116 protein-coding genes, 1 tRNA gene, 1 pseudogene and 1 riboswitch (2 of these 119 running past the window's edge) are annotated in these 112,393 nt (G+C 64.5%); of the genes and pseudogenes, 56 read left to right on the top strand and 62 right to left on the bottom strand.

Features of this window, described 5'->3' with window-relative positions; genetic code table 11:
- Window positions 1-354: the 5' portion of a TIGR00730 family Rossman fold protein gene (locus ASE00_RS12590; RefSeq protein WP_056381641.1), read on the bottom strand. Its footprint begins 231 nt before the window's first position; the window shows 354 of its 585 coding nt (coding positions 1-354); it begins with the start codon at window positions 352-354; its stop codon lies beyond the left edge, outside the window.
- Window positions 355-467: 113 nt separating this feature from the next.
- Window positions 468-1,610: a lycopene beta-cyclase CrtY gene (crtY, locus tag ASE00_RS12595; protein WP_056380710.1), complete on the bottom strand. Its 1,143-nt coding sequence runs from the start codon at window positions 1,608-1,610 to the stop codon at window positions 468-470.
- A gap of 84 nt (window positions 1,611-1,694) precedes the next feature.
- Window positions 1,695-1,800, top strand: a riboswitch (TPP riboswitch).
- A 45-nt stretch (window positions 1,801-1,845) separates the two neighbouring features.
- Here crtY and thiC point away from each other — a divergent pair.
- On the top strand, window positions 1,846-3,705 hold the full coding sequence (gene thiC, locus ASE00_RS12600) for a phosphomethylpyrimidine synthase ThiC (protein WP_056380712.1): 1,860 nt from the start codon (window positions 1,846-1,848) through the stop codon (window positions 3,703-3,705).
- 17 nt (window positions 3,706-3,722) lie between these two features.
- Here the strand turns inward: thiC and ASE00_RS23485 are convergent, their stop codons facing one another.
- The 3 genes from ASE00_RS23485 to ASE00_RS12610 are packed head-to-tail and all read right to left on the bottom strand — an operon-like array spanning window position 3,723 to window position 5,117.
- Window positions 3,723-4,541 (bottom strand): hypothetical protein, encoded by an 819-nt coding sequence (locus tag ASE00_RS23485; RefSeq protein WP_156405406.1) that lies wholly within the window; start codon window positions 4,539-4,541, stop codon window positions 3,723-3,725.
- Between the two features lie 55 nt (window positions 4,542-4,596).
- Entirely contained in the window at window positions 4,597-4,863 is a 267-nt protein-coding gene (locus ASE00_RS12605; protein ID WP_056380715.1) for a Txe/YoeB family addiction module toxin, read from the bottom strand.
- Entirely contained in the window at window positions 4,860-5,117 is a 258-nt protein-coding gene (locus ASE00_RS12610) for a type II toxin-antitoxin system Phd/YefM family antitoxin (protein ID WP_056380717.1), read from the bottom strand. Before ASE00_RS12610 ends, ASE00_RS12605 begins: the two co-directional genes overlap by 4 nt.
- Window positions 5,118-5,469: 352 nt before the next feature.
- Here ASE00_RS12610 and ASE00_RS22970 point away from each other — a divergent pair, with 352 nt between their 5' ends.
- From ASE00_RS22970 to ASE00_RS12630, 5 genes are all read left to right on the top strand, one after another.
- Entirely contained in the window at window positions 5,470-5,697 is a 228-nt protein-coding gene (locus tag ASE00_RS22970; RefSeq protein WP_082594653.1) for an antitoxin MazE family protein, read from the top strand.
- A complete protein-coding gene (locus ASE00_RS12615; RefSeq protein ID WP_056380718.1) occupies window positions 5,694-6,020 on the top strand; it encodes a type II toxin-antitoxin system PemK/MazF family toxin in 327 nt (108 codons plus the stop codon). The genes ASE00_RS22970 and ASE00_RS12615 overlap by 4 nt, the downstream gene beginning before the upstream one ends.
- Before the next feature lie 128 nt (window positions 6,021-6,148).
- Entirely contained in the window at window positions 6,149-7,120 is a 972-nt protein-coding gene (locus ASE00_RS12620) for a DUF4272 domain-containing protein (RefSeq protein WP_056380720.1), read from the top strand.
- A gap of 309 nt (window positions 7,121-7,429) precedes the next feature.
- Entirely contained in the window at window positions 7,430-8,104 is a 675-nt protein-coding gene (locus ASE00_RS23490; RefSeq protein ID WP_156405407.1) for a hypothetical protein, read from the top strand.
- A 67-nt stretch (window positions 8,105-8,171) separates the two neighbouring features.
- Window positions 8,172-8,723: a 2'-5' RNA ligase family protein gene (locus tag ASE00_RS12630; RefSeq protein WP_056380725.1), complete on the top strand. Its 552-nt coding sequence runs from the start codon at window positions 8,172-8,174 to the stop codon at window positions 8,721-8,723.
- Between the two features lie 5 nt (window positions 8,724-8,728).
- Here ASE00_RS12630 and fahA read toward each other — a convergent pair whose 3' ends face one another.
- From fahA to hppD, 3 genes are read right to left on the bottom strand one after another with little or no spacing between them, the layout of a single operon-like run.
- Entirely contained in the window at window positions 8,729-10,006 is a 1,278-nt protein-coding gene (fahA, locus tag ASE00_RS12635) for a fumarylacetoacetase (RefSeq protein WP_056380727.1), read from the bottom strand.
- The gene (locus ASE00_RS12640; protein WP_056380729.1) at window positions 9,993-10,553 is read right to left on the bottom strand and encodes a VOC family protein; all 561 of its coding nucleotides are present in this window, start codon (window positions 10,551-10,553) and stop codon (window positions 9,993-9,995) included. Before ASE00_RS12640 ends, fahA begins: the two co-directional genes overlap by 14 nt.
- Window positions 10,550-11,650, bottom strand: a complete 1,101-nt coding sequence (gene hppD / locus ASE00_RS12645; RefSeq protein WP_056380730.1) for a 4-hydroxyphenylpyruvate dioxygenase — start codon at window positions 11,648-11,650, stop codon at window positions 10,550-10,552. The genes ASE00_RS12640 and hppD overlap by 4 nt, the downstream gene beginning before the upstream one ends.
- 74 nt (window positions 11,651-11,724) lie before the next feature.
- On the opposite strand from hppD, the gene ASE00_RS12650 reads away from it, so the two are divergent.
- On the top strand, window positions 11,725-12,177 hold the full coding sequence (locus ASE00_RS12650) for a MarR family winged helix-turn-helix transcriptional regulator (protein WP_056380732.1): 453 nt from the start codon (window positions 11,725-11,727) through the stop codon (window positions 12,175-12,177).
- 35 nt (window positions 12,178-12,212) lie between these two features.
- Here ASE00_RS12650 and ASE00_RS12655 read toward each other — a convergent pair whose 3' ends face one another.
- From ASE00_RS12655 to ASE00_RS12680, 6 genes are all read right to left on the bottom strand, one after another.
- Complete coding sequence (locus ASE00_RS12655) at window positions 12,213-12,833, bottom strand: TetR/AcrR family transcriptional regulator (protein WP_235538653.1); 621 nt, start codon at window positions 12,831-12,833, stop codon at window positions 12,213-12,215.
- A gap of 86 nt (window positions 12,834-12,919) precedes the next feature.
- Window positions 12,920-14,251 (bottom strand): anthranilate synthase component I family protein, encoded by a 1,332-nt coding sequence (locus ASE00_RS12660; protein WP_056381646.1) that lies wholly within the window; start codon window positions 14,249-14,251, stop codon window positions 12,920-12,922.
- Window positions 14,248-15,261: a nucleotidyltransferase family protein gene (locus ASE00_RS12665; RefSeq protein WP_056380733.1), complete on the bottom strand. Its 1,014-nt coding sequence runs from the start codon at window positions 15,259-15,261 to the stop codon at window positions 14,248-14,250. The genes ASE00_RS12660 and ASE00_RS12665 overlap by 4 nt, the downstream gene beginning before the upstream one ends.
- Window positions 15,258-16,124, bottom strand: coding sequence for an HprK-related kinase A (locus ASE00_RS12670; protein ID WP_156405408.1), 867 nt, complete (start codon window positions 16,122-16,124; stop codon window positions 15,258-15,260). Before ASE00_RS12670 ends, ASE00_RS12665 begins: the two co-directional genes overlap by 4 nt.
- Window positions 16,124-16,354, bottom strand: coding sequence for an HPr-rel-A system PqqD family peptide chaperone (locus ASE00_RS12675; RefSeq protein ID WP_235538654.1), 231 nt, complete (start codon window positions 16,352-16,354; stop codon window positions 16,124-16,126). The genes ASE00_RS12670 and ASE00_RS12675 overlap by 1 nt, the downstream gene beginning before the upstream one ends.
- Window positions 16,355-16,437: 83 nt before the next feature.
- Window positions 16,438-16,872 carry a hypothetical protein gene (locus ASE00_RS12680; RefSeq protein WP_235538655.1) on the bottom strand — a complete coding sequence of 145 codons (435 nt, stop codon included), beginning with the start codon at window positions 16,870-16,872 and terminating at the stop codon, window positions 16,438-16,440.
- Window positions 16,873-17,016: 144 nt separating this feature from the next.
- Between ASE00_RS12680 and ASE00_RS12685 the strand changes: the two genes are divergently transcribed.
- From ASE00_RS12685 to ASE00_RS12700, 4 genes are all read left to right on the top strand, one after another.
- Window positions 17,017-18,258 carry an ATP-binding protein gene (locus ASE00_RS12685; RefSeq protein WP_056380741.1) on the top strand — a complete coding sequence of 414 codons (1,242 nt, stop codon included), beginning with the start codon at window positions 17,017-17,019 and terminating at the stop codon, window positions 18,256-18,258.
- A gap of 69 nt (window positions 18,259-18,327) precedes the next feature.
- Window positions 18,328-19,029: a phosphate signaling complex protein PhoU gene (gene phoU, locus ASE00_RS12690; protein WP_056380743.1), complete on the top strand. Its 702-nt coding sequence runs from the start codon at window positions 18,328-18,330 to the stop codon at window positions 19,027-19,029.
- Window positions 19,029-19,727 (top strand): phosphate regulon transcriptional regulator PhoB, encoded by a 699-nt coding sequence (gene phoB, locus ASE00_RS12695; protein WP_056380746.1) that lies wholly within the window; start codon window positions 19,029-19,031, stop codon window positions 19,725-19,727. The genes phoU and phoB overlap by 1 nt, the downstream gene beginning before the upstream one ends.
- A 72-nt stretch (window positions 19,728-19,799) precedes the next feature.
- Window positions 19,800-20,873 (top strand): hypothetical protein, encoded by a 1,074-nt coding sequence (locus ASE00_RS12700; RefSeq protein WP_056380747.1) that lies wholly within the window; start codon window positions 19,800-19,802, stop codon window positions 20,871-20,873.
- Window positions 20,874-20,893: 20 nt separating this feature from the next.
- Here the strand turns inward: ASE00_RS12700 and ASE00_RS12705 are convergent, their stop codons facing one another.
- Window positions 20,894-21,229, bottom strand: a complete 336-nt coding sequence (locus tag ASE00_RS12705) for a DUF2794 domain-containing protein (protein WP_056380750.1) — start codon at window positions 21,227-21,229, stop codon at window positions 20,894-20,896.
- The gene (epsC, locus tag ASE00_RS12710) at window positions 21,229-21,957 is read right to left on the bottom strand and encodes a serine O-acetyltransferase EpsC (protein ID WP_056380752.1); all 729 of its coding nucleotides are present in this window, start codon (window positions 21,955-21,957) and stop codon (window positions 21,229-21,231) included. Before epsC ends, ASE00_RS12705 begins: the two co-directional genes overlap by 1 nt.
- A gap of 252 nt (window positions 21,958-22,209) precedes the next feature.
- On the opposite strand from epsC, the gene pgsA reads away from it, so the two are divergent.
- The 6 genes from pgsA to ASE00_RS12740 are packed head-to-tail and all read left to right on the top strand — an operon-like array spanning window position 22,210 to window position 25,447.
- Complete coding sequence (gene pgsA / locus ASE00_RS12715) at window positions 22,210-22,767, top strand: CDP-diacylglycerol--glycerol-3-phosphate 3-phosphatidyltransferase (RefSeq protein WP_056380754.1); 558 nt, start codon at window positions 22,210-22,212, stop codon at window positions 22,765-22,767.
- Window positions 22,768-22,777: 10 nt separating this feature from the next.
- Window positions 22,778-23,035 carry a molybdopterin converting factor subunit 1 gene (moaD, locus tag ASE00_RS12720; protein WP_056380756.1) on the top strand — a complete coding sequence of 86 codons (258 nt, stop codon included), beginning with the start codon at window positions 22,778-22,780 and terminating at the stop codon, window positions 23,033-23,035.
- Entirely contained in the window at window positions 23,032-23,490 is a 459-nt protein-coding gene (locus ASE00_RS12725; RefSeq protein ID WP_056380758.1) for a molybdenum cofactor biosynthesis protein MoaE, read from the top strand. Before moaD ends, ASE00_RS12725 begins: the two co-directional genes overlap by 4 nt.
- Entirely contained in the window at window positions 23,487-24,020 is a 534-nt protein-coding gene (locus ASE00_RS12730; protein ID WP_056381649.1) for a sigma-70 family RNA polymerase sigma factor, read from the top strand. The genes ASE00_RS12725 and ASE00_RS12730 overlap by 4 nt, the downstream gene beginning before the upstream one ends.
- The gene (locus tag ASE00_RS12735) at window positions 24,013-24,699 is read left to right on the top strand and encodes an anti-sigma factor domain-containing protein (RefSeq protein ID WP_056380760.1); all 687 of its coding nucleotides are present in this window, start codon (window positions 24,013-24,015) and stop codon (window positions 24,697-24,699) included. Before ASE00_RS12730 ends, ASE00_RS12735 begins: the two co-directional genes overlap by 8 nt.
- Window positions 24,700-24,706: 7 nt before the next feature.
- Window positions 24,707-25,447, top strand: coding sequence for a metallophosphoesterase family protein (locus ASE00_RS12740; RefSeq protein WP_056380763.1), 741 nt, complete (start codon window positions 24,707-24,709; stop codon window positions 25,445-25,447).
- A 13-nt stretch (window positions 25,448-25,460) separates the two neighbouring features.
- On the opposite strand, the gene ASE00_RS12745 is transcribed toward ASE00_RS12740, so the two are convergent.
- Window positions 25,461-26,360, bottom strand: a complete 900-nt coding sequence (locus ASE00_RS12745; protein WP_056380765.1) for a LysR substrate-binding domain-containing protein — start codon at window positions 26,358-26,360, stop codon at window positions 25,461-25,463.
- A 107-nt stretch (window positions 26,361-26,467) separates the two neighbouring features.
- Between ASE00_RS12745 and ASE00_RS12750 the strand changes: the two genes are divergently transcribed.
- Window positions 26,468-27,013: a peroxiredoxin gene (locus tag ASE00_RS12750; protein WP_056380767.1), complete on the top strand. Its 546-nt coding sequence runs from the start codon at window positions 26,468-26,470 to the stop codon at window positions 27,011-27,013.
- Window positions 27,014-27,128: 115 nt separating this feature from the next.
- Window positions 27,129-27,650: a carboxymuconolactone decarboxylase family protein gene (locus ASE00_RS12755; RefSeq protein WP_056381651.1), complete on the top strand. Its 522-nt coding sequence runs from the start codon at window positions 27,129-27,131 to the stop codon at window positions 27,648-27,650.
- A 41-nt stretch (window positions 27,651-27,691) separates the two neighbouring features.
- On the opposite strand, the gene ASE00_RS12760 is transcribed toward ASE00_RS12755, so the two are convergent.
- Window positions 27,692-30,307, bottom strand: coding sequence for a TonB-dependent receptor plug domain-containing protein (locus ASE00_RS12760; RefSeq protein ID WP_056381653.1), 2,616 nt, complete (start codon window positions 30,305-30,307; stop codon window positions 27,692-27,694).
- Window positions 30,308-30,605: 298 nt separating this feature from the next.
- Here ASE00_RS12760 and ASE00_RS12765 point away from each other — a divergent pair, with 298 nt between their 5' ends.
- The 6 genes from ASE00_RS12765 to aat all read left to right on the top strand — a co-directional run bounded on the left by ASE00_RS12765 (window position 30,606) and on the right by aat (window position 34,875).
- Window positions 30,606-32,162: a response regulator gene (locus tag ASE00_RS12765; protein ID WP_056380769.1), complete on the top strand. Its 1,557-nt coding sequence runs from the start codon at window positions 30,606-30,608 to the stop codon at window positions 32,160-32,162.
- A gap of 26 nt (window positions 32,163-32,188) precedes the next feature.
- On the top strand, window positions 32,189-32,659 hold the full coding sequence (locus ASE00_RS12770; protein ID WP_056380771.1) for a disulfide bond formation protein B: 471 nt from the start codon (window positions 32,189-32,191) through the stop codon (window positions 32,657-32,659).
- Window positions 32,656-33,177, top strand: a complete 522-nt coding sequence (locus ASE00_RS12775; RefSeq protein WP_056380773.1) for a demethoxyubiquinone hydroxylase family protein — start codon at window positions 32,656-32,658, stop codon at window positions 33,175-33,177. Before ASE00_RS12770 ends, ASE00_RS12775 begins: the two co-directional genes overlap by 4 nt.
- Before the next feature lie 31 nt (window positions 33,178-33,208).
- Complete coding sequence (locus ASE00_RS12780; protein WP_056380775.1) at window positions 33,209-33,610, top strand: hypothetical protein; 402 nt, start codon at window positions 33,209-33,211, stop codon at window positions 33,608-33,610.
- Window positions 33,611-33,663: 53 nt separating this feature from the next.
- Window positions 33,664-34,062, top strand: coding sequence for a hypothetical protein (locus ASE00_RS12785; protein ID WP_056380777.1), 399 nt, complete (start codon window positions 33,664-33,666; stop codon window positions 34,060-34,062).
- A gap of 87 nt (window positions 34,063-34,149) precedes the next feature.
- Window positions 34,150-34,875 carry a leucyl/phenylalanyl-tRNA--protein transferase gene (aat, locus tag ASE00_RS12790; RefSeq protein WP_056380779.1) on the top strand — a complete coding sequence of 242 codons (726 nt, stop codon included), beginning with the start codon at window positions 34,150-34,152 and terminating at the stop codon, window positions 34,873-34,875.
- 35 nt (window positions 34,876-34,910) lie between these two features.
- On the opposite strand, the pseudogene ASE00_RS24330 reads toward aat, so the two are convergent.
- The 5 genes and pseudogenes from ASE00_RS24330 to ASE00_RS23495 form a co-directional block, all read right to left on the bottom strand.
- A pseudogene (locus ASE00_RS24330) lies at window positions 34,911-35,384 on the bottom strand (DUF2155 domain-containing protein); the annotation flags it as partial.
- On the bottom strand, window positions 35,381-35,887 hold the full coding sequence (gene mlaD, locus ASE00_RS12795) for an outer membrane lipid asymmetry maintenance protein MlaD (protein WP_056380781.1): 507 nt from the start codon (window positions 35,885-35,887) through the stop codon (window positions 35,381-35,383). The gene mlaD and the pseudogene ASE00_RS24330, both read right to left, overlap by 4 nt.
- A gap of 3 nt (window positions 35,888-35,890) precedes the next feature.
- On the bottom strand, window positions 35,891-36,274 hold the full coding sequence (locus ASE00_RS12800) for an NADH:ubiquinone oxidoreductase subunit NDUFA12 (protein ID WP_056380782.1): 384 nt from the start codon (window positions 36,272-36,274) through the stop codon (window positions 35,891-35,893).
- Between the two features lie 64 nt (window positions 36,275-36,338).
- Window positions 36,339-36,539 (bottom strand): PspC domain-containing protein, encoded by a 201-nt coding sequence (locus ASE00_RS12805; RefSeq protein WP_056380784.1) that lies wholly within the window; start codon window positions 36,537-36,539, stop codon window positions 36,339-36,341.
- 31 nt (window positions 36,540-36,570) lie between these two features.
- A complete protein-coding gene (locus ASE00_RS23495) occupies window positions 36,571-36,738 on the bottom strand; it encodes a hypothetical protein (RefSeq protein WP_156405410.1) in 168 nt (55 codons plus the stop codon).
- Window positions 36,739-37,026: 288 nt separating this feature from the next.
- Between ASE00_RS23495 and ASE00_RS12810 the strand changes: the two genes are divergently transcribed.
- The 6 genes from ASE00_RS12810 to ribH are packed head-to-tail and all read left to right on the top strand — an operon-like array spanning window position 37,027 to window position 41,383.
- Entirely contained in the window at window positions 37,027-37,653 is a 627-nt protein-coding gene (locus ASE00_RS12810; protein ID WP_056380786.1) for an energy transducer TonB, read from the top strand.
- A 60-nt stretch (window positions 37,654-37,713) separates the two neighbouring features.
- Entirely contained in the window at window positions 37,714-38,034 is a 321-nt protein-coding gene (locus ASE00_RS12815; RefSeq protein ID WP_056380787.1) for a hypothetical protein, read from the top strand.
- Complete coding sequence (gene ribD / locus ASE00_RS12820) at window positions 38,027-39,001, top strand: bifunctional diaminohydroxyphosphoribosylaminopyrimidine deaminase/5-amino-6-(5-phosphoribosylamino)uracil reductase RibD (protein ID WP_268801355.1); 975 nt, start codon at window positions 38,027-38,029, stop codon at window positions 38,999-39,001. Before ASE00_RS12815 ends, ribD begins: the two co-directional genes overlap by 8 nt.
- Window positions 39,001-39,618, top strand: coding sequence for a riboflavin synthase (locus tag ASE00_RS12825; RefSeq protein WP_056380794.1), 618 nt, complete (start codon window positions 39,001-39,003; stop codon window positions 39,616-39,618). The genes ribD and ASE00_RS12825 overlap by 1 nt, the downstream gene beginning before the upstream one ends.
- Window positions 39,619-39,677: 59 nt before the next feature.
- Window positions 39,678-40,961, top strand: a complete 1,284-nt coding sequence (ribB, locus tag ASE00_RS12830) for a 3,4-dihydroxy-2-butanone-4-phosphate synthase (protein WP_056380796.1) — start codon at window positions 39,678-39,680, stop codon at window positions 40,959-40,961.
- Between the two features lie 2 nt (window positions 40,962-40,963).
- Entirely contained in the window at window positions 40,964-41,383 is a 420-nt protein-coding gene (gene ribH / locus ASE00_RS12835) for a 6,7-dimethyl-8-ribityllumazine synthase (RefSeq protein WP_056380798.1), read from the top strand.
- A gap of 43 nt (window positions 41,384-41,426) precedes the next feature.
- Here the strand turns inward: ribH and ASE00_RS12840 are convergent, their stop codons facing one another.
- Window positions 41,427-42,500, bottom strand: a complete 1,074-nt coding sequence (locus ASE00_RS12840; protein WP_056380800.1) for an alkene reductase — start codon at window positions 42,498-42,500, stop codon at window positions 41,427-41,429.
- Between the two features lie 55 nt (window positions 42,501-42,555).
- On the opposite strand from ASE00_RS12840, the gene ASE00_RS12845 reads away from it, so the two are divergent.
- The 7 genes from ASE00_RS12845 (at window position 42,556) to ASE00_RS12875 (ending at window position 49,892) form a co-directional block, all read left to right on the top strand.
- The gene (locus tag ASE00_RS12845; protein WP_056380803.1) at window positions 42,556-43,485 is read left to right on the top strand and encodes a DMT family transporter; all 930 of its coding nucleotides are present in this window, start codon (window positions 42,556-42,558) and stop codon (window positions 43,483-43,485) included.
- Window positions 43,482-44,159, top strand: a complete 678-nt coding sequence (locus ASE00_RS12850) for a COQ9 family protein (protein WP_056380805.1) — start codon at window positions 43,482-43,484, stop codon at window positions 44,157-44,159. Before ASE00_RS12845 ends, ASE00_RS12850 begins: the two co-directional genes overlap by 4 nt.
- Before the next feature lie 68 nt (window positions 44,160-44,227).
- Window positions 44,228-44,494 (top strand): FeoA family protein, encoded by a 267-nt coding sequence (locus tag ASE00_RS12855; protein ID WP_056381655.1) that lies wholly within the window; start codon window positions 44,228-44,230, stop codon window positions 44,492-44,494.
- Between the two features lie 13 nt (window positions 44,495-44,507).
- Entirely contained in the window at window positions 44,508-46,373 is a 1,866-nt protein-coding gene (gene feoB, locus ASE00_RS12860; protein WP_056380809.1) for a ferrous iron transporter B, read from the top strand.
- Between the two features lie 24 nt (window positions 46,374-46,397).
- A complete protein-coding gene (gene ssb / locus ASE00_RS12865; protein ID WP_056380811.1) occupies window positions 46,398-46,955 on the top strand; it encodes a single-stranded DNA-binding protein in 558 nt (185 codons plus the stop codon).
- 139 nt (window positions 46,956-47,094) lie between these two features.
- Window positions 47,095-48,633: a capsule biosynthesis protein gene (locus tag ASE00_RS12870; protein ID WP_056380812.1), complete on the top strand. Its 1,539-nt coding sequence runs from the start codon at window positions 47,095-47,097 to the stop codon at window positions 48,631-48,633.
- The gene (locus tag ASE00_RS12875) at window positions 48,630-49,892 is read left to right on the top strand and encodes a capsule biosynthesis protein (RefSeq protein WP_056380815.1); all 1,263 of its coding nucleotides are present in this window, start codon (window positions 48,630-48,632) and stop codon (window positions 49,890-49,892) included. Before ASE00_RS12870 ends, ASE00_RS12875 begins: the two co-directional genes overlap by 4 nt.
- A gap of 14 nt (window positions 49,893-49,906) precedes the next feature.
- Here ASE00_RS12875 and ASE00_RS12880 read toward each other — a convergent pair whose 3' ends face one another.
- From ASE00_RS12880 to aroA, 4 genes are all read right to left on the bottom strand, one after another.
- Entirely contained in the window at window positions 49,907-50,434 is a 528-nt protein-coding gene (locus ASE00_RS12880) for a GNAT family N-acetyltransferase (RefSeq protein WP_056380817.1), read from the bottom strand.
- 157 nt (window positions 50,435-50,591) lie between these two features.
- On the bottom strand, window positions 50,592-52,298 hold the full coding sequence (rpsA, locus tag ASE00_RS12885; protein WP_056380820.1) for a 30S ribosomal protein S1: 1,707 nt from the start codon (window positions 52,296-52,298) through the stop codon (window positions 50,592-50,594).
- A 202-nt stretch (window positions 52,299-52,500) separates the two neighbouring features.
- Window positions 52,501-53,127 carry a (d)CMP kinase gene (locus ASE00_RS12890; protein WP_056380822.1) on the bottom strand — a complete coding sequence of 209 codons (627 nt, stop codon included), beginning with the start codon at window positions 53,125-53,127 and terminating at the stop codon, window positions 52,501-52,503.
- Window positions 53,124-54,461 carry a 3-phosphoshikimate 1-carboxyvinyltransferase gene (aroA, locus tag ASE00_RS12895; RefSeq protein ID WP_056380827.1) on the bottom strand — a complete coding sequence of 446 codons (1,338 nt, stop codon included), beginning with the start codon at window positions 54,459-54,461 and terminating at the stop codon, window positions 53,124-53,126. The genes ASE00_RS12890 and aroA overlap by 4 nt, the downstream gene beginning before the upstream one ends.
- Before the next feature lie 116 nt (window positions 54,462-54,577).
- Here aroA and ASE00_RS12900 point away from each other — a divergent pair, with 116 nt between their 5' ends.
- Together ASE00_RS12900 and ASE00_RS12905 are read left to right on the top strand one after the other, a co-directional pair.
- Complete coding sequence (locus tag ASE00_RS12900; protein WP_056380829.1) at window positions 54,578-54,895, top strand: TIGR02300 family protein; 318 nt, start codon at window positions 54,578-54,580, stop codon at window positions 54,893-54,895.
- Between the two features lie 152 nt (window positions 54,896-55,047).
- A tRNA-Ala gene (locus ASE00_RS12905) sits at window positions 55,048-55,123 on the top strand.
- A gap of 172 nt (window positions 55,124-55,295) precedes the next feature.
- On the opposite strand, the gene ASE00_RS12910 is transcribed toward ASE00_RS12905, so the two are convergent.
- The 23 genes from ASE00_RS12910 to ASE00_RS13020 form a co-directional block, all read right to left on the bottom strand.
- On the bottom strand, window positions 55,296-56,012 hold the full coding sequence (locus ASE00_RS12910; protein WP_056380831.1) for a hypothetical protein: 717 nt from the start codon (window positions 56,010-56,012) through the stop codon (window positions 55,296-55,298).
- Entirely contained in the window at window positions 56,009-56,935 is a 927-nt protein-coding gene (locus ASE00_RS12915; RefSeq protein ID WP_056380833.1) for an ArdC family protein, read from the bottom strand. Before ASE00_RS12915 ends, ASE00_RS12910 begins: the two co-directional genes overlap by 4 nt.
- Window positions 56,936-57,019: 84 nt before the next feature.
- Window positions 57,020-57,847, bottom strand: a complete 828-nt coding sequence (locus ASE00_RS12920; RefSeq protein WP_056380836.1) for an SHOCT domain-containing protein — start codon at window positions 57,845-57,847, stop codon at window positions 57,020-57,022.
- A 17-nt stretch (window positions 57,848-57,864) separates the two neighbouring features.
- Complete coding sequence (locus ASE00_RS12925; protein ID WP_056380837.1) at window positions 57,865-58,521, bottom strand: SHOCT domain-containing protein; 657 nt, start codon at window positions 58,519-58,521, stop codon at window positions 57,865-57,867.
- A gap of 647 nt (window positions 58,522-59,168) precedes the next feature.
- Window positions 59,169-60,038 (bottom strand): helix-turn-helix domain-containing protein, encoded by an 870-nt coding sequence (locus ASE00_RS12930; RefSeq protein WP_056380840.1) that lies wholly within the window; start codon window positions 60,036-60,038, stop codon window positions 59,169-59,171.
- Between the two features lie 265 nt (window positions 60,039-60,303).
- Window positions 60,304-60,747, bottom strand: a complete 444-nt coding sequence (locus tag ASE00_RS12935; protein WP_156405412.1) for a cupin domain-containing protein — start codon at window positions 60,745-60,747, stop codon at window positions 60,304-60,306.
- Window positions 60,748-60,824: 77 nt separating this feature from the next.
- Window positions 60,825-61,523 (bottom strand): 2-oxo acid dehydrogenase subunit E2, encoded by a 699-nt coding sequence (locus tag ASE00_RS12940; RefSeq protein WP_082594658.1) that lies wholly within the window; start codon window positions 61,521-61,523, stop codon window positions 60,825-60,827.
- On the bottom strand, window positions 61,520-61,762 hold the full coding sequence (locus ASE00_RS12945; protein WP_056380846.1) for a biotin/lipoyl-containing protein: 243 nt from the start codon (window positions 61,760-61,762) through the stop codon (window positions 61,520-61,522). The genes ASE00_RS12940 and ASE00_RS12945 overlap by 4 nt, the downstream gene beginning before the upstream one ends.
- Complete coding sequence (locus ASE00_RS12950; RefSeq protein ID WP_056380848.1) at window positions 61,749-62,807, bottom strand: alpha-ketoacid dehydrogenase subunit beta; 1,059 nt, start codon at window positions 62,805-62,807, stop codon at window positions 61,749-61,751. The genes ASE00_RS12945 and ASE00_RS12950 overlap by 14 nt, the downstream gene beginning before the upstream one ends.
- Window positions 62,804-63,805 (bottom strand): thiamine pyrophosphate-dependent dehydrogenase E1 component subunit alpha, encoded by a 1,002-nt coding sequence (locus ASE00_RS12955; RefSeq protein WP_056380849.1) that lies wholly within the window; start codon window positions 63,803-63,805, stop codon window positions 62,804-62,806. Before ASE00_RS12955 ends, ASE00_RS12950 begins: the two co-directional genes overlap by 4 nt.
- Window positions 63,806-63,814: 9 nt before the next feature.
- Entirely contained in the window at window positions 63,815-65,947 is a 2,133-nt protein-coding gene (locus tag ASE00_RS12960; RefSeq protein WP_162256452.1) for a TonB-dependent receptor, read from the bottom strand.
- 192 nt (window positions 65,948-66,139) lie between these two features.
- Window positions 66,140-68,101, bottom strand: a complete 1,962-nt coding sequence (locus ASE00_RS12965; protein WP_200957923.1) for a TonB-dependent receptor — start codon at window positions 68,099-68,101, stop codon at window positions 66,140-66,142.
- A 619-nt stretch (window positions 68,102-68,720) separates the two neighbouring features.
- Window positions 68,721-69,668 carry a sugar phosphate isomerase/epimerase family protein gene (locus ASE00_RS12970; RefSeq protein WP_056380855.1) on the bottom strand — a complete coding sequence of 316 codons (948 nt, stop codon included), beginning with the start codon at window positions 69,666-69,668 and terminating at the stop codon, window positions 68,721-68,723.
- Window positions 69,669-69,684: 16 nt separating this feature from the next.
- Complete coding sequence (locus ASE00_RS12975) at window positions 69,685-71,430, bottom strand: CocE/NonD family hydrolase (protein ID WP_056380857.1); 1,746 nt, start codon at window positions 71,428-71,430, stop codon at window positions 69,685-69,687.
- A 119-nt stretch (window positions 71,431-71,549) separates the two neighbouring features.
- Window positions 71,550-72,401 carry an SDR family NAD(P)-dependent oxidoreductase gene (locus tag ASE00_RS12980; RefSeq protein WP_162256453.1) on the bottom strand — a complete coding sequence of 284 codons (852 nt, stop codon included), beginning with the start codon at window positions 72,399-72,401 and terminating at the stop codon, window positions 71,550-71,552.
- Window positions 72,402-72,446: 45 nt separating this feature from the next.
- The gene (locus tag ASE00_RS12985; protein WP_056380861.1) at window positions 72,447-73,265 is read right to left on the bottom strand and encodes an SDR family NAD(P)-dependent oxidoreductase; all 819 of its coding nucleotides are present in this window, start codon (window positions 73,263-73,265) and stop codon (window positions 72,447-72,449) included.
- A 75-nt stretch (window positions 73,266-73,340) separates the two neighbouring features.
- Window positions 73,341-75,617, bottom strand: a complete 2,277-nt coding sequence (locus ASE00_RS12990; protein ID WP_235538656.1) for a TonB-dependent receptor — start codon at window positions 75,615-75,617, stop codon at window positions 73,341-73,343.
- A 311-nt stretch (window positions 75,618-75,928) separates the two neighbouring features.
- Window positions 75,929-76,498 (bottom strand): PadR family transcriptional regulator, encoded by a 570-nt coding sequence (locus ASE00_RS12995; RefSeq protein WP_056380865.1) that lies wholly within the window; start codon window positions 76,496-76,498, stop codon window positions 75,929-75,931.
- Between the two features lie 170 nt (window positions 76,499-76,668).
- Window positions 76,669-77,466, bottom strand: coding sequence for a cyclase family protein (locus ASE00_RS13000; protein ID WP_056380867.1), 798 nt, complete (start codon window positions 77,464-77,466; stop codon window positions 76,669-76,671).
- Window positions 77,467-77,692: 226 nt separating this feature from the next.
- Window positions 77,693-78,649 (bottom strand): fumarylacetoacetate hydrolase family protein, encoded by a 957-nt coding sequence (locus ASE00_RS13005; protein ID WP_056380868.1) that lies wholly within the window; start codon window positions 78,647-78,649, stop codon window positions 77,693-77,695.
- A gap of 97 nt (window positions 78,650-78,746) precedes the next feature.
- The gene (locus tag ASE00_RS13010) at window positions 78,747-79,649 is read right to left on the bottom strand and encodes an SDR family oxidoreductase (protein ID WP_056380871.1); all 903 of its coding nucleotides are present in this window, start codon (window positions 79,647-79,649) and stop codon (window positions 78,747-78,749) included.
- A gap of 73 nt (window positions 79,650-79,722) precedes the next feature.
- Window positions 79,723-80,478 (bottom strand): EthD domain-containing protein, encoded by a 756-nt coding sequence (locus ASE00_RS13015; RefSeq protein ID WP_056380872.1) that lies wholly within the window; start codon window positions 80,476-80,478, stop codon window positions 79,723-79,725.
- A gap of 40 nt (window positions 80,479-80,518) precedes the next feature.
- Window positions 80,519-81,349 carry an EthD domain-containing protein gene (locus ASE00_RS13020; RefSeq protein ID WP_156405413.1) on the bottom strand — a complete coding sequence of 277 codons (831 nt, stop codon included), beginning with the start codon at window positions 81,347-81,349 and terminating at the stop codon, window positions 80,519-80,521.
- A 562-nt stretch (window positions 81,350-81,911) separates the two neighbouring features.
- On the opposite strand from ASE00_RS13020, the gene ASE00_RS13025 reads away from it, so the two are divergent.
- The 3 genes from ASE00_RS13025 to ASE00_RS24250 all read left to right on the top strand — a co-directional run bounded on the left by ASE00_RS13025 (window position 81,912) and on the right by ASE00_RS24250 (window position 83,477).
- Complete coding sequence (locus ASE00_RS13025) at window positions 81,912-82,583, top strand: hypothetical protein (RefSeq protein WP_056380877.1); 672 nt, start codon at window positions 81,912-81,914, stop codon at window positions 82,581-82,583.
- Window positions 82,584-82,623: 40 nt separating this feature from the next.
- A complete protein-coding gene (locus tag ASE00_RS13030) occupies window positions 82,624-83,121 on the top strand; it encodes a hypothetical protein (RefSeq protein WP_156405414.1) in 498 nt (165 codons plus the stop codon).
- 233 nt (window positions 83,122-83,354) lie between these two features.
- A complete protein-coding gene (locus ASE00_RS24250; protein WP_268801357.1) occupies window positions 83,355-83,477 on the top strand; it encodes a hypothetical protein in 123 nt (40 codons plus the stop codon).
- A 7-nt stretch (window positions 83,478-83,484) separates the two neighbouring features.
- Here the strand turns inward: ASE00_RS24250 and ASE00_RS22980 are convergent, their stop codons facing one another.
- Genes ASE00_RS22980 through ASE00_RS13040 form a run of 3 tightly spaced genes read right to left on the bottom strand, consistent with a single transcriptional unit; the run spans window position 83,485 to window position 86,213 of the window.
- The gene (locus ASE00_RS22980) at window positions 83,485-83,679 is read right to left on the bottom strand and encodes a YbdD/YjiX family protein (RefSeq protein WP_082594664.1); all 195 of its coding nucleotides are present in this window, start codon (window positions 83,677-83,679) and stop codon (window positions 83,485-83,487) included.
- Window positions 83,676-85,730: a carbon starvation CstA family protein gene (locus ASE00_RS13035; RefSeq protein WP_056380883.1), complete on the bottom strand. Its 2,055-nt coding sequence runs from the start codon at window positions 85,728-85,730 to the stop codon at window positions 83,676-83,678. The genes ASE00_RS22980 and ASE00_RS13035 overlap by 4 nt, the downstream gene beginning before the upstream one ends.
- A gap of 36 nt (window positions 85,731-85,766) precedes the next feature.
- Window positions 85,767-86,213 (bottom strand): RidA family protein, encoded by a 447-nt coding sequence (locus ASE00_RS13040; protein WP_082594665.1) that lies wholly within the window; start codon window positions 86,211-86,213, stop codon window positions 85,767-85,769.
- Between the two features lie 254 nt (window positions 86,214-86,467).
- Here ASE00_RS13040 and ASE00_RS13045 point away from each other — a divergent pair, with 254 nt between their 5' ends.
- Window positions 86,468-87,715, top strand: coding sequence for an NAD(P)/FAD-dependent oxidoreductase (locus tag ASE00_RS13045; protein ID WP_056380886.1), 1,248 nt, complete (start codon window positions 86,468-86,470; stop codon window positions 87,713-87,715).
- A 73-nt stretch (window positions 87,716-87,788) separates the two neighbouring features.
- On the opposite strand, the gene ASE00_RS13050 is transcribed toward ASE00_RS13045, so the two are convergent.
- Together ASE00_RS13050 and ASE00_RS13055 are read right to left on the bottom strand one after the other, a co-directional pair.
- The gene (locus tag ASE00_RS13050) at window positions 87,789-89,390 is read right to left on the bottom strand and encodes a carboxylesterase/lipase family protein (protein ID WP_056380888.1); all 1,602 of its coding nucleotides are present in this window, start codon (window positions 89,388-89,390) and stop codon (window positions 87,789-87,791) included.
- 181 nt (window positions 89,391-89,571) lie between these two features.
- Entirely contained in the window at window positions 89,572-92,391 is a 2,820-nt protein-coding gene (locus ASE00_RS13055; RefSeq protein WP_082594667.1) for a TonB-dependent receptor domain-containing protein, read from the bottom strand.
- A gap of 226 nt (window positions 92,392-92,617) precedes the next feature.
- On the opposite strand from ASE00_RS13055, the gene ASE00_RS13060 reads away from it, so the two are divergent.
- Window positions 92,618-93,481, top strand: coding sequence for a UTRA domain-containing protein (locus tag ASE00_RS13060; RefSeq protein ID WP_235538657.1), 864 nt, complete (start codon window positions 92,618-92,620; stop codon window positions 93,479-93,481).
- A 15-nt stretch (window positions 93,482-93,496) separates the two neighbouring features.
- Here ASE00_RS13060 and ASE00_RS13065 read toward each other — a convergent pair whose 3' ends face one another.
- The 3 genes from ASE00_RS13065 to ASE00_RS13075 form a co-directional block, all read right to left on the bottom strand.
- On the bottom strand, window positions 93,497-94,534 hold the full coding sequence (locus tag ASE00_RS13065) for an aminotransferase class V-fold PLP-dependent enzyme (RefSeq protein ID WP_056380893.1): 1,038 nt from the start codon (window positions 94,532-94,534) through the stop codon (window positions 93,497-93,499).
- A gap of 48 nt (window positions 94,535-94,582) precedes the next feature.
- Complete coding sequence (locus ASE00_RS13070; protein ID WP_082594669.1) at window positions 94,583-95,668, bottom strand: ornithine cyclodeaminase family protein; 1,086 nt, start codon at window positions 95,666-95,668, stop codon at window positions 94,583-94,585.
- Between the two features lie 298 nt (window positions 95,669-95,966).
- A complete protein-coding gene (locus ASE00_RS13075) occupies window positions 95,967-96,863 on the bottom strand; it encodes an AraC family transcriptional regulator (protein ID WP_056380898.1) in 897 nt (298 codons plus the stop codon).
- 145 nt (window positions 96,864-97,008) lie between these two features.
- Between ASE00_RS13075 and ASE00_RS13080 the strand changes: the two genes are divergently transcribed.
- The 8 genes from ASE00_RS13080 to ASE00_RS13115 all read left to right on the top strand — a co-directional run bounded on the left by ASE00_RS13080 (window position 97,009) and on the right by ASE00_RS13115 (window position 105,186).
- Complete coding sequence (locus ASE00_RS13080; RefSeq protein ID WP_056380900.1) at window positions 97,009-97,734, top strand: SDR family oxidoreductase; 726 nt, start codon at window positions 97,009-97,011, stop codon at window positions 97,732-97,734.
- Between the two features lie 64 nt (window positions 97,735-97,798).
- Complete coding sequence (locus ASE00_RS13085) at window positions 97,799-98,884, top strand: helix-turn-helix transcriptional regulator (protein ID WP_235538658.1); 1,086 nt, start codon at window positions 97,799-97,801, stop codon at window positions 98,882-98,884.
- Window positions 98,885-98,990: 106 nt separating this feature from the next.
- Window positions 98,991-99,902, top strand: a complete 912-nt coding sequence (locus ASE00_RS13090) for an alpha/beta fold hydrolase (RefSeq protein ID WP_056380902.1) — start codon at window positions 98,991-98,993, stop codon at window positions 99,900-99,902.
- A 14-nt stretch (window positions 99,903-99,916) separates the two neighbouring features.
- Entirely contained in the window at window positions 99,917-102,154 is a 2,238-nt protein-coding gene (locus tag ASE00_RS13095; RefSeq protein ID WP_056381661.1) for a TonB-dependent receptor, read from the top strand.
- A gap of 56 nt (window positions 102,155-102,210) precedes the next feature.
- Entirely contained in the window at window positions 102,211-103,425 is a 1,215-nt protein-coding gene (locus ASE00_RS13100; protein WP_056380903.1) for a spinster family MFS transporter, read from the top strand.
- 90 nt (window positions 103,426-103,515) lie between these two features.
- A complete protein-coding gene (locus ASE00_RS13105; protein ID WP_056380904.1) occupies window positions 103,516-103,932 on the top strand; it encodes a BLUF domain-containing protein in 417 nt (138 codons plus the stop codon).
- Window positions 103,933-103,976: 44 nt separating this feature from the next.
- Window positions 103,977-104,462: an acyloxyacyl hydrolase gene (locus ASE00_RS13110; RefSeq protein WP_056380906.1), complete on the top strand. Its 486-nt coding sequence runs from the start codon at window positions 103,977-103,979 to the stop codon at window positions 104,460-104,462.
- 58 nt (window positions 104,463-104,520) lie between these two features.
- Window positions 104,521-105,186: an exopolysaccharide biosynthesis protein gene (locus tag ASE00_RS13115; RefSeq protein WP_056380908.1), complete on the top strand. Its 666-nt coding sequence runs from the start codon at window positions 104,521-104,523 to the stop codon at window positions 105,184-105,186.
- On the opposite strand, the gene ASE00_RS13120 is transcribed toward ASE00_RS13115, so the two are convergent.
- Both ASE00_RS13120 and ASE00_RS13125 read right to left on the bottom strand, forming a co-directional pair.
- Window positions 105,175-106,059, bottom strand: coding sequence for a bile acid:sodium symporter family protein (locus tag ASE00_RS13120; protein WP_235538693.1), 885 nt, complete (start codon window positions 106,057-106,059; stop codon window positions 105,175-105,177). The two genes, ASE00_RS13115 and ASE00_RS13120, sit on opposite strands and share 12 nt — an antisense overlap.
- 95 nt (window positions 106,060-106,154) lie before the next feature.
- Complete coding sequence (locus tag ASE00_RS13125; protein ID WP_235538694.1) at window positions 106,155-107,867, bottom strand: DUF885 domain-containing protein; 1,713 nt, start codon at window positions 107,865-107,867, stop codon at window positions 106,155-106,157.
- A 243-nt stretch (window positions 107,868-108,110) separates the two neighbouring features.
- Between ASE00_RS13125 and ASE00_RS13130 the strand changes: the two genes are divergently transcribed.
- The 3 genes from ASE00_RS13130 to ASE00_RS13140 all read left to right on the top strand — a co-directional run bounded on the left by ASE00_RS13130 (window position 108,111) and on the right by ASE00_RS13140 (window position 111,708).
- A complete protein-coding gene (locus tag ASE00_RS13130; protein WP_056380914.1) occupies window positions 108,111-109,649 on the top strand; it encodes a peptide ABC transporter substrate-binding protein in 1,539 nt (512 codons plus the stop codon).
- Window positions 109,646-111,133, top strand: a complete 1,488-nt coding sequence (locus tag ASE00_RS13135; protein ID WP_056380917.1) for an ABC transporter substrate-binding protein — start codon at window positions 109,646-109,648, stop codon at window positions 111,131-111,133. Before ASE00_RS13130 ends, ASE00_RS13135 begins: the two co-directional genes overlap by 4 nt.
- A gap of 131 nt (window positions 111,134-111,264) precedes the next feature.
- Complete coding sequence (locus ASE00_RS13140) at window positions 111,265-111,708, top strand: DUF4112 domain-containing protein (RefSeq protein WP_056380918.1); 444 nt, start codon at window positions 111,265-111,267, stop codon at window positions 111,706-111,708.
- 35 nt (window positions 111,709-111,743) lie between these two features.
- On the opposite strand, the gene ASE00_RS13145 is transcribed toward ASE00_RS13140, so the two are convergent.
- Window positions 111,744-112,393: the 3' portion of a DsbA family protein gene (locus ASE00_RS13145; protein WP_056381663.1), read on the bottom strand. The gene runs 112 nt beyond the window's last position; the window shows 650 of its 762 coding nt (coding positions 113-762); its start codon lies off the right edge, out of view; its stop codon occupies window positions 111,744-111,746.

A 112,393-nucleotide genomic window follows, 5' to 3' on the forward strand; every position in this document is an offset into this window, starting at 1 on the left:
GATCTCGAACAGCTCCTCAAAGGTGCCGATCCCGCCCGACAGCGCGATGAAGCCGTCGGACATGTCCGCCATCATCGCCTTGCGCTGGTGCATCGAATCGACAAGGTGAAGCTCGGTCAGCCCCTTATGCTCGACCTCCAGGCGCGCCAGCGCATGCGGGATCACCCCATAGGCCTTCGCCCCCGCCGCCATCGCCGAGTCGGCGACGATCCCCATCAGCCCGACCCGCCCGCCGCCATAGACCAGATCGATCCCCGCCGCCGCGAGCGCCGTACCGAGCGCGCGGGCGGCCTCGGCATGGGCGGGATCGAAGCCGGGACTGGAGCCGCAGAAGACGCAGAGACGCTTGATCATCGATTCCCTTTTCCCGTCATCCCGGACTTGATCCGGGATCCCGCTTATCTTCTTCCCGGCCATAAAAAAGAAGCTGGATCCCGGATCAAGTCCGGGATGACGAGAAGGAAAGCCTATGTCTTCATCGCCGCGCTCAACGGCATCGGGCCATCGCCCAGGCTCAGCGCCAGCCGGTCGGTGAAGCCCAGCGTCATGCCGTGGAAGCGCGCGATCAGGTCGGTGTCCATCGTGTAGAGCGCCTCGAGGAATTTGTAGCTCTCCGGCACCGGCGTCTCGCGCAGCATCCGCTTGGCGAAGCGCCTGTAATAATCACGCTTCGCCCAGGCCTTCGCGGCATGGGCGTGGAGCATCTTGTGCAGCGCCGTGCCCGACCAGTCCTTCGCCTGGGCGATCATCAGCGCGGTGCGCGCCGCGTCGCCCAGCGTGTTGCCGCTGACCGGGTGGAACAGCCCGGCGCGCAGGCCGACCTTGGCCACCCCCTCGCCGCCCGACCGCCAATAATCCTCGAAGTCGCCGCCGACCGCGACCGGCACGATTCCCGCCTGCCCGCGCGCCGAACTGCGGATGCGCCAGCCGAAGCGCGCCGCATGGTTGACGATGCGGTTGCCATGGTCGGTCATGTCGAGCTCGGGATGCGCCTCGTACCGGACGTCCTCGATGAACAGCCGGTCGCTCTCGATCGGCAGCATCGTCATGTACTGGAAGCCCTCGGCCGGATCGGCAGCGGCGTCGATCAGCGTGGCGCGGCGAACGCTGTGCGGCCCGTCCAGCGTCAGCTCATAGCCGACGAATTTGCGCCAGTGCAGGTCGAGCAGCGACAGGTCGCCCGGCCCCCGCGCGTCGACCACGCCATGCGCCGCGATCATCGTGCCGTCCTCCAGCACGACGCCGTCGGCGCTCACCCCGGCGGCGCGACGCCCGGTCAATATGCTCTCGGCGGGCATCGCCTCGCGCAGCGCCGCGTCGAACCGGTCGGAGCGGATCGAATAGAAAGGCTGGGGCAGCGCGCGCTTGTAGCGCGGGAAGACCACCGAGAATTCGCGCCAGCCATAATTGACCAGCGGCCGCAGCAGGTCCTTCTCCGCCGCGCCCACATCGCTGTCGATGAACGACCAGAGGTGATTGCCGCCCAGCGCCGGCGCCGCCTCGATCAGCAATATCCGCTTGTCGGGCTGGGCACGGCGCGCGGCCATGGCGATGAGACCGCCGGACAGGCCGCCGCCTATAATCGCGAGATCGCACGCCACGCCGGTCATTACGCGGACATATAGGCGACGGCATGCGCTCTGCCCAGCCGTGCAGAACGGGCTTTCGCACAAGCCGGTCTTCCGTTACGATTGTTGACATCCCCGGGGAGCCTCAGGCTGAGAGGTGGTGCTGAAATGCCCACGACCCGCTGAACCTGATCCGGCTCGCACCGGCGTAGGAAGGGAATCGCCGCATGCGGCCTCTCCTCTTTCGACGATGCGAGTCCCAATGGAGCGACTTGTCATGGCCGATATTCCTGCACGCACCGAAATGAAGGTGACCACCGGCCCGATCCGGGGATCGCGCAAGATCCATGTCGAGGGCCCCCAGGGCGTCCGCGTGGCAATGCGCGAGATCGCGCTGGAGCCGTCGGCGAACGAACCGCCCGTGCGCGTCTATGACTGCTCCGGCCCTTATACGGACGACAATGCGCAGATCGATATCATGGCGGGCCTGCCCGCGCTGCGCCGCGACTGGATCGTCAGCCGCGGCGATGTCGAGGAATATGAGGGCCGCGCGATCAAGCCCGAGGATAACGGCCTGAAGGGCCCGGACCGCAGCGGCGGCGTTACCCCCTTCCCCAATGTCGTCAAGCGCCCGCTCCGCGCCAAGGCGGGCCAGAACGTCTCCCAGATGCACTATGCCCGGCGCGGCATCATCACGCCCGAAATGGAATATGTCGCGATCCGCGAGAATGTCGGCCGCGCCGCGCTCAAGGAGAAGCTGCTGCGCGACGGCGAGGATTTCGGCGCGTCGATTCCCGACTATGTGACGCCCGAATTCGTGCGCGACGAGGTCGCCCGCGGCCGCGCGATCATCCCCAGCAACATCAACCACCCCGAATCCGAACCGATGGCGATCGGCCGCAACTTCCTGGTCAAGATCAACGCCAATATCGGCAATTCGGCGGTCGCCTCCGACGTCGCCGCCGAGGTCGACAAGATGGTCTGGTCGATCCGCTGGGGCGCCGACACTGTCATGGACCTGTCGACCGGCCGCAACATCCACGACACCCGCGAATGGATCCTGCGCAACAGCCCTGTCCCGATCGGCACCGTGCCGATCTATCAGGCGCTGGAAAAGGTGAACGGCATCGCCGAGGACCTGACATGGGAAATCTTCCGCGACACGCTGATCGAGCAGGCCGAGCAGGGCGTCGACTATTTCACCATCCACGCCGGCGTCCGCCTGCCCTTCATCCCGATGACCGCGAAGCGCGTCACCGGCATCGTCAGCCGCGGCGGTTCGATCATGGCGAAATGGTGCCTCGCGCACCACAAGGAGAGCTTCCTCTACGAGCGCTTCGAGGAAATCTGCGAGATCATGAAGGCCTATGACGTCGCCTTCTCGCTGGGCGACGGCCTGCGCCCCGGATCGATCGCCGACGCCAATGACGAAGCGCAGTTCAGCGAACTCAAAACGCTGGGTGAGCTGACCCAGATCGCCTGGAAGCATGACGTGCAGGTGATGATCGAAGGTCCCGGCCATGTGCCGATGCACAAGATCAAGGCGAACATGGACAAGCAGCTCGAGGCGTGCGGCGAAGCCCCCTTCTACACGCTCGGGCCGCTGACCACCGACATCGCGCCGGGCTACGACCATATCACCAGCGCGATCGGCGCGGCGATGATCGGCTGGTTCGGCACCGCGATGCTCTGCTACGTCACGCCCAAGGAGCATCTCGGCCTGCCCGACCGCGACGACGTGAAAGTCGGCGTCGTCACCTACAAGCTCGCCGCCCACGCCGCCGACCTCGCCAAGGGCCACCCCGCCGCCAAGCTGCGCGACGACGCGCTGAGCCGCGCCCGCTTCGAATTCCGCTGGCGCGACCAGTTCAACCTGTCGCTCGACCCCGACACGGCCGAGCAGTACCACGACCAGACGCTCCCGGCCGAGGGCGCCAAAACGGCTCATTTCTGCTCTATGTGTGGCCCGAAATTCTGCTCGATGAAGATCACCCAAGAAGTTCGCGACTTCGCCGCGACCCAGAACGCCCCGGTCGAAACCTTCATCGCGGCGGGTGAGGCCGAGGCCGGGATGCGCGCGATGAGCGATGTGTTCAAGGAGAAGGGCGGGGAGATTTATCTGCCGGCGGCGGAGTGAGGGCGATCTATCTCCGCTTAGTCAGGCTTGACTAGGCCCATTCGAGAAGCTGCTCGATGTACTTTGAGATGAGCCAATCTGGCTCTTGGCTCATCCAATCCTGTTATTAGATTAGCAAGGCCAAAATGCAGACGGTTTTTTGGGAAATCATAATAAAAAGGCGACATCCAGCCTAGTAGGGCGATGGCGGCCGACAAAATAATTGTGAAAATATTTGCTGATAGAGGTGTCGCGGAAGAACCCCATACATCTCGGGCCATGGTGAGCCACAGAATCCAACAACCTGCCACTGCCAAAATTAGAAAAATTACGAAAAATATTAAATAGGCTATCTGTCCATAGGATCGTTTAGGGGTCCAGGTAATAAATCTAGAATTCCCGATGATTCCTGGCAAAAAGTGAAAATTCCAAAATGCATCCGGAAATTTAAGAAGTACCTCTATTTTCTCAGATGGGTCGGCTTGCTTAAATTTTGCTAGAAACCAGTTCTGGATAAATGTCTGCTTGCAATAGGATACACAAAAAGCCGCCGTCGTTACACTCAATGCGACCAAAGCGGTGTGGCTAAATATTGCTGAAGATACGTCTATTCCACCCGCATTGAAGCTTTTAAGCATGTCAAAATGTGACAGAATGCTTAAGGATATTGCTCCTATAAGCCATACTCCCGCAGTCCTGGAAGAACTCTGAACTGATTGAAAAGATTGGTATATTCTTTCGTCCAATTCTTCTGAGAGATAGAGGCGTTGACCTACTAAAAGACGAAACACTTGACCGTCTGTCATCTTCTGTGTTTTTACGATGTACTGGCCTGAACGCCTGCGCCATTTCGACATTCGCCTCTCCCACGCCGGTAGGCAGTCAGTGATAAATCAACTACCCCTTTTGGACTCAATAATGATACCGGCACTGCGCGATCTCCAGCGCCTGCGCCTCGCCCTTCCCGCTTACCCGATAAACCAGCCGATGCTCGCTGTTGATCCGGCGGGACCACCAGCCGCTTAGGTTTCCGCCTAACGGCTCGGGCTTGCCGGTGCCGCGAAAGGGATCGCGGCGGCATTCCTTGATCAGGTCGTTAAGCCGGGCGAGGAGCTTGGGGTCTTCGGCCTGCCAGTGGAGATAATCGGCCCAGGCCGTAGGCCAGAAGACGAGCTTCACGGCTCGATCAGATCATGCTCTTCGCCCTCGCCGGCTTCCAATCCCCTGATCGCGTCCAGCAGACGTGCGGCATTGGCGGGCGAGCGCAGCAGGTAGAGCGTCTCTTCGATCGATGCCCATTCGCTGGCGGAGACGATCACCACCCCCTCCTGCCCGCGCGCCCGGGTGATCGCGACCGGCGCGCGGTCGGCGACGACCTTGTCCATCACCGCCTTGAGGTTGGCGCGGGTGTCCGAGAAGCTGAGTGAGTCCATGGGAGTAATGTACGTTTTTTTGTACATAAATCAATGAGGCTCACTGACGGCTCATGTCCAGACTTGCAATGTAGGGATGCATTTGCTGCCGTTTTTACCGGTGCCTGCGCATCCCGCTCTTTCTCATGACCGGACCGAAACATTTGCCCGCCCGCAAGCCGAGAAAAATCGGGAGCAGGGCTTCCGAAAAAAAAAAAGCGAAAAACGAGCAAACGACCCCATGCACCCGGACTTGCTAAGAACCATTCGCAAAACATGCCGGACGCGAGGGGCATGACGGGCGGTGCCAAGTCGGCCGTCCGCCCTTGCATTTTTCCGGCCCATCGCTACGTTACATGTAACGGAGTCGCCCATGAACCGCCCACACCCCGCCGATAGCAAGACCCGTGTAGCACGCCATCGCGCGGCGATGCGGGAGAAGGGGTATCGACTGAAGCAGTTCTGGCTCCCGGATGTGCGGACGGCTGCATTCAAGGAACAGGCGCGCCGCGACTCCGCCGCGATGTCGGCCCAGATTGAGCGGGACGACGATATGGCCTTCGTCGAAGCGGCCCAATATTGGCCCGAGCAGGACGATTGAAACGCGGTGATATCGTCACGGTCGCGGCGGGCGGTGGCTTCGGCGGCAAGCCCCGTCCTGCGCTGGTCCTGCAAAGCGACGATTATCCCACGGGCGCCGTCCTTCTCGCCCTGCTCACCAGCAGCATCACGGACGACGAGACGATAAGGCCCCGCATCGAACCGAGCGGAACCAATGGGCTGGCGCGCGTTTCGGATGTAATGGTCGATGTCATCGTCACGGTTCGTCGTGAAAAGACGGACAGCGTGGTCGGCCGATTGTCCGACGACGATATGGGCCGGGTGGAACGCGCCTTGCTGGTCTTCCTGGGGATGGCCGGCTGAGCCGGTCAGGCAGCTACATCGGCGTTTCGCCATTCACAGCGCCTGCAACCGCCACCGTTATTTTTTAGTGGATCTTTGTTTCGTCGGTAATATGTTCTCTATATGTTCGAATAAGGGAGCGAGTCGCCGTGACGACCATCAGCGCGGATAAGGCGGGGATCGATTACCCGGGAATCGGCTTTCTGGAAGATGGCGGCATCATCAGCTTCGACAGCGTCGGAAGCCTGACCGGGATAATTGCGGAGTTGGAGAGCCGGGCAGCGCACGTCCGATCTGAGATCGTGGACGGTGCCGGGCGACGCTGGCGCGTTGCAGGCGTACGCCGCAGCCACACGGAGCCTGAGCGGAGCTGGTGGCAATTCTGGCGTCCGGCCGTCTCGCCTGTCCGGCTGGATATCGACCTGGAAGAAATGGCGCCGCTGAGCTTCGAGGCCTGCCGCGACCGCGGGGCGGCGCACGTCGCAACCTTGTTCGATGGGGACGACCGGGTTCTGGCGCGCATCGGCGCGGCTGCAACCATGGAAGAGCTGAGCGATGCCTGCATGTCCGTCATGCTGCGGACAGCGAACCGTCGCATCCTTCAGGGCGCTGTGGATGTGAAGACCGCCACGTCGATCGACGTTGCGCGCAGAGCGATGGTCCTGTTTGCCGCAGTGCGGGTGTCCCACAAGGTGGGCAGCCTGAATGTCCTCGGCTGGCTTGACCAGCACGACCTGATCAGCGCCATGTCCCCGGACGAAGTCGATCTGTTCGGAACGCTCCGGCCATCGGACGAGCAGCGGGCAAGAGCAGGCTGGAACATTGAAGCATTGGCAGCCCTCGTCTGGGCTCTCGGTAAAAGGGACATGCCGGAGTTCGGCCAGTTCGTCGACGACATTGCGCCGGTGATGGAGATCGTCCCGCCGACTGCGGCGATCAGCGTGCGCGACTTCATGACGGCGGCGGAGTTGAGACCTATGCAGGAAATCGCGGCGATGGCGGAGAGCTATTGGCAGCGTCTCCCAGAAGCCCAGGCCGCTGGCGAGGATGCCCATGAGGCAGCCTTTCGACGCTGTGTCGCCCTGCAATGGATCGTGACTCCACAAATGGGCTGGGAATAGCGGCCACGTTGCTTTCCTTCATCAGAGGCTGTCGAAATAGTGCTTGTCTAACCGACCTGTTTTTCCGGGGTTGGGCCGTATGAGAGTCCGATAATCGTAAGGTCTCGCAGACAATGTTCTCATTTTGTTCTTGACATGTGACTGCTTTTATGCCAGCGTGACCGTGCTGTAGATATCGCGCGAGTCATCCGTTTTAGCGGACAAGTCGGGGCGCGGTCCGGCGCGAGTTGTTTCGAAAAGCTGAGCCGTCTTCTGGCAGCATCATGCGTGCGCCGAACGGTCGCGCCCATTCCAAATTGGAGATTAAAAATGACCACGCCTCCCCGGCGGCCGTGGCCTGTCGCGGATCTCGACGGGCCGAACCCCTATGCCTCAGTTACCAGTGATTATGGTCGCGAAGTCGACAGGTACGCCGGAAAGTTTCGGGATTTTACTCGAAACCTATCCAATTACTTACCCATTGCCGGATCGACGCTCGATGCCGTGGATGATTTCCATGAAGGCAATTACGCCAGAGGAGCCTTCAACAGCGCTGTCGCGGCAGTCGAGGCTGCGACTGTTTTACCCTACGCGAAGGCGCTTAGCATGGTCAAAAGAGTGAATGACATGCGGCGCAAGACAACGCCTCTACTCGCCAGGGCCAAAACCCAAACCAATCGCATACGAAAAACGGAAGCCGTTCTACCGGGCTATGAGGTCCATCATACGATACCGATGAAAGGATGGGGGCCGATCCCGCAAGCGAGCCGCGATGCCGAGGGGCTGCTTAGGAACCATCCCTTGAACATGAAGATCTTACCCGAGCATCTGCACGATGGCGTGCATCACGGTTTCGGCAATCGTTACACCGATCCAGCGCTCCAACTATGGCACGGCACCAACGCTTTCCATAAGGCAACTATCGCATCAGCCGGTGCCGCCGCAGCCGATATCCACGAGAATAATACGCGTGCCGTTCAGGCGCCCCAACCAAAACAGCGCTAAGAAATAAAAAGTTCCTCTTTTGTTCTGATCGCGAATCGTGTAGGGATCGGAACAAAGGAGAAACGCCATGACGTTGCGCCGGCCCTTTGACGATAGTGACGAGCTTGTCCTCCACCGCCTGTTCTTCGCGCTGATGCCGAGCGCGGAGGCGGTGGAGGAGATCGCGCGAGTGCGCGGTGGGCTGGGGGTGGCGAAGAGCCATGTACTCGATCACCGGCTGCACATGACGCTGTGGGCGCTCGACCTGCCGATGACGCCGACGCCGGGGATCATCGACGATCTCTGCGCGGCGGCGGCCAAGGTCAGCGCGCCCGCGCTGCGGCTGGTGCTGCGCGAGGCGGTCGGCAATGGGCAGGTCGCCTGCCTGAAGCCCGGCGAGCCGATGCCGGTGCTGAAGGCCTTCCAGCAGAAGCTCCAGCTCGCCATCGCCGACGCCCGCATCTGGCCCAATCGCGGCTTCCGCTTCGAACCGCATGTCACGCTCGCCTATGGCATGGACGAGGGTTTCCGCCGCGAGGTCCTGCCGATCAGCTGGCGCGCCGAGGAGTTCGTGCTGGTCCATAGCCTCGTCGGCCTGACCGAGCATGTTCCGCTCGGGCGCTGGGCGCTCGGCGCATAACACCGCTAAGGCGCGGGCAGCACCATGGCGCGACATTCGCCGAAACCGATCGGGACATAGCCGTCCGCATGCGCGTGCGCAGTCAGGATCACCTCGTCGCCGTCCTCGAGGAAGCTGCGCTGCTCGCCGGTCGGCAGCGTCAGCGGCTGCTGGCCGCCGCGCGACAGTTCGAGCAGGCTGCCGAAGCCGTCTTCGCTGGGGGCGGAGATGGTGCCGGTGCCGAGCAGGTCGCCCGGTTGCAGATTGCAGCCGTTCGACGCGTGATGGGTGACGAGCTGGGCGACGGTCCAGTACATGTTCGACGCCGGACCATGGCTGAGCCGGTACGGCGCGGCGCCCGCGTCGCGCATCTTCGCGGTGAGCAGGCCAGCCTCGAGGTTCAGCGCCAGCGCGCCCGCCTGCTGATCGGCTTCGTCCCACAGATAGGGCAGCGGCTGCGGATCGCCCTCGCTGCGTTGCGGCTGGGCGATGCGGAACGGGGCCATCGCCTCGGTGGTGATCACCCAGGGCGAGATAGTCGAATGGAAATTCTTGGCGAGGAAGGGCCCCAGCGGCTGATATTCCCAGGCTTGCAGCTCGCGCGCCGACCAGTCGTTGAGCAGGCAGAAGCCGGCGATGTGATCGGCCGCCTCGGCGATCGGTATCGCTTCGCCCAACTCATTGCCCCTGCCGATCCAGATGCCCAGCTCCAGCTCATAGTCGAGCCGCTGCGTCGGGCCGAAGACCGGAACCTCCGCATTGGGCGGCTTGCGCTGCCCCTTGGGCCGGACCAGCGGCACGCCCGATGGGCGGATCGACGACGCCCGGCCATGATAGCCGATCGGCACATATTTATAGTTGGGCAGCAACGGATTGTCCGGGCGGAACTGCCTGCCGACATTGTTCGCGTGGTGGATGCCTGCATAGAAATCGGTGTAGTCGCCGATCGCGGCTGGCAGGTGCATCATCACATCGGCGATGTCATGGAGATATGGCGCGAGCGCGGGCCGGTGGTTCTCCGCCGACAGCAACTCGGACAGCTTGCGGCGCAGCGCGAGCCGCCGCTCGGGCGCGAGCGCGAACAGCGCGTTGAGCGTCGATCCCGTCACCTCGACCGGCAACAGCCCGCTGATCGCCGACAGGTCGAGCAGCTTGTCGCCGATCGCCACCGCCGGGCGCGGCGTATCGCCCCTGATGGAGAAGATGCCATAGGGCAGGTTCTGGATCGGGAAATCGCGATGGCCGTTCGCGCCGGGCACCCAGCTGGTCAACGCCGGCTCATGGGTCTCGTCAATCACCGGCATTGCCCGCCTCCTGCTGATGCAGCCAGTCGGCATGCCGGGGCGCCTTCTTCGTCCGGCTCCACTCGTCGAGCATCAGCGGCGCAACGCGGGCCAGTTCATCATATTGCTCGGCGGTGCCGATATCGCAGGCCAGCTCGACGCGATGGCCGTTGGGGTCGAAGAAATAGATCGACCTGAAGATGCCGTGATAGGTGGGGCCGAGAACGTCGACGCCCTCCGCTTCGAGATGCGCCTTGGCGGCGAGCAACTCGTCGAGGCTGCCGACCTTGAAGGCGAGATGCTGGACCCACTCGGGGGTGTTGGCGTCGCGACCCATCTCCGGCTGGTTGGGCAGCTCGAAGAAGGCGAGGATGTTGCCGTTCCCGGCGTCGAGGAAGACGTGCATATAGGGGTCGTAGGCCCCTGTGGAGGGCACATGATCCTCGGCGAAGGCGGTGACATAGCGCATGCCGAGCATGCGTTCGTACCAGTCCACCGTCTCCCTGGCGTCGCGGCAGCGATAGGCGGCGTGGTGGATGCCGCCGAGCTTTATGGGATGCGCGCTCACCCGACCGTTTCCGGTTGCGCGGCCAGCACGCCGCGGCGGACCTGGTCGGCCTCGATCGACTTGAACAGCGCGGTGAAATTGCCCTCGCCGAAGCCTTCATCCTTCTTGCGCTGGATGAACTCGAAGAACACCGGGCCGATGACGGTCTGGCCGAAGATCTGCAGCAGCAGCCGGGGGTCGCCCTTGTCGGTCGACCCGTCGAGCAGCAGGCCCCGCGACTGCAGCTCCGCAACCGGTTCGCCATGGCCGGGCAGGCGATCGTCGATCATCTCATAATAGGTCGACGGCGGTGCGGGCGCGAAAGGCTGGCCCAGTGCCTTGAGCTTGTCCCAGGTCGCGTAGAGATCGTCGCAGGCAAAGGCGATGTGCTGGATGCCCTCGCCATTATAGGCGCGCAAATATTCCTCGATCTGGCCGCCGCCCCCGGCGCCCTCCTCGTTGAGGGGGATGCGGATCTTGCCGTCGGGCGCGGTCATCGCCTTGGAGGTGAGCCCGGTATATTCGCCCTTGATGTCGAAATAGCGAATCTCGCGGAAGCCGGCGATGCGCTCGTAAAATGCCGCCCAGTGCGCCATGCGGCCGCCATAGACATTGTGGGTCAGGTGATCGATCAGCTTGAGGCCCGCGCCCTCCGGATGGCGGTCCGCGCCGGGTTCGTAGACAAAGTCGATGTCGTAGATGGAGAGCTCGTCACCATAACGGTCGATCAGGTAGATGATCGATCCGCCGATGCCGCGGATCGCGGGCAGGCGAAGCTCCATCGGCCCGGTCTTGACCTCGACGGGCTCGGCGCCGCGCGCGATGGCCTCGGCATAGGCCTTGGCGGCGTCACGGACCCGCCAGCCCATGCCGCAGGCCGAGGGGCCATGTTCGGCGGCGAAATAGGCGGCCGGCGAGCGCGGCTCGTAATTGGCGATCAGGTTGATGTCCCCCTGCCGCCAGAGCTGCACGTCCTTGGAGCGGTGCCGCGCGATCGGCGCGAAGCCCATCGCCTCGAACACCGGCTCGAGCATGCCCTTTTCGGGCGCGGAGAACTCGACGAACTCGAAGCCGTCGAGGCCCAGGGGGTTGTCATGCGGTTCGAACTGATCGGACATTGCGGCCTCGCAGATAGTATCAATTGTCACCAATAGGGATTTGCCCCGAGTCGTGTCAAATGTTACCAACGCGCATGACGTCCAAGAGCCTCATCCTCGACGATTTCATTCCCTATCGCCTGTCGGTGACGTCGAACGTCGTGAGCGATGTGATCGCGCGCGCCTATGAAGCGCTGTTCGGCCTGTCGATTCCCGAATGGCGGGTGATTGCGGTGGTCGCGGAGAATGACGGGGTGACCCAGCAGGCGATCTGCGCGGTGACGCGGATGGACAAGGTGACGATCAGCCGCGCGGCGATCGCGCTGGTCGACCGGGGGCTGATCGCGCGTGCGCCCAACCGCGCGGACCGCCGCTCACGCCGGCTCGCGCTGACAAAGGCGGGGCAAAGGCTCTATGCCGACGTCGCGCCCAAGGCGCTGGAGTTCGAAAGCCGGATCTTCGACCATTTCCCGCCCGACGAGCTCGACCGGTTCATGACGATGCTGCGCGCGATCGAGGCCCGGGCGCTGGATGTGGGCGCGCCCTGAAGCCGAGCCGGGCTCTGGCAAAACGTCAGATTGGGTTAGACCGCTGCCTTGTCGGCCAGATGCGCATCCATCAGCGCATCGCACGTCGCCATCATCGCGGTGCAGGGCCCCTGGCTGCCGAAGATATGATGCGCGGCCATGCCGCCTTCGATGACCAACATCAGCCCGTCGGCCAGTTCCTCGGGGCGGCCAACGTCGAGTTGCCGGGTGATCGTCACGATCCGCGCACGCAGGTCGGCCTTGCAGCTTTCCAGCACGGTGCGGCCTGGATGGCCCGGCTCGGGAATTTCAACCGCGGTGTTGCTCAATGCGCAGCCACGGAAATCGGGGGATGCCACCTTGATGGCGAAATGCCGGATGATCGCCCGAATCTGATCGCGCGGCTCGCCGCCAGCCTTTTCGACGACCTGGTCGAGCGCCGCGCCGCTCTCGCGCGCCGTCTGCTCGAGGCAGGCTGCGATCAGTTCGTCCTTCGAAGCGAAGGCGCGATACAGGCTGGGCTTGGTCACACCGGCCTTGCAGACGATCTCATCGACGCCGACCGCCCGGATGCCCCGATGATAGAAAAGGTCGCGCGCAGCTTCGAACACGCGCGTCGCGGCAGTCTTCTTCTGGCCTTCGCCATCACAGCAGAGAGCAGCCTTGATAGCAGTCACAGACAGTCCAATCCTTGACGACTCGTCTTATGTAACAGATCGGTACGCTCGTTACAACAGGTGGATTCAGTCTGTACGCGCCGCCGCTATCGGGCTTTCGTCTTGCCCAACACCGGGTCGATCTTTGCGCGCAGCTCGGCATATTCCGCCGCCGGGTCGCTGTCGGCGACGATCCCCCCGCCCGCGCGGGCGATCAGCCGGCTGGGGGTGACAGCGATCGAGCGGATCACGATCATGCTGTCCATCGTCCCGTCGCTGCCCAACGCGAACACGATGCCGAAAAACGGGCCCCGCCCCGACTCCTCGATCTCGTCGATGATCTCGACCGCGCGGCGCTTAGGCGCGCCGGTGATCGATCCGCCGGGGAAGGTCGCGGCCAACAAGTCTATCGCGTCGCGCCCCGGGCGCAGCCGCGCGTGCACCGCCGAGACGAGATGCCAGACCGACGCGAAGCCCTCCAGTCCCGCGACCTGCGACACCGTGACGCTGCCCTCCTCGGCGACGATCGACAGATCGTTGCGGAGCAGATCGCAGATCATCAGATTTTCGGCGCGATCCTTGGCCGAAGCCGCGAGCCGCTCGCCATTGCGGCGGTCCTCGCCGGGATCCGCGGCGCGGGGCGCGGTTCCCTTGATCGGCCGGGTTTCGACCACTCCGTCGGCATCGCATTGCACGAAGCGTTCGGGCGAGGCGCTCAGCAACGCGCTGCCCTGTCCCAGGTCGAGATAGGCGGCGAAGGGGGCCGGCGTCCGGTCGCGCAGCGCCAGATAAGCCGCTGGGGGCGAAAAGTCGGGGGGCCGCGGCGCGACGAAACGGGTGCTGATGTTCGCCTGATAAATGTCCCCCGCGCGCAGATAGCCGAGCACCGCGGCGATCATCCGGTCGTGCCGGTCGGGGCTGGTCTCTTCGGTCCAGTGCAGCGCGGGTTGGCCACGCAGCGGCGGCGTGGCCCGCGACAGCAACCGGTCCAGCCGCGCCTCGGCGCTTAGCCCGTCGCGGGGGCGGGCGAAACCCCAGGCGCGGCGGGCGGCATGATCGAAGCCCAGGACGAGGTCATAGCGGCGGACGATCAGCGCGGGCAGTTCGGGGTCGGCAGGATGCCGGCTCTCCACGCCCAGCGCGCTGGGGCCGAGATCATAGGACAGCAGCCCGATCAGCCCCCCGGTGAAGGGCAGCGGCCCCGATGCCGTGCCGGGACGGTGCAGCTCGCGCATTATGGCGAGCGCGTCGTCCATCGTTCCGGCCGCGAGCCGCACCTCGGCAGCCGGATCGACCGCGATATAGGATGCGGTCGAGCGAGGATCGCCCGGCGCGGCGCTGTCGAGGAAGGCAATGCCGGGCTCGTCGGACAGCCGCGCGAACAGTTCGGCGGTGTCGACCCAGGGCAGATCCCGAATCAGCAGCGCGTCGCCGCTCATTTCGCGTGCGCCTTGGTCCACAGGTGACGCGCGAGCATCAGCGGCGGCATCCGCATCGCATGCGAGCGGACATAGAAGCCGAGGCGGTTGATCGGCCGGATCGGCCGTCCCCAGCCGTCGCGTGCGAGCAGCCGGCGGATGAACAGCGCGTCGCGCATATGGTCATAGCCCGCCAGCCGCGGCTCGACCGGGGTCGCGAAGATCCGGTCGGCGAGCCGCAGCGCGAGCCCGACCGGCGCGCGCATGTCGTGAAGGTCGGCGCGGTCGCGAAGCTTCGTCCAGAAGTCGGGCGAGGCAGAGAACAGCCGCAGCAGCCGGTCGATATCCCACAGGTTGCGCAGGCCCCCCGCCATGTCGCCGTCGGCGAGCAGATGGGTCACCGCATGGACGATCATATCGGCAGGGCTCAATATGCGCAGGCCCGGCGCGATTTCGACGCTGTCGGCGATCAACGCCGCGGCGTCGGGCCTGCGCCGCGCGGTCAGCGGCAGGATCGTGTGGTGGACATCGATCATGCTGCCACGATCCTTGTGCACCAGCGGCGGCAGTTCGTGCATCCAGCGGCGGTAATAGGCCTGGTCATAGTCGCCCGTCTTGACCCATTCGAAGCCGCTGTCCAGCAGCGCGCCCTCGACGTCGTCCAACCGGTCGCGCGGCACCAATATGTCGAGATCGCCGATCAGCCGCCCGACCCCCGCGGGCAAGCCGGCGAAGGCGAAGGCGCTGCCCTTCAGCAGGATCGGCTCGATGCCGGCCGGCGCGAGCGCGCGACGCGCCATCTCGACTTCCCACAGCGCCTGCGTGCGATCGAAGGCCGCCTGCGCGCGGGCGTCCTCCAACGCGCGCGCCACCGGGTCGGGCAGCGGCAAGTCGGCGAGACGATAGGCCAGGCTGCCATCAAGCCGCTCGGCGCGGGCGATAGACAGCAGGCTGGCCCAGTCGCCTGGTCCAAAGGTCAGCACCGACACGGGATCGGCAAGCGCGACCGCCAGGGCGCCTGCATCCTTCATATCCCGACTTCCGCGCAGAACTGCTCGACGATCGCCATCCCGCTCCGGCTGTCAGGATAGGCGAAACGCGCGGCGGGGATATGTTCGACAAGGCGCAGCATCGCCCCGAACCCGGTCTGTCCCAGCATCGCATAGTTGGTCGAGCCTTCGGTCAAGCGCGCGAATAGCTCGGATTTGTTGACCCCTTCGGTGACAGGCTCGAAGCCGAAGGAGGGAAACAGGATCAGCGCAGGCCGCGCGGGCTCGTCCATCCGGGCGATCGCGCATTCGTTCGGGCGGAGATGGCACAGCGCGCCCTTGGGGGTGTCGTTCAGCCGGGGGCCGAAGCGGGCGGAATCGGGAATCCACCGCTCCATCTCCGCAATCGCGCTGTTCTTCAGGCTGATCGCGCGGGGGAAGGGCAGGATCATGCCGCTCGCCATGTCGATCATCACCAGCTCGTCGGCCAGCAGCCGCCAGCCATTCTCACCGAGCAGCGCCGCAAGCGTCGATTTTCCCGACCCGCTGTCGCCCGGCATGATCACTGCCCGGCCGCCACGCTCGACCGCCGAAGCATGGATCAGCAGATGACGACGCTCGCCCAGCGCGACCTGCATGTTCATCGCCATTTCGAGCGCGAGCAGGCCATGGCGCAGCGCCATCGGCACGGTGTCGGGCAATGTGTGATCGCCGCCAAGCTCAACCTGCGGCCTTATCCAGCGCCGCCATGGCCGCGCCGGGCCGATCCGCGCCGTCACCGTGGCGATGCTCTCCTCGGGCCCCGGATAGCCGCTATAGAGACGGCGCAGTGCCGCGATCGGGCCCCGCCATGCCGATCCGACCCGATAGGAGATCGCGCCGATCCTGACCGAGAAGCCGTGCATCACCCTGCCTGCGCGAGCCCGCTGGCGATCAGTTCACCCAGTCGCGCCTCGACCACGACAAGCGCCTCGTCGTCATGCGGCAGATCGAACCGCTCGCACAATGTCCGGCACAGCAGCGGCGCGCTCATCGGGGTTTCCGCCAGCAGTTCGAGCATTTCGGGCATCGGGCTGGCAAGAAAATGCGTGGTGCTGGAGGGGCGGTGAAATACGAGCGTCAGCCCGTCGAGCATGTGCGTCCGACAATGATTGGGAAAGTCGGTTCGATAGGTTGGCCTGGTCACCGTTCGATCATCGTCTGACGCTGGAGCGGGTCCTAGAAACGGTTGGGACTCTGCAATGAAGCATAACAGGTGAAGCCAGGTTTTCCGGATACGATCTTCTTGTTGATATAGTTCAGATAGGCCGTCGTCTGGTCAGAGGACGAGGTGCCCGGGATTCTGGTGCCATATTTGATCGCGTTCTTTACGTCTTCGCCGGCGAGCGGCTGACTGGGGGGGGCCCAGCTGTTGGCGGTATTGGCCTTGACGACAGAGCCGTCCTTCTTGATCCATTTGCCGGCATCGGCGGCCAACGGAATGCTGATGTTGCACGTCATAACCGAAGCGACGGCTGCCTGCGCGATGCCCGGGCGAATCGTGACGACGGCCGCAGCACCCAATGCGCTGATACGCAACATGCCGCGCCGGTCATGAGACGTACCTGACTGCACTGCAGAGCCGCCCTCGGGTTTTTCGTCCTCATTACGCATAACCATCCCCCAACACGCCCATGGGCCATCGTTATCCTATCGCCATTCGGCGGTCGAGGCGAGGGCCAGAATAGGTAACTGACCGAAACGAGCGCCGGGCTTTTATGTCCGAAAGATTTCACAATATGATTATAAGGGAGACGGATGAAGCATGATCCTCTGCCACTTCCAGGCCAGGATGCCGCGATGACCGGCCGCTCGATAGCGCGTACGCTGCTCGGTTTCGTGCTCGTAGCCGGCGCGTCGTGGGCCGTGGGGTCGCCGATGTCTGCGGCGGTGGCCGCCGGGGTCGTCGCCGCCGTTATGATCGGGCTGATCGCCGGTTCTGACGAGCCTGCGGCGGTTGCGGTCCCCGCCCCGGCCGACGACGCGCCCGATCGCACGGCGGAGGTGATCGACGCGGTCGACGACGCGGTGCTGATCATCGATCGCCAACGCATCACCCATGCCAATGCAGCGGCACGCAAGCTGTTCGGCGCAGAGAAGATCGAAGGGGATTTCAGGCTGGCGCTGCGCCATCCGGTCGCCGCCGACCTGATCGCTTCGGACGAGGAGACGGCCACGCCGGTGGAGATAGCGGGTCTTGGCGAGCCCGACCGCCGCTGGGCGATGAGCGTGCGGCGAATCGAGGGCGGAGCCCGTCTGGTCACGCTGCGCGACCGCACCGACAGCTGGGTCGCCGAACGGATGCGGGTCGATTTCGTCGCCAATGCCAGCCATGAGCTGCGCACCCCCCTCGCCACCATCCTGGGCTTTATCGAGACGCTGAGCGATGGCGGCGCGGGCGACGATCCCGCCATCCGCGCCCGCTTCCTCGGCATCATGATGGGTGAGGCCAAGCGGATGCAGCAGCTGGTCGACGACCTCATCTCGCTGTCGCGGATCGAGGCGGATCGCTTCGCCGTGCCCCAGGCGCAGCTGGCGCTGGGCCCGGTTGTCGAGGAAGTCGTCGGCGTGATCCGCTCGGGCATGGACAAGGATGGCGGTCGCATCCAGGTGGAAGCAGCCCCGGTGCCGCAAATCCGCGCCGATCGCGTCCAGATCGGCCAGTTGCTCCACAACCTGATCGGAAACGCGGTCAAATATGGACGGCCCGACACGCCGATCCGCGTCGTGCTGAAGCCGATCGATGGCAAGGTTGTGCTGCGCGTCGTCGATCAGGGCGAGGGCGTTGCGCCCGAACATCTTCCACGCCTGACCGAGCGCTTCTACCGCGTCGATCCGGGCCGCAGCCGTTCGGTCGGGGGCACCGGCCTCGGCCTTGCGATCGTCAAACATATCGCCGAAAGGCACCGCGCGCTGCTGGATATCGCCTCGCGGGTCGGCGAAGGGACTGCGGTGACTGTCACATTTCCCGCAGCGGAAGCGGATCTATTGTCATCATAGTGCAACATCCGGCTCACATAGGCGGCGTCAGCATCGGCGCCGGCATCTGGCCCGAAGGAAAGCGAGACCATGGCAACGGGACATACGGTTAAGGCGTTCGACGAGGATCTGGGCCAGCTTCGCGCACTGATCTCCGAAATGGGCGGCAGGGCCGAAGCGGCGATTACCGGCGCGATCGAGGCGCTGGTCAATCGCGATATCGAATCGGCGGCGACGATCGTCGAAGGCGACCGCAAGATCGACGAGCTCGAGGCCGAGATCGAGCGCCAGGTCGTCCGCCTGATCGCGCTGCGCGCGCCGATGGCCGACGATCTCCGCGAGGTCCTCGCCGCGCTGAAAATCGCGGGCGTGGTCGAGCGGATGGGCGACTATGCCAAGAATATCGCCAAGCGCACCGCGCTGGTCCAGGACGTGCGCGGCATGGAAGCCATGTCGGTGCTCCCCGCGATGGGCAAGGTCGCGACCGAGATGGTCCGCAACGTGCTCGACGCCTTCGTGCTGCGCGACGCCGAGGCGGCGGTCGCGGTCTCGGCCCGCGACAAGGCGGTCGACGATTTCTACAACAGCCTGTTTCGCACGCTGCTGACCCACATGATGGAAAACCCGCAGAACATCACCGCGTCGACGCACCTGCTGTTCATCGCGAAGAATATCGAACGGATCGGCGACCACGCGACCAACGTCGCCGAGATGGTCTATTTTGCCGCCACCGGCCGCCAGATGGCCGAGCGCGCCAAGGGGGAGGATCCCCTGACGAGCGGTGACGCCTGATGGCGCGTGCCAGGGTCCTCCTGGTCGAGGATGACGCCGCGCTGGCCGAACTGGTCAGCTGGCATCTCGAGCGCGAGGATTTCGAAGTCGAGCGCACCGGCGACGGCGAAGAGGCGATCCTCCTTGCCCGCGAGACGCCGCCCGACCTCGTCCTGCTCGACTGGATGATCGAAGGCGTTTCGGGGATCGAAGTGTGCCGTCGCCTGCGCCGCCTGCCCGACACCGCCAACGTGCCGATCATCATGCTCACCGCACGCGGCGAGGAAGAGGATCGCGTGCGCGGCCTGGAAACCGGCGCCGACGATTATGTCACCAAGCCGTTCAGCCCGCGCGAGTTGCTCGCACGCGTCGGCGCGGTACTCCGCCGGGTTCGCCCCGGGCTCGCCGGCGAACGGCTCGCCTATGCCGATATCGAGATGGACACCGCCAGCCATCGCGTGCGGCGCGGGGGCAGTCCCGTGATGCTCGGGCCGACCGAGTTCCGCTTGCTCAAGCATTTCCTCGAGCATCCCGGCCGCGTCTTCTCGCGCGAACGGCTGCTCGATTCGGTCTGGGGCCGCGACAGCGATATCGAGCCGCGCACCGTGGACGTCCATATCCGCAGGCTGCGCAAGGCGATCAACATCGCCGATGCCCCCGACGTGATCCGCACCGTCCGCTCGGCGGGCTATGCTCTCGACAGCGAAGGCGCGCTTTAGCAAATATCGCTGAGCAGGTGTATTGCAAATATAATACAGCTATGGTACTTCCGCATATGAACGGAGAGGCCCATGTATAGTGAAAGCGACATCGACGGCGCGGTCGAGGCCGGAGCGCTGAGCCCCGAAGCGGCGGCGTCCTTCCGGGCGCATGTCGCCGCAGTGCGGACCGCGCCCGCCGTCGACGAGGAAAGTTTCCGGCTGCTGACCGGCTTCAACGACATATTCGTCTCGATCGCCGCGGTGCTGATGCTCGTAGCTATGGGCTGGCTGGGCAACAGCGTCCGGCTGTTCGCGCCAGAACATGGGCCGTCGCCGCTGATCGGTTTCGCGATTGCGGGCACAGCCTGGGGCCTCGCCGAATATTTCACCCGCACGCGGCGCATGGCACTGCCGAGCATCCTGCTGTTGCTGGCCTTTGCCGGCGGCCTGTTCGGCGGCTTCGGCGCGCTGTTCGCCTGGATGCTCGATGCGACCGACACAGAATTCGGCGACGGCCGGGTCGTTGCCGTCACGCTGGCGATCGCCGCGGCGCTGACCGCGGGCGGGGTGTGGCTGCACTGGCGGCGTTTCCGGGTGCCGATCACCGTGGCGGCGGGCGCCGCAACCGTGGCGGGGCTGTCGCTATCGCTGCTCGTCGCGGCGGCGCCGTCGCTCAGCAAGCATCTCCTGCCGTTACTGCTAGTGGCGGGGATCGGGGTCTTCGCGCTGGCGATGTGGTGGGATATGGGCGATCGGACGCGCACCACGCGCCGGTCGGACGTTGCCTTCTGGCTGCATCTGCTCGCCGCGCCGATGCTCGTCCACCCGATCTTCGCGATGATGGGCATGCTTCAGGGAACTGCGGCGCCCGCCCAGGCGACGATCGTCATCCTGCTCTATGTGGCGCTGGGCATCGTCGCGCTGGCGATCGACCGCCGCGCGCTGATGGTTTCGGCGCTCGTCTATGTGCTCTACGCGTTGTCGAGCCTGATCGAATCGAGTGGTGCGGTGGACCTGTCCTTCGGCCTGACCGCGCTGATCATCGGATCGGCCCTGCTGCTGCTCTCGGCTTTCTGGACCGCGGCACGGCGTTTCGTGGTCGGCTATCTGCCCGGCGATGTGGCCGCGCGCTTGCCGGTCGTCGATCGGGTAGCGCTGGCCTGACCGCCAGCGGTATCGAGAAGTTACTCCCCCACCAGCTTCATCAGCCGGCGTTCGACGGGGGCCAGCACCGGCCCCAGTTCCGCGCCGCGCTTGAGCACCGAGCCGCCTTCACCGATCAGCGCCCACATGCCCTGCCGGTTGCGTAGCGCGGGACGTTTCTCGATGCGATATTCGGGGCGCTCGGCGGCGCGACGAAAGGCTGCGAAACAAGCCGCATCACGATCGAAATCGATCGCATAGTCGCGCCACAGCCCCGCCGCGACCATCCGGCCGTACAGGTCGAGAATGCGGGTGAGTTCAAGACGTTCGAAGCCGATCTGCAACGGCTTGCCGGGAAATTGCGCGATCGTGCCCATCAGGCGGATTCGCGGTCCTCTGCGATCTTCTTCGCCTCGGCGATGGCGGGGATCTTGCGCAGCGCCGCGTCGCGCTCGTCGATCAGCATGCCGATCCGGCCGCGCAGCGTCTCCAGCTCGCAGCGCAATATTTCAAGCTGCTGGGTCTGGGGGTCGAAGCGCTCGCTGCACGGCGTGCCATACGGCACGAATCCCTTCTGATATTCCTTGGCGTCGACCAGCATCGGCTTGGCGGGGATGCCGACCACGACCTGGCCTTCGACGACGTCGCGGGTCACGACCGCATTCGCGCCGACCCGGGCGCGCGGGCCGATGGTGATCGGGCCGAGGATCGCCGCGCCCAGGCTGATGATCGCGCCGTCGCCGATCGTCGGATGGCGTTTACCCGCCTGGCCGTTGGTCGGATTGGTGCCGCCCAGGGTCGCGCCCTGATAGATGGTCACGTCGTCGCCGATCACCGCGGTCTCGCCGATCACGACGAAGCCATGGTCGATGAAGAAGTTGCGGCCGATCTGCGCACCGGGGTGGATGTCGATCGCGGTGATCATCCGCGAGAAGTGATTGACGAAGCGCGCGAGGAAATAGAGTTCGGCCTGGAAGAGCCAATGCGCAATGCGGTGAAGCCCCAGCGCGAGCACACCCGGATAGAGCAATATTTCCCAGCGCGACCGCGGCGCGGGATCGCGCGCCTTGATCGAGTCGAGATAGGAGATCAGTCCGTCGAACATCGGTCTTCCTTCTGGGCCCACTCCAGCGGGAAAGCCCAATATAGTCGCGGGAGCCGTTCCTGCAAAGATGTTCCTGAGCGGTACGTCATAAGCTGTGCTTGTTACATAAGGAAAATCTCTTCGTTCTCCGCGTGCCGACGGCGCGGTCGAACCGGCAGGCGCGGATGTTTCAGCGGCCAAAGGCCTCTAGGCCGGGCGCCGACGGACACGGGGGCTTATCGACGTGCGATTCCCGCGCTAGAGCTTGCCCAGATGCTGACGCTGCCGAACATCCTCACCCTCTCGCGCATCCTCGCGGTGCCGATCCTGGTCTTCCTGCTCTGGCCGGCGCCCGAGCCAAGCCGATTTGATTATGCGATGGCGTGGGGGCTCTACGCCCTCATGGCGATTACCGATTATTTCGACGGCTATCTGGCTCGCGCACAGGGAACGGTGTCGAAGCTCGGCGTCTTCCTCGATCCGATCGCCGACAAGATCATGATCGCTGCGGTGATCCTGATGCTGGTCTTCACCGGCGATGTCGCGGGCTATGCGACGATCGCCGCGCTGATCATCCTGCTGCGCGAGATCGCGGTGTCGGGCCTGCGCGAATTCCTGGCAGGGATTCAGGTGTCGCTGCCGGTCAGCCAGCTCGCCAAGTGGAAGACGACCTTCCAGATCATATCGTTGGGCGCGATCATCCTTGGCAACGCCCTGCCCGACTGGGGATGGATCGAGCAGGTCGGCCTGTTCAGCCTGTGGGCGGCGGCTGTACTGACGCTGATCACCGGATGGGACTATCTCCGCGTCGGCATCCGGCACATGGACTGAGCAGCGGGCGATGCCGATCGAGATCCTCTATTTCGCCGGGATACGCGAGGCAATCGGGCTGAGCGCCGAGACTGTCTCCCCGCCCGCTGATGTCGTCACCATCGCCGACCTGGTCGGTTGGCTCGCGGCGCGCGGCGGCGGCCATGCCGAGGCTTTTGCGGACCGGGCCCGCATCCGCGCCGCGATCGGCAGCGACTTTGCCGATCCCGGCACGCCGATCGCCGGCGCGCGTGAGATTGCCCTGTTTCCGCCGGTGACCGGCGGATGATCGCCGATATCCGCGTCACCGTGGACGCCGCCGATATCGACATCGGCGCCGAACTCGCCCGGCTTGAGGCGCTGGGCGGCGGCGGGGTCGCCAGCTTCACCGGGGTTGTGCGTGGCGGCGGCGGGCTGACTGCGCTCGAACTCGAACATCATCCCGGCATCACCCTGGCGATGATGACCCGCATCGCCGAGGAGGCAGCCGCACGCTGGCCGCTGCTCGGGATGACAGCGATCCATCGCTATGGCCGGCTCGCCCCCGGCGACCGGATCGTGCTGGTCGCCGCCGCGTCGCCGCACCGCGCCGCCGCGCTGGAGGCGACCGCCTTTCTAATCGACTGGCTCAAGACCCGTGCGCCCTTCTGGAAGAAGGAGCATTTCGCCGACGGTTCGAGCCGATGGGTGGAGGCGCGCGCCGCCGACGACGAAGCCGCCGCGCGCTGGAGCACGAAGGCGTGAGCGCCGAGGAGCTTCCCGAACTGCTGCTGGCAGTGGCCCACGGCGACCGCGCCGCCTTCGCGCGCTTCTACCAGCGGACCTCCGCAAAACTTTTCGGTGTCGTCCTGCGTATCTTGCCCGAAAGGTCGTTGGCGGAAGACGCGATGCAGGATGCTTATGCGAAGATCTGGCGGAACGCGGCGGGCTATGACCCCCGGCGCGGGAGCCCGATCACCTGGGCCGCGACGATCGCCCGCAACGTCGCGATCGACCTGCGCCGCCGCGAACATCCGGGCGGCCGCCAGCGCGACGACGACTTCGATTTCGATGCGATGAGCGATCCCGCCGCGGGCGCATCGGCCGAAGAGATGGCGGCGCTGCGCGCCTGCCTCGACCGGCTCGACCCCGATCAGCGCGCGCTGATCCTCGCCGCCTATCTCAACGGAGAGAGCCGCGAGGAACTCGCCGAGCGGCTCGGCCATCCGACCGGCACGATCAAGAGCTGGCTGCACCGCGGCCTCGCCCGGTTGAAGGGCTGTCTCGATGGCTGACGACATCGACATGCTCGCCGGCGAATATGTGCTCGGCACGCTCGACGATGCCGAGCGCCGCGCCTTTCAGCGGCGGCTGCTCACCGATCCGGTGGCGGTCGCCGCGGTGGCGATGTGGCAGGAGCGGCTGTCGCCGTTGCTGCTGGCCGTCCCCGAAGTCACCCCACCCACCGGGCTCTGGCCGAAGATCGAGGCACGCAGCGCCCCCGCCAACGACAATCGTATCCGCCGCTGGCAGATCGCGACCGCCGCCGCGGCGCTGGTCGCACTGGTCACGTCGGGACTCGCGCTGCGGCCGTTGCCGAAACCGGCACCGCAGCCGATCGTGACGCAACAGCCGCTGTTCCAGTCGGTTGCTGCCTTGAGCGAAAGCGGCGGCGCGCCGGCGCTGCTCGTCACTTATGACCAGGCGACCAAGACGATGAAGGTGACCCCGGTGAACGTCGCGCCACGCCCCGGCCACAGCATGGAATTGTGGGTGATCGCCGGCAAAGCCGCTCCGAAATCGATCGGACTGATGCGCGAGGACGGCGCGACCGCGCTCGACCGGATGGCGCTCGACATCAAGCAACAAATGACGATCGCGGTATCGGTCGAACCCAAAGGCGGATCGCCGACCGGGCTGCCGACCGGGCCGGTGGTCTATTCGGGGCAGATGATCACCCTGCCGACGAGTTAGACCCGCAATGCGGATCGCGGCGATCTCGGACATCCACGGCAACCTCGCCGCGCTCGACGCGGTGCTGGCGGATATTGCCCGGCGCGGAATAGACTTCACCGTCAATCTCGGCGACATTATCTCCGGACCGCTCCAACCCACCGAGACCGCCGATCGGCTGATGGCGCTCGACCTGCCGACGATCCGCGGCAACCATGAGCGGCAGCTGCTGACCACGGCGCCAGCGATGATGGGCGCGTCCGACGCCTATGCCGACCAACACCTGTCCGATCGGCATCGCGCGTGGCTTAAGACCATGCCGATCAGCTTGCGGATCGGGGACGACGTGCTGCTATGCCACGGCACGCCGAAGAGCGACCTGAACTATTATCTCGACCATGTCGACGAAAGCGGCAGCCGCGCTGCAACGGCGGAAGAGATCGAGGCCCGGACCGGCGGCGAGACGGCGGCGCTGATCCTGTGCGGGCACACCCATCTTCCACGCGTCCACCGCCGGCCGGGCGGCGGGCTGATCGTCAATCCTGGATCCGTGGGCCTGCCCGCTTATGCGGACAACCATCCCTGGCCGCACGTGATGGAGGCCGGAAGCCCGCACGCCCGCTATGCGATCGCCGAACGCGGCGCGGATGGGCGATGGTCGTCGGAGATGATCAGCGTGGATTATGGTTGGGAGACGGCGGCGCGGCTGGCCGATGAACGGGGCAGACCCGACTGGGCGGTGGCGCTCAGGACGGGGCGGATGTCCTGAGCGTTCAGCATAGTCATTCGGCCTCCCGCAGCGCATCCGCGAGCAGCTTGAATTCCTTCTCGCGGGGGCTGCCCCGCCGCCAGGCCAGCGCGATCCGGCGCGAGGGGTGGTCGGCGTCGAGCGGCTTGGCGACGACATGGGTGTTGTCGAGGATGCCCGCGTCGAGCGCCATCGCCGGAAGCAGCGTCACCCCCAGGCCGTTGTCGACCATCTGCACCAGCGTGTGGAGCGAGGTGCCGAGCATCGCCGCCTCGGCGCGCAGTTCGGGGCGGTTGCACGCGGCAAGGACGTGATCCTTCAGGCAATGGCCGTCTTCGAGCAGCAGCAGCCGGGATTCATCGATCTCATTGGCGCTGATGCCCCGCGCCGGGCCATCCATCTCGCCCTCCGGAAAGGCGATGAACAATTTGTCGAGGAACAGGTCGACCGATTCGATATCGCCGCAATGATAGGGTAGCGCGAGCAGCACGCAGTCGAGATGGCCGCGATGGAGCGAGTCGCAGGCGGCGCTGGTCGTCTCCTCGCGCAGATAGAGCTTCAGGTCGGGCCACGCCGCACGGAGCTTCGGCAATATGCGCGGGAGCAGGAAGGGCGCGATCGTCGGGATGACCCCCATGCGCAAGTCGCCCGACAGCGGCTTGCCCGCCGCGCGGGCGAGATCGCCGAGTTCCTCCGCCTCGCGCAGCACCCGCTGCGCCTTCTCCGCGATGCGCAGCCCGAGCGGGGTGAAGCGGACGACACGGCGGGTGCGCTCGACCAGGGTGATGCCGATCAGCGACTCGAGCTCGCGCAGGCCTGCCGAGAGGGTCGACTGAGTGACGAAACAGGCCTCGGCGGCGCGCCCGAAATGACCATGGTCCTTCAGCGCGACGAGATATTGGAGCTGCTTCAGGGTCGGAAGATAGGTGGCCATTCATCGCCTCACTCGATCATTGGTCGAGGAATAATCAATTGGAACGCTCATAGCCAGCCTGCCAATAACCTCTCTCCGAATTTCGACTCTCATATGGAGACCCCATCATGGCCCTTACCGTTGGCGACAAGTTCCCCGAGTTCGTCCTCCCCGTTCAGCAAGGCGTGTCCGCGCTGCCGGCTGGCGAAACGATCGACACCGGCGACACCCAGGGCAAGTGGAAGGTCGTATTCTTCTGGCCGAAGGACTTCACCTTCATCTGCCCGACCGAGATCATCGGCTATGGCGAGCTGCAGAAGGATTTCGCCGATCGCGACGCGGTGCTGATCGGCGCGTCGACCGACACCGATTTCGTCCACTTCGCATGGCGCAAGTCGGACGAGCGCCTGGCAAACTGCGACTTCCCCTGGATCGCCGATAACCAGAAGAAGCTCGCCGACGCTTTGGGCATCGTCGATAAGGATGCCGGTGTCGCCTATCGCGCCACCTACATCGTCGATCCGCACAATGTGATCCAGCACGTCACCGTCAACGGCCTGAACCAGGGCCGCAACCCCGCCGAGGCGATCCGCGTGCTTGACGCGCTGCAGACCGACGAGCTGTGCCCGTGCAACTGGAAGGCCGGTGACGAGGTCCTCAAGCCCGCTGCCTGATCCCCTTTTCAGGTAGCCAGTCGGGCCGCCCCCCGCGCGCCCGGCGAATGGGCGCGGAGATCACCCGACCTCCGCGCCCTTTTTCTTTCGCCCGATCATGAATGGAGCCCATCCGATGTCGCTCAAGGAATTTTCCGACGCGCTGCCCGATTACGCCAAGGACATCCGCCTGAACCTCGGATCGCTGCTCGGCGACCAGACTCTCGGCGACCAGCGCAAATATGGCCTGCTGCTCGCTTGCGCCCATGGCAGCGGCTACAAGCCGATCGTCGATGCCGCCGAAGCCGAATGCACGCCGCATCTGAGCGCGGAGGCCGCCAACGCGGCCCGCGCCGCCGCCGCGGTGATGGCGATGAACAATGTCTATTACCGCTTCGTCCACCTCGCCTCGAACAAGGAATATGGCCAGATGCCCGCCAAGCTGCGGATGAACGTCATCGGCTCGCCGGGAATCGAGAAGGTCGACTTCGAACTGTTCAGCCTCGCGGTCTCCGCGATGAATGGCTGCGGCCTGTGCATCGACAGCCATGAGAAGGTGCTGCGCCAGCACAATATCGGCGCGGACATCATCCAGGCGGCGGCGCGCGTCGGGGCGGTGATCAAGGCCGCCGCCACCGTCCACGCAACGGCGGTCTGAACCGCTCGGTTCCTCCCCATGTGTGCATGGGGAGGAACCGTCTAGAAGAAGAGCTTCCGAAACTCGATCCGGATGACCCGTCCCGCGGGGTCGAGATAGCCCGGCTGATAGCGCAGCGGGGTCGCGCCGGTGGCGTCGCGGACCCTCTGGTGACTGTCGAACAGATTGTCGACGCGCAGCGAGACGCGCGCGCCCTGCGCCCAACTCGAATCGATCAGGGCCGGGATCTGGGCGAGCTGGACGAAGATGCGCGCATTGACCTTGGCATAGGGCGAGAAACGCAGATTGCCCGCCGCGCTCCCCGCGCTGCCGTTGACCGTGGTGCCGCTGCGCCAGTTGCCGGTGAGGCGGCCGCCGATGCCGTTATTGGCATAGGTGAATTGCGCCTCCAGCTCATGCTCCGCCGTGCCGCCGCTCGATCCCAGCGTATCCCCCTTGAGCAGGTCGAGAACCGGCAGGCCCTGGCGGATCAGCACCTCGTCCCTGAAATGCCAGGTGTGGAACAGCGAGAATTGCAGGCGGCCACCCTGCCCGGCCCCGCCACGGCCGCCGAAACCACCGAAGCCGCCGCCCGGTCTTCCACCCCCGCCTCCACCGCCGCGGGCACCCGCCTGCGTGCCCTGCCCGGCGGCTTCGCGGGCGGCCTGCGCGGCGGCGCGGCGCTCCATGGCCTCTTTCGCGCGGCGGCTGTTGCGCATCGCCTCGATCAGCTTTTCGGAGGTCTTGAGCTTGTGGCTGAAGGTGATGCCCCATCGCAGTTCGCTACTCGATTGCCGCTCGAAATTGATCGGGCGCGCATCGATCTGGAGGAGGTTGCCGTCATCGTCGCGGGTGAAACGATCGGGGAAGGCGGCCTCGATCGCCGCCGTCGCCTCGGGAAAACCGGCGACCGCATTGCGCAATCGGCTGTGAATGTAGTTTGCGGTCAGCGTGACGTCTGCCTTGAACGGCTTGGCGGTGAGGCCGAGCTTCACCACCCGGCGGCGATCGGCATCGAGCAGCGGGTTGCCACCGCTGATCTGGCTGATGTCGACCGTCGTCCCCCGAACATAATCATAGATGCGGACGAACGGCGTCGAAACGGTCGGGTTGCCGAGCTGCTGGACGGTCGGCGGGGTGCGATCCTCATTCACCGAGGCGATCAGGCTCAGCCCCGCCAGCGGCTTCCAGTTCGCGCCATAGCCCCAGCCGCCCAGGGTGCCGAAATCCGAATAGCGGTCGACCGCCGCATTGAGGTTGAGCGACAGGTCGCCGATCGCCGCCAGGACATTGTTGCGCTTGCTGGTGAGAGGGATGTCGAAGCTCAGCTTGCCGTTGAGATCGGTACGCGACGGATCGCTCGCGGTGGTGACGCCCGCACGGGTCGAGCGGGTATCGAGCGCGAAGGCGTCGAACCCGCCCTTGAAGGTCGCGCTGAGCGGCCCGGCGGGAAGCTGGGCCAGCGGTCCCGTCGCGACGAGATCGACACCGCCGCTGTTAGAGGTCGATTTCGCGCGATCGACCTGTGTCACGCCCGGCAACGGCGCGAGTAGCGGCGCGAACAGGTCGACCGCAGGATCCCCCGCATCCAGCCCCGCTTGCAGGTCGGACACATAGGCGCCTCGGACAGCGTCTGTGCGGGTGCGGGTAACGCTGCGGTCGAAGCTGCCGGTGAGTGAGGTACGCCATGTGCCGACGTCCTTGTCGAGCGTGACGCCGAGATGGCCGGTCACCCCCTCGACATCCTGCGCGAGCGGGCTTGTTCCGAGATAGCGTGTGAGCCGCGTATCGTCCGGAAAGGGCGAAGTGGGGTTGGAGGCGGGCAGGGTCAGCCGCGCGCCGGGTAAGCCGCGAAGCGAATCGCTGTCGGTGACGTCGAGGGTGGCGTTCACCGTCGCGCCGACGGTGCCGAAGATGGTGCGCGCATAAACGCTGTTGATCCCCAGCGTCTTCGTCGCGGGCCGGATCGTCCGGTAGCGGCCGAGCGCGGTGCTGTCGTCGATCGGATTGCCCGCGCTGTCGACGGCCACCCCGCCGGTGCGCGAACGCAGCTTGCGGTCGGCTTCGCTCAGCGACGCAAGCCGTTCATATTCGATGTTCAGGTTGAGCCGCCGGTCGCGCTGGATACGGAGCAGGTTTGCCTCGACCTCCCCCTGTTTTCCGCCGCCCTGGGTGGTCGCCCCGCCTTCCACCTCGCCCACGATCGAGTGGAAGCGGCGGCGCAGAACGATGTTAACGACACGCTGATTGGCGCTGTAGCCATATTTGAGCGCGGCTTCTTCGGGCAGGATGTCGACCCGCTCGATCGCTTCGGACGGAATGTCGCGGATTTCGGCGAATCCCGAGATGCGGCGGCCATTGAGCAAGGTCACCGGCTGTTCGCCGCGTCCCCGATCACTGCGTGTTTGGGGTGCCAGTTCCTCCAGCAGTTCGGCAACCGAGCTGACACCCAGCGCGCGAATATCGCCGCTGTTATACTGTAGCTCGGGCGCGATGTCGCCAATCACTGCGCCGCGCTGGCGCTGCCCGGTGACGGTGATGATGCCGGCTTCGTCGAGCTCGGCATCGTCCTGCGTGGTCTGGGCCATATCGGCGGACTGAGCGAACGCAGGCGAACCACCCGACAGCCCGACGAGCAATACCGCAACGCTTCCGCCCGACAAACCACTCAACCGCACCAAACTACTCCCGTCCGAATCGACATCCGAGCGCTCTTAGCCGATTATTTTGACGGGATATGTCAGGGGTGAAATGAGCCCCCGGACCAGTCAGATGACGTGAAATAGCAGCAAAGCGATGACGACGATGCCCGGTACGCCGAGCAGCCACAGGATCAGGCCCTTGCCCATATCTTCATCCTCCTAACAAACGCGCCGCCCGCATCCGAAAAACGAAGTCATTGCAGCGCTGTTCCATCTTTCAGCCGTCATCGGCTTCGTTTACGCTGCTGTCAGCAAACGACTGTGGGGGCAGCCGATGTTCGAAGGCTTACGCGATCTCATCGGCGGCCATTATGCGCCGCACGGTTATTGCCTGCTCTGGGACCCGTGGCTGGTCTGGACGATGGCGGCTTCCGACGCGTTGATCGCGCTCGCTTATTTCTCGATTCCGATCGCCCTGGTCACGTTCGTCCGCAAGCGCCGGGACGTCGCCTTCGGGGGCATCTTCTGGCTATTCGCGCTGTTCATCACGGCTTGCGGGCTGACCCACGTCGTCGCGCTGTGGAACCTGTGGAACGGCGCCTATGAGTTGGAAGCGATCATCAAGCTGATCACGGCGCTTGCCTCGGTGGGAACCGCGATCCTGCTCTGGCCACTATTGCCCAAGGCGATCGCCCTGCCCTCGCCGGCCCATCTCCGCGAAGCGAACCGGGCGCTGCGCGCCGAAATCGCGGAGCGCGAGAAGACCGAGGCCGCGCTGGTCCAGGCCCGCAAGATGGAGGCGATGGGCCAGCTGACCGGGGGGATCGCGCATGATTTCAACAATCTGCTCCAGGTCGTCAGCGGCAGTCTCGACCTGATCGCCGCGCGAACGAGCGAGGACGAGCGCATCCAGCATCTGACCAGCGCGGCGCTGTCGGCGGTCGATCGCGGCCGGCGGCTAACAAGCCAGCTGCTGTCCTTTTCTCGAATCCAGCGAATCGAACTCCGTCCGGTCCGCGTCGCCGACGTTCTGTCGGGGCTGCGCGATTTGCTCAGCCGCACCATAACCCCATCGGTGGCCCAGCATTTTGCGACCGACAGCATGTCGGGCGTGATGGCCGACCCTGTCCAGCTCGAATTGGCACTGCTCAACCTCGCCTTCAACGCGCGCGATGCGATGCCCGATGGCGGCAAATTGACCGTCGCGGTGAATGATCAGCACCTTGAAGGCCGCGACGATGTCGCGGATGGCGACTATGTCGGCATCACCGTGTCCGACACGGGCACCGGTATGACCAGGGATGTGCTGGCGCGTGTGTTCGAACCCTTCTTCACCACCAAGCCGGTCGGGCATGGATCAGGCCTTGGCCTGAGCATGGTCTTTGGGATGGCACGGCAGAGCGGCGGCACCGTGACGATCGACTCAACCCCCGGCAAGGGCACTTCGGTAACGATCTTCCTGCGTCGCGCCGAGGAGGCCAGGCCACTCGAAGCCGTGAAACGCCGGGCCGAGACGGACGATATCCGCCAGTTGGAGGGCGCCAAGATATTGGTGGTCGACGACGAACCTATCGTGCGCGAAGTGGTCACCGATATGCTCGATGGTTTGGGGTGTAAGGTGATCACTGCCGAGAATGGCGAGCAGGCGCTCGAGCTGGTGGACAGCGAAAGGCCCGACGCGCTGCTCCTCGACTTCGCCATGCCGGGCATGAACGGCGCCGACGTCGCACGCGCGGCGCTGCAGCGGCAGCCGCGAACGCGTATCGTCTTCGCCACCGGCTTCGCCGCGTCCGAGGCGATCGAGGCGGTGGTCGGCGAGGACGCGGTCCTGTTGCGCAAACCCTTCTCTCCAGGCCAGCTGGCCGACGCGCTGCGCAGGGCATTGGCGTAGACCCCGCGAAGACATATATCGGCGATATGACCCGCTTCGCCCAGGCCCGGCTCGCCGCCCTGCTGCTCCCCGCCGCGCTGATGATCGGCGCACTCGGCTCGCAATATATCGGCGGGCTGTTTCCATGCGAGATGTGCCACTGGCAGCGTTGGCCGCATGAGGCGGCGATCGCGCTGGCGCTGTTCGCCTTCCCGCTGCCCGAACGCCCCTGGGGCCGCATCCTGGTCGCGCTGGCGATCGTCGCCATTCTGATCAGCGGCGCGATCGGCGTCTTCCATGCGGGTGTCGAATATCGTTGGTGGCAGGGCATCACCCGCTGCGCGGCCCCCGTTTCCGGCACGTCCAGCGCCGACCTGCTCGCCCAGATCATGGCGACCCCGATGATCCAGTGCAACGTGCCGCAATGGACGCTGTTCGGCATCTCGCTGGCCGGCTTCAATGCGATCTTCTCGATCCTCGGCGGGCTTGGCATCATCGCTCTATGGAGCCGCAAATGACCGCCGATGCGAAGCGGCGCGCGAGCATGCTGCGCGTCGATCAGGCGGGCGAATATGGCGCGACGCGCATCTATGCGGGACAGCTCGCGGTGATGGGACAGCGATCGGATGAGGCCCGCGCGATAGCGCGCATGGCCGAGCAGGAAGCACGCCACCGCAAGGTCTTCGACAAGATGGTCGCCGCGCGCGGCGTGCGCCCGACCGCGCTTCAGCCGCTGTGGAACGTCGCCGGCTTCGCGCTGGGCGCGGCTACCGCACTGATCGGTCCCAAGGCGGCGATGGCGTGCACCGCCGCGATCGAGACCGAGATCGACCGCCATTATGGCGAACAGCTCGAGCAGATCGGCGACGGCGACCCCGAACTGGCGGAGACGATCGCGGAGTTCCGCGCGGAAGAGGTGGAGCATCGTGACGCCGCGATCGCCGCCGGGGCGGAGCAGGCCCCCGCCTATCCGCTCTTGTCCGGTGCGATCAGGCTCGGCTGCCGCATTGCCATCGGCCTGTCGCGCCACTTATAATCCGAAGCCACCACAGAACAGGACCGCGCCGATGAAGACGACCCGCTTTCTCTCCCCGGCGCTGGCGATGATCGCCGCCGTCGCGTCGATCGGCCCGGTCTCCGCGCCCGCCCAGGCGCAGCGCACCGAACGGGTATTGACCATCTTCGGCACCGACCCCTGCCCGACGAGCAACGGCGAGGAAATCGTCGTCTGCCGCCGCATGCCCGAAGCCGAGCGCTATCGCATTCCCGAGGAACTGCGCCGCACCACCGGCCGCGAAAGCGAGACCTGGGGCGATCGGGCAGCGAGCATCGAATATGTCGGCCGCAGCGGCGTCAACAGCTGCTCGCCGAGCGGATCGGGCGGGGCATCGGGCTGCTTCCGCGAAATGGCGCGCAAGGCCTGCGACGAGGACAAGGCCGACGGCAAGAAATGCGGGATCAAGTTCTGACCGGATGTGATCCGTTCAGGACCGGGAAAGCCGCTCGCGCGTTAGTTCGCACCATGAAAGCCCTGTTCCTCATCCCGCTGCTGATAGCCGCGCCGCTGGCTGCCAGGACCGAAAAGCCCGCGCTGCCCGGCGAGGCGCCGCCGCCGCGGATCAGCACCCTGGTCGTCTATGGCGAGGACCCTTGCCCGCGCAGCAAGGATGAGGAGATCATCGTCTGCGCGCGCCAGCCGGAGAGCGACCGCTATCGTATTCCCAAGCAGCTGCGGAAGAAGAAGGCCGACGACGGGTCCGACCAGACCTGGACCGAACGAACCCGCACGCTCGACATGGTCAGCAAGAAGGGCCTGCCCAACAGCTGCTCGCCCCATGGTTCGGGCGGGCAGACCGGCTGCATGCGCCAGTTTCTCGAACAGGCCCGCGCCGAACGCGAGGCAGAAAAGGCCGGCGAGTAGATTTCGCGCCGTTTTCTCACGAAAGTCTGGTTCCACACTCTTCCGGTTTCGCACATTTCGCGTTAATCTGGATCAAGAGGTGATGCGGTGAAGGCGATCGATCCGGATCTGTTGCTCAGGGCCTATTCCATCGGTGTCTTTCCGATGGCGGACAGCCGTGCGGCCGACGACGTCTACTGGGTCGAACCCAAGAAACGCGGCATACTTCCACTCAACCGCTTCCGCCTGTCACGGTCATTGGCAAAGACGATCCGGTCGGATCGCTTCACCGTCACCGCTGACAAGGCGTTTTCGGAAGTCGTCACGCAGTGCGCTGCCAGCACGAGCGACCGGCCCGACACATGGATCAACCCCGCGATCGAGATCGCTTATGCCGATCTGCATCGCCGCGGCCACGCCCATTCGATCGAGACCTGGCACGATGACAAGCTGGTCGGCGGCCTCTACGGCGTCCGCCTCGGCGGTGCCTTTTTCGGCGAAAGCATGTTCAGCCGCGAAAGCAATGCGTCGAAGGTGGCACTCGCCTGGCTAGTCGCGCGGCTGAAGGCGGGCGGCTTCCGCCTGCTCGATTGCCAGTTCATCACCGATCACCTCCAGTCGCTCGGCGCGATCGAGGTGAGCCGCGACGACTATGTCGCGCTATTGGACGGTGCGCTGGGGGTGGCGGGCGGCGCGATGGGTGCGGCAGCGGGCTGGTCCTCGCCCGATTTCTTCGCGCTCGACGCCTTGGCCGCGACCGATCCCGAGAGGCGCACCGTGTCGGGGCCGATATCGGGATGCGCCATCGTGCAGCTCTTGGGCCAGACGTCGTAGACCGGGTCCTCGACTGCGTTGAGCGACGGCGATTCTTTGAACAGCCAGCCTGAGAAGACGCGCCGCCAGCTGCCATCGCGGTTGCGCACATCGGTCTGGACGAAGGCGCCTGTGAGCTTCTGATCCTCCCACGGCGCGGTGGTCTCGCAGGTCCGCAACCGCACGACGACGTCGCCGACGCGGATCGCCTGGCCGGGGCGCAAGGTCAGGTCGCGCGACTCGCCATTGCGCTTGTTGAGCAGGCCGAGCACCGCGACCCGCTGGCCGAGCGGCGTGCCTTCGGTGACGAGCGGCTTGTCCGGAATCTTCTCGGCGACCGGGACCGGCTTAGCAGGGGCGCTGCTATTGCCTTCGGCGCTCTCGTCACCTGCGGGCGTAAGCGCCGTGGCCACCGCCTGCTCGTCGGAGGGTATCGCCTCCACGGCCGGCTGCTGCTGGCTGGAGGCCTGCCATGCGACCACGCCGGCAAGGCCGCCGAGCGCGACCGCGCCCAGCAGGATGCGTCTCACGGCTTGGGCGCTTCCGCAGCACCGCCTTCGGCCGGGGCCGCAGAGCTGCCGCCCGACTTATTGATGAACTGGCCGACCATGCTCATCAGGTCCATCGCACCCTGCGTGTCGGCAATCGTATCGCCATCCTTGAGCGCAACCGTATCGCCGCCCGGAATCAGCGAGACGAAGGTAGCGCCGAGAAAGCCTTCGGAGGTGATCGCCGCGCTGCTGTCCGCTGGCAGCTTGACCGCCGGATCGAGCGCCAGCGTCGCCTTGACCTGGAAGCTTTGCGGATCGAGCGCCTGATCGGTGACCGTGCCGACCTTCATCCCCGCGACGCGAACCTCGCTGCCGACGTTGATGCCGGTCGAGTTGGGGAACAGTGCAGTGACGTGGATCGCTCCGGCCTTGGTGCCGCCGCCGGTCTTGTCCCAGGCGAACAAAACGAACCAGGCCGCGAACACGACCACGAACAGGCCGACCAGCGCCTCACCGATATTCTCGCGAAACAGCGATTTCATGACTTAGTTCGGGCTCCATGCCTCATAGTCGCCGGTGGCAGCGGCGCGGACGCCGCCTTTCTCCAACGCGCCAGACGGCCGATAGGCGGCTTCGGTTCCCGTCAGATTGGGCAGCGGCGTCTTCTGCCAGCTGCGCGGCTGGGGCAGCTGATCGGGGGTAAGGTCGGTGCTGTGGTGCAGCCAGCCATGCCATTCGGCGGGCACCCGGCTGGCATCGTTCGCGCCCGAATAGATCACCCAGCGGCGCTTGCGCCCGTCGGCGGCCTTGCCGCCTTCATAATAGACGTTGCCGAGAGCATCCTCGCCCATCCGCGCGCCGTTGAGCTTGCTGAACAGAAGCGTGCCGATCGTGGCGCCGTCCCACCAGGTGAAGATCTTCTTGAGCATGGCACCCGCTTAGCCGCTGGCTGCCCCTGCGCGCAACCCTTTCGCGCGATAGTGCGCCGGGCCCTCAATAGCGGTTCGACGGCGCGATCAGCCCGACCAGCAGATAAAGGACGATCGTCGATCCGACGCCGCACAACGTCAGCAGCACGGTCAGAATGCGGATCAGCATCAGGTCTATGCCGGTATAATCGGCGAGACCGGCACAGACGCCCATGATCTTGCCCTCGCTCTTGTTGAGGCGGAAGCTGTTGCTGCGGACGGACATGGCAATTTCCCTTCGCGGAAAATGGGGTGGATCAGAGAAGCGTGGGCCTGTCGAGCGACGCCGTCGCGGCCTTGCAGAAGCAATTGGCGTTGGCGGGGCCGAGCGCGGCGGTCAGGCAGGCCAGACTGAACAACAGTCCGCCGCCGACCGCGAGCAGGAAGCGCCTGGCATCGCTCATGCTGGAGTTGGTATCGAACATCGTCTTGCTCCCTCTGTGCCGGCTCGCGGCCGATATCGGGTGAAGTGCAGGAGACGTGCCAATTTCCGTGGAGCGCCGAAATTCTGCCAATTTTCGCTATCAACGTTTTTAGACGAAGAAATTCGCACTATTATTTGGCGCCCTACGCCAACAGGTGTTGGCAAATCCGGCCACTGGCAATCGCGCCAAAATGGCGAAATCCGCTGCGACGCCTATCAAGCAATGGTGTATCATCGTCCGACGCGAGCCGCCGGTTAGCGTGGCCGCGCTTCGGAGTAGGAGCTTGCCATGCATGAAGGAGGTTTTCTCACCGCTCGCAAACCCAATAGAATCGGACTGGGCCTGGTTGTCGCGGGGCACGCCGCGGTCTTGACCGCGCTCGCGCTGGCCCCGCCCGAGGCGGTCCAGCGAATCGTGTTCGTCGACACCATCGTCAAAAGCATCGAGGATCAGCCACCGCCGCCGGTCGACAAGCAGCCGCCTGCACCAAAGGCGGAACCGCAGGCCCAGCCGACGACGGTCGAACCACTGATCAAGGCTACCAATCTCGATCCCGTGATCATCGCCCCATCCAGACCGATAGACCCTCCGCCGATCCCCACGATCGAGCCGGTGCGCAGCGAACCGGTCACCACCTTGCCGGTCATCGATCCGGCCGCGATGGCGCGCTTCCAGCCCGATTATCCGCCCGAGCTGATCCGCGCCGACATCGAAGGCAGCGCAACCGTGCGGGTCCTGATCGGCAGCGATGGCCGGGTGAAGGCGGTCGAGATGGTGAGCGCCACCCATCCGGGCTTTTTCGAGGCGACCCGGAAACAGGCATTGCGCTTCTGGAGGTTCAAACCCGGCACGCGCGATGGCGTCCCTGCCGAAAGCTGGCGGACGATGACGGTGCGCTTCAAGATCCAGAGCTGACCGCCCGCTCCCGCCGCGCCGGACTGGCGCGGCGGGCCTTCGCACCCTATTTAGGCGCGCATGGCGATTTTTCCCCGACCTTCGGGCCCGCGCGCGGCCTGGACCGATCTCAAGGCGTTCTGGCGACAGCAGGAGCGGCACAAGATCCTGTTCGCCTTGCTGTCGATCCTGATGCCGATGCTGATCGTCACCGGCTTCTATGTCGATTCGAAGCCCGACAAACCGCGCGAGACGATAACCTATATCAACAGCTGGCCCGCCAGCCGCCCCGACGCCGAGATCGAGAAGCAGAACATCGCCGACCAGAAGATTCTCGACGCGAAGCGTGAGGCGAAGCGCCGCGAATATCAGAAGCTCGCGGACCAGCTCGGCATTGAATAGGCCCGCATCCGACGACCGCCGCTGGATGGCAGCCGCCATCGCGCTCGCGGCCCGCGTATGCGGGCGCACCGCCCCCAACCCGGCGGTCGGCTGCATCATCGTCCGCGATGGCCATGTGATCGGCCGGGGCTGGACCCAGTCCGGCGGCCGCCCCCATGCCGAGGCGCGCGCAATCGAAGCGGCTGGCGATGTCGCCGGCGCGACCCTTTATGTGACGCTCGAACCCTGTGCGCATGTCTCGGCGCGCGGCCCCGCCTGCGCCGGCCTGATCGCCGCCGCGAAGCCCGCCCGCGTCGTGATTGCGCTGCACGATCCCGATCCGCGCACCGACGGCAAGGGGATCGCACGGCTCGAAGCTGCCGGCATCGCCGTGACCCAGGGCGTCGGGACCGATGCCGCGCGCGCTTCGATGGCGGGCTTCCTGACCCGCCAGGCAAAGGGACGCCCGCACGTTACCCTCAAGCTCGCGATCTCGCTCGATGGCCGGATCGCCTTGCCCGACGGATCGAGCCGCTGGATCACCGGCGATGCCGCCCGTGCCCACGCCCATCTCGAACGCGCCCGGCACGAAATGATCCTGGTCGGGCGGGGCACGCTCGACGCCGATGCTCCCCGCCTCGACGTCCGGCTGCCCGGTCTCGAGGACCGCAGCCCGCGCCGGGCGGTGCTGGGCCACCGCGCCGCGCCCGACGGCTGGACCGCGCTGCGCTCTCCGGCGGATATAGGAGCGCTCGACGCGGTCGACCATCTCTTCGTCGAGGGCGGCGCGGGCGCAGCCGCCGCCTTCCTTGCCGCCGATCTGGTCGACAGGCTGCTGATCTACACCGCGCCCATCGTCATCGGCGCGGGCAGGCCGGCGATCGGCGATATCGGCCTGACCGATCTCGCACACTCGCACGGCCGCTGGCGGCGGACCGACACGCGGACGCTTGGCATCGACACCCTCTCCATTTACGAGCGGATTTAATGTTCACCGGAATCATCACCGACATTGGCACGATCACCACGGTCGAGACGCGCGGCGACCTCCATGTGCGTATCGCCTGCGGCTATGATACCGGGACGATCGACATCGGCGCGTCGATCGCCTGTTCAGGCGCGTGCATGACCGTGGTCGAGCTGGGCCCCGACTGGTTTGCGGTCGACATCAGCCATGAGAGCGTCTCGCGCACCGCGTCCGATCGCTGGAAGGTCGGGGCGAAGCTCAACCTCGAACGCTCGCTGAAGGTCGGCGACGAACTGGGCGGGCACATCGTCACCGGCCATGTCGATGGCGTCGGCACGATCGCGTCGATCGCCGAGGAAGGCGATTCGCACCGGTTCGAAATCCACGCCCCCGCCACGATCGCCCCCTATCTCGCTGCTAAGGGCTCGATCGCCGTCGACGGCATTTCGCTGACGGTCAACAGCGTCACCGATCAGCCCGACGGCAGCACCGTCTTCGGCCTGAACATCATCCCCCATACCAGCGCGGTGACGACGCTGGGTGATCGCGGCGTCGGCGACAGCGTAAATCTGGAGATCGACGTGCTGGCGCGCTATCTGGGCCGAATGGAGCAGTTACGCGCTCTCAAAATGGAATAAATCACATTCCAATGTGAATTTCCTTGGAGACTCATGTTCCGCTGTGATAGCCGTTCCACATGAGCATCGATCTTGTCACCCGCATTCGTGATGCCGTCGCCGAGCGCGGCATCTCCCGTTCCGGTCTCGCCCGCGCGGCCGGTCTCCACCCGAACTCGCTGCGGTCGCTCGACGAGGACGACTGGAACCCGACCGCCGACACGCTGAAGAAACTCGAGCGCTACCTGTCCTATTCGGGCCTTTCGCCGATCGAGGAGATCATCGACGAGGCGCGCAACGGCCGCATGTTCATCCTGGTCGACGACGAGGATCGCGAGAATGAGGGCGACCTCATCATCCCCGCGCAGATGGCGACCCCCGATGCGATCAACTTCATGGCCAAATATGGCCGCGGCCTGATCTGCCTGTCGCTCACCAAGGAGCGGGTCGACCAGCTCGGGCTGCCGCTGATGAGCCGCAACAACGGCACGCGGCACGAAACCGCCTTCACCGTCTCGATCGAGGCGCGCGACGGCGTCACCACCGGCATTTCCGCGGCCGACCGCGCCCGCACCGTCGCGGTGGCGATCGACACGTCGAAGGGGCCCGAGCATATCGTGACCCCGGGCCATGTCTTCCCGCTGGTCGCCAAGCCGGGCGGCGTGCTGATCCGCGCCGGGCACACCGAGGCGGCGGTCGACGTATCGCGCCTCGCGGGCCTCAACCCGTCGGGGGTGATCTGCGAGATCATGAACGACGACGGCACGATGGCGCGGATGGACACGCTGGTCGAGTTCGCCCGCACCCACAAGCTCAAGATCGGCACGATCCGCGACCTGATCGCCTATCGCCGCAAGAACGACCATCTCGTCGAGAGGCGGGCCGAGGCGCGCTTCACCAGCCGCTGGGGCGGCGAGTGGAAGTTGATGACCTTCTACAACAAGGCCACCGGCACCGAGCAGACCGCGCTGGTCAAAGGCCATATCGATCCCGACAAGCCGACGCTGGTCCGCATGCACCTGCTGTCGCCCTTCACCGACGTCTATGGCGAGCGCGGCCCGCGCGGCGACATGATCCAGCGTTCGATGGAGATCATCGCCGAGGAGGGGTCGGGCGTCCTGGTCATCCTCAACCGGCCGGTCGAAGGCTGGATGAGCCGCGCTGTCGCGGCACACGAAAAGGAAGACGATTCGGCGATGGACGAGTTGCGCGACTATGGTGTCGGCGCGCAGATCCTGACCGAACTCGGCGTGCACGACATGGTGCTGCTCACCAACTCACACCACACGCTGATCGCGCTGGACGGCTATGGCCTGTCGATCGTAGGGGAGCGCCCCATCCCCATCGAAGAAGAGAAAGCCTGATCATGGCCAAGCTGCTCATCGTAGAGGCGCGCTTCTACGATCATCTCAACGACATGCTGCTCGATGGCGCGCGCACCGCGATCGAGGAAGCGGGCCACAAGCATGAGACGGTCACCGTCCCCGGCGCGCTCGAAGTCCCCGGCGCGATTGCGATGGCTGCGGAAAGCGGCCGCTATGACGGCTTCGTCGCGCTCGGCGTGATCATCCGTGGTGAGACCTATCATTTCGAAGTGGTCTCGAACGAGAGCGCGCGCGGGCTGATGGCGCTATCGATGGACAGTCTCGCGATCGGCAACGGCATCCTCACCGTCGAAAACGAGGCGCAGGCGCTGGCCCGCGCCAAGCGCAGCGAAAAGGACAAGGGCGGCGAGGCTGCCAAGGCGGCGATCCGGATGATGGAACTGCGCGAACAGTTCGGCTGACGGGCCTGTGCCCTCTTCCGCATCGGGAAGAGGGCTTTGCCGTTCACGCTACCGCCGGATAATCCACATAGCCCTCGGGCCCCTGGCTGTAATAGGTCGCCGGGTTGCCCTTCGCCAGCGCGAGGTCCTGCTCGAAGCGCCTGGGCAGGTCTGGATTGGCGATGAACGGCCGGCCAAAGCTGATCGCGTCGGCTAGCCCCGCATCCAGCACCGCCTGTCCGCCCGCGCGGTCGAAATTCGAATTGAGGATGAAGGCCCCCTTGAACGCCGCGCGCATCGCCGGCGCGATCGGCGGCTGCGCGTTGGGGATGGAGGGATTCTCGCCCTGCGGCTCGCGCACCTCCAGAAAGGCGATGCCGATATCCGACAGCAGCGCCGCAGCGGCGGTGAACAACGGCGCGGGGTTGCTGTCGTCGGTCCCCTGGACGAGGCCGCTGGGCGACAGCCGGACGCCGGTGCGATCCGCACCGACCGCCTCTACCACGGTCCGCGTGACTTCGCCGAGCAGGCGGAGGCGGTTTTCGATCGATCCGCCATAGGCGTCCGTGCGCTTGTTGACGCCGTCGCGCAGAAACTGGTCGATCAGATAGCCGTTGGCGGCGTGGATCTGCACTCCGTCGAACCCAGCCGCGATCGCGTTGCGCGCAGCCTGCGCGAAATCGGCCAGCAAAGCAGGGATCTCATCGATCTCCAGCGGCCGCGGTTCGACATAGGGCTGATTACCCTCATAGGTGTGCGCATGGTCGGGCGCGGTGATCGCCGAAGAGGACACCGGCTGGCCGCCGCCGACCGACGGATGGACCAGACGGCCCATATGCCACAGCTGCGCCACGATCCTGCCGCCCGCCGCATGGACGGCGTCGGTCACCGGACCCCAGGCCGTGACCTGTTCGTCATTCCACAGGCCAGGCGCAAAGGGCCAGCCGAGGCCGAGGCGGCTGATCCCGGTCGCCTCGCTGATGATCAGCCCTGCCGAGGCGCGCTGGGCATAATATTCGGCCATCACCGGGGTAGGCACCGCCTCGCGGGTCGCGCGGGCGCGCGTGAGCGGCGCCATGATGATCCGGTTGCGCGCCTCAATCGCGCCAAGGGAAATGGGATCGAAAAGAGAGGGCATGTTTCGCCTTTCGCACTTGCTTCAGTGGCCAAGAGGTAGGACGGACATCGGCAACATGCATCCTGACGACGAAACAAGATTTGCTGCCCCCCGTGAAAGCGCTTCTGTGCGCGGCTATGCGGCGATGGTCGGCGGCAATATCGCGCTCGCCTTCGGCCCCTGGATGGTGCGCCTGACCGACGTGTCGCCGCTCGCTTCGGGGTTTTGGCGGCTGGCACTCGCGGTGCCCTTCCTCCTGCTGCTGGCGCGGTTGGCGCGCCAGCCCATTCCCCGGCTGTCTCCGTCGATGCTGGGCGTGGTCGCGATCGGCGGGCTGTGCTTCGCGGCCGATCTGGGCGCCTGGCATATGGGCATCCTGCACACCAAGCTCGCCAATGCGACGCTGTTCGGCAATTTCGCCAGTTTCCTGCTGCCCGTCATCGCGCTCATCAGCGCACGGCGGCGGCCCGAACTCGCACAGGCGACTGCGTTGCTGCTCGCGATGGCCGGCACGATGCTGTTGCTCGGCCGCTCCTATGACGTCGACCGCCGCTATCTTACCGGCGACTTGCTCTGCATCCTCGCGGGCGTCCTCTACACCGGTTATCTGCTGGCGATGGGCCGCGCCCGCGGCCTGCTTCAGCCCATCCCGCTGCTGCTCATTTCCACGATCGCAGGCCTCGCTCCGCTGCTGTTCTTCGCATGGATCGCCGGCGGGAAGATTCTGCCGGATGCGTGGGGGCCACTGATCCTGCTGGCGTTGGGCAGCCAGGTCATCGGCCAGGGCCTGATGGTCTATGCGATCGGCCACCTGCCGCCGCTGGTGATCGGCCTCGGTCTGCTGATCCAGCCCTTCATCAGCGCCCTGATCGGCTCGTTGCGCTATGGCGAGCGGCTGGGATTGCTCGACATCCTCGGCGGACTTGCGATCTGCGCCGCGCTCGTCCTGGTCCGCAGCGGCAAGTCTGGCGCGCCCGAACGGGTGGCGGTAGAAGCAACGCCATGACCGCGCCCGACACCATCCCCGCCACCGAGATGACCCTCGACGAACTTCGCGTCGCTCTCGCGGAACGCATCGCGGGACATGCGGTGTTCGACGGCTGGACCGAAACCGCATTGGCGGGCGCCGCCGCTGAACTTGGCATCCCCGCCGATCGCGCCGCGCTCTGCTTTCCCGGTGGAGCCATCGAGATGATCGACGCATGGTTCGCCGTCATCGACGCGCACATGGCCGCGAAGCTCGATGCGGCGGGCGCATCCGGCTGGAAGATCCGCGACCGCATCCGCGGTGCGGTGCTCGCCCGGCTCGACGAGGCCTCGGCGCATCCCGACGCGCTGCGCCGCGCGCTCGCGATCCTCGCCCGGCCAGCCAATATGGCGCGCGCCGCCCGGCTGTGCTGGCGCGCCGCCGACGCGATGTGGCGTGCGGCCGGCGACAGCAGCGTCGATGCCGCCTGGTACACCAAACGCGCAACCCTCGCCGCCGTCTATTCGGCGACGCTGATGGCCTGGATGGACGATGACAGCGAAGGCTTCGCGGACACCCGGGCCTTCCTCGACCGACGTATCGACGATGTGATGAAGGTCGAGAAACTCAAGGCCCGGCTCAAGCCCGATCCCGATCGCCATTTCAGCCCCGCCCGCGTTCTCGGGCGGCTGCGCTACCGGCTAGAGGGATAGGGCGCGATCCACTGCGGACGCGAGTTTTGACTCGCCTTTCGCCATCGTTATTGATAATCAATCGCATCATGACGACCGATGCCAACACGATCACGCTCGACAAGCTGCCGATGAAAAGCGGTGGCGACATCGTCCGCGTCGATTGGGCGATCCTCAGCGAAAAGGATGCGCGCCGCTTGCGCGAGCTTGGCGTCGACGAGGGCGTGCCGGTCGAAAAGCTGCACAAGGGCCCCTTCGGAATCGACCCGATCGCCTGCCGCATCGGACGCATGACCGTTGCGCTGCGCACCGCCCAGGCCGCCGCGATTGCCGTGGGACTTCACCGCGCCAAATGATCCATCCCCGCCGATGAATTCCACACCCCTGGTCGCGCTGGTCGGCAATCCCAATGCCGGCAAGAGCGCGCTGTTCAACGCGCTGACCGGCGCGCGGCAGAAGGTGGGCAACTATCCGGGCGTCACCGTCGAGCGGAAGTCTGGACGGATGTCACTGGCCGATGGCCGCCCGGTCGAGATGCTCGATCTTCCCGGCACCTATAGCCTAGAGCCTTCGAGCCCCGACGAGGCGGTGACGCACGACGTGCTGCTTGGCAGGCAGGCAGGCGAAAGGCTGCCATCGGCGCTGCTGATCGTCGTCGACGCGACCAATCTCGACAATCACCTCCGCTTCGCGCTGCAACTGGTCGCGCTGGGCTTGCCCGCGGTGGTTGCGCTCAACATGGTCGACATGGCCGAACGCGACGGCCTGAAGATCGACGCGGCCAAGCTGTCCGCCGAATTGGGGGTGCCGGTCATCCCCACCGTCGCGGTGCGCAGGAAAGGCATCGACGAACTCAAGGCGGCGATCGGATTGCTTGCGCCCGGCGGTGCGGTCCGCGTCTTGGCAGGAGACGACCCGGCCCCGCATCAGGACATCGTCGAACTGCAGCGCCGCGCCCGGGCGATCGCCGTCGCGGCGACCACCGAGGAGAATTTCAAGCGCCGCTGGAGCCACCGCGCCGATGCGATCGCGCTCCACCCGCTGATCGGGCCCGTGCTGCTCGCGACGATCCTGTTCGTGATGTTCCAGGCGGTGTTCGCCTGGTCGACCGTGCCGTCCGACATGATCGACGCCGGTGTCGCCAGCCTGCAGGACATGGTGCGGGCGGCAATGCCCGCAGGTTTCCTGCGCTCGCTGATCACCGAAGGGCTGCTCGCGGGTGTCGGCGCGGTGGTGGTCTTCCTGCCCCAGATCCTGATCCTTTTCCTGTTCATCCTGCTGCTCGAGGCGTCGGGCTATATGGTCCGCGCCGCCTTCATCATGGATCATCTGATGGCGCGGGTCGGCCTGTCGGGCCGCGCCTTTATCCCGCTGCTGTCCTCTTTCGCCTGCGCCATTCCCGGCATCATGGCGACGCGCACGATCGACGATCCCAAGGACCGGCTGACCACCATCCTGATCGCACCGCTGATGACCTGCTCCGCGCGCCTGCCCGTCTATGCGGTGGTGATCGGCGCCTTCATTCCGGCCCGCGACGTCGGGCCAGGGATCGGCCTGCAGGGGCTGGTCCTCTTCTGCCTCTACATCGCGGGTGTCACGGGGGCGATGATCGTCGCCTTCGTCCTGCGTCGGACCGTCACCAAGGGATCGCCGCCCGGCTTCATGATGGAGATGCCGCGCTACCAGATGCCGATCCTGCGCGATATCGCGCTGGGCCTGTGGCAGCGCGCGATGATCTTCCTCAAGCGCGCCGGCACGATCATCGCCGCCACCACCGTCGTCCTGTGGCTGCTCGTCTCCTACCCCAAGCCGCCTGCCGGCTATGATCAGCCAGCGATCGACTATTCGATCGCCGGGCGCACCGCCAACGCGATCGAGCCGGTCTTCCGCCCGATCGGCTTCAACCGCGACATGGCGCTGGCGCTGATCCCCGCGATGGCGGCGCGCGAGGTGGCGGTCTCGGCGCTCGCCACCGTCTATGCGATCGACGCCGAGGACGAGACGGTGCAGGAAAGGTCGCTGATCGGCCGGCTCCAGGGCCGCTGGTCGCTGCCGACCGCGTTGGCCTTCCTCGCCTGGTTCGTCTTCGCTCCGCAATGCATCTCGACGATCGCCGTGGTCCGGCGCGAGACCAATGGCTGGAAATGGACGGGCTTCATGCTCGCCTATCTCTTCGCGCTGGCATATCTCGCCGCAGGCGTTACCTATTGGGCCGCAATCGCTCTGGGACTCTAGAGCATCCCCAATAAGGAGACGGCCGTGGCTGGCAGCGTGAACAAGGTGATCCTCGTCGGCAATCTGGGACGCGATCCCGAATCGCGCAGTTTCCAGAATGGCGGCAAAGTGGTGAACCTGCGCGTCGCCACATCGGAACAATGGAAGGATCGCAACACCGGCGAGCGCCGCGACAAGACCGAATGGCATTCGGTCGCGATCTTCAACGAAGGTCTTGCCAACGTCGCCGAACGCTATCTGCGCAAGGGCAGCAAGGTCTATCTCGAAGGCCAGCTGCAGACCCGGAAATGGACCGATAATGCCGGGGTTGAGAAATATTCTACCGAAGTCGTGCTGCAGGGCTTCAACGCCGTGCTGGTGATGCTCGACGGGCCTGGTGGCGGTGATCGCAGTGGTGGCGGCGGCGGGGGCGGCATGAGCTCGGGCGGCGGCGGTGGCGGCGGCTGGGGCGACGACGACGGCGGTTATGGCAGCGGTGCGGGCTTCGGCGGCGGTAGCGGCCGCGGCGGCTCCAGCGCACCGGCAGGCCGCAAGTCCGATCCTTTCGACGCCGGCGACCTCGACGACGACGTGCCTTTTTGAGCTTTCCGTCAAAGCCGATCAAAAATCGGACAAACCGTGGGCGAAATGGTTTAGGCCGGGCGTAATCGCTTGATCGAAACCGGCGGGGGCGTATTTTCCCGCGATGTGTAAGTCAGCGCGTGCCCGGGCGATACGATAGATGACCTTCACACCGGTCCTGCGATCCCCGCCCTTTCCCGGTATTCCCGCCGCCACCGCCGCGGTGAGCCGGCCGGTGACGACGCCGTCCCCGCGTATTGCGCTGAGCCCGGCCGAGGTTGAACGGGCGCGGTTGATCGTCGAACAGATTGTGGACGCGCGGATCGGCGGCGATTTCTGGAAAGGCGGCAAGGCCGATCCCTGGCAGGTGGCCGGGCGCGATGACGCGTTCGCGGCATCCGGCGACGACGAACGCGGGCTGATCGCCTGGATGGCGGGTGCCGACGTCGACTGGCGGAGCGGCGGCCGTTTCGCCGACATCGCCCGCGATGGCCGCCCCGATCCGCTCGAGCGGGCGGTCACGACCTGGCTGGTCGACGCGGCCAGCTATCGCGATCCTTATTCGGGACGCCCGGTTCCGGTCGAGGCGGCGATCGAGCAGCTGGGCTTCTGGCGGCAGGCAATCGACCGCAATCGCGGGCTGGCGGTTGCGGCGGGCATCGCCCGATGGAAACGGCGCGAGGTCGAGGTGATGCTGTGGCCGGGCGAGCCACTCTATTTCGCACGCACCGCCGAAGAGGCGGTTCGCAACGCCCGCGCCAGCCAGGGGGTGATCGCGGTGTGGCCATCCAAGGCGCCGCGCGGTCTCGATGCCGAAGCCGCCGCACATGGCGTCACCGTCCATCCGGTCGAGGACGGCTTCCTCCGTTCGACCGGCCTGGGTAGCGATTGTCATCCGCCCCATTCGATCATCCTCGACCGCAGCGGCCTCCACCTCGACCCTTCCCGCCCGTCGGACCTCGAAACGCTGATCGCCACACCGATCGACAATCCGGTGCTGATCGCACGCGCCGAGCGGCTGATGCGCGATGTCGTCGATGCCGGGATCAGCAAATATGCCAGCGGCGGGCGGCCATTCGACCGCCCGGTGCAGGGCCGCCGCCTCGTGCTGGTAACCGGGCAGGTGGAGGACGACCTGTCGGTGCAACTCGGCGGGGCCGGGGTGAAAGGCAATCTCGACCTCATCCGTCGCGCCCGGGCAGCCGAACCCGACGCCTATCTGATCTTCAAGCCCCACCCGGATGTCGATGCCGGGCACCGGCGCGGGCGCGTCGCCGATGCCGATGCTCTGCGATATGCCGATCAGGTCGTCCGCGACGTGCCGATGGCGTCGCTGCTCGACAGCGTCGACGCGGTCCATGTCCTGACCTCGCTCGCGGGGTTCGAGGCGCTGATCCGGGGCTGCGAAGTGGTGACCCACGGCCAGCCCTTCTATGCAGGTTGGGGATTGACGCGAGACCTGGCACCGCCCATTGAACGGCGCAGGGGCCGCAACGTAACAAAGGCGCAGATCGTGGCGGCAACCTTGATCCTGTATCCCCATTATCTGGACCCGGTCACGAAATTGCCCTGTCCTCCAGAGATACTGGTCGAAAGACTGGCGGCCCAGCCCGTTCCTCAGGAAACTCTGCTCACTCGCTTCCGGCGGCTGCAGGGACGTCTGCGGCGTGGCCTGGCGGGCGCGGGAGGCAAGGCTTGAAATTGCACGATATTGCCAAGCAGCGCTTCCTGTTCCTTCAGGGGCCGCCTGGACCGTTCTTCGACCGGCTCGGCTCCGCGTTGCGGGTGCTCGGGCATGCCGTCCACCGCATCAACCTGAACGCCGGCGACGTCGCCTCATGGTCTGGCCCGGCGATCGATTATCGCGGCACGGCCGAACGCTGGCCCAGCTTCGTCGATGATTATCTGGTTCAGCATGCGATCACCGACGTCATCCTGTTCGGCGACTGCCGCCCCCTCCATAACGCCGCGCGCGGCATGGCGCGGCTCCGGGGCGTGCGCGTCCATGTCTTCGAAGAGGGCTATATCCGGCCGAACTGGGCGACGCTCGAACTCGACGGGGTCAACGGGCATTCGACACTGCCGCGCGATCCGAAATGGTATCTGAACGCCGCTCGGACGCTGCCGCCGCTGGCGAACTTGGCCGAGGTGCCGTCGCGCTTCCGCCGCCGTGCGCAGGAGGCAACCAGCTATTACGCCCGCACCACGCTCGGCAAATGGCGCTTCCCGCATTATAAGTCCCACCGCGACCGGTCCGCATCGGCCGAAGCGCTCGGCTGGCTCAAGCAGTTCGCGCTGCGCAAGCATCATGAGGACCAGGCCGAGACCGAACTCGCGAAGCTCGAGGGCAAGCGCTATTTCACTCTGCCGCTCCAGCTATCGTCGGACCACCAGATCCGCGTCCATTCGCTGTTCGGCACGATGCAGGCCGGCGCCTCCTATGTCATCGAGAGCTTCGCGCGCTCGGCGCCGTCGGACACGCTGCTGCTCGTCAAGGAGCATCCGCTCGACAGCAGCCTGTTCAGCTGGCAGCGCTTCATCCGCCGAGAAGCCCGTCGCCTCGGTGTCGAGAACCGGGTGGTCTTTGCCAAGGGCGGCCATATCGGCGACATCGTCGGCGGTTCGCTCGGCGTCGTCACGGTCAACAGCACCACCGGCACACTGGCGCTCGCTTCCGGCGTGCCCGTGATCGCGCTCGGCCAGGCGGTCTACAACATACCCGGCATCACCTTCGACGGTCCGCTCGATGCCTTCTGGGGCAATCCGACCCCGCCCGATCCCAAGATCTGGGACGCCTTCTCGCGCGTCCTTCAGGCACGCTGCCTGGTCTATGGCGGCTTTGCCAGCGACGAGGGGATCGAGATGCTGGTCGAAGGATCGATCGCGCGCCTCGTCCAAGCCTCGATGATCATCGACCTGAACAAGCATATCGCCGGGACCGCGCAGGCCGCGGAATAGACCGCCCGAGGCGGTCAGCCTTTTCGGAAGATATATTCCTCGTCGTACCAGCTGCCGACCTTGAAGCGGTAGTCGCCGACTTTCCGGAATCCGCTCGCGAGATAGACTGCCTGCGCCTTTTCATTGCCCGACCAGACGCCGAGCCAGATCGGGCCGGGCCGCGTCTTGGCGAGATGCGCCATCGCGACATCGAGCAGTTGCTTGCCGAGCTTCTGTCCCTGCGCCTCGCGCAGCACATAGAGCTGGTAGAGTTCGCCCTGAGCCGGCCCCGCTTCGGGATGGGGGAGTTTGCATGGGCCGACCTGCGCATAGCCGAGCAGCCGCCCGTCCCAGTCCTCGGCGACCCAGTTCTGCCGTTCGGGATCGGCGATTTCGGCCGCGACGACGTCGGCCGAATAGGAATCGGCCTCGAAGATCGCGAGATCGGCGGGCGGATAGGGAATGGCAAAACCCTCGTCGAGGAAGGTCTGGCGGAACGTGGCGAGCTTGAGCGCCGCAAGGGTGGGCGCTTCTTCGATATGGGCGTGGCGGATCTGGACCATGAACGTCAGACTAGCCAATCACCGCCAGCCCGTCATGCAAAGAAAAGGGCGCGGAGAGTATACAGGTGCGGAGTGCCCCGCACTCCGCAGACCATGCTGGGAGCATGATCGACCTGCTAACTCCCCGGCGCCCTGATCTTTAGACCTAAGCCTGGGCTTAGCTGGCGTCGCGCTTCTTGAGCGCTTCGCCGAGGATGTCGCCGAGCGACGCGCCCGAGTCGGACGAGCCGTACTGCGCGACGGCCTGCTTCTCTTCGGCGATCTGCATCGCCTTGACCGAGAAGGTCGGCTTCTTGGAACGGTCGAAGCCGGTCACCATCGCGTCGAACTTCTGGCCGACCTGGAAACGCTCCGGACGCTGCTCGTCGCGGTCGCGGCCAAGGTCGCCACGCTTGATGAAGCCAACTGCGCCATCGTCGCCGGCCTGTACTTCGAGGCCGCCGTCGGTGATCGCCATGACGGTGACGGTGACGACGGCGTTCTTGTTGAGCTTCGAGCCGTCGGACGGAGCCGACGAAACGCCGCCACGCTCGAGCTGCTTGATGCCGAGGGAGATGCGCTCCTTCTCGGAGTCGATGTCGAGCACGACAGCCTTGACGGTCTCACCCTTGTGGTGGAGCGCCAGAGCTTCCTCACCCGAAACGCCCCAGGCGATGTCGGACATGTGGACCATGCCGTCGACATCGTTGTCGAGGCCGATGAACAGGCCGAACTCGGTCGCGTTCTTGACTTCGCCCTCAACGGTCGAGCCCACGGGATGCGCTTCGGCGAAGCTCTCCCACGGGTTGTTGATCGCCTGCTTGAGGCCGAGCGAGATACGGCGCTTGTCGGCGTCGACCTCGAGGATGACGACTTCGACTTCCTGGCTGGTCGAGACGATCTTGCCCGGGTGGACGTTCTTCTTGGTCCAGCTCATCTCCGACACGTGGACGAGACCCTCGATGCCCGGCTCGAGCTCGACGAAAGCGCCATATTCGGTGATGTTGGTGACACGGCCCGAGAACTTGCCGCCGATCGGGTACTTGGCGCCGGCGCCTTCCCACGGATCGCTCTCAAGCTGCTTCATGCCGAGCGAGATGCGCTGCGTGTCCTTGTTGATGCGGATGATCTGCACCTTCACGACGTCGCCGATGTTGATCATCTCGTTCGGATGGCCAACGCGCTTGTAGCTGAGGTCGGTGACGTGGAGCAGGCCGTCGATGCCGCCCAGGTCGACGAATGCGCCGTAATCGGTGATGTTCTTGACGACACCCTCGATCACCTGGCCTTCGGCGAGCGACTGGATCAGGCCCGAACGCTGCTCGGCGCGGGTCTCTTCGAGGACGGCGCGGCGCGACACGACGATGTTGCCGCGGCGGCGATCCATCTTGAGGATCTGGAAGGGCTGCGGGATGTCCATCAGCGGGGTGACGTCGCGCACGGGGCGGATGTCGACCTGCGAACCGGGCAGGAAGGCCACGGCGCCGTTCAGGTCGACGGTGAAGCCGCCCTTGACGCGGCCGAAGATCACGCCTTCGACGCGGCTCGACTGGCCGAACTCGGCTTCCAGCTTGTCCCAGGCGGCTTCGCGGCGGGCGCGGTCGCGGCTGAGCATCGCTTCGCCATGGACGTTCTCGACGCGGTCGACATAGACTTCGACCTCGTCACCGACCTTCAGGTCGGCCTTCTGGCCGGGGGCCGCGAACTCGCGGAGCGCCACGCGGCCTTCGGACTTCAGGCCGACGTCGATGACGGCCATGTCGTTTTCGATCGCGGTGACGGTGCCCTTGACGACGCGGCCTTCGAAGCCTTCGTTCTCGCCGCCGAGAGTCTGATTGAGGAGGGCCGCGAAATCGTCGCGGCTCGGATTTGCCGAAGTGGCCATAAGTTAGAGTTCCTGTTCGTTATATTCCGGCCATCCGGTTGTCTCCGGAGGTCTTGGGGCCAGAACGCCCTGCGAGCCCCATGCCCGCAAGGCATCCGTTGCGCGGTTCATTCGCGGCAGGCCTGCGGACAATGCAGAAAGGCGCGCCAAGGGATCGACACTGCTGCCGGACCCTCGTCACGCCTGCTGGGCGACCTCTTTTTTAGCGGTCTGCCGTACGGCCTTCCACGAGCGAAATCGCCCGCTGGACGGCGGCGTCTATACTCAGATCGCTCGTATCGAGCAAGTCGGCATCCTCAGCCTGCCGCAGCGGCGCGGCGGACCGCCCCATGTCGCGCTCATCACGGGCGAGGATATCGGCCAGGACGTCGTCGAAGCCGACCCCGGCCCCCATCGATTCGAGCTCCCGGAAGCGGCGTTCGGCCCGCACCTTGGGGCTGGCGGTCACGAACAGCTTGGCATCAGCCTCGGGCGCGATGACGGTGCCGATGTCGCGGCCGTCGAGCACCGCGCCGCCGGGCTGGGCCGCGAAGCCGCGCTGACGCTCGAGCAGCGCCTCGCGCACCTGGGGGTGGACCGACACCAGCGACGCCGCCTTGCCCGCCGCCTCGGTCTTCAGCTCGGGCTGGGCCAGCAGCGCTGAATCGAAACCACAGGCGCGGAGCGCATCCAGCGCATCGGACGGATCGCCCCCGGCGCGGAGCACCTCTATCCCGACCGCCCGATAGAGCAGCCCGGTGTCGAGGTGCGGCAGGCCATAATGCCGCGCCAGCGCCCGGGCGATCGTGCCCTTGCCCGACGCCGCGGGTCCGTCGACCGCGATGATCATGCAATCTCGGCCCCCAGGCCGGTCATCAGCGCGGCGAAGACCGGGAAGCTGGTCGCGACCGGGCTCATGTCGTCGATGACAACGGGCGCCTTGGACACCAGCCCCGCGACCGCGAAGCTCATCGCGATACGGTGATCGAGCCGCGCCGCGATCGTGGCGCCGCCGGGCAGCCTATCGCCGCCGGTGCCGTCGATGATCAGCCCGTCCTCAAGCTCCTCGACCCGCGCGCCGATCGCGCGCAGCCCTTCGGCCATCACCGCGATCCGGTCCGATTCCTTGACCCGCAGTTCCTCCAGCCCGCGCGCCACGGTGCGTCCCTCGGCCAGCGCCGCCGCGACGAACAGGATCGGATATTCGTCGACCATCGCCGCGACCGTCTCGACCGGGGTCTCGATGCCCTTGAGCGACGAGTAGCGCACGACGATGTCGGCAACCGGCTCCCCGCCCACCTCGCGCGCGTTGATGAACGCGATGTCGCCGCCCATCATCCGCAGCACGTCGAACAGGGCCGCGCGGGTGGGGTTGAGGCCGACATTGGTGACGGTCACCTCCGACCCCGGCACGAGCAGCGCCGCGACCACCGGGAAGGCCGCCGAGGACGGATCGCCGGGCACGACGATATGCTGCGGGCGAAGCTCGGCCTCGCCGCGGATCGAGATGATCCGCGCGCCGTCGGCATCCTGCTCGACCGACAGCTCCGCGCCGAAGCCTTTCAGCATCCGCTCGCTATGGTCGCGGGTCGCCACCGGCTCGATCACCCGGGTGATGCCGGGGGTGTTGAGGCCCGCGAGCAGCACCGCCGACTTCACCTGCGCCGACGCGACCGGCAGGCGATATCCGATCGGCACGGCGGGACTGATCCCTCGCAGCATCAACGGCAGACGGCCTCCGGGGCTCGCGGTCACGTCCGCCCCCATCAGCGACAGCGGCTCGATCACCCGGTTCATCGGCCGCTTCGACAGCGAGGCGTCGCCGGTAAAGGTGGCGGTGATCGGGTGCGAGGCGACCAGGCCCATCAGCAGCCGGGTCGAGGTGCCCGAATTGCCCATGTCGAGCGCGGTTTCGGGCTGGAGCAGCCCGCCGACGCCGACGCCGTAGATGCGCCAGACATCGTCTTCGCCACGCTCGATGGTGGCACCCATCGCCCGCATCGCGGCGGCGGTGGCCAGCACATCCTCGCCGGTCAGCAGACCTTCGACCCGGCTTTCGCCGACCGCCAGCGCCGACAGCATCAGCGCGCGGTGGGAGATCGACTTGTCGCCCGGAACGGCGGCCTGCCCGTTGAGCGGGCCGGACGCCGAGAAGCTTGCGGACTGGGGAAGCGATGCGTGCATAGGGCGCGGCTTTTGACAGCGGCGTTCCGCTATGGCAAGGCGCGCGGCGTTTCGCGTGTTCTGCTGACTCGGCCGGGCATGCGGTTTCCTCATTTTTCGACTGGAGTTGCTGAACCGTGGTGAAACCTGAATGGGGCACCAAGCGGACCTGCCCGAAATGCGGCACCCGCTTCTACGACCTGGAAAAGGATAATCCCGTCACCTGCATCGAATGCGGCGCAGCGTGGGAGCCCGATCCCATCCTCAAGTCGAAGCAGCCGCTGCCCTTCGACGCGCCGAAGAAGGAGACCGAGGTCGAGGCCGTCGACACCGATCTGGCCGATGACGATCTGGACATCGACGAAGAGGCCGAAGCCAATCCCGACGACGACGTCGATCTGGGCGGCGACGACGATATCGGCCTGAACACGGCCGACGACGAAGACGAGAATTGATTCGGCGGCGCCGGGCCCGCGCCACACGGGTTCCGGCGCGCCGATCGCCAAAAAGCGCGCACGATGCTAAAAGGGCTCTTGCAGCCCTCGTCTAGCTGACATAAAGGGCGCGCTCCGCCGCCGGGCCCAACCGGCGCGCATCGAAATGGCACGGGGCCGTAGCTCAGCTGGGAGAGCGCTGCAATGGCATTGCAGAGGTCAGGGGTTCGATCCCCCTCGGCTCCACCACCACCTCTCCATAAAGCACTGAAATACTGAAGTTATTTCGGCTCGATTGGTTTTCGTTCCCACACCTGACCCCACACCAAAAGATCGGCTGCAAGCGTCCGCTGGCGAACGCAGGTGAACAGACTGCGGTGACGGAACACGATTTGTGATCGAACAAGAGCTAGGCCGGAGATCAATTTCTCAACTTCGCCAAAAGCGGCTGATCACGAAGGTCTCGGCAGTAAGACCGAAATTCGCACGTTAGGGGGCGCTCGCACTGTGCTCCCATCTCCTGATCAACCTCCGATCCCCGCGCAGTCTCACGCGCTGCTTCAATCACAGCATCCCGTTTAGAAGCCAGGCGCTTAACCGGACGCGTAACGTCTGCATCCTGAAACCGCAGACGGGCAACGTTCGGTCGTCGCCAGGAAAAAGGCTGGGCGATTAGCCTCAGATACGCCCTCGACACCTTGATGCCACATCCGTGCATTACCCACATTTGGGTTGCCAGGTCGGCAAGCTGATAGGCTTTTAGCTTCGTGGAAGCTTTCACTTCGATAGCCCACCACTCGTCTGAGCCGGCGGGCACCAGGATATCGACTCGGACGAGCACATCTTCGTGCTGAAATGTCGCCTCGAAGATCGGTCGACGCGGTTTGGCCAGCATGAGTTCGTTGGTGCGAGCAAGAGCCGCAGCCATGTCTTGCCCGGTGTCGACCATTATGCCGGCGGGAAAGCTCGAAAGGGCGCGCGCGCCCACCGCGTGCCCGAAATTGAACAGCGACTGAGTTCCCGGATCGATTCGGGCCACTTCCGGGCGGTGAAATTGCAGCCACAGCCGCTTGGCGCAATGTTCGAACGCTGTGATCTTCGATTTCGACAGCCGGTATGACGGGAGCACGTCACTCATGCAGCGTTCTCCATATTGTTGTCCGTAATCGGAAGCGAACCTCCACGCTCTGGTAGCCCTGCTCCGGCTCTAGCGATCAGATAATCTGCGGCGGCCTGAGCCCGCGCTGCAGCAGTGAAGATGGCCCGGTCATAATGCTGGAACACCTGGAGCCAGTTGGCGATATAGGCGGCATGATCGCGCCGCGGCTCATTGGCGAGGCCGAGCTCCGCCATGATGAAGGCGGCGCCAAGCTCTGCGACGAGCTCCTCCATGGCGCGGCCCTCCATCGAGAAGCGCTTCCCCATGTCCCGATCGAGACGATGCTTCGCCCCGGTCCAGTGGGCCAGCTCATGGGCGAGGACGGCATAATAGCCATGCGCCGACCGGAACTGGCCGAAGGCCGGCATCTGCACATGGTCGGTGCCTTTGTCGAAATAGGCCTGGTCACCGCCATTCCGGATCTCGGCGCCGATCGCATCGAAGAAGGCCTCAGCCTTCTCAAGCCGGCCCTCTTCCGACAGCGGCGCGGTGACGGGCGCCACATATCCCTCGACCTGGTCGGCGTTGAAGACCATGTAGGAGCGCGCGATGAAGCACCGCCGGTTGGCGCCGTCACCCTCCTCGTCGCCGCCCTCGTCCCGACCGCCAGCCTGCCGGTTTTCCCAGAAGTAAACCATCGTACCCTTCTCGCCCTTGCGGACTTGGGCGTTGGCCTCAAGCCATTGCCGGTAGGTCGCCCAGCCGCCCGAAACGTATCCCTTAGCCTCGGCGGTCGCCCACAGAGTCACAACATTGAGGCCGCGATAGGCGCGCTTGCTGAAGGCGTTGCGCGGTGCCCCGATATCATTGCCCGACCTGTGCCAGGGCATGCGACAGTCGCCGACACCCGCCGAGATCGCCTCGATGATCTGCTGCGTCACCCGCGCGTAGAGCTGGGCCATGATCGAACCTCCTCGCTGATCTGCGAGGAGGTTCACGAAGGCGCGGGTTCAATTTACGCCAGCCGCTGGCGAATGGAGGGTCAATTAGGGTCGTTCGCGCACTGGCTGCGGATCGTATGCCTCGCGCGCCGAGCCATCCGGATTGCTCGCGCCGCCGGCCTCGCGGCCATAGGTGCTTCCGCCGTTCATCGTGGCGGGCGGCGGCGCCTCACTCTCGTCCGTGGGTGGAGGAGGTGCGTTCGGATGATCCGCCGGGGGTGCTGCATCCTTGTCGTAGATGGCCGTGAGGACCTCAACCCACGTAGGCTCTTCGGTGTTGGACGGTAGCTCGAAGCCATCGACGGCGATCCGGCTGATCTGGACGAGACCCGGCTCGCCTGCGCAATCACGTCCCGACGTGAGAAACGCCAGCGAAGTACGCTCTGCCGGATCAAGGGCAATGCTCAGCGTGCGATCGAACTTCCTCACCGGATCATGCCATGCGACATCGAGAACCCAGCCCGCGCGGTTCTGCGTCCAGCTCGTCCGCCGGCCCATCTGGCCGAGTGTGTCGACGAGTCGGACAACGGTTGCCTGCGCGCCGATGACGCAGCGTCGCATGAATTCGGCTGGCGGTGAGGCGGATGGCCCCGCAGCTGGCGGATCATCACCTAACATAGCGGTAACCGAATTGCCCCCTGGCACGTGGGCCAGAGCGTCCTGAAAACCATCTGCGCGTGCGAGCAGGAAGGCACCGGCACCGAGCACTAAGATCACGATGGGGCCAAGGATCCACGGCAGCGCTCGCCTTTTCGGCGGATTATCAGCTGTCACAGTCCGAGGCGCCAGCAGCGCCGTCTTCCGCATCGCGAACTCGGCCTCGGACAGATGGCCGCCGGCGCGAAGCGCCGCGAGCCGCTCGAGCTCCGTCATAGGGTCAGAGGGGCCACTCATCGGGCCGCCGCCGGGCAGTCGTTGACGTTGAAGGCGAGGAGCGGCTGGTCGGTCCGCTGATCCGTGATCATGAAGCTTCCCAGCTCCGCCGGGGTGTCCAGGATACCCTTCGGCTCCGCTTTACCGATCGGCTGAAGGATCTCGTTGCCGTCGAGCGCCAACTGGAGCGTCTGGTCCGTGTCGTTGATGATCCTGACCGTGCTGCCCGAGCATAATGTCGGGGTGTTCGGATCGGCGTTGAGCATTTCCCAGCTTGGCGGATTGGCGAGGAGTGCTGTCGAAATCTTGAAGATTTTCGCTGCAGGGATCGCCACGGTCTTGACAGGTGCCGGATCGGCCTCAGGGACAGGCGCTGGCGCCGTGACATTCGCGACCGACTGGCGCTGCTCCTCGATGGTGTAGCCGCGCGTCAGGAAATAGATGCCCACCAAGACGATCGCGACGAGCAGGAGGCCGAAGAACCAGCGGATGAATAACCGGATACCACGGGTTTGCCGTTTCGCTTCCGAGTAGCTCTGGGAGTGCAAATGTGCGTAGCTCCCATCGGCATCGCGCATAAGCGCTGACTTTTGCTGCTCGAACTCTATCTCCGTAAGGGCACCGGCGGCCCTCAATCGTGCGAGGCGCTCAAGCGCGTCGATATTATTGGTCATCGGCTGATCTCCCTTCCGAGGGATTCAGCTAAAACGGCGAGATATTGTGGCTGACACTCATATATAGAGCGTTGCGGTGTTCGACCGGTCATCAACGTCACCCCCCATGTCCTTCGGGGCGACGGCCGTCGGCCGGATGTTCGAAACCCGCTGAAGCAACGAGCGCATGCGCCTTTACCGGCAAGCCGGTTGGACATGCGCGCATGCCACCCGGCCTCCAGAAACTGGGGACCGAGTTGCTTCAAGAGGGGTTTCGACGCCCCACTCCCGAGTAATGCGGGAGCAAGGGCGTTCTATAGGATCGCGTTGCAAGATGGCAAGTTGGCAAGTACCAGCATCGAGACCTGGAGATTTTGTCCCGAACCCAAGAAATTTACGAAAAAGCCGGAGATTATCCGGGGGTCGCACCCTAAACACGTAGCCGCTTTTGATACTCGATGCCCCTATGGTTTGGGCCTGATACGGAATGATTATCGGCTGTGATCAGCAGGAAGCTGAGCTTCGTGAGGGACAGGGCTATCGGCACCGCCGTGCGTTGACGGAAGCCGTCGGAGCGAAAGCCGCCCCGCGGCACCGTCCAAACCGCCTGCTCGCTCAGACTGATGTTACGGAGATCATATTCACCCGATGGTGGCGCGGCCTAAGCCTTACTGACGCGATCGGTACCTATATTCGCGAGGGCCAAGGCTGAACTCACGCCGGAAGGCCTTGCTGAAATGGCTCATGTCGTTGAAGCCCCAGCGTAGGGCGATCTCGGTGACGCTGCGGCGGGCCAGCGCGGGCGCATCCAGATCGCGGCGGCACATTTCCAGACGCCGCTTGCGGATCCAGTTGGATACGCTCACCCCGGTGCCCGCGAAAATCTTGTGCAGATAACGAATGTTGATGCCGTTCTCGGCCGCGATCGTAGCGATATCGAGATCGGAATCCTGTAGCTTCGCCTCGATATAGGATTTCAGCCGGGTAAGCTGGCGCTCGCGCGGGGTGATCATCCGGTCGGCGTCGAGCGAGCTCAGCGTCATGGCGAGCAGATCGAGGGTGACGTTGAGAATGGTGTTTGCCGCCGCGTCATCGAACGTATCGAGATGCAGTTCGACCGAGGACAGGTGATCGATGAAGAAGGACAGCAGACCATGGCTGCGGTCGAAAGGCACCCCGACGAATTCCTCGGCGAAGGGAAAGACCGAGAGGACCCGGTCACGCGGAAATATGAAATAGAGCTGCCGGAAATGCGATGGCAGGTCGAGCACCATCGGCTGGGCGCTGTCGGTGATCGTGAACATGCCGGGGCTCAGTTCGACACTGCGGTCCCCGATCTCCAGTTCGCCGCTGCCGATCGCGGTATAGATGATCGACAGGTCGCGCCGTGCGGTGCGCCGCGCCGCGGACCGGTCATGCAGACAGCGGACGCCGCCCTCGCCGCTGAACGCCACCACCCGGGCGTCGAATACCGACCGGAACCGGCTGATTCCCGCGCTTCCCGGAAGCATAGGCCGGTCGACGCGCCATTCGTGCATCGTATGGGCGGAGATGGTCTCATCCCAATTGCCACGGGACGAGTCTGGGCCAAACCGCTGTGACGTCCACATGCGACTGCCGATCGGACCATTTTCTTCCAGGGTGCAGGACCCCTGTAGCGCACTTGCCACGAACCCTCTCCCGTCTTTGACGGATCTAGTCCGATCCTATGCTTCCATGGGCCGTTTCACAATTGCCCGAGCTGCCCGCGATGCGGCGGGGCCCCATGCGGGCAGCACCTTCATCTCGGACGCGCGGATGGGGCTAGGCGGCCTGCTGTTGCCCGGTGCGTCCTGCTGCGATCTGTTCCTCGATCCAGCGCGAATCCATTACCTGGGTCGGTCGCTTCTGTTCATCAATGAACATGATCGGCCCATGGGTGATGAACAGCATCTCGGTGTCGACCGGAAAGACGGTCTGTTCGTGCAGCGAGCCATAGGGTTCGTAACCCGAATCTCCCGCCGGTGCCATCTGGTCGCGATAATTGAGCGCGCCGCTCAGGATCAGATAGTCGGCGCCGGCCAGATGAAGGTGCGGCGCGAAGGTCGCTCCCGCCTTGCCGCGGAAGATCACCGAAAATCCGCCGGTCGACGGGTCGGTGCTGATCACCTCCATTTCCACGCCCTCGGACGCAAATGGGATGATATCCCTGAATATCGGCTTTTCGGCCTTAGTAACGTGCATTTCGTTGCCGGCACGGGACTTCATGATCACCCTCCTTGGTTATATGCTGACGATAATATCGTTGCTGCGCTCATTCTTGGGCGCGTGACCGCAAAAGCTGGTCACAGAGCGCCCTCTACTTGTGGCAGCGCGCCCTCGATCCGCTCCGCCAGGCTGGTAAGAAAAGCGCCGCTGGGCGCCCCATCGATGACGCGATGATCGGTCGTCAGCGACAAGGCGAGTTCGGGGCGGCTGGCGACACCGCCATCCTCACCCAGATGAAGCGCGGGCGTGATCCGCCCGATCCCCAATATCGCCACCTGGCCGCCGTTCAGGATCGGCGTGAAATGATCGACTCTCGTCGTCCCGATATTGCTGATCGTGAATGTGCCGAAGCTCATCTCGGAGAGCGTCAGTTTGTTCGCCCTTGCCCTGGCGACCAGAGCGCGCCGCAGCTCGACGATCTCGGGCAGCTTCATCCCGCGCAGATCGGGCATGGCGGGCGCGACGAGGCTGTCGTCCAATGCGACCGCGACCGAGACGCAGATCTCGTCATAGATATGCACGGCGTCGGCGGTGGAGACCGCGTTGAAGCGCGGATATTCCAGCAAGGTATCGCGCACGGCGGTCAGCAGGAGGTCCTCATAACCTGCCGGCACCCCCGCTTGTTTCCAGGCGGCGCGTGTCGCGACCAGCGCGGTCGCGTCGACCCGGGTGGTGAAGGAAAGCTGGGCGGTGGACGCCAGACTGTCCATCATCTTTCGGGCGATCATCCGCCGTATGCCGCCGATGGGCATGACGAGAGAAGGCTGTGCCGTCATTCGGCCACGATGACGCCAAGCAGATCGCCGACCGCGACGATATCTTCGACCGATGCGCGTTGTTGCAGCACACCCGATGCCGGAGCGGGAACCTCGAAGGTCACCTTGGTGACCATCAATTCGCAGACGACATCGTCGGCGTCGACATGATCGCCCTCGTCGACCAGCCAGTTGGCGACGACGATCTCGGTCTCTTCATCGGCGATGCCGTCCGGAACCCGTATTTCAGTGCTGCTCATCGGACATGATCTCCATGACGGTTTCGACGATCTTCCCCGCTGAGGGCAGTGCGGCCTGCTCCAGCACGCGCGCGAAAGGGGGCGGCATATCGGGATAAGCGATGCGGGCCGGGGGGCTGCGCAGGTCGCGGAAGGCGCGTTCGCTGACCCGTGCGACGATCTCGCCGGCGACACCGCAATTCGCATAATCCTCGTCGATCACGACCAGCCGGCCCGTCCGCCTTACCGATTTGAGGATCGTGTCGATATCGAGCGGCACGATCGAGCGGATATCGATCACCTCGGCGCTGACGCCCTGCTGCGCGAGCGCATCGGCGGCATCGATGGCGAGATGGACCGTCGAGGCCCAGCCCACCAGGGTGACGTCCGTGCCGTGGCGCACGACCGCTGCCTCGCCGATCGGGATCGTGTAGAGATCCTCGGGCACATGGACGATGGTGCGCTTGACGGTACCGAGCCAGCCTATGCCCTGAAGACCCTTGTGGCACATGAAGATCACCGGGTTGGGATCCCGGATCGCCGAGACCATCAGCCCCTTGGCGTCATAGGCGTTGGACGGCGAGACGACTTTCATGCCCGGCATGTGCGCGAAGGTGGCGTACAGGCATTGCGAATGCTGTCCGGCGTCCGAATAGCCGCCGCCCACCGATGTGGTGAGCACCATCGGGCAGGTGACGGCGCCGCCGGAAAAATAGGATTGCTTGGCGGCGAGGTTGTAGATCGCATCGAAGCAGACGCCGAGGAAGTCGACGAACATCAGCTCGACGATCGGCTTCTGCCCGACCGCGGCCGCACCGACGGCGGCGCCGATGAAGGCAGTTTCGGAAATCGGCGTGTCGCGAATGCGTTCGGCACCGAACTCGTCGAGCAGGCCGGTCGTCATCCCGAACACGCCGTTAAAGGCGCCGATGTCTTCGCCCATCACGAAGACCGATGGATCGCGCCGCATTTCTTGCGCCGTCGCCTCGGTGATCGCTTTCGCGATGCTGATTTTGCGTTGCTTGGCCACCTTCGGCGGCGCCAGCAGCACGGATGTCGCGGTCATAGATCCTCACTTTCGGCGAATACGGTGGCAAGCGCGCCGGCCAGGACCGGGTCCGGGCTGTTGCGCGAATGGGTGATGGCGTCGTCGACGCGCTGGCGTCCGGCTCCCTCGATCGATGCGACCAGCGCCTCATCTGCGACACCTGTGTCGATCAGCATCGCGCGGAAGCGCGGAAGCTCGTCCTTGGCGAACAGGGCTTCCTTCTCGCCCTCCGGACGATAGGCCTCCACGTCGCCCATGAAGTGGCCTTCGAGCCGGTAGGTTTCGATCTCGATCAGTGTGGGGCCTTCGCCCCGCCGAGCCCGGGCGATCGCCTCACCGGCCGCAGCGTGCACCGCAAGCGTGTCGTTGTTCGGAATGAAAACGCCTGGAATGCCGTAGCCCGCGGCGCGAACATCGTTGCGCGGCACGGCGGTGGAAGCGCTCTTCGGGACGGAGACGCCCCAGGCATTGTCCTCGATGATGCAGACGAACGGCAGTTTCCACACCGCGGCAAGATTCATCGCCTCATGCCAGGCGCCCTGATTGACCGCGGCCTCGCCGACATAGGCGACCGCGACATGCGGCTCTCCGCGCATCTTGAACGCCAGCGCCGCGCCGACCGCCGGCCCCATGCCCTGGGCGATGATGCCCGAACAGGTGAAGTTTACCGCCGGATCGAACAGGTGCATATGCCCGGCCTGTCCGGCGGAAAGGCCGGTCGACTTGCCGAGAATTTCCGCTGTCATCGCAGGCAGATCCACGCCCTTGGCGATGGCGACATGATGCGGACGGTGTCCTGCCGACACGAAATCCTCGGGGCCGAGATGAGCGCAGACCCCTACCGCGCACGGCTCCTGCCCGTTGGACAGGTGCATCTCTCCCGGCAAGGGGCCGTTCGCCATGTTGAACAGCGGGGTCTTGCCTTCGAGATAGATGTCCCGGATGCGCTCCTCATAATAGCGGGACATCGCCATCCGGTCATACATCCAGAGGAGGGTGTCGTTGCGTGCGGTCATCGAAGATCCTCAGAAGCGGGCGGTCAGGGTGACGCCATAGGTTCGCGGTGCCGCCTGGCGCTGGGCATCGCCGAGCCCGGCCTGCTCGGACCGTCCGACATAATAGGTGGCGTCGGTAAGGTTCTTGGCCCAGAGCTGGGCATCGAAACGCCCGCCCGGAAGCGTCCAGGTGATGGATCCGTTGACGAGCCAATAGCTCGGCTGGGTCAGGCGATTGTCGGCGTAGAAGAAATAGCCGTCATTATAGGCGGCGTTCATCGCGACCCGGAACTCGCCGACCGAGGTGTCGATCCCATAGTCACCGCCGATGTTCGCGGTGAGCTTGGGGGTGGCGATCGTGCGATTGCCCCTGGCGTCTATGGTGAGCGGGTTGCCCGAAGCATCGGTGGACTCGCCGTTCGGCCCGATGAACAGGGCGTTGGGATAGCTGCGATATTTGCCGTCGAGCAGCGCGATGCTGGCGTCGAGGTTGAGCTTGCTGACCGGACGCGTCTGGATGGTCGCCTCCAGCCCCTTGATCCGCGCGCGGGCCGCGTTGAGGGTGACGATGCCGCCGAGCTGCGGGATCGTCACCTGGATGTCCTTATAGTCGTATCGGAACAGCGCGAGGTTGAAGCGCAGCCGGCGATCGAACCATTCGGTCTTGAAGCCGGCCTCATAGGCATCGAGCACTTCGGGCCTGAACGGCGCTGTGTTCGGCGCGAGCAGGTTGAAGCCACCGCTCTTGAAGCCCCGATTATAGGAAATATAGGCCAGTGCGTCGGCGTTGAAATGATGGTCCAGCGCGGCCCGCCAGGTCAGCTTGCGGAAGCTCTGACGGTCGTTCGGCAGCGGGATGACCGCGCCGCCGACCGCGAAGCTGTCGACGATCAGCTTCTGGCGTTCATAGGTGTAGCGCAGGCCGCCGGTCAGGTTGGTGTCAGGAAATATTTCCGTGCTGGCCTGGCCGAAACCCGCGAAGGACCGGGTCTTCTGCCGGTCGGCGATCAGCACGACGCCATAGTTGACGTCGGCGGGCGTGTAGGCGGCGACTGCGTCGAAGAAGAAGCCACCCAGCACCCATTTGAATGGCGCGGACGAAGCGCCATGCAGCTGAACCTCCTGGCTCCAGTTATGCGCCTTTGAGGGCAGGCTCAGATCGGCGATCACGGCGGGCGTGTCGTCCTGATCGAGCAGGTAGCGCACGTTCGACCAGCGATAGCTGGTGATGCTGACCAGTTTGAGATCGCCGATCGCCTGCTCGACCTGCAGCGAGCCGCCGCCGGTGTTGAGACGCTCCAGATCGCGCAATCCGGTCAGCGCATTATATTCGCCCGCATAGGTTGAGGCACCATCGGCCCCGGTCACGCCCTTGGCCAGCTGATAGGAATAGCGCGAGAGCGCGTGCGAATAGTCCAACGCGAGATGGATTGTGGTCGCGTCGCTGGGTATGAATTTCAGCTTGCTGCGCACCGCGTAATTGCCGTCGGCCATGATGCCGTTGTCGCGGCCGGTAAACAGGTTGCGGCCCCAGCCTTTGCCCTGGTCGGCATAGTTGGCGGCGAGATCGGCGCTGACCGTTTCGCTGAGCGGGCCGCCCAGATAGGCCGATGCGCTCAGCGCCTGATAATTGGCGTAGCCGAGGCTGGCTTCGGCGCGGAGCTGATCCGAAGGTTCGCGCGTGATAATGTGCACCACGCCGCCCGTGGTGTTCCGGCCGAACAGCGTGCCTTGCGGCCCCTTCAGCACCTCGATCCGCTCGATATTATTGAAGGTGAAGAGATTGGCCTCGGGCGAGGCATAATAGACATTGTCGACATATACCGCGACAGTCTGCTCGCTTGCCGGCCCGAACAGGTTGGTGCCGACGCCGCGCACGAAGATATTCCCCTCATTGGCGGTGCGGTTGATGACAAGGCCCGGAATCGCGGCCTGGATCGACGCGGTGTCGTTGATGCCCTTCGCACCCGCCTGCGCGGCGCTGATCGCGCCGATCGAGATCGGGACGTCCTGCATCCGTTCGACCCGCTTCTGGGCGGTGACGACGATTTCCTCGATCCCGCCCTCTTGTGCGGCCTGGCTGTCCTGAGCGAAGCTCGGCGTTGCGCCGGCCATGCCCAGGATCAGGGCGATGCGCGATGCGCCGATGATGATCCTGTTCATATCCATCCCCTTCATTTTTTTCTGATCCTCCCTTTCTAGCGTGGCTGGGGGGAAGGTCTTGGTCAGGAGCGCCCTGTCGCTGGTCCAAATCATCCGGCTCGCGGGAGCGCCGGTTGGCGATGGAAATGAAGCGGGCGGACCGATCGGATCGGCCCGCCCGTCACCGCCTTCACGCGGGGAACATGGTCTTTGTCAGAAGTGAACCGACAGGCTTCCACCATAGGTGCGTGGCGGTGCGGCGCGCTGCACATCGGTCAGGCCCGCCTGCTCGGACCGATTGAGATAATAGGTCTCGTTGAGCAGATTGCGCGCATAGAGCTTGAAGCTGTAGCGTGCGTCCGCCGAGGTCCAGCTGATCGACGGGTTGAGCAGGGTATAGGACGGCTGCTTGAGCCGGTTGTCCGAGTAGAAATAATAGCCGTCATTATAGGACAGCGCGATGGCGGGGACGATCTCGCCGAAGCGCGTCTCGAGGTGATATTCGGCGCCGAGCGAGGCGGTGATCGGCGCCGCGCCCAGCAAGCGGTTGCCCTTGGCATCGCCACTCGTCAGCACGCCACCGGCGGAAATGAACGGAGCGTTCGGGTAGCGGAGATATTTGGTGCTCAGATAGGTCGCGCCACCGCTGAGGATGAATGCGGGCGTGACATGCGCCTCGAAATCGAACTCGGCACCGATCACCCGCGCCTTCGGACCGTTGGTGACAACTGTGCCGCCCGCGCGCGGGATTGCCGCCTGGATGTCGCGATAATTATAATAGAAGGCGGCGCTGTTCAGCCGCAGGCGGCGATCGAACAATTGGGTCTTCAATCCGCCTTCAAAGGCGTCGAGCGTTTCGGGGCGGAAGCCCGCGCCCGCCGGATCGGCAAGATTATAACCGCCGCTCTTGAAGCCACGGTTGAACGAGACATAGCCGAGAACATTGCTGCTGAACTTGTGGTCGATCGAAATCCGGAATGTCATCTTCTTGAAGCTCTGGTCCTGCGACGGCAATGGGATCGAGGTTCCAAAAACGCTGAAATCATTGGTGACCAGCGTCTGTTTCTCATAGGTGTAGCGCAGGCCGCCGGTGATCTTGGTATCGGGGAAAAGCTCATAGGAAGCCTGCGCGAAGCCGGCGAACGACCGGGTCCGCTGGAAGGCGTCGATCGCGATACGGCCAATAGGCGTGGAAACCGCGATCGGCTCGAAGCCCGCATGCGAGAAATAATAGAAGCCGCCGAGCTGCCAGGTCAGCGGACCCGGCGTCTTGCTCTGCAATTGCACTTCCTGGCTGAAGGTGCGGGTGAGGCTGATCACCAGATCGTCGCTGGCGACAAGCGGCGTCGCATCCTGATCGATCACATAGAAGCTGCGGTTCTTGCGATATGCCGAGATGCTGACAAGATCGACGTCACCCAACGCCTGGGTGATCGTCGCCGATGCGCCCCGCGCCTTTTGGCGGATATAGTCGGTGAACAGCATGTTCGCGCCATAACGGCCGGGATAGGTGCTCACCCCATCGACGCCGATGATGCCTTTCGGGATCTGATGCGAGTCGGTGTTGGTCGAGCGGGAAAGGTCGCCCTGGAGGACGATCTTCGTGCCATCCGCCGGGCGCCACAATGCCTTTGAACGTATTGCATAATCGTGGCGCGCCTGGAGGCCGGTCTTTTCGCCATTGGCGATGTTGCGTCCATAGCCGCCGCCTTGGTTCGCATAGGTCGCGGCGACGTCCACCGCCAGCGTGTCGGTCAATCCGCCCGTGGCGTAGAGCGACGCATTGACCATCGCGTAATTGCCATAGCCGATCGACATGTCGAGCGCGGGTTGTGCGGACGGATCCTTGGTGATGATCTGGACGACCCCACCGGTCGTGTTGCGGCCGAAGAGCGTACCCTGCGGCCCTTTCAGGACCTCGACCCGCTCGATATTGTTGAACGAGAAATTCGCGCCCTCGGGTGAGGCATGATAGACGCCATCCACATAGAGCGCGACGGTCTGCTCGGCGTTAGGGCCATAGAGATTGGTGCCGATCCCGCGCACATAGATATTAGCGTCGTTGGCGATGCGGTTGAATACGAGACCAGGTACGGAGACCGTCAGTCCTGAAGGTCCGGAAACACCTTGCGCGGCCAACCGATCCGATGTCACCGCCGCAACCGCGATTGGCACATCCTGCAAACGCTCGCCACGCCTTTGTGCCGTTACGATAACGTCTGTGACGGCGGCGTTGTCCGAAACATTCTCCGGAGTGCTCAGTGGATTCGAAACCGGCACTCTGATTTGATCAGTGGATAAGGGTTGCGCAAACGCCGGCGTTGTTGACGCGAGCATTGTACTGCCAATCAGGGCTGTCGCGCGAAATCTGGAAGCATTCATAACTATTCCTCCCCATTTTGATATTTTGCTTTTTTTTAAGCGAATAGGGGGAGGCTGCTTGGTTGAGAGCGCCCACTTAATGGTCTAGGAGGATTTCCTTGTCCGGTTTGCGCCTCAATACCAGACGTTCCGCTACGTCGCGCTAGTCCCTGAAAGCTGCCGCTCGTTCATTTTCGCGATAGCCGGACGAGGAATGACCGACATCGGAACGAAGCTGTCTTCACACACGGTCTTCCAACTTCGGCCCCTATCAGCGCAGGCATTCGCTAGATATGCCCAGAGTCAGCGAAGAAGTGCTTTTGCAACGTGAACCGCTCGGTCTGGACGTTGATATTGCATCGCCAGGAGTTAGCTCAACCTTGGGAGGGCACTCCCCCTATGCTCTTGCGTGCCTTTGTAGTGAATTGCTTTGTCAACCACGCCCCTGCCCGTGACGGATCTCCCATGCCCTGAGTAGACCCGAGTGCGCCCGTCCGATCAGTTCGTCATAAGGTAGCCTCCACAGCGAATCCGGAAGATCAGTCCCCCAACGACCATCATCGGAAAAGATCTCGAGATCATACCAGCCATCGAATCCGCCGCGATTCAGGGCCCCCAGCAACGCAGGTATGTCCATGATCCCGTCACCGGGAAGCAGGCGATCGGCCGCACATCGGGGCGGTTCACGCCAGTCGTTATACTGGACGCCGAAGATGCGGGACGCGAACCGCTCCGTGTCGACGACAATGTCGGTCTCGTCCCAAAGGTGATAAAAGTCGTAGAGAAGGCCGATGCCCGGTTCGCCCACCTCGTCTAAGAAGTCCACCGCGTCGGGTAGCGAACGGAGGAACGAGAAATCGATGCCCTCGTTGCGATTTGTCTCGAGCGCCAGGCGGGTTCCCAGGCTGACAGCCAGCCGGGTCGCCTCGCGCATGGCTTCCACGGCGATCCTGCGCGCGTCGGCCGCAGCGTAGCCGGCGCTCGATCCGGTTATCACCGCGATGCAATCCGGCTCGAATGGCGCAAGCCGCCTTATGCTCGCCAGCATGGCTTCAAGGCGGAGGTCGGTATCAGCCGGCCCCGGGTAGATGTAATCGGGCAGCAGCGGAAGCGGAGCGATGGCGGCGGGGATGCAGATGGTAGCCGCAAGCCCGCTGGCTTTGAGCGATGCGAGTTGTGCGGCTTCATCGCCGTCGCGCAGCTTGAATTCGGATATGGCGACGCCCGTCGCCCCCGAAGCCTTGATGAGGTCGAGATCTTGCTCGAAGCTCGTGTCCGGGAGTGACAGCTCGCAGACGGACAGGCGCGGACTTACCGACATGATATAACCTTTCAAAACCGGGCGCCGAAGCAGCTTAAAGCGTCCCCGGCCGCTGCCCATATGTTCCCCGCGCTAATCAATTTGTCTCCTTGGGAGGAATGATCGGCATCGTGATCGCCGCGGCGGAGTCGCCGCCGGTGAACAACGTTGTGGTGCCCCCGAAGATGTCCACCGGACGGTCGACGGGATCGTCGTGAGTCATCACGGATACGCCGCGCAGCGGGACCCCATAAACCTCTGGCCAGGGCTCCGGCAGATCATGATGGTAATCCACCCCCGATACCGTCAGCGCCACGCTGAACCCCTTGGGAACCACGATGCTCGTGGGCCAGATCTCGATAGCGAGTTCATATTCCTTGCCGGGCTCCAAAGGCTCGGCGCAGTCGTGGGGGTGGAATGGGCGATAAGGCAGGCTCCGCTCCGCGTCGAGCTTGCGGTGCGACGCGCGCAACCAGCCGAGCGACAGCGGGCAGTTCGGATCGGTGGCCCCGACGAACAGCACCTCTTTCCGGTCCCCATCGTAGAGTCGCAAGGCGAGGAAGATGTCGGCATCTGTGGTGGTCGACGATACGAACAGCTTGGTCGCTAGCGGCCCGGTGATCTCCGTGTCCTGTTCGAACGGCTCGGACCAGAATGTGACACTTTCGGACAAGGCATGGAAACTGGCCGATGCCTTGGTTTCCGGAACGGTTCTGGAGAGCCTGCCCGTCGCGGCGTCGAGATAGAAGTCGGTCCACCGGGTGCGCGCAATCGGCCACTCCGCCTCCGCCCGTTCGACGAAGCCGTCAACGTGCCTGACTTGCAGCAGCACGGGCGGTCGCTTGTCCCAGCCATTGTCCTCGTCCTTCAGGAAATGATCGAAAAATTGTCGCTGAAGGGCGACCCCATAGTCGGTGTAGAACTCGGTCCAGTGCTCCCGTCCGTGCAGTTCGAGCCATTTTTGGCCGGAGCCTGCGCCGAGAAACCCTTCCACGTTGCCGCGCAGGTGCATGCCCTGGCCGCCCCAGTTGCCGCACGACAGGAGGGGCACTGTGATCTTGGAGAGGTCTGCCGATCTTGCCTTTGTATATTCGTTCACGAACACGGCATCCCGCACCATCGCGCCAATATCCACGCGCCGGGCCGCGAGCTCCTCGTCAGACAGATCAATGTCGCCGGCGATGCCGTCCCCGGTCATCCGGCCGATCGGTGCACGCGATCCAAGCCCATTTTGCACATGAACAACCTGGACCGGATACCAACGTTGCAGGAAGGTGGACAGGATGCCGCCGTGGCGGATCCCATCGCGGTAAAAGTCCGCTGCCCCTTCGAACGGGCAGATCGCGGCGAGATGCGGCGGCTGCATCGCCGCAACCGTCCACTGGTTCATCGCGTAGTACGACACCCCCGACAGCCCGACCCGCCCGGTGCACCAGGACTGTTCAGCGGCCCATTCCACACAATCGTAGAAATCTCGACTCTCGTCGGTAGACCAGGGATCGATTGTCCCCGGCGATTGGCCCGCCCCGCGCGAGTCGACACGGACGAGCGCATAGCCGAGCGGCACCCAGCGCTCCGGATCAGGGGTTTCCCAAACGGCGAACTCGGTCGTCGTTCCGCGTGCAACCTCCGGATATTGCCCGATCAGGCTTTGCCATTGCGCCGGATAACCATCTTGGAAAGCAAGACCCTTGCCATAAGGACCATAGCTCAGCAGCACCGGATAGCGGCCCCCATCCACCGGGCGGAAGACGTCCGCGCGCAGCACCGTGCCGTCCCGGACGACGATCGGGACGTTCCACGACACGGAAAGTCCGTTTCTGATCTCACTGCTCTCGTTCACGCTGGCTTCCCCAGTAGGTTTACATCGAGGCGATGGGGCTGGTCCCCCCGCGACGGTTGATTGTCATTGGCCGCCCGGTTGCGATGGACCGTTGTCGCTGGTGGCAGCCCCGACGCCGCTTACTGCTCGGGACGAAGCCAGCGCTTGTCCCACTCACGCGGAGGAACCATGGCATCGTAGATCTGCTGGGCTTCCTCTTTCGCCAGACCCATTCCGCCCGACGCCGTCATGCCGCCATCAACGTGGAGATTCTGACCGGTAATGTTCGACGCTTCATCCGAAGCGAGGAACAGCGCCGCGCTAGCCACGTCCTCGGGATAGGAAATGCGCCCGAGTAGCATATGGGCATCGACCAGAAGGCTTCTTTCGGGGCTCCCCTCTTCGCCAAAGAAGGCAACGGCATTGGGCGTGGCCACCGGCCCGGGCGAGACGATGTTGACCCTTATGCCGTGCTTGCCGAGCACGTTGGCCAGCACGACACCCAAGCGGATTACGGCGCCCTTGCCGACCGCATAGGAGAATAGGTGGCCGGTATTGCCCAGGAAGCCGGTACCGAGACTTCCCGACTGGGAGCCGGCCAGCACCATGGAACCGCCACCACGCGCCACCATGAACGGCACCGCATGCTTGCTGACGAGGAACGCCATCGTCGCCGTGCGGGTCAGTGTATAGTCGAAATCCTCGACGCTCACCGACGCCAGTTCGCCGACGCGCAGGTCCATCGCGAAATGGGCAAGCACGTCGATACCGCCGTAGGTCGTCTCCGCGAACTTCATCAGCCGGTTGACGGCCGCTTCATCCATCAGGTCGGTCGCTACGTGGACCATCTCGCCGCCTGCGGCGGTGACGAGACGCGCGGTTTCTCGCACCTTGTCTTCAGCGAGGTCGGTGCCGACTATCCTGGCTCCCTCTTCGGCGAAGCGCAGCGCTGTCGCTCGCGCGATCCCGTCGCCGCCGGTGATGATCGCCACTTTTCCTTCGAGGCGTCCTGCCATGGCTCGTCTCCTCAGCAGATATCAGGCGGGGTTCGCCGACGAGGGAAAATGGGTGGCAATGTAGGGGGCCGGGTCGAGCCCGTCCGACGCCAGCTCGACGAGCAGGTCGCGATAGCCCGGGTGCGCGCAGATCAGGAATTCGTCTTTTTCTAGCTCGGATAGGAAGTATCGCGCCACGTCTTCGACGCTAGCTGCGATATCGAGAATATTCTCGATACCCGGCAGGCCGCTGCTCCGCAGGTTGTCGATAGCGCCGGGCGTGGCCGTGAGGCTCGGGCAGAAGGAGACCGACCTGAGACCCGAACCCTCGAGCGCCACGGCCAGCGCCTGCGAGAAACCCAGCACGGCGTGCTTGATCGACTTGTACCGCATGAGCACCGCGGCGGTTGGATCCGGGAGCAGCGCGACGGTCGACGCTGTCAGCGCGACAGTGCCAGTGCCCCGGGCCCGCATTCCGGGCAGGACATGCGCGAGGATGCGGATGTAGCCGAAGAAATTTACCTCGAAACTGCGCTTCCAGCCCGCGATATCCATGTCGTCGAGGCCAGAGAACGAGCTGAGATAATCGATCACGGTCACCAAGAGCAGGTCGGGCGCGCCCATCTCGCGTTCGCACCACTGCGCCATCGCCGCCACCGCTTCGTCATCACCTATGTCGACGGGACAGGTCCGCACGGTCTTGCCGGCGGCCCGGATACGACCGCTGACTTCCTCCATCGCGGCGGCGGAGAGATCGGCGATTGCGACCTCTGCGCCCTGCATGGCGGCCTCATAGGCGATGCCGGCGCCGATCCCGGCGCCACCGCCGACGATCAAAACTTTCTTGCCGTTGATGTTCATGCGGAGGATCCTCTCTGCAACTTTTAAAAATCGGACGGGTCCGGCGCGCTCGACTGGCGAGCGCGCCGGATTTCTTCAGAATTTGTATCCGATGGTCAGGCCATAGGTGCGCGGATCTTCGAGGTAGCCGGTCAGGGGGAAGCCCACGACGCTGGAGCTGACGTTCAGGTTGGCAACTACGGTCTTGTCCGTCAGGTTCTTGACGAACAGCGAGCCGGTCCAATGTTCGTCATTGGATAGCCAATTGAGGAACAGGTTCACCCGTGCATTCGGCCCCTGTCCGACATAATCGAGGTTGAACGGGGTGAAATATACCCTGTCCTTCCAGGCCACTTCACCACGTAGCGTGAACTCGCCCAGCCTCGAGGGCACCCGGTATTGCGCGCCGACGAACACGGCGAACTCCGGTGATTGCGAAAGCCGCTTGCCCTTCAGATTGAACGCCGGAATGCCGTTATCCAGCGTGGTCCCATCGCCGAACGGCCGCGCGGGGTCGGCGCTGATGTAGCTGTCGAACCGGGCGTGCAGCCAGGCCGCGTTTCCGTCGATCTGGAACTGCGGGCTGATCCGCGCCTCGAACTCAGCCTCGAGACCGTAGATCGTCGCGGTGGCTGCGTTCTCAAGTTGGAGCGTCGCGCTCGTGGTGCCGACGACCTTGCCAACCTGAAGGTCCTTGTAGTCGTAATAGAAGCCGGCAAGGTTCAGCCGAAGACGACGGTCGAACAGCTGCGACTTGATCCCGGCCTCGAACGCGCTCACCTTCTCAGGATCGACCGGGGGCGTGCCGGCACCAAGACTGTAGGTCCCGGATTTGAACCCCTTGGACCAGGACGCATATAGCAGGACATCGGGTGTCATCTGGTAGTCAACGGCGACACGCGGCGTGAAGGACTTGAACCGCTTGCTTCTATCGAGCGTCGCCTGTGGCGTTGCGAAGCTGCCTTCGTAGGGCGTGAATATGTCGAACGCCAAGTCGTCGTGGTCGGTCTTCTTCTCGGAACTGTACCGCGCACCGAGCGTGATCCGCAGATCGTCGACCACCTCGTACGTGGCTTGGCCGAAAGCCGCGAGAGCGTCGGTCTTGAGGCTGCCGCCGGCAAGGAAACCGGTCGTCAATATGTCAGGTCCGAAAAACAGGGTGCGCGCCGGATTCAGAGGGTCGGCCGTAATGCCCTTATTGTTTTCGTGGAAATAGAAGAGGCCGAGAAGCCAGGACAGCCTGTCCGCCTTTCCGGAAAGTTGAAGCTCTTCGCTGAACTGCTTCGAATCCTCGGTTCGAAATTGTTTGACGAGCGGAAGATTGGTGCCGTCGAGGTCGGTCAAACCAAAGTTCGAGGTCGATCGATATGCCGTTAGGGAGCTGATCTCGATCCCGTCGCTCAAAGCATAAGTGATCTTGCCCTGCACGCCCCAGAATTTGAGGACGTTCTGAGGGTCGTCCTCGGCACTTACGTCGCGAAGATCGGTGGGCAGGATACCGCCCTGCGCCTCGCCATAGCGTATGATCGGTACGCCCGGAGCCGAAAAACCGGCGCCGCCCGGCGAGTGGAACGCACCAGCCCGATCCCGCTCGCGGAAGTAGTCCGCTTTCAGATCGACGGTCAGGCGCTCGCTCGGCGTGAATAGCACCGTGCCGCGGATCGCGCGGGAATTGAGATCATCGACGTCATTGCCGGTTATGACGTTCTTACCGAAGCCGTCGCGGTTCTGCGTCTGAAAGGCGACACGCACCGCAAGGACGTCCCGAACGATCGCGCCACTCACGGCGCCTTCGACGGTTATCCGCGAATAGTTGCCGGCGGTCAGGTTGAAATATCCCGACAGGTCCTGGGTGGGCTTGCGCGTCGTGATATTGATCGAACCGCCCGTTGCGTTTCGGCCATAGAGCGTGCCCTGCGGCCCACGCAAAACCTCGACCTGCTGCACGTCGTAAAAGCTGGCCAGCGCGGTAATGGGCCGCGACAGGAAGACGCCGTCGGAGTGGAACGCGATGCTGCCCTCTGCCGCTGCCGACTGGTTCTCCAAGCCGATGCCGCGCAGAGAAACTTTCGCTGCGCCGATGTTCACGCCAAGGTTCAGGTTAGGGATGCTCGAGACCATACCCTGCACGTCGCGAATCCCGCGGCGCTCCAGATCAGCTCCTGTTACGGCGGTGACCGCCAGGGGAATTTTCTGTAGCGATTCCGAGCGCTTCTGCGCCGTTACGACGATTTCGCCGACGGCCGTGCCGTCTGCGCCCTGTTCCATGGCCGCGGTGGCATCGTGGTTCGGTGCGGCGGTGCTCGCCTGCGCATGGGCAGGCGAGGACAGCGCGATGACTATGGCGGCGATGGATGCAGTTGATGCCTTCATTCGATCCTCCCTCATTTTGTGTCGAGCAAGAGACCGAGGGTAGAGCGTGCGGCAGGACCTCCGCTGGCGCGGATCGACATGTCATGCTGCTTTGTTCAGGCGCTTCCTGCAGCGCCGCGCTCACCGACCTCGTCCTCTGCCTATGCGATGCGGAACATCGTCAGACCTCCGGCAGCGCGGCAGCGTTGCCGAGTGCGTCCTGAAATCCCGCTCGCACCCCATCCGCGTTCGCTTCAGCCTGCGACTCCGCGTCGGAGTAACCGGAGGACTACGCCTATCAACTTATGGTGTCAACACATTCATATGTATTTTTAGACATATGATCCGTCTGCTGGACGCGTACGCTCGACACCGCGCATGGCTCGTTCCAGTCCTTCGTTGCACCAAGCGATTCTGGCGTCCCGAATTGCCAGCGCGCCTTCGTATAGCGAGCGGATACCGACCAGTCGCTCTTCGCTGGGCTGATGGTCCCAGGGAGCGTTCCACACCCCAAGCCAGCGCTCCTCGAGTTGCCGCCGTTCCTCAATGCACTGCTCGCGGTACATCGCCAGCGCCTGCTCGACCCGTTCCCGTCCGATCAGATCCAGATTATAGGCGATCAGCCTGACCTCATCGTCCGATAGCATATCGCGCGGCTGCACCAGCCAATCGGTCAGCCGCTCGATACCCGCTTGCGAGATCACGTAGTTCTTCTTGTTCGGACGGCCATTCTGCACGATCCAACTGCCGACGATGTCACCCTGCTCCTCGAGCAGAGACAGCGCCGGATAGATCTGGCTGTGCTTGACGGCCCACATCAACGAAACCGGCTCGGCGAGGATTACGCTGATCTGGTACCCGGAAAGCGAGTTTCCATCGGCAAGCACCGATAGCAGCAGCATTTCCAACGCGCCCGAAGTCCGCCGCCCAGCCATGAATTACCCCGTCTCTGTTGTGACCGCCGCCATAACTTTGCTTAAGGAATATGTCCAACTCGACATGGCTAAATTTATAGCGGTGATGCCGTAGCGGTCAGTCTGCAGCACCCAGCCGACCGTTAGCCGGCCGGTGGTCAGCGCGCTGAATCCGCCGCCGGGAGTATAGCGACCGCTCGCACCCACCCGGCCGATGCGCGCTCGATCTTCACCGGGAAGCAGGCCACCGTGAACCCACGAGGGGGCAAGGACTCGAGGTTGTGGAGCTTCTCCATCTGGAAATAGGGACGAACCCTTCCCGCCTTGTGGCCTTCCCAGATGAGGGAGACGTCCGCCGTCCGGGCATAGCGTTCCGCGGTGAAGCTGAACGGCGCATCCCATGACCATGCGTCCGTCCCGACAACCTTTACGCCGCGCTCGGTCAGATACAGCGTCGCCTCGCGACCCATGCCGCAACCGCTGTTGACATAGTTGTCGCCCCCATAGGCCGCGCCGGCCGACGTGTTGACCAGAATGATGTCGAATGGCTGCAAATCATGGCCGACGCGTTCCAACTCGTTAGCCACGTCTTCGGCTGAGGCCACGTAGCCGTCGGCGAAATGCCGGAAGTCGAGCTTCACACCCGGGCGCAGGAAGAGGTCCAGCGGCGCTTCGTCGATGGTAGGAGCGGCAGAGCGTCCCTCGTCGGTCGTCGAGTGATAGTGCCAGGGCGCATCCATATGGCTCCCGCTATGCGTGCTCAGCGTCAGGCGTTCGGTGGCCCACCCTTCGCGATCGGGCAGGTCGTCAATCTTGAGGCCGGGAAAGAAGGGAAGCATCTGCTCGGCCCCCTCGGCGTGAGCGGAATATTCGATCGTCGGTTTGATGATCGGTGGATCCGTCACCACAGTGTTGCTGATCGGCATCGAGATATCGATGAATTGCGCCCTGATCATAGCAACTGCACCTTCCTATCGCGGCCGTAAGCATTGGCCTTTTAACGGGTCACGAATTTCTGCCCGATAGCGGTCTCTAGAATGTCACGGCCGCTTCCAGCATCCGGGATGAGCAACCAGGACGCCTTCGACCTCCACGGTGCTGATGTTTTTGCCGCTCGAGATGAAGATGTCCTTGGATCGGCCGCGGATTTTGACTCAGCCGCTTCTGGAATCATACTCGGACTCAAAGAACGAGGCGTTCCGGGATGTGAGGCGCGTTGATGGTTGTGGTTTGCCGACCGATCCCTTCGATTTCCAGAGTCACCACATCGCCGTGCCGCAGCATGCGTCCCAGTTCCAGGCCGCACCCGTTTCCAACGGTTCCGGATCCCAGGACTTCCCCTGGATAGAGCGTTTCGCTTCGGCTGACATATGCGATAAGTTCGGCGAATGACCAATGCATCGTCGCGCTGCTGCCTTCGCTCCACAGCTCGTCGTTGACCCAGGCGCGCATCGTCAAGGCATCAGGATCGAGTTCGTCAGCGGTGACGATGACCGGTCCTAGGACATTGGCCCCGTCGAAATCCTTACCCTTAGCCGGCCCCAGCGGGCCCTGCATTTCCTTAAATTGGGCGTCGCGCGCCGTAAGGTCATTCAGGATCGTGTAGCCGAAGATGTGAGAGTGCGCGTTCTCGACCGAGATGTCGCGGCCGCCGCGACCGATCACGCACGCGAGTTCCAGTTCGTAGTCGGCCACGAAAGAGTAGCTAGGCCAGTCTACCGTGTTGCCCGGCCCGGATACCGCGAAGCGATTGCATTTGTAGTAGATCGGCTGCTGGTACCAGACGGGAGGGACGGGCGGGGCGGACGTGGGCGCCGGAGGCCCTTCGCCCAGCCGATCGCGCAGCTTGGCGCCGTTCCATACAGCCCCTTGCATGTGCACCTCGAAGACAAGGAAGTCGCGCATCTGGGCTGGCACCGGCAGCGGCGCGAGCCAACGCACTTCGTGCGGATCAAGGCCGGCTTGACAGGTCGACACCACGTCGCGCGCCTTGGCCAAGCTTTCCGGTCCCGATTCGATGAGCGCTTGCATAGAAGCGAATGCCGGATCTCTCTTTGCGCTGAGGTCGACGATGCGTCCGTCAATCCCCAGCGCGCCCAGCCTGGGCCCCGAACCATGTTCAAACGTCAGAAGCTTCATGCTTATATCCTGATTGGCAGTAAGGGTGGGCAAGCGATAGCGTCTGCGGTGCAGGGCGACGCGGCTGGCCGATTAACCGGCGGTGCGGCAACGGTTTCTACTGTCCCCACGAGATTGCGGCCGGCAGCGGCGTTTCTGCCCATATGCGCGCCGCCTCCTCGGCGAAGGCGCGGTATGTGCGCGGCTCGTGGCCGATCAGCGCGCTGACCCGATCTATGTCTTCCCGCGTCGCTATGGCGCCTTCGCGCTGCCACACTTCATACATCTTGCACAGGTCGTAGGCCCAGTGTTCCGGAAGTCCGGTGGACTGGAGATAGTCCTGCACGCGGCGCATGTCCGCATGTCCGCTATATTGCACAGACTTCCCCAAAACCTCGGACCACAGCGCCGCCGAAGCAGCGCCATTGAATACTTCCGGCCCGCTAACGACATAGCGCTGCCCCGTACTGCCGTTCTCGAAGCTTGCGATCGCAGCATCGGCGATGTCCCGGCAATCGACCCGCGACAGACCGACATCACCAACCGGCGAGCCATAGACCCCGCGTCGCTCGATGTTCTCCCGCTGTCGTTCATCGTTCTGGAAGAAATAGTTCGGGCGCAGGATGGTATAGGCAAGGCCTGTCCTGGCGAGCGCGACCTCTGCCGGCCACATGCCACCGCAGTGGCCGACGCCAACGAGGTTGTCGTCCACATTGATTGCGGTCATCATGACGAGATTGCGCGGCCGTGTTTCCGAGGCGACGGAGACCGCATTCAGCCCCTTGAACGACAGCGTGTCCTGCGGCGGGAACATCAGGAACACGCCGTCCGCGGCACGCATTTCGTTCTGCAGGACCGATATGCAGTCGAGATCCCCGATCACCGCAGTCTGCCCCTTTGGCATCGCGCCCGCGGCCGCTTCGTTTCGTGTTAGAACGCGGACGTCCGCCCCCTTGGCCGCCAACCCTTCGGCGACGAGCGATCCGACATGTCCGCGGCCGCCAACGACAAAGATCCGCATATCCACTCCTCTGCATAGCGGGTCCTGGCGGCCCGCTCCGGGCGAACCAGGCGACCCATCAAGCTGTCTCGGCTCAGCTATGGTCAAAAATGAGCTGCTCCCGGGCGAGCAGGAAGAAACTCCCGGCATGGTCGATCAAGCCTGCAGTTGCCGCCGTGAATTCGTCGACATAGGCGCGAAAGTGGCCTGGGCCGGTCTCTTCGCGGTCGTACCAGATCGTCGAATAGCCGTGGCACAGTTGCGGTGCAGCCATCGCGCTGTCGATCGTGGTACTTTCGGTCGACTTGGTTTCCGGCGGAGCAGCCGGTTCCTGCGGCACCGGTTCGGACCACAGCACCCGTCGGACCTCGCCGGCGGTTCCGCTGCGCCGTAGCGCCTCGTCGTGCGCCGCTTGCCAGACCTGCCGAAAGTTCTGCGCGTCGACTTCGTCCTGCTTGCGCAGGAACTGGAAGATTTTCAGCCTGCCACCGCCGGCATTCTGGACCGGGATTTCGATCTCGTTGGCGATCATCACCACGGCCGTCGTTGCGTCCGCGTAGTTCGCCCCGTCATTCAGTGACCGCCGTGTCTCGGGGTCGGTGCGCAGCGAGACGAGCCCAGCCATGTCGTCGAAATAGAGTTCGGTGACGTTGTCGCGGCCGACCGTGACATCGCAATTGGTGTCGCCGACCCGGCCGAAGGCCCCATCGAAGATATCGTGCTGAAGATACCGTCTGATCGCGACGGGATTGGCGCGGACCATGACCCCATGCTTATCCACGTTGTAGGTCAGGAATTCGGCGTGGGTCATGCCCGGCCGCCTTCGGGACAGGATCATCATCTTGATCATAGACAGTTCCTTGGACTGATCGGAGCGGGCCTCGGCTGCGTCATTCACCGGCCCGGGCCGGCGCAGGTTCGTCCACCACCACTGTCGGGGTCACCAGCAAGGATGCGGCGAAAGCTTCCGTGTCGTAAGCCTCGTTGGTCCCCTGAATGAGGCGCTCCGCCAGCTCCGGCATTTCCCAGGAGCGGCCCCGATCGAGGAACAGCGTGATGCCTGCTACGGCGCGCGGACCAGGTCTGCCGAAGATGTTCCGGATGAAGTCGCCCGGCTCCTCGAACTCGGTCACCAACCGGCAGATTTCGACGCCGGCGGGCCGGAGCGCATCCGAACTGAGCACCTCGCCGAGTTGCTTGCGGTAACCCGCCGCGTGACGGCTGGTGTCGTCCGGGACAAGAACGAACCAGATAACCTTTGTGAGATCTGTCTCGGGCGTGTTTGACGACAGGAGCGTTTCCTCGTCGCCCGCGACGCTCACCGCCTGTGTGAGGTCCGCATAGACCAGCGTATCGGGCCAAGCCACCTTCGCCATATGCGGTGCCTTGAAGCTCCGTTCGAACGAGCCTCGGTCCTCCGTCAGGAACTCGGTCAGCCCGTCCGGCTGCGTCAGCGGCGAGTGCGCGTCCTTGTGGTAGAATACGGCATCTTCGACGACATTCTGGTCGTATCGATAGATTTCGGCGGGATCTTGGGCGACGATCGGCCCGTGAACATCGTTGTAGTAAGCCCGCATGGCCGCCTTGCTCAGGCCAGTTCGACGCCAGGTCGCTCCCATGAATTTCATCGCTTGCCTCCAAGCATACCTCTCGCAGCGGATGGGCTCAAATGAACGCAGGTGGCGCGGCTGCAGCCGTCCGATCTGGTCGCTTTGCACCATTCCGTCTGCCCTCTGACCGGCCGTTACTTTTCCGTACGATTCCGCCGTCAGTAGGCGCACTAAAGCCTAACCGATATGATATGTCAATTAAAACATATATAGAAAATTACATAAAGTTCCGAGATGCTGCGCCGGTGACCGAATCACACGTGTAGGAGAGTGTCGGAGGGGGTCTTTAATATTTAGCGGCTGCCAAATCCGTATCATCACAAGTAGGCGGTCTGGATACCTGGCGCGCTGGAGAGCGGCGAGTGCCATCGCAGCTCGTCGGCGCGGACTGAACGACTGCCTCTCGGTCGGTGCCCTAAGTGGAATTGCATTGCCGTCGCTCTCAAGCCCGCAGCTGACCGGCTCGGTCGAGCGGACGCACTTTGTCAGACGATTGATCGAAGGAATCGTCAGCGCCGGCGCCGATCTGTGGAGCAAAAGTCTTTCGGCAGCTACGCGCCCTAATATCGGTCGTTCGACGCATCCCCGCTTGAGCCCAGAAGCTGCCGTCTGATCACGCATCACTTCGACGATCCTCACTTGCCCGCGGACCCGAATTTTAGGATGGATAGCCATGGATTTCATGAAGTGGCTCAACTCGCTCGACGAGCTGCTCTACGAGGTCATCAGCTGGCTTGTTTTCTATCCGCTGACCTTAGGCCGCACGCTGCTTTCTCCTATCGCGGCGATGAACTACGCTGATAGCCAACTCGATTTGCCGCAGGAAGATCAATACAAGGCCGCGCTCAGTCCACCGCTCTTCCTTGCCCTGACGCTTTTGATTGCGCACCTCGCCGCGACCGCTGCGGGAGAAGCTGACCGGCTTATTGCCGATCGTCGCGGGCTGGCGAACATGATCAACGATGACAGCAGTGCGCTCGTGTTCCGCCTACTCGTTTTCTCGGTGTTCCCGCTTTTGATGTCATTGCACTACGTTTGGCGCCGGCGCGTGCCGCTTGATCGCGAGACGCTGCAGCTTCCCTTCTACGCACAGTGCTATCCTGCGGCGATCTTCGCGCTGGGCCTTAGCGTCGGTACGATCCTTGTAGGCTTGAAGGGTGATGCGAACGCCTTGGCCGGCGCCGCTATCATGCTGCTAGCGATTTTCTACTACCTGCTTGTGGAAGCGCGATGGTTTGCCATCCAATTCGGGACCAGCCTGCTCCGCGGCGGAGTTACAGCTCTTGTCGTCATCATTGAGGGTCTGGTCATTCTGTTCGGCGCCGGTCTGTTGCTCGAAACTTGAAAGACGCGCACTGTCCGTGCGGGCATAAGGGAGATAAGCGATGCGCTATCGAATGGCGATCCTAATAGGTCTTGCGGTCCCGGCCGCCACTGGACCCGCGATCGCTCAGGATCGGGGTGGCGATGGCCCGATCAACCTCATTTGCACCGGCCGCGGCGAAGCGATGAAGGGCAGCTATAGCAGCACGCTCGAATGGGATCGCTACGACCACAAATATCGGCCCAAAAGCGGTTACGAGACATCGATGCGCGGCTTCGAATCTGCAGTGACCTTACAAGTCGACGGCCAGGACGGCCGCATCCGCCTTCCCGAAAAGCTGATCCCCCCACTTAACTCTGGCGGCGATCATCAACATTGGTGGCAATTGACGGACGTCATCGTCGGTCAGAACGAGATTCGTGCCAGCTACAGGCTTAATGGCCTCAATAAGCCCAAACTGCGCATCGACCGCCAGACCGGCGAGATCAGCATCAAGGGCACCGGCCAGGATTTCTCCGGTATCTGCGAAAAAGTGGATGCGGGACAAAGGCGATTCTAAGTCTCCCGTAAATGGTGTTGCGAACCGCCCGCCGATCGAGTTCGGCCGCGAGGGCCAGCCACACCGCTTCGCGAACGACGCCGGTGTCGACGGCACAGCGCTTGGCGGGCCCAATCTCATGACGCGGCGGGCAGCTATTCGGGACTGATAGAGCGGCTCCGGGCACCTGTGTCAGGGTCGGTCCCGATTCCGTCGGCGCGCAGCGCGCTTCTGTTCGGCGGCTCCGATGCCCGATGGCGGCGCTCGATCGTGCGCCGCTTGGTGCGGTTCGTATCGACGATGCCGCGGGCGAGATCGTCAAACTGACGAGCGAAAGCGATATCTATCTGTTCAGTATCGCGCCGGTGCGAGGGTGAGAGCGGCCTAACAGCAACGCCCGCCGTTTCGTCCGCCATAGCGTGCAGCCTCCCGGTGGCGGAAAAAGCTTCGCTCGTCCATTACTTCGGCGTCGGGGTGGTGGGTCGCCATATGCTCGCAATAGACGCGATAGGAACTCTGCCCGACCATCAGCCTGGCGGCGTCCGCCAGGCCGGTCCACAGACGGTGCAGCCGTGTCATGCCGCGGCCACGGTTGCGGGCAATTCCTGCGCGGTCGGGCGATCGGTGCGCAAGGCCGAGAGGCAAGCGCGTGCCCCGTAAAAGACGATCGTCACCACCACGAGCATGAAGATCGCAGTGAGGGCGGCATCGACCCTGTCGTTGAAGAGGATCGCGCGCATTTCGCCCATCGACTTGGCGGGGGCCAGCAACTCTCCACGCTCGATCGCCGCCTCGAACTTGGCGGCATGGGCGAGGAAGCCGAGCTTGGGATCGCTGCTGAACAGCTTGAGCGTGCCAGCCGTCAGCGTGCATAGGAGAAGCCAGGCGGCTGGGACCATCGTCACCCAGGCATAGCGCTCGCGCTTCATCCGGAACAACACCACCGTCGCGAGCGTCAGCGCGATCGCCGCCAGCATCTGGTTGGAGATACCGAACAGCGGCCACAGCGTGTTTACGCCTCCGAGCGGATCGGTCACCCCCTGATAAAGGAAGAACCCCCAGGCCGACACACAAAGCAGCGTGCCGACGAGTGACGGCAGGAAGCTGGTGGCATTGCGGAACGACGGAACTGCAAGTCCGATGATGTCCTGAAGCATGAAACGGCACGCGCGCGTCCCGGCATCCACCGCCGTCAAGATGAACAACGCCTCAAACAGGATCGCGAAATGGTACCAGAAAGCCATCATCGCCTTGCCGCCAACGACCTTGCTGAAGATATGCGCCATGCCCACTGCCAGCGTCGGCGCGCCACCAGCGCGCGATATGATCGTGGTTTCGCCGACGTCCGCGGCTAGAGACGAGATCGCGCCCGGTGTGATAGCGAACCCCATGCCGGTGACGGCTTCGGCGGCGCTGGCCGCGGTCGTACCGACCACCGCAGCGGGGCTGTTCATCGTGAAATAAATACCGGGGTCGATGACCGACGCACCGATCAGCGCCATGATGGCGACCATGCTCTCGGCCAGCATCGCGCCATAGCCGATAAGGGGCGCGTGACCTTCGCTGGCGATCAGCTTCGGCGTGGTCCCGCTAGCGATCAGCGCATGAAAGCCGGACACGGCACCGCAAGCGATGGTGATGAATAGAAAGGGAAACAGTGGTCCCGACCACACGGGCCCGCCCCCGTTAGCGAAAGGCGTGATCGATGGCATCCGCATCGGCGGTGCAACGATCAATATCCCGATCGCCAACGCCAGAACCGCCCCGATCTTGAGGAATGTGGAAAGATAGTCTCGCGGCGCGAGCAGCAACCATACGGGCAGCAAAGACGCGACCGCACCATAAGCGATCAATATCCAGCACAGCTGGACCGGTGTGAAGGTGAATAGCGGTGCCAGTGAGACGGACGTCGCGACCTCGCGGCCATATATGATCGCCAGCAGGAGGCCGACGAAGCCCAGCAGGGAGACCTCACCGATCCTGCCGGGCCGCAGCCAGCGGCTATAGCCCCCCATCAATAAGGCGAGCGGTATGGTTGCCGCGACGGTGAACATGCCCCACGGGCTCTCCGCGAGTGCCTTCACCACGATGAGGGCGAGCACGGCAAGAATTATGACCATGATCAGAAAGGCGCCGAATAGCGCTATCACGCCTGCTGCATTGCCCATTTCGAGCCGAATCAATTCGCCAAGCGAGCGGCCCTCGCGCCGCATCGAGATGAACAGGATCATAAAGTCCTGAACGGCACCTGCCAGGATCACGCCAGCCAGCAGCCACAGCATTCCCGGAAGATATCCCATCTGCGCGGCCAGGACTGGACCGACGAGCGGCCCGGCACCCGCGATCGCGGCGAAGTGATGACCGAACAGAACGCGCCTATCGGTCGCCACGAAGTCCAGCCCGTCCGCGCGCGTGACGGCGGGGGTTGGACGTGCCGAGTCCACCTTCAATACCCTGGCCGCGATGAAGCGGGCGTAGAAACGGTAGGCGATCGCGTAGACGCAGGCTGCCGCGATCACGATCCAGACAGCATTCACGGTTTCGCCGCGGGCCATCGCCACGACCGACAGCGCCACCGCGCCCAGCAGCGCGATCACCCCCCAGCCGATGAGCTTCAGCTTACCCGGCATCTTTTCCTCTCCCAAGCGATGGCCGTGGACGCAACGTCACCTCTTGCCAACAAAGGCCTCACACTGGACTTCGACCGCCGGACCGCGGAGCGATGAGACCCCGATCGCCATGCGCACCGGATAACGGTTCGGTTTGAAATATTTCTTGTAAACCTCGTTGAAGGCCGCCCAGTCGTCCATGTTGATCAGCGCGACATGGCACTGATAAACGTCGTCCATCGTGGCGCCAGCAAGCTTCAACTGTGCCGCAATCTTATCCATCGTGTTGGCCGCCTGCACGGAAAAGTCGGCCGGCAAGCTTCCATCTGCCGCATAGCCCACGGCGCCGGAGACATAGACGAAATCGCCAACGCGGACGGCCGGCGAGAAAGGCTTAGTCGATCCAGGCTGCGGGAAATACTGGACCGACGGTTCGGATGCTCCTGCATGTGATGCTGCCATTGCAAGCAGCGCCAACGCGGCGATTCGATGGTGATTTCGCATTGTCGATCCTCCAGTAAGAGCAGACGGTGCTGGCCCGTTGATGTCATGGCGCGGCAGGCGTGAGGCCTAGCGCGTCGGCCTAGTTTGGTCGTGCGTCCTTTCGAGCGAACAGGACTATTGCACTATCGCCAATTCCAAATATATGTCTATACATTATTTTTTTAAGGCGCGCACCAGCACTCTGTACTCGGCGCCTGATTGGCCAACTGAGGAGACGAGGCAATGAGCATCTACTTCGAGACGGTGATCGCCTGATGGAACGGCGCACTTTTCTCGGCCTCGCCGCAAGCGCGGGGCTTGCGAGCTTTCTGCCTGGGTGTGCAGTCAGCGGCATCAGGAGCGCAAGCGCCAGCAGCGGCGGCAGACTCCGCATCGGAGTGGTCGGCGGCGGCATATTGGGCGCATCCATCGCGATGTATTGCGCGCGTGCCGGGGCTGATGTCACGCTCATGGAGAAAACCAGGCCTGCCGCCGGGGCGACGTCCAAATCGCTGGCGTGGATCAACCCCTTCATCAACGACAAGCATTATATGGGCCTGCGGCTGGAGAGCATCAAGCGCTGGCGGTCGCTCGACAAACCCCTGGGCATCAAGGGCGTCTGGGGCGGACATGTCGGATTCACCGACAAAGCCGCAGACAAGGGGCGCTTCGACATACAGTCGCGTTATCTAGGAGAATTCGGTTTTCCGACGAAAATGCTCGACCGTGCCGAGCTAAAGCGCATCTCGCCGGACATCGATCCGGGCAATCTTATGGAAGCCTATTTCTCCGAAGTCGGAGGGCATGTCGACCCTGTCCACGCGACCGCCTGCTATCTCGCCGCCGCGACAAGTGCGGGCGCCCGCATCGTCTATCCCTGCGAGATCACCGCTATCGAACCTGGAGCGGGCGACTCTGGGGTGAAGGTGGCAACATCGCGCGGACCCATGCAATTCGACAGGCTCATCGTCGTCGCCGGCGTCGATTCGCCTGCCTTGCTGGCGCCACTGGGCTATAAGCTACCCCTGCAATATAGTCCCGGCGCACTGGTTCACTCCAAGCCGATCCCGATCCTAACCCGCGCGGTTTATGACGGCCCATCACCTCTGGAATGGAAGCAGGCCGCTAACGGTTCGATCGTGGGCCTCGAAGTGTCGACGCCACCCCGCATCCCGGTGCACCAGGAGGGCATCCTCAAATATCCCATGGAGTTTCCGCCCGGGATCGATGTCATGCATGGCACGCGCATCCTGTCCAAATTCGCCGCTTATCAGCCGGCCGTGGCCAAGGCCGAGTTCGGCCATATGACGCTTGGGTTCCGGCCGATGCCAACGGACGGCATGCCGATTGTCGGTCCGGTTCCGGGCGTGCCCAACGTATCGCTTTGTGTAACCCACAGCGGAGTAACGCTCGCTCCGGTGCTCGGTGAGTTTATGGCCAATGAGGTGCTCTACGGGAGGGAAGAACCGCTGCTGGCGCCTTATCGCCCCAATAGATCCCTACCGGCGCCTAAGCCGGCCTGATCCGATCGTGGCCGTCGCCGAGCTGTAGCTGAAGACAGCTGCGCTTCGGCGATGGTCGTCTGTGGGATGGGGTCTATAGTTCCATTTTCGACCGAACGTCACCCAGCGTATCTCTCCACATCGCGCCGCAAAGATGTTCGGCCTCGATCGCGCGCCGCTCCACGACATGCGGTGTCGGCGGCACCAGGGAAAGATAGCGGCTACGCTTCGTCGACAGGCCAGGCCAGGCGGGAACGCCCGTCGCATTCGGATCCCCGCGTTCGGCGAACCGGGCCCAATATGTGATCATCGCATCGGACAGGCGGGTCTGCACTCGCGACAGCGGCTTCGCTTCCCCAACCGCGCCCGTATAGCCTTTGAACAGATATTGCATTTCAAGCGTATGGGACGCGCCATAGGCGAAGGACGCCGCGGGAAAAGGAAAGGGCGCATGGGGATCGTTGAACTCATAGCCCCAGACCTTCACATATTTGGACAGCGCCTCGTTCAGTCCGAGCATCGGACATAGGAACAGCCCATCGGTAACGGCGCGCGCGGAGGCCGCGCCCGCCGACCCGCCGAACGCGGCGACCGGATAATGTGGAACCACCTTCGCCGCATAGTCGCCGAACGTTCCCGCCAGATGCTTCTCGAGCTCGGCCTCGGCCAGAGGCCGGCCGGCCGCGCGTTCGCTGAGGCCTTCCACCCATGTCCACTCATCATGATTGGCGCCGTTGATGATCGGCACCCGGTTGAAATCGCCGGAGAGGATCTTACGGGTCACGGTCTGATCGAGGATGGTGCCATCGACCACCACGCCGAAAGCATAGCTGGGCAGCTTGCGAACCACATCGGCGAGTTGTTCGGCCTTAAGCGACCGCAGACAGGACGCGGCAGCGCCCTCGCCGCAGCCCGTCATAACCCCCACGGTACGGCCGACCTCCTCCGCCTTGGCGATCGGCAATCCGTCGTAGAAAGGTGCGAAGGAGCCGAACCATAGCGCACCGCTTTGGACGATTGCCTTGTGGAAAAGCCCGGAGGAGCGCGGTGATGCGATGTGATTGAAGACATTTGCGCCACCGGAAGACTGGCCAATCAGCGTGACGTTGTTCGGATCGCCACCGAATGCGGCAATATTTTCGCGCACCCAGGCGAGGGCGAACTGCTGGTCCATCAGTCCATAGTTGCCGAACGCGCCGCCTTTGTCGTCAAGCGCAGGATGAGCAAGAAATCCCAGGATATTAAGCCTGTAGTTCAGGGAGACGAAAACCACATCGCCCTTCTCCACCAACGGGGTCGGATCATAGTCGTTGGATCGGCCTTGCCGAAGACCTCCGCCGTGGATCCAGACCATCACGGGGCGTCTTTCCTGCCGAGAGGAAAGTGCGTGAGGCGTGAAGACGTTCAGATAAAGGCAGTCCTCGTTGACGATCGGTTTCGAAAAGCCTGCGGGCGCGACCTGCAGGCACCAATCGCGGAACCGCGTAGCGTCGCGCGGTTCGCTCCAGCGCTCGGGGGGCGCAGGGGGTTTCCAACGCCGCTCCCCTGTAGGCGGGGCGGCATAGGGAATGCCAAGAAACTGATCGACATTCTGCCGGCGCAATCCGACGACCGTCCCGTCCGAAATCTTTACGGTCGGCGCGCGCTCTTCGACCGTCAGCCGGTGGGGATCGCGATGGGCGGTCGTGCAGCTCACGAGCGACAGGCAGGCCGCGGCAAGAAAAATTGCTCTCGATAAGAGCCCGGAGAGCGTTACGGTGCGCATCGATCAAATCACCCGCGGAACATTAGCTGTACATCGCTGCTCGATACCATCTTTCCGGCGATCCGTCAGAATAGGTGCCGCCACACCTTCGGGCGCGGCGGCACAACTTTTCTTAGAGGGTGAGCCGGACACCTGCTCGAAATGTCCGCCCCAACACGTCGTACAGCGCGGGGTTGATGCTGAGCGGGGCCGCACCGACGAAGGTGCCGAGCGCGGCCTGCGCCGGCGCCTTGTTGGCGATGTTGTCGACGGCGAAATAGAGCTCGACAGCCGATGACAGCTTATAGCTCGCATTCACGTCGAAGTAGATCGCGCCTGGAATGTGGTTGTTGTTGATCGTCGTAGCCGTCGGTGTGGACGTCGGGCAGGCCGAGGAACATTCCAGATACTCATTGCTATAGACGCCGCTGCTGATGCCACGCGCCGTAAGAGCGAAGGCGGCGACATCATTGTCCCAGCCAGCCGTGAAGTTATACCGCCATTTGGGGGTCGAGGGAATGAGCCCCGCGGTATTCCCGTTAGCGCTGTTGGTGCCGGCATATTCGATCTTCGTGACGCCGTTGTCGAACCGGTTCTTCAGGAAGCGGGTCGCGAGAAGCCTCACGAAAATATCGCCCTTGAGACCCGAAGATATCGCGTCGAGCGACTTGCGGTAGCTCGCCTCGAAATCGATGCCGCGGGCCAGCTGCTTGGCCAGGTTGACCGGCTGGACGCGGATTTCCGAAATAAAGCCGGCAGAATTACGGACCACCGACGGGCAAAGCGCCGTGTTGCCCGCGAAGCATTGGTTGACGACGTCCTGAACAGCGATCGTGGCGATCGAGCCTTTGATCTCGATATTATAATAGTCCACCGACGCCGCGAAACCAGGCAGGAAGGTCGGACGGAAAACGGCGCCAAAGCCCAGGCTGTTCGCGACTTCCGGCTTCAGGTCCGGGTTGCCACGCGTGACAATGAACACCGTGTTTGCGACACCGCCATTGGCCGGATCGCTCGGCGTGCCCGTCGATGTGACGTTCGACGCGAAAACTTCGCCTAGATTGGGCGCGCGGATGTCGCGCGATCTCGTGAAGCGAAAGGTAATATCGTCGATCGGCGTGTAGTTGAGGCCGGCTTTCCACGTGGTGACGCGTCCCGACGTGCTGTAGTCCGCGAGACGCACAGCTCCTTCCAGATTGAGCGACTTGCCCAATGAACTGTCCTTGAGCAGCGGGACGACCGCCGACAAAAACCCTTCGGTCACGGTGTAGGAACCGATGGTCGGCTTGTAATTGGCAGCGAAATAGGAGTTGGTCGTCGCAGCGGGATCGTTGCTGCCATTGATCGACTCCTTGCGATGTTCGATGCCTGCGGCGATCGAGACATCGCCCGCCCAGGTGGAGAAGGGGTCACCCCTCAGGGTCGCCGAAGCGACACTCTCGGTCAGCTTGTTCTTGCCGTACGGCCTGCCGAGAACATAGGCGCGGGCGTTCGGGTCGACGACACCGGTGCCGAAGATGTTGTACGGGACGCAACCGTCATTAGGGTTGGTCAGGGTCGAACGGCAGACGATGGTGCCATTGCTGTTGCGAACCGCGTCGATCGCTTGCCGGTAGCGGCTCGTATTGGTGACGCTCGCTTCGAAATCGAAATGATTGACGGTGCGCTGGCCGTAGACATCCCAGGTCCAGTTGCGGTCACCGACATCGAAATCGCCGCTCGCGCCGATCACGCCACGCCATGACGACCGATCGGTCCATGCGATGATCGGTCCGAGATCCTGGTTGAGCGTGCCGAGGCTGAAGCTGCTGGTCACCGAACCGGCGATGCTGGCGGGAATGAACGCGTTGTCGGGCTGGATGGTGATGTTGCCATAGTTCCACTGATTGCCGACCGAGCCGCGCGATTTGGACTTGGTGTAGGAGGCCTGCGCGAACACCGCGATGTTGTCGGTCAGCTCATAGCTCGCCCGGCCGAACACATAACCGCGCTTCGACTTTGGCGCGAGACTGGCCGTCGTTGAAAAGTCGGCATATTCCCATTGGCCGCCCTGCATGAAATTGCCGCTGATCAGCCCGTACTGGAAAGGCAGCGGCGTTCCGCCCTCTCCGAAATAGGTGCCTCGCAGGGGTCCGGAGGTGATGATGCCGCCCGGCGTGGCGTTGTTGAAACCCACTGCGGGGCTGTTGATCAGCCTGGGCTGACCATTGCCGGGGGCATAAGCGGGATTGTTGAAAATCTTCGCGCCATTGTACCAGCCGCGACCGCCTTGCCCGACAACGCCTGCCGTATAGGCATATTCAGTGCTGAACAGGAGGTGGCCCCTGCCGTCCGCGAAGCTGGTCCCGGCGGCGAGCGACGCGTTGTAGCTCTCATTGTCGCCATAGGTGGTGATTCCGCCCTGAACATTGGCTTTGATCCCGGTATATTCCTTGTCCAGAACGAAGTTGACGACGCCGGCGATCGCGTCCGAGCCCCAGTCGGCGGATGCGCCGCCCGTCACCACGTCGACGCGCTTCACGAGATTCTGCGGAAACTGGTTGACGTCGACCCAGCCGTTGATCGTCGCCGCGCCGACGCGTTGGCCGTCGAGGAGGACCAGGGTGCGGTTGGCGCCAAGGTTGCGGAGGTTGAGCGCGTTGATGCCAACGCCGCCGGCGCTGAGAGCCTGGGTGGCCGTAGTGGGCGTGACGCTGCCCGCGAAGGCCGGCAGCTCGTTGACGACATTCGCGATGTTAGTCGGCGCCTTCGCAGCCAGCGCATCGCCACTGAGCACCGTGACAGGCACGGGGGCCTGATATCCATCACGGATCACGCGCGTCGCGGTGACGGTTATATCGGCCGTCGCGCGGTCCTCATCCGGAATGCTCCCTTCTTGCGCGAAAGCGACACCGGTGAGCGCGGTGCTGACCATCCAGAAGGCCAAGCCCGCTTTATACGTCCTGTTCGTCATATGCTTCTCCCCGTAAAATCAATGCGCCATCTGACGTGTCGCCTCCTGCGTGCCGCCATCTACGGCTCGACACCCATCTTTCCGGAGACGCGATCTCCCATGTGCGGGTGCTTTTATGTATAGACATATACATGCCACGGATTCGGCTTATGTCAATGGCGAAAACCATCGCCTTTCGCGGCGGCCTATTTCACGCTGTCGGCAGCAGGGAGGTCGGGGTCGCGAGTTGGGGTGGACGTTCATCCCTGCATCGGGCATCGAGGCGCTGCTGATCGTTCTGCGGCGACCAAGTCGGCCCTTCGCTCGGCACCAGTCGGAAATGGCGAGCGAGGAAACGGAACAGAGCGTGGCGAAAGCAGCACGGACCAAAACACAGAGCAGTTCTGATCGCGACGACCTCACCCTGCACGATCGCATCCGGCAGGATATCGAGACGAAGGTGATGTCAGGCGCCTGGTTGCCGGGTCATCGGATCCCGTATGAATACGAATTGATGGAGCAATATGAGTGCTCGCGGATGACCATCAACAAGGCGCTTGCCACGCTGGTGGAACGGGGCCTGATCGAGCGGCGCAAACGTGCGGGCTCCTTCGTTCTTGCCCCCAAATATCACCGGGCGGCGTTCGAACTGCCCGACCTGCGGGCGCAAATGATAAGCGAGGGCAAGAGGTACGATTTTGAGCTTACGGATCGGTCCGTCCGAAAGGCGAATCCGAGCGACCGGTTTCTTCTAGATGTCGACGATGGCGAGATACTGTCGCTTAAGTGCAGGCATTTCGTCGACGGCGAACCTTATTCGCTCGAAGACAGGATCATTAATCTACACCTGGTGCCTGAGGCACGGGATGTGGCGTTCGACCGCGACCCGCCTAATTCGTGGCTTTTCGGACACGTTCCCTGGAGCGACGCGCGTCACCGCATCACGACCATCAACGCAGAGCCCGACATGGCGCTTGCGCTGGGCATTCGCCCCGACGGCGCCTGCATGGTCGTTGAGCGCTGGACCTGGCGCGTGCAAGAGAAAATCACATATGTGCGTAACATCTACCCCGGCGCGCGGTTTAGCATCGAGGCCGTGTTCAGTCCTTGACGCCTTATCCCGACCTCATGTCCGTGGTGCTCGCCGGATGAAGTCGACAGCCGCATCAACATCGCTTTCGTCATTGTAGAGGTGAAAGGAGAAGCGAGCCTTTCCCGATCTCACGGTAGCAGAGAGATCGCCCGCGATCGATGCGATCGAGCCGGCGTCGATCGCGATGATCGCCGATCTGTGCAGCGGCAATCCCAGCGCGGAGCAGAAGCGGTCCACAAGCCCGAGATTGTGCGCCTCAATGCGCTCGACACCGATTTCGGCAAGTAGGTTCAATGATTTCGCTGCCGCGGCGATGGCGATGAAATTGGGAACGACATCGAACTGTCGTGCGTCGGTCGCCGCTTCGCCGCCGTGGCCATAGGGCGCGGCATGAACATCGACATTACCGATCCAGGAGCGGTGCCCGGGCCGCAATCGCTCCATCGCCTCTTCACCGAGCCCGATGAACGCCGGACCGTTCGGGGTCATCAGCCATTTGTAGCAAGCGCTGACAAACACGTCGCAGTGCGCCGGATCAAAATGCATCCAGCCGCAGGCTTGCGTTACATCCACCAGTGTCAGGGCACCGACATTGCGCGCAGCGGCTGCGATTGCGGGCAGATCCGCCACACGGCCATCCGCCGACTGAACAAGGCCGAAGGCCACCGCAGCATGATGGGGGCGCACGGCTTCGGCCAGCCGGTCAAGTGGGACGAACTCCATCCGCAACCCGCGCGGCGCCTGGTGCAGATAGGGATAGATGTTCGAGTTGTGCTCCCCTTCGGGCGCGAGAACCACGGCACTGTCGGGAAGGCTGCTCGCTAGGCCGGACAGGGTCGCCGCCACCGTATGCCCGACGCCGATGCGGTCCGGGGATACGCCTACAAAAGCGGCAAAGGCACGCCGCGCCTCATCAAGCCGATTGACGGCATCGGTCCAGTTAAGGGTCCCACCGGCCCAGGCTTCCAGAACATCGCGGGCGGCGTCCGCTGCTGCCGCCGGCGGCAGGCCCGTTAGCGCGGTATTGAGATAGCCGCGGCGGACGGGCTTTATGAGGGCCTCTTTGCTCACGTCTTTGTCCTCACCTGCGGGATGGCGCGATCGTCTGAACGAACGGAGTCACAACGGGACCCTCGTGCCGAGTCCCTTCTCGATCGCCATTCGATAGAGGCGTTCCGCCGCATATAGATCCTCGGCGGGCATACCGAGCGACTTGAACATGGTGACCTCCTCCGCATCGGTGCGCCCACGCAAGGCGCCATTCAACGTGGTACCGATCTCGCCGATCAAATGGTCGGACCCGATGGCCCCCTCGGCGAGTGCTTGCAGATACTCGCCCGCGCTCACTTCGGTCATCGCGCGATAATCCACCCATATCGACGAACACACTACCGCTGCCGTGTCTATCTCCCGATAATCGGCCGTGCTCGACCCGATGACATTGAGGTGCATTCCCGGTTCGATCATATGCCCGAAAAGGATCGGCATTTTGGCGCCGGTCGTCGTACACACGATGTCGGCGCCGCCGACTGCCTCGGCTACAGTTGTCGAGGCGAACGTCCGCACCTGGTGGCGCGCCGCGATCCGCTCGGCGAATGCAGCCGCCTTGATATTGTCGCGACCCCAGCACCGAACCTCTTCGATCGGGCGGACGGCCGCGATAGCATCGATATGGCGAGACGCCTGCTCACCATATCCAAGGACAGCGAGCACCCGGGAATCGGCACGCGAAAGCGCGCGTGTCGCCACCGCGCTCGCCGCCGCCGTCCTCGCAGCCGTGATCTCGCCTCCATGAAGCAGGGCTCTCAACGCCCCATCCTCCGCGTCGAACAACAGGACGGCGCCGCGGTGGGAATCGATCCCCCGGTCGAAATTATCGGGGAAGACGGAAATGACCTTGGCACCAAAGCATGCCGGCTCGCGGACCGCGCCGAACATCATCGACAACACACGCCCTCGGTCCCGATAGTCCGGAAGGGGAAGGATCTGCCGGACATCCTGCACGACGGTCCCGTCCGCCACGCCGCGCAGCGATTGCTCCACGACATCAATCCATTCGGAGACCGACAGCAGGCCGGAGATAGTGGCGCTGTCAACGATCAGCAGCCGGTCGTCGCTCCCTTCCTTGGGCCAGCGCCCAACGCCACCGCCAGCAAGCAAAGTCTGATCATGAGTAATAGCTGACATGTCTGGCAAAACGATCATCCCGCTAATCCGTGAAGCTATTCAACGGCATGCCCAAAACTATAAATATGTATATACATTAGGTTATGCAGATCGGGATGGCAACACCCTTAAGGGGTCACGCAGGGCGACGCGTTTGCACGTTTTCGATTTTTGTTTTGCCGGCTCTCCAGAGGTCAATTGGATCCTCGATCCGTCCCGTCCTGAGAAACAACCTGTGCGGCAGAGATTGTCCGCGCAGCGCCTCGCGCTCCAGCACGTGAAAACCTACATAACAAGGCCAAAAGCAGAGGCACGGCAAACCAAAACCGGCTTGGCCTCAATAACCCATCGCGAAATCGCTCTGCACCTGGAGCCGTTCGATATCCTGCCGCGGCGGAGCGCCGAACAGCCGCCGATATTCACGGCTGAACTGTGACGGGCTGTCATAGCCCACCGCGAATCCGGCGGCGCCCGCGCTCCGGCCTTCGGTCAACATCAGCCGCCGCGCCTCCTGAAGCCGCAACTGCTTCTGATATTCGAGCGGGGTCATCCGCGTGACCGCCTTGAAATGCTGGTGGAAGGAGGAGGTGCTCATCCCCGCCGCCGCCGCGATCTCGCCGATGCTCAGCTGCTCGTGGAAGCGGGCACGTATGCTGCGGATCGCGCGCGTCACCTGGCCCAGCCGGCTGTCGGCGGCGGCCATCTGGCGGAGCGTGTCGCCATGCGGGCCGGTGAGCAGCCGGTACAATATCTCGCGCTCGACCAGCGGCATCAGCGCGGGGATCGCGGTTGGCTGATCGAGCAGGCGGACGAGGCGGCACGCGGCGTCGACCAGATCGGGATCACCGGGATAGACGGCGAGCATACCCCCCTCGGCCGCGCCCGCGCTTTTCGGCTCGGCAAGGATCAGGTCGGCCAGCACGGCGAGATCGAGGTCGATCTTGATGCAGAGATAGGGCTTGTCCCTCGACGCCTCGAGGATGGTGCCCACGAGCGGCAGATCGACCGAGACCAGCAAATAGCTGGACGCGTCGTAGAGGACGTGATGGTCGCCGAGCGACACGCGCTTCGATCCCTGCGCGATCAGGCAAAGCGAGGCTTCATAGACCGCGGGCGTGGCGGTGGTCGGGCTATCGGCGCGGATCAGCGACAGCCGCGGCATGATCGTCGGGTGGATGCCGGGTTCGGCGATGTGGCGCGTCAGCAGCGCGGCCATGTCGGCAAGTCTGTCCATGCTCAGCGGTCTGCGCCCGCGGGGGCAAGCCTGCAAGGCCCAAGAGGCGCATCTGGAGGATCGTGCAAAGAGTTCGTCCGATCGCTCTACCGCCTGACGCTTGCTTTGCTCCATCTCCGTCCCTGCAACGCAGAAAGGATGCGACATGACACACATTATCGAAAAGACGATCCTGGTGACCGGCGCCTCCAGCGGCATCGGCGAAGCGACGGTGCGCGAACTGGCGGCGGCGGGAGCGCGGCTGTTCATCGGCGCGCGGCGGACCGACCGGCTGGAAGCGCTTGCCGCCGAGCTGGGCGACAATGTCGGCTGGGCAGCGCTGGACGTCAGCGATGCCGACAGCTTCGACGCCTTCGTGGCGGCCGCCAAGGCGCGGTTGGGGCGGGTCGACGTGCTGGTCAACAATGCCGGGGTGATGCCGCTGTCGCCGCTGGCGGCGCTGAAGCGCGACGAGTGGAAGCGGATGATCGACGTCAACATTCATGGCGTGCTGAATGGGATCGCGTCGGTCCTGCCGCACTTCGTGACACAGGGCGGCGGCCATGTCGTCAATGTAGCGTCGGTCGGCGCGCATCTCGTCGTGCCGTCGGCGGCGGTCTATTGCGGCACCAAATATGCCGTCTGGGCGATCACCGAAGGGCTGCGCATGGAACATGACACTGTCCGCGCGACGGTGATCTCTCCCGGCGTGGTCGCGACCGAACTGGGCCATGACATCACCGACAGCGCGGTGGCGCAGGGCCTGACCGAATGGCGTAAGCGCTCGCTGACCCCCGACGCGATCGCCCGCGCCATCCGCTATGCGGTCGAGCAGCCCGACGGCGTCGACGTGAACGAAGTGATCGTGCGCCCCGCCGGTGGAGCGATGTAAACACGAGACCGGGTAGGAAAGTACACAACTTGATCGGCGGGGGGCGAAGGGACAGAATCGCTCCGTGCCGATCTCACCCGCCCCTTCTCCCACCCCCTCAAACGGCGCGCCCGTCCTGACGGTGGGCGCGGCGCGGCCGTTGCTGGCGATGATGGCGGCGTCGAGCCTGGCCCCGGCGCAGATATTCCGCCGCGCCGGGCTGGCCGCCGACCTGCTCGATGGCGACCCGGGCGCGGTCATCCGCCTATCGGACTATTTCCGGATCTGCGAGCAGATGGCGCTGCAGGGCGGCGACGAGAGCTGCCATGTCTCGCTGCGCCCGCTGATGGTCGGCACCTCCGAACTGGTGCAAGCGCGGTTGCGCGGCTGCACGACGATGGCGGAAGTGATGGAGGTGCTGGCCAACAGCTACAACATCATCCACGGCCATCGCTACAATCAGGTGCAGCGGCGCGGCCAGCTGATCAGCTATGCGATCGACGACACCGACTTTCCCTATGCCTTCGACCCCGACGACGCCTTCGTGATCGTCTCGCTCGAATGCCTGCTGGTCTATGTCCATGTCCTGCTGCTGTCGCTGGCGCGGCCCGCTCAGAAGCTGCCGCTGCGCGCGGTGCGGACGCGTGCACCATCGGGGGCCGAGCGCGGGCATCTCGCCTTTCTCGGCGCGCCGCTTCGCGCGGGGGCGCCGATCTTCGGACTCGACTATGACCTGAGCCTCGAAACGGTGGCGGTGGACCCGGCGGCCAGCCCGGTGCTGTCGGCGCGGACCATCTATGGCGGGGTCGCCGACATGCTCGACCGGATCGAGCCCGCCGCTGCGAGCACCGCCGAGATCATCGGCCGGGTGGAACGCGAGATCGCGGGCGGACGGCACGACCAGGCCGAGGTCGCGAGCGCGCTGGGGATGAGCGTCGCGTCGCTGCGGCGGCGGCTGGGCGAGGCGGGGCTGAGCTTTCGCGACCTGCGCGCCGGGCTGCTCAATTCGATGGCGCGCGCCGCGCTCGACAAGGGAGCGGCGATCGGCGACGTCGCCGAAAGCCTGGGTTTTTCGGATGGCCGCAGTTTCGCGCGCGCCTTTCGCCAGTGGAATGGAATCGCCCCGGGAGATTATCGCCACCAACGTGATGTGAGCGAAATTGTCCCATAAAAACTGATCCGAAGGGTCGTCGACAGGCCCCGGCCTTTCCCTATCCTGACAGCCAGTACCGATGCGCCGAGATACCGGAGACGCAACAAGGGAGCAGGACCGTCCGATGGCCGGCCAAAGCCACAGACTGATTTTTCCGCTCGTCGCGGCGATGCTGGCGCTCCCCGCTCCTGCTGCCGTCGCGGCTACCGCCGTCGCGTCTCCCCCCGTCGCGACGGCGGACCAGTATCTGACGATCGATGGCGCGCGCGTCCGGGTCCGCATCGAAGGGCCGAAGAGCGCGCCGCCGATCCTGCTAATCCACGGCTTCACCTTCAGCCTGGAGAGCTGGGACGGCTGGGCCAGTGATCTCGCGCGCGACCATCGCGTGATCCGCTACGACCTGACCGGCCATGGGCTGAGCGACCCCGACGCGCAGGGGCTTTACGGCACCGCGCATCGGGTGGCGCAGCTCGCCCGGCTGATGGACAAGCTCCATGTCCGCAAGGCGGTGATCGCGGGCAACAGCTTCGGCGGGCTGATCGCGTGGAACTTTGCGGTCGCCTATCCGCAGCGGGTGAAGAAGCTGGTGCTGGTCGACAGCGCCGCCTTCTCGATCAATGGGGTCACCGAACAACCGGTGCCGGTGCCACCGGCGATGTGCGCCCATTTGCTCGATCCCAGCCCGGCAGGGGTCGCCTATTCGGCGGCGCAGATCTACGCGCATCCCGAGCGGCTGACTTCGGCGCGGCGCGAGCAGATGCGTAGCATGATCGCGCGCAACGGCCCCGCGCTGATCGCCCATCTTGAACAGTTCACCCTGCCTGATCCGCGCGCGCGGCTGGCCCGGGTGAAGGCCCCGACGCTGATCCTGTGGGGCCGCGCCGACAAGGTGATCCCGGTCGCGCAGGCCGATCAGCTGGCCGCCGCGATCCGGGGTTCCCAGCTGATCATCTACGACGATGTCGGCCACGCGCCGCAGGAAGAGGCGACCGCCGCCACGCTTTCCGACCTCCGCAACTTCTTAGACAAAAAATGACCAGGGAGACGATCATGATCGACACCACCAAGACTTTGCGCCTGCTCGCCGCCGCGACCGCGCTGACTGCCTTCGCCGCCCCCGCCGCCGTCTTCGCCCAGACCGAGGCGCCCGCCGCCGAAGCCGCCGCCAATGATGCCGGGGCCGACATCGTCGTCACCGCGCGGCGCCGCGAGGAGAGCCTGATCGACGTGCCGATCTCGGTCACCGCGATCAGCGGCGACGCTCTGGCGCGGCAGGGCGCAGTCGACATAACCGCCTTGCAGGACAAGGCCCCCAACATGACGCTGCAGGTGGCGCGCGGATCGAACAGCACGCTGATCGCCTTCATCCGCGGCATCGGCCAGCAGGACCCGGTATGGGGCTTCGAGCCCGGCGTCGGCCTCTATGTCGACGATGTCTATGTCGCGCGGCCGCAAGGCGCGGTGCTCGACATCTTCGACATCGAGCGGGTGGAGGTGCTGCGCGGGCCGCAGGGAACGCTGTATGGCCGCAACACGATCGGCGGCGCGATCAAATATGTGACGCGGCGGCTGGGCCATGATTTCGAGGCGCGCGTCCGCGCTTCCTATGGCAGCTACAACCAGACCGACCTGATCGGATCGGTGACGATCCCCGTGGGCGACAGCTTCGCGGTCGGCGCGGCGGTCGCCTATTACAAGCGCGACGGCTTCGGCAAGAACCTGACCACCGGCGCCGAACATTATAACAAGGACGTGTTGGCGGGCCGCGTCTCCGCCGAATGGACACCGAGCGATCAGCTGTCGGTGCGCGTCGCCGCCGACAAGACTCGCGACAAGTCCAACCCGCGCCACGGCTATCGCCTGCTGCCCAACGGCGCGCTGCCCGACTTCCTGCCGCTGGGCGACGTCTATGACACCCGCGCCGGGATCGGCGACAAGAACAAGGTGGAGACCGAAGGCGTTTCGGGCACGATCGAATATGCGCTGAACGACATGCTGACGCTCAAGTCGATCACCGCCTATCGCAAGGGCGACACCGACACGGTGATCGACTTCGACGGTACGCCGGGGCCGGTGCTCGACATCCCGTCCTTCTACAAGGACCATCAGTTCACCCAGGAGGTGCAGGCGCTGATCCAGACCGACCGGGTCCAGGGCGTGATCGGCCTCTATTATCTCAACGGTTCGGCATCGGGCGCGTTCGACACGGTGATCGGCAATTTCCCGCCGATCGGCCTGACCACGCTCACCTCGGGCGATGTCGACACCAAGAGCTATGCCGCCTTCGCCGACGTCTCGGTCAAGCTGAGCGACCAGTTCTCGGTCTCGCTGGGCGGCCGCTACACCAGCGACAAGCGCGAGGGCACGGTGTACCGCGCCGATTATCTCGGCCTGCGCTCGCCGCTGTTCGGGCGGCCCAGCGCGGTGCCGTTCCGTACCCGCACCGATTACACCAACAGCCGCACCGACAAGAAGTTCACGCCGCGCGTGTCGTTCAGCTACATGCCGGTCGAAGACGTCAACCTCTACGCCTCCTGGTCGAAGGGCTACAAGTCGGGCGGCTTCGATCCGCGCGGCGACGCGATCTTCACCCCGGGCACGGTCAACGGCTACAAGCCCGAGACGGTGACTGCCTATGAAGCCGGCCTGAAGGGCGCCTTCCTGAACCGGACCCTCTTCCTGAACGTCGCGGGCTTCTATTCGGACTATAAGGACCAGCAGGTGACGACCCAGTTCCTGTCGGGCGCGACCGTGGTGTCGTCGGTCGACAATGTCGGCAAGTCGCGTATCTATGGCTGGGAGCTGGAGATGCGCGCGGTACCCGACCGTAACTTCCAGGTGCAGGCCTCGGTCGGCTACACCAACGCCAAGTTCAAGGAGTTCCTGACGCTTGATCCGGCCACGCTCACCATCCGCGACGTCGCCGACAGCCGGTTCTTCCAGAACACGCCGAAATATACCGCCAATGTCTCGGCGACGCTAGGCCATGATTTCGACGGGCTCGGCCGGGTGACGGTGACCCCGGCGCTCTCCTTCCGCAGCGCCTATTCGCTGTTCGAGGTGCCCAACCCGGTGCTCGACCAGAAGTCCTATCAGCTGGTCGACCTGTCGATCGTGTGGACGTCCGAGGACAAGCGTTTCTCGATCTCGGGCCATGGCCGCAACCTATTCGACCGCAAATATCGCGTCGGCGGCTACAACTTCCCCGGCGCGCTGACCGGCAATTCGATCATCGGCTTCTACGGCCCGCCGCGCACCTTCACCCTGACCGGCGAGGTGCGGTTCTGAGCGGCACCGCCGATCGGCGGACGGGCGGGGAGACGGCGGTCTCCTCGCCCGCCGTGATGATCGCGATGATGCTGATCGCCTATACGCTCAACTTCCTCGACCGGCAGATCATCGGCATCCTCGCAGTGCCGATCAAGACCGACCTGGGCCTGTCCGACGCGCAACTCGGACTGATGGGCGGGCTCGCCTTCGCGCTGTTCTACACCGGCCTCGGCATTCCGATCGCGATGCTCGCCGACCGGCACGACCGGTCGAAAATCATGACCGCGTCGCTGTTCATCTGGAGCCTGATGACCGCATTGTGCGGGCTGGCGCAGAATTTCTGGCAGCTGTTCGCCGCGCGGCTGGGCGTCGGCGTCGGCGAGGCGGGCGGGGTCGCGCCCGCCTATACGCTGATCTCCGACATGTTTCCCCCCGAGCAACGCGCGCGGGCGATCGCGCTCTATTCGTTCGGCATCCCAATCGGCAGCGCATCCGGCATCGTCTTCGGCGGCGTGATCGCGACGCTGATCGACTGGCGCTACGCCTTCTTCATCGTCGGCATCGCGGGCATCCTGTTCGCCCCCGTGTTCCGCCGCTTCGTCCGCGATCCGCGCGATGCCGCGGCGGCGCGGACCATCGCCGTAGGGCTGGGCGCGGTGCTGGCCACGCTGCTGCGCAAGCCCGCCTTCTGGCTGCTGGCGGTCGGCGCGGCCTGTTCGTCGATGATGGGCTATGGCCTGTTCTTCTGGCTGCCGAGCTTTCTGGTGCGCAGTTTTGGGATCAGCCTGCTCGACGCCTCGCTGGGCTATGGCGCGATCCTGCTGACCGGCGGGCTCGCGGGAATCTGGCTGGGCGGGCGGCTGTCCGATCGCCTCGCCGAACGATCGAAGGCGGCCTATGCGCTGGTCCCCGCTGCGGCGTTCGCCTGCACCCTTCCCTTCTATGCGCTCGGGATCTCGTCGGCGACATTATGGGTGGCGCTGCTGCTGATGCTGGTGCCGACCGCGCTCGGCCTCGTCTGGCTCGGCCCTGTGATCGCGGCGGTCCAGGGCGTCGTCCCGCCGCCGATGCGAACCACCGCCTCGGCGATCTTCCTGTTCATCAACAACCTGATCGGCATCGGCGTCGGCACCCCGGCGATCGGCTGGCTCTCCGACCATTTCACCGCTGAATATGGCCGTGAGGCACTGCGCTACGCGATCCTCGCCGGGACCGGCTTCTACGTGCTGGCGATGCTGTTCCTGCTGCTCGCGGCGATCTGGCTGCCGCGCAACTGGCACCGCGATTGAGCGCTGTCGGGATCGTGAAATGCTGATGTGCGTTAATGGAGTGGCGACGCTTAGGCGGTAGGGCGGGCCGCTCAACCGGATGGAACGAAATTGCTGCACCAGCTTACCTATATCAGCTCTGCCCGCGCGACGCTGCTTCTCAGCGACGTCGAGCAGATCCTCCAGACCTCCCGGCGGCGCAACGAGCGCGACCAGGTGACCGGGCTGTTGATCTTCGATGGCAAGCGCTTCCTGCAGGCGCTGGAAGGGCCGATCGAGGCGGTCGAGCAGACCTTCTCGCGGATCGCGCTCGACCCGCGGCACCGTGCGCTGGTGCGGCTGTCGAGCCGCGGCGTCGAAACGCGCGAGTTCGGCAACTGGTCGATGGGATCGCATCTGACCGGTCCGGTGCTAGGCAAAGGCGACATGATCGATCATGTCGATGCGATGACCGCCGGGCTGTCCGATCCCAATGTCCGCGAGACGCTGCGCGGCTTTGCGCGGATACGGGGCGGTTCGCCGGCATGATCCCGACGGGGCGCAGGGCGAGGCTGTCTTGCTGCGCCCTGGCATTGACTGCACCGGCGCCCGCTGCCGCCGATCAGCTCTGGATCGGCGGCTATCGGCACGACGTCACGCTGGCGCAGGAGAAGTTCGAGGGCGGGCAGGACATCAAGGCCGGGTGGATCGGCGAGCGCTTCGACGGCCTGCGCAAGATCGGCCGCCCCGCACCGCATCTGCTCTTCTCGAAGAGCCTCGACGGCGGCACCAACTATCTCGCCGCCGGGCTCAACTGGACGTGGGGCGGCCGCCTCTATCTGCGCCCGGGCATCGGGCTGGCGGTGAACGACGGCCCGCGCCGCGCCTATCGCAAGGGCAAACGCGTCGACCTCGGCTCGCCCGTCACCTTCGAGCCCGAGCTGGCCGCGGGGTGGCGACTGAACACGCGCGTCGCCATCGAGGCGTCCTGGGTGCATCTGAGCCATGCGACGATCTTCAGCCGCCAGAACCGCGGCATGGATTCGATGGGGGTGCGGCTGCTCTACCGCCTGCCCTGATGCGCCGAAGCGAAGGCTGGCGGCGGAACATCCGCCGCCCTTTCGCGGTTGACCGGCCATGGCCACCGCATCCCCGAGCGCGACCGTCGAAGAAGGCAATGCCTGCGCGGTATCGCCCGGGTCGGACACGCTGCTGACCGACACGCTCGACGTGCTGGCGTCGGGCTGCGCGGGCGAGTGCATCTCGATCGACGATCTTACCGCGACGCTGGGCAGCAAATGCTTCGCGGGGCTGCTGTTCCTGCTCGCCGCGCCCAACATCTTCCCGGCCCCGCCATTCGTCGACATGGCGTTGGCGATCCCGCTGATGATCCTGTCGGCGCAGCTGGTCTTCGGGGTGCGGCGGCCCTGGCTGCCGGGATGGATATTAAGGCGCGAAGTTTCGACCGAGCGTTTCGCCGCGATCGTCGCGCGGCTGAGCCCGGTGACCCGGCGGGTCGAAGTCGTGCTCAAGCGGCGGCTCGACATGCTGACAGGTATCGTCGCACACCGGCTGATAGGGCTGTTATGCTTCGCGCTCGCCATGATGCTGGTGCTGCCGGTGCCGTTCGGCAATGCCCCGCCGGGGGCCGCGATCTCTTTGTTCGCGCTGGGGCTGCTCAACCGTGACGGGATCGCCGTGCTCGCCGGGATCGCCGCAACGATCGCCAGCGCGATCATCCTCGCGACCTTCGGCTATGGCGCATTCCGCGCGGGAGAATGGCTGACCCAGCTATTCGGTTGAGGCTTCCGCCGCGATGCGCGCGCGGAACAGGCGGATGAGGATGCCGGCGTTGGCGAGCATCAGCACGCCATAGACATTCTGGCTGATCGACAACTCCAGGCTGCCCAGCACCGTCGCGGTCAGGAACAGAGCGAGAGTGGCGTTCTGGACGCCGACCTCGATCGCCAGCGTCATCTGGTCGCGCGGGCCGACCTTCATCAACCGGCCGATCAGCAGCCCGCTGGCCAGCGCGAGCACGTTGAGCGCGAACATCGCGGGGCCGACCGCGATCGCATTGCGGATCACCATGTCGAAGCTGATCGCGATCGAAAAGCCGAGCATCGCGAGCAGGACGATGAACGCGGTAGGCTTGAGCTTCCGCGCGAGCGAGATCGAAACATCGGGCCAGCGGCTGCGCACGACCATGCCGATGGCGATCGGCAGGACGGTGATGCGCACCAGCTTGGCGATGGTGTCGAGCATCGACAGTTCGGGCAGCTTGCCCGCGCCGTCCATGAAATGCGGGATTGCCCAGGCGAGCAGCAGCGGGATGGTGAAGACGGTGATCAGGCTCGATATCGCGGTGAGCACCACGGCGAGCGCGACATTACCCCCGCCGACGAAGGTGAGCGCGTTCGAAGTCGTGCCCGTCGGGCAGATCGCGATGATGAAGACCGCGAGCGCGAGCTCATGCTCGAGCCCGAACAGCCGCCCGACCGCCAGCCCGAGCAGCGGCAACAGCAGCATGTGCGCCGCCACCCCGACCGCGACCAGCCGCCGAAGGCCCGCGGCGAAGGCGAAGTCGGCGAGGCGCAGGGTGAGGCCCATGCTGAACATGATCAGCGCCAGCCCGATCGGGATGAGGACGCCGTTGACGAACCCGATGATGCCCACGTCCAAATCCGCTCCCCCCCTTATCCCACCGCTGCATCCCGCATGGCCTGCGCGGCGTCAAGGGAATGGGGTGTGTAAAACCTATTCGGCAGCGCTCAATCGGGCAGCTTCCACGGCCCCTTGCCGCCCTCGGCGATGAAGCGGTCGGTGCGCGCCGCGATCACCGGCAAGGGGACCGAGCCAAGCGACAGGATCATGTCGTGAAAGGCGCGGATGTCGAACTTCGCGCCCAGCGCGGCTTCGGCGCGGGCGCGGTCCTTCTCGATCTGGAGCTGGCCGAGATAATAGGACAGCGCCTGGCCGGGCCAGCCGATATAGCGATCGACCTCGGTGGTCACCTCATGCTCGCTGAGCGCGCTGTTGTCGCGCAGATAGGCGATCGCCTGCTCCCGGCTCCAGCCCTTCGCGTGGATGCCGGTGTCGATCACCAGCCGGCAGGCGCGCCACATCTGGTAGCTGAGCATGCCGAAGCGGTCATAGGGCGTCTCGTACATTCCCATCTCGACCCCGAGCTTCTCGGTATAGAGCGCCCAGCCCTCGCCATAGGCCGAGACATAGGTGTAGCGCCGCCATTCGGGGCGCTCCTCATTCTCCGCGGCCAGCGACATCTGCCAGCTGTGCCCCGGCGCGGATTCGTGGAGGGTGAGCGCGGTGAGCTGGAAGAAGGGGCGCGAGGGCAGGTTCCAGGTGTTGACATAATAGCGGTCCTGCCCGCCGCGCCCGGCGGTGTAATAGGGCGCGATATCGGGCGCGACGGGCACGATGCCGAAGCGGCCGCGCGGCATCCGCCCGAACCATCGCGCAGCCTTGCCATCGAATTGCTTGGCGATCCACGCGGCGCGTTCGAGCAGCGCTTGCGGCGTCTTCGGGTAAAATTGCGGGTCGCTGCGCAGGAAGTGCTGGAAGGCGGCGAAATCACCCGCAAACTTCACCTCCTTCATCACCGCATCCATCTGCGCGCGAATCTTCGCGACCTCGGCGAGGCCGATGGCGTGGATCTCGTCGGGCGGCAGGTCGAGCGTAGTATAGGCGCGGATTTGGGCGCGGTAATAAGCCTTGCCGTCGGGCCAGCCCTCCGCCGCGAGGCCAGTGCGCAGGCCGGGCAGATAGTCTTTCCGCATGAAGGCGAGCAGCCGCGCATAGGCCGGCATCACCCGATCGCCGATCACCGCTTCGGCCTCTGCGCGCAACGCCGCCTGCTGTGCCGTCGGGATCGTCGCGGGAAGCGCCCTGAAGGGTTCGTACCAGAGCGTGTCGGCGGGTGATTTCGCTTCGGCAACCTGCGCGATCGAGCGGTCGCGGCCCGCCATGATCACCATGGGCGGGGTGAAGCCGCGCTTGAGCCCGGCGCGCATATTGGCGATATTCTGGTCGAAATAGCGGGGTATGTCGCGCATCAGCGAGAGCAACCGCCGCGCCTCATCCTCGTTTCGGGCGGGCTTTTCGGCATAATAGCCGAGATCGGCCCAGAAGGCGCTGTCGGAGTTAAGCGGCTTCTCATAGTCGCGGAAGCGCTGGGCATCGGCGAGGGTTTCGATCTGGGCGCGGTAGACGCCGTAATCCTCTTGTTTGTCGGGCGAAAGGTCGGCGGGTTTGATGGTGTCGAGCTGCCTCAGCACATCGGCCCAATAGGCAGCGCGCGCCTGCTGGGTGGTGAGGCTCTCGTCAGGGAGATGCGCCGGGATGCCGCCCTTGTTGCTCTCCGCGCTCTGGAACGTCTGCTGCCGCCACGCCCATTCCTTCGCGCTCAGCGCGTCGAAGCGGTCGCCGGCGGGGTTGGCGATGACGGACGTTGTGAAACACAGCATGATCGCGGCCAAGCCGATGATTCGCAGGCGCACGCCTCTTCTCCTCGTCATGCTGAATTTGGTTCAGCATCCACCCATCCACAGGAGCCGGTCAACATGTGGCGCGGTGGATGCGGATTTACCCCTCTTTCGTCATTCCCGCTTTCGCGGGAATGACGATTAACGAGTACCCGGCCCCACCTCCGATGAGGTGACGATTTGGGGTTGAGCCGGGCTCAACCATCGGGCCTAACGGGGATACCGATGCGCCGCCTCATCATCCCGCTGCTGCTGGTCCTGTCCGCCTGCCATGGCGGCGCGCGGGAGGCGTTGCCGGGGGATCGGATCATCCGGCTCGCCGATGACGAGGTGAAGAGCCTCGACCCGCAAAAGTCTACCGACATCGCGACGACCCGGGTGGCGCAGGACCAGTTCGAAGGCCTCACCCGGATGAACGGCGAGGGCCGTGCCGAACCCGGGCTGGCAAGCGGATGGACCGTCTCCGCCGACGGGCTGGTCTGGCGTTTCGTGCTGCGGCCCGGCCTGCGCTTCTCCGATGGCCAGCCGATCACCCCCGCGACCTTCGCCGCGGTCTTCGCCCGGCTGAACGATCCCGCCACCGCCTCGCCCGGCGCGGCGCTGTTCGCCGATATCGCCGAGGTTCGCGCCCGGCGCGGCGAGGTGGCGGTGCGCCTCACCGCGCCGATGCCGTCGCTGCCCGAGCTGCTGGCGCTTCCCGCAATGGCGGCGCTGCCCGTCCATCGCATCGCTACATTGGGCGAAAGCTGGACCGGCGAACGGCCGCTGGTCACATCGGGGCCCTACCGGCTGACCGAGTGGCGGCTCAACGAGCGGCTGCGGCTGGCGCGCAATCCCCACTGGCATGGCGGGCAGGCACCGGTGGCCGAGGTCGAATGGCGGCCCGTCACCGACCGGCTGACCGCCCTACGCAGCTTCGCGGCGGGGGAGGCCGATGTCGGCGGCGATTTCCCGCCAAGCCGCGCGGGCTGGATTGCCGATCACCTGCCCGGCGCCGCGCATGTCGCGCCCTATAACGGCAGCTATTATTTCGTGTTCAACACCACCCGCCCGCCGTTCGACGACGTCCGCGTCCGCCGCGCGCTCTCGCTCGCGATCGACCGGCGCTGGATCGCGGAGAGGCTTATCGGCCTCGGCGCGCAACCCGCCTGGGGGATATTGCCCGCGGGCGTGATGGGCGCCGAGGGGACGTATCGCCCCGCCGACGCAGGCTGGAGCCGCGAACGGCGGATGATCGTGGCGGGCCGGCTGCTGGCGGCAGCGGGCCATGGGCCGAAGCACCCGCTGGTCTTCGACATCCGGTTCAACAGCGACGCCGACCATCGCCGCGTCGCGGTGGCGATGGCGGCGATGTGGCGGCCGCTGGGGGTCGAGGCGCATCTGCTCAACAGCGAGGCGTCGCTGCATTTCGCGAGCCTGCGCCGCCGCGATTTCGCTTTCGCCCGGTCGGGCTGGATCGGCGATGTGGCGGCTCCGGAGAATTATCTCGCCGTGCATCGTTCGGACGCGGGAACGATCAACTATTCGGGTTACGCTAGTGCGGCTTATGACGCCGCGCTCGACCGGGCGATGGCCTTGGCCGACCCCGCCTCGCGCGCGCGCGCGATGCGCGCCGCCGAGGCGATCCTGGTGCGGGACGCGCCGCTCGTCCCGCTTTATCATTATGTCAGCCGGACGCTGGTTGCCGCGCGCATCCAAGGCTGGCACGACAATGGCCCGAACACTCACCCCAGCTGGACCTTGAGGATAGCCCGCCAGCCATGAAGCGCCCCGCCGCCCTCGCGATCGCGACCGCCCTGCTGCTTGCCGGTTGCGGCAAGGGCGAACGCGACGATCTGGTGACGGTGAGCGTGATCGGCCGATCGACCCGGCTGGTCGAACCCGGCGGCGCGATCGCGCGGCGCGCCGATGCCGCCCTGCTCGGCGCGGCGGCGCAGGGGCTGGTACGGCTCGACGCCGAGGCGCAGGTCGAGCCCGGCCTGGCGATTCGCTGGGCGATTTCCGACGACGGGCTCTATTATACCTTCCGCCTGGGCCGCGAGGGCGGCAATGCCGAACGGGTCGCGGCACAGCTGCGCCGCTTGGTGCGCGCGCATCGCGACGGCCCGCTTGGCGACACGGTCGAGGCGGTGCGCGAGATCGTCGCGGTGACGCCTGAGGTGATCGAGATCCGGCTGTCCGCGCCGCGGCCAGAATTGATGCCGCTGCTCGCCGGGCCAGGCTTCGCGCTGTTCGAGCGCGGGCGGGGGAGCGGCCCGCTGCTGATCGAGGGCAAGGTCGGTCCGCTGACGGTGTTGCAGCCGCCATCCGCCGATGCCGATGCCGACGACAAGGCGAAAGCCCTGGCGCAGCGGCGCATCCATCTGCGTGGCGAGCGCGTGGCAACCGCGGTGCTACGGTACGCCAAGGGGGAAGCCCAATTCGTCACCGGCGGCGGCTATGACGATTTCCTCTACACGAAGCTGGCCAATATCGCCGCTCGCGACATTCAGGTCGATCCGGCGACCGGGCTGTTCGGCTTTCGCATGGGCCGGTCCTCCCCCGCGATCAGCGCACCCGAAATCCGTCAGGCGCTGGCGATGGCGCTCGACCGCGAGGCAATCGGCGCGGCGCTGGGCGTGCCTGGATGGCGGCCGATCCAGGCGATCCTGCCACCCGGCCTGACCGACCTTGCCCAGCCGACCCGGCCCTTCTGGGCGCAAGCCTTCGCCAATGTGCGCGGCGCCGACCGGCAGGCGCTCGACGCCCGCATCGCCACGGCCCGGCGGATCGTCGGCCAGTGGCGCGCGAGCGAAGGCCTGAGCGGTCCGCTGCGGCTCGCCATCGCCATGCCGGAGGGGCCCGGTTCGGCGATTCTATTCGCGACGGTGCGGCGGCAATGGCGCGCGATCGGCGTCGAGGCGGAGCGCGTCGGCCCGCGCGATGCCGCCGACCTGCGGCTGATCGACGAGGTCGCCCCCGCGGACCAGGCCGACTGGTTCCTCGCCCATTTCCTGTGCAAGCGGGGCCGGCCATGCAGCGAGGAAGCCGATCAGGCCTATGCCATCGCGCGCAGCACCACCGACCCGGCGATGCGCGCGCGGATGATCTCCGAGGCCGAACAGCGGCTGACCGCGCTCGCGCCGTTCATCCCGATCGCCCAGCCGGTGCGATGGTCGCTTGCTTCGCCGGACCTGCCCGGCTTCCGCCTGAACGCGCGCGCGATCCATCCGCTCTTCCCGCTGATCGGGAACCAAAGCAGTCGTTGAGGCTTGATGGTTTCAGCTTCGCTGAAACGTGCGGTGCCGGCCCGCTCCCCTGCCCAACCTCCCGATCCAGCGTAATATATCGGGAGGTTGGGCAGGGGAGCGGGCCGGCACCGCGCTCAAAGGAAAACGCCATGCAACGCCCCACCACCGCCGATCTCGACGGCTTATCTGACCGAATTCCCGGCATGGGCCGTGATGCCGCTTCGGTGCGCCGCAGAGTCGAAGCGATGGAAGGGCTGCTCGAGCGGATGTTCGTGATCCCCGGCATCAACAAACCGGTCGGGCTCGACGTGCTGCTCGACCTCATCCCCGTCGTCGGCCCCGCGGTCGGTGCGGTGATGGGCAGCTGGCTGGCCTGGGAAGCGCGCAACCTGGGCATGTCGAAATGGCAGCTGACGCGAATGTTCGGCAATGTCGGGCTCGATCTGCTGCTCGGCGCGATCCCGTGGGTCGGGGCGATCCCCGACTTCTTCTTCCGGTCGAACAGCCGCAACCTGAAGATCATCCGCAAACATCTCGACCGGCATCATCCTGGCACAGCGACGGTGGATGTCGGGGTGGTGGGGCGGCGGTGATCAAAGTTCCTCTCCCGCACGGAAGGAACGGGGAGTCATACCCGCTTACGCGCCTCGGCGATGGCTTCCTTGAGCGCGTCGTAACCGACCGCGCCCTTCATCATATGGCCGTTGACCACGAAGGTCGGGGTAGCGAGCGAAGGATCGATACGCTGGGCGAGCTCAATATTCCGGCGTAATTCGGCCGACACCCCGGCGCTGTCGACGTCACGCTGGATGCGCGCATAATCGAGCTTCATCGTCCGCAGCACTGCCGAGACCTTGTCGGTGCTGGGCGGGCCGGCGGCGAACATCCGTTCGTGGAAGGTGCGATATGCCCCCTGCTGCGCGGCGGCAAGGCTCGCCTTGGCGGCAATCTCGCTGCCCGGCCCGAGGATCGGGATTTCGCGCCACACCACCTTCAGCTTCGGATCGTCGGCGATCAGCCGGTCGATGTCGGGCAGACTGGAGCGACAATAGCCACAGGCATAGTCGCTGAACATCACCAGCGTCACGTCACCGTCGGGCGCGCCGGCCCAGGCCGAGGCGAAGGGCGTCTCCAGCGCCGCCTTGTTGCCCGCATAGGCGTCCTGGTTCTGCCGCTCGCGCAGCTTGTCGATCGCCTGGGGAATGATCTCGGGATGGGCGAGGATATAGTCGCGCACCACCATCTCGATCGCGGCCTTGTCCGCCGGAGCTGGCGCGG

Origin of the sequence: Sphingomonas sp. Root710 (genome assembly GCF_001429065.1) — a bacterium.
Taxonomy (GTDB): Bacteria; Pseudomonadota; Alphaproteobacteria; order Sphingomonadales; family Sphingomonadaceae; genus Rhizorhabdus.

Coding starts and splice junctions, on each gene's coding strand:
- phoU (WP_056380743.1), top strand. CDS start 18,328: ATGGCAACGGGACATACGGTTAAGGCGTTCGACGAGGATCTGGGCCAG.
- ASE00_RS12880 (WP_056380817.1), bottom strand. CDS start 50,434: ATGGTCCAGATCCGCCACGCCCATATCGAAGAAGCGCCCACCCTTGCG.
- ASE00_RS12630 (WP_056380725.1), top strand. CDS start 8,172: ATGACGTTGCGCCGGCCCTTTGACGATAGTGACGAGCTTGTCCTCCAC.
- ASE00_RS12755 (WP_056381651.1), top strand. CDS start 27,129: ATGTCGCTCAAGGAATTTTCCGACGCGCTGCCCGATTACGCCAAGGAC.
- ASE00_RS12740 (WP_056380763.1), top strand. CDS start 24,707: ATGCGGATCGCGGCGATCTCGGACATCCACGGCAACCTCGCCGCGCTC.
- ASE00_RS12845 (WP_056380803.1), top strand. CDS start 42,556: ATGCATCCTGACGACGAAACAAGATTTGCTGCCCCCCGTGAAAGCGCT.
- ASE00_RS23495 (WP_156405410.1), bottom strand. CDS start 36,738: ATGTTCGATACCAACTCCAGCATGAGCGATGCCAGGCGCTTCCTGCTC.
- rpsA (WP_056380820.1), bottom strand. CDS start 52,298: ATGGCCACTTCGGCAAATCCGAGCCGCGACGATTTCGCGGCCCTCCTC.
- ASE00_RS12825 (WP_056380794.1), top strand. CDS start 39,001: ATGTTCACCGGAATCATCACCGACATTGGCACGATCACCACGGTCGAG.
- ASE00_RS12890 (WP_056380822.1), bottom strand. CDS start 53,127: ATGATCATCGCGGTCGACGGACCCGCGGCGTCGGGCAAGGGCACGATC.
- ASE00_RS12940 (WP_082594658.1), bottom strand. CDS start 61,523: ATGACGGCACAGCCTTCTCTCGTCATGCCCATCGGCGGCATACGGCGG.
- ASE00_RS13090 (WP_056380902.1), top strand. CDS start 98,991: ATGGCCGGCCAAAGCCACAGACTGATTTTTCCGCTCGTCGCGGCGATG.
- ASE00_RS13035 (WP_056380883.1), bottom strand. CDS start 85,730: ATGCCGGGTAAGCTGAAGCTCATCGGCTGGGGGGTGATCGCGCTGCTG.
- ASE00_RS23490 (WP_156405407.1), top strand. CDS start 7,430: ATGACCACGCCTCCCCGGCGGCCGTGGCCTGTCGCGGATCTCGACGGG.
- ASE00_RS12700 (WP_056380747.1), top strand. CDS start 19,800: ATGTATAGTGAAAGCGACATCGACGGCGCGGTCGAGGCCGGAGCGCTG.
- ASE00_RS13070 (WP_082594669.1), bottom strand. CDS start 95,668: ATGATCGTTTTGCCAGACATGTCAGCTATTACTCATGATCAGACTTTG.
- ASE00_RS13080 (WP_056380900.1), top strand. CDS start 97,009: ATGACACACATTATCGAAAAGACGATCCTGGTGACCGGCGCCTCCAGC.
- ASE00_RS12840 (WP_056380800.1), bottom strand. CDS start 42,500: ATGCCCTCTCTTTTCGATCCCATTTCCCTTGGCGCGATTGAGGCGCGC.
- ASE00_RS13130 (WP_056380914.1), top strand. CDS start 108,111: ATGCGCCGCCTCATCATCCCGCTGCTGCTGGTCCTGTCCGCCTGCCAT.
- ASE00_RS12955 (WP_056380849.1), bottom strand. CDS start 63,805: ATGACCGCACGCAACGACACCCTCCTCTGGATGTATGACCGGATGGCG.
- ASE00_RS12985 (WP_056380861.1), bottom strand. CDS start 73,265: ATGAACATCAACGGCAAGAAAGTTTTGATCGTCGGCGGTGGCGCCGGG.
- feoB (WP_056380809.1), top strand. CDS start 44,508: ATGAATTCCACACCCCTGGTCGCGCTGGTCGGCAATCCCAATGCCGGC.
- ASE00_RS12990 (WP_235538656.1), bottom strand. CDS start 75,617: ATGAAGGCATCAACTGCATCCATCGCCGCCATAGTCATCGCGCTGTCC.
- ASE00_RS12785 (WP_056380777.1), top strand. CDS start 33,664: ATGAAAGCCCTGTTCCTCATCCCGCTGCTGATAGCCGCGCCGCTGGCT.
- ASE00_RS12650 (WP_056380732.1), top strand. CDS start 11,725: ATGACGTCCAAGAGCCTCATCCTCGACGATTTCATTCCCTATCGCCTG.
- ASE00_RS12945 (WP_056380846.1), bottom strand. CDS start 61,762: ATGAGCAGCACTGAAATACGGGTTCCGGACGGCATCGCCGATGAAGAG.
- ASE00_RS13125 (WP_235538694.1), bottom strand. CDS start 107,867: ATGCTGTGTTTCACAACGTCCGTCATCGCCAACCCCGCCGGCGACCGC.
- ASE00_RS12735 (WP_056380760.1), top strand. CDS start 24,013: ATGGCTGACGACATCGACATGCTCGCCGGCGAATATGTGCTCGGCACG.
- ASE00_RS12660 (WP_056381646.1), bottom strand. CDS start 14,251: ATGAGCGGCGACGCGCTGCTGATTCGGGATCTGCCCTGGGTCGACACC.
- ASE00_RS12810 (WP_056380786.1), top strand. CDS start 37,027: ATGCATGAAGGAGGTTTTCTCACCGCTCGCAAACCCAATAGAATCGGA.
- ASE00_RS12765 (WP_056380769.1), top strand. CDS start 30,606: ATGTTCGAAGGCTTACGCGATCTCATCGGCGGCCATTATGCGCCGCAC.
- ASE00_RS13055 (WP_082594667.1), bottom strand. CDS start 92,391: ATGACGAACAGGACGTATAAAGCGGGCTTGGCCTTCTGGATGGTCAGC.
- aroA (WP_056380827.1), bottom strand. CDS start 54,461: ATGCACGCATCGCTTCCCCAGTCCGCAAGCTTCTCGGCGTCCGGCCCG.
- ASE00_RS13030 (WP_156405414.1), top strand. CDS start 82,624: ATGCGCTATCGAATGGCGATCCTAATAGGTCTTGCGGTCCCGGCCGCC.
- pgsA (WP_056380754.1), top strand. CDS start 22,210: ATGCTGACGCTGCCGAACATCCTCACCCTCTCGCGCATCCTCGCGGTG.
- ASE00_RS12750 (WP_056380767.1), top strand. CDS start 26,468: ATGGCCCTTACCGTTGGCGACAAGTTCCCCGAGTTCGTCCTCCCCGTT.
- ASE00_RS12685 (WP_056380741.1), top strand. CDS start 17,017: ATGAAGCATGATCCTCTGCCACTTCCAGGCCAGGATGCCGCGATGACC.
- crtY (WP_056380710.1), bottom strand. CDS start 1,610: ATGACCGGCGTGGCGTGCGATCTCGCGATTATAGGCGGCGGCCTGTCC.
- ASE00_RS12950 (WP_056380848.1), bottom strand. CDS start 62,807: ATGACCGCGACATCCGTGCTGCTGGCGCCGCCGAAGGTGGCCAAGCAA.
- ASE00_RS12930 (WP_056380840.1), bottom strand. CDS start 60,038: ATGCACGAATGGCGCGTCGACCGGCCTATGCTTCCGGGAAGCGCGGGA.
- ASE00_RS13115 (WP_056380908.1), top strand. CDS start 104,521: ATGGCCACCGCATCCCCGAGCGCGACCGTCGAAGAAGGCAATGCCTGC.
- ASE00_RS12800 (WP_056380782.1), bottom strand. CDS start 36,274: ATGCTCAAGAAGATCTTCACCTGGTGGGACGGCGCCACGATCGGCACG.
- ASE00_RS13010 (WP_056380871.1), bottom strand. CDS start 79,649: ATGCGGATCTTTGTCGTTGGCGGCCGCGGACATGTCGGATCGCTCGTC.
- ASE00_RS13005 (WP_056380868.1), bottom strand. CDS start 78,649: ATGAAGCTTCTGACGTTTGAACATGGTTCGGGGCCCAGGCTGGGCGCG.
- phoB (WP_056380746.1), top strand. CDS start 19,029: ATGGCGCGTGCCAGGGTCCTCCTGGTCGAGGATGACGCCGCGCTGGCC.
- ASE00_RS12675 (WP_235538654.1), bottom strand. CDS start 16,354: ATGCTCGACGGGCTGACGCTCGTATTTCACCGCCCCTCCAGCACCACG.
- ASE00_RS12805 (WP_056380784.1), bottom strand. CDS start 36,539: ATGTCCGTCCGCAGCAACAGCTTCCGCCTCAACAAGAGCGAGGGCAAG.
- ASE00_RS13045 (WP_056380886.1), top strand. CDS start 86,468: ATGGAACGGCGCACTTTTCTCGGCCTCGCCGCAAGCGCGGGGCTTGCG.
- ASE00_RS12745 (WP_056380765.1), bottom strand. CDS start 26,360: ATGGCCACCTATCTTCCGACCCTGAAGCAGCTCCAATATCTCGTCGCG.
- ASE00_RS22970 (WP_082594653.1), top strand. CDS start 5,470: ATGAACCGCCCACACCCCGCCGATAGCAAGACCCGTGTAGCACGCCAT.
- ASE00_RS12910 (WP_056380831.1), bottom strand. CDS start 56,012: ATGAGTGACGTGCTCCCGTCATACCGGCTGTCGAAATCGAAGATCACA.
- ASE00_RS13135 (WP_056380917.1), top strand. CDS start 109,646: ATGAAGCGCCCCGCCGCCCTCGCGATCGCGACCGCCCTGCTGCTTGCC.
- ribB (WP_056380796.1), top strand. CDS start 39,678: ATGAGCATCGATCTTGTCACCCGCATTCGTGATGCCGTCGCCGAGCGC.
- ASE00_RS13015 (WP_056380872.1), bottom strand. CDS start 80,478: ATGATCAAGATGATGATCCTGTCCCGAAGGCGGCCGGGCATGACCCAC.
- ASE00_RS13075 (WP_056380898.1), bottom strand. CDS start 96,863: ATGGACAGACTTGCCGACATGGCCGCGCTGCTGACGCGCCACATCGCC.
- ASE00_RS12915 (WP_056380833.1), bottom strand. CDS start 56,935: ATGGCCCAGCTCTACGCGCGGGTGACGCAGCAGATCATCGAGGCGATC.
- ASE00_RS12705 (WP_056380750.1), bottom strand. CDS start 21,229: ATGGGCACGATCGCGCAATTTCCCGGCAAGCCGTTGCAGATCGGCTTC.
- ASE00_RS12925 (WP_056380837.1), bottom strand. CDS start 58,521: ATGACCAATAATATCGACGCGCTTGAGCGCCTCGCACGATTGAGGGCC.
- ASE00_RS12960 (WP_162256452.1), bottom strand. CDS start 65,947: ATGAACAGGATCATCATCGGCGCATCGCGCATCGCCCTGATCCTGGGC.
- ASE00_RS12780 (WP_056380775.1), top strand. CDS start 33,209: ATGAAGACGACCCGCTTTCTCTCCCCGGCGCTGGCGATGATCGCCGCC.
- ASE00_RS12680 (WP_235538655.1), bottom strand. CDS start 16,872: ATGCGTAATGAGGACGAAAAACCCGAGGGCGGCTCTGCAGTGCAGTCA.
- ASE00_RS22980 (WP_082594664.1), bottom strand. CDS start 83,679: ATGACACGGCTGCACCGTCTGTGGACCGGCCTGGCGGACGCCGCCAGG.
- ASE00_RS12855 (WP_056381655.1), top strand. CDS start 44,228: ATGACGACCGATGCCAACACGATCACGCTCGACAAGCTGCCGATGAAA.
- ASE00_RS12935 (WP_156405412.1), bottom strand. CDS start 60,747: ATGAAGTCCCGTGCCGGCAACGAAATGCACGTTACTAAGGCCGAAAAG.
- ASE00_RS12870 (WP_056380812.1), top strand. CDS start 47,095: ATGACCTTCACACCGGTCCTGCGATCCCCGCCCTTTCCCGGTATTCCC.
- fahA (WP_056380727.1), bottom strand. CDS start 10,006: ATGCCGGTGATTGACGAGACCCATGAGCCGGCGTTGACCAGCTGGGTG.
- moaD (WP_056380756.1), top strand. CDS start 22,778: ATGCCGATCGAGATCCTCTATTTCGCCGGGATACGCGAGGCAATCGGG.
- ribH (WP_056380798.1), top strand. CDS start 40,964: ATGGCCAAGCTGCTCATCGTAGAGGCGCGCTTCTACGATCATCTCAAC.
- ASE00_RS12775 (WP_056380773.1), top strand. CDS start 32,656: ATGACCGCCGATGCGAAGCGGCGCGCGAGCATGCTGCGCGTCGATCAG.
- ASE00_RS12850 (WP_056380805.1), top strand. CDS start 43,482: ATGACCGCGCCCGACACCATCCCCGCCACCGAGATGACCCTCGACGAA.
- ASE00_RS24250 (WP_268801357.1), top strand. CDS start 83,355: ATGGCGGCGCTCGATCGTGCGCCGCTTGGTGCGGTTCGTATCGACGAT.
- epsC (WP_056380752.1), bottom strand. CDS start 21,957: ATGTTCGACGGACTGATCTCCTATCTCGACTCGATCAAGGCGCGCGAT.
- thiC (WP_056380712.1), top strand. CDS start 1,846: ATGGCCGATATTCCTGCACGCACCGAAATGAAGGTGACCACCGGCCCG.
- ASE00_RS13040 (WP_082594665.1), bottom strand. CDS start 86,213: ATGCGAAATCACCATCGAATCGCCGCGTTGGCGCTGCTTGCAATGGCA.
- ASE00_RS12610 (WP_056380717.1), bottom strand. CDS start 5,117: ATGGACTCACTCAGCTTCTCGGACACCCGCGCCAACCTCAAGGCGGTG.
- ASE00_RS12770 (WP_056380771.1), top strand. CDS start 32,189: ATGACCCGCTTCGCCCAGGCCCGGCTCGCCGCCCTGCTGCTCCCCGCC.
- ASE00_RS12815 (WP_056380787.1), top strand. CDS start 37,714: ATGGCGATTTTTCCCCGACCTTCGGGCCCGCGCGCGGCCTGGACCGAT.
- ASE00_RS13095 (WP_056381661.1), top strand. CDS start 99,917: ATGATCGACACCACCAAGACTTTGCGCCTGCTCGCCGCCGCGACCGCG.
- mlaD (WP_056380781.1), bottom strand. CDS start 35,887: ATGAAATCGCTGTTTCGCGAGAATATCGGTGAGGCGCTGGTCGGCCTG.
- ASE00_RS13140 (WP_056380918.1), top strand. CDS start 111,265: ATGCAACGCCCCACCACCGCCGATCTCGACGGCTTATCTGACCGAATT.
- ASE00_RS12995 (WP_056380865.1), bottom strand. CDS start 76,498: ATGCTGCTGCTATCGGTGCTTGCCGATGGAAACTCGCTTTCCGGGTAC.
- ASE00_RS13100 (WP_056380903.1), top strand. CDS start 102,211: ATGATCGCGATGATGCTGATCGCCTATACGCTCAACTTCCTCGACCGG.
- ASE00_RS12920 (WP_056380836.1), bottom strand. CDS start 57,847: ATGACGGAGCTCGAGCGGCTCGCGGCGCTTCGCGCCGGCGGCCATCTG.
- ASE00_RS12725 (WP_056380758.1), top strand. CDS start 23,032: ATGATCGCCGATATCCGCGTCACCGTGGACGCCGCCGATATCGACATC.
- ASE00_RS12670 (WP_156405408.1), bottom strand. CDS start 16,124: ATGCACGGCTTCTCGGTCAGGATCGGCGCGATCTCCTATCGGGTCGGA.
- hppD (WP_056380730.1), bottom strand. CDS start 11,650: ATGTCCGATCAGTTCGAACCGCATGACAACCCCCTGGGCCTCGACGGC.
- ASE00_RS13020 (WP_156405413.1), bottom strand. CDS start 81,349: ATGGTGCAAAGCGACCAGATCGGACGGCTGCAGCCGCGCCACCTGCGT.
- ASE00_RS23485 (WP_156405406.1), bottom strand. CDS start 4,541: ATGTCGAAATGGCGCAGGCGTTCAGGCCAGTACATCGTAAAAACACAG.
- ASE00_RS13000 (WP_056380867.1), bottom strand. CDS start 77,466: ATGATCAGGGCGCAATTCATCGATATCTCGATGCCGATCAGCAACACT.
- ASE00_RS12665 (WP_056380733.1), bottom strand. CDS start 15,261: ATGAAGGATGCAGGCGCCCTGGCGGTCGCGCTTGCCGATCCCGTGTCG.
- ASE00_RS12970 (WP_056380855.1), bottom strand. CDS start 69,668: ATGGGCAGCGGCCGGGGACGCTTTAAGCTGCTTCGGCGCCCGGTTTTG.
- ASE00_RS13025 (WP_056380877.1), top strand. CDS start 81,912: ATGGATTTCATGAAGTGGCTCAACTCGCTCGACGAGCTGCTCTACGAG.